This is a genomic window from Bradyrhizobium sp. SZCCHNR1098 (assembly GCF_032489375.1).
Lineage (GTDB): Bacteria > Pseudomonadota > Alphaproteobacteria > Rhizobiales > Xanthobacteraceae > Bradyrhizobium.
Genome location: NZ_JAUEXY010000002.1, coordinates 401047 through 514429, shown reverse-complemented (window position 1 = coordinate 514429; position 113383 = coordinate 401047). Strand labels below are relative to the sequence as shown.

The following is a 113383-nucleotide window of genomic DNA, read 5'->3' as shown; positions in this document are numbered from 1 at the left end:
CCTTTCCGCCGAGCAGGTCGCGCAGGCCGGCTTTGCCTTCGGCCTTGCCGTCACCGAAGGTGTAGACCCACTTGTTCGGCTTGATCGCGGTGACCGCGCTCTTGGCCGGGGCCTTCGCAGCCGACGCCTTCACAGCCTTGGCGACCGGCTTGGCAGCCGTCTTGGCCGGCTTCTTCGGAGCGGTTTTCACTGGCGCTTTCGGTGCAGACCTGGGCGCGACCTTGGCCGGGGCCTTGGCGACGGGCTTCGACGCCGTCTTGAGCGCCTTGCGCGGTGGAGCGAGTGCTGCGGTCTTGGCCTTGCCCGGCTTGGAAGGCTTTGATTTCGCTGTAACTTTCTTAGACTTCGCTACCGCTTTGGCCATGAGGTGCTTCGATCCGCAAATGGGAGGAGAAATCGCGCGCCTTACACCACTTTGGGCGCCGCGGCGCAAGCTCGGGGGTTCCCGACCTTGGGACTAGAACCTGGGGACTAGAAGTGCAGCCACTTCAGCAGGCCCATGCCGATCAGGCCGTTCAGGATGAGGAAGATCGCGACGATCAGGTTCAGCAGGCGCGGCATGATCAGGATCAGGACGCCGGCGATCACGGACATGATCGGCGAGATATGGGCAACGGTCAGGGTCATCGACAAGCTCTGAATGATTGAAGGACGAGGCTGGGGCGATTCGATTTGGCCGGACTTTATCCTGGCCCATCGTGGCGGAATAGGAGACGCACGGCACGAGTTCCGGTTCCCCCACCGCTGAATCTGCCGCAGAAATGCCGCCGGTTCCACGTGGCCCCGCGCGGAACGATGACCTGTTGCCGGCATTGGGAAGCAGGTGCCGGCACGCGCCGGTCTCTCTCAGCGATCAACAGCTCAGGAGTCCCGTCCCATGCGAACCCATCTCACCCTTGCTGCCCTCATGGCCGCAGTCGTGATACCGGCGGCCGCACAGGCGCAATCCTACACGACGGGCGTCGGGCGCAGCGTCGTGGTCGAGGAGGACGCTCCAGTGATCACGGTCGAGCGACGGCCGGAGTTTCGCGAATATGTCGTCCGCGAGCGTGTTCCCAACTATGTGATCCCCGATCGCGTCGTTGTTGGCACCGTGCTGCCAGAGTCCGGTGTTACATATTACGACGTTCCGCAGCGCTTCGGTGCGACACCCTATCGCTACACCGTTGTCAACGGTGAAACTGTCCTGGTCGAACCGCGATCGCGGCGGATCATTCAGGTCGTTGAATAGTTATAGAGCTGCATTTGGTCGCCAACGCCCCCGCAAGCGGCCAGATGTAAAAGGCCCTGCCCGGTTCCCCCCGCCGGGTAGGGCTAATTTTTATTGGCGCGTAACTTGTAGGATGGGCAAAGCGGCCGCCGAAGGCGGCAGCGTGCCCACCATTCGGCAGCAACTCCGCTGCGAGACGGTGGGCACGGCGCCATTGCGATCGGGGGACGTGGGGATAGCACGGCAGCGCCTTTGCCCACCCTACGTTGCTATAGCGCGCTCAGCCCTCGATCTTTGAGAAGTCGGCCACCGTACGCGTCGCGCTGCGGATCTCGTTCAGGAGCTTGAGCCGGTTTTCGCGGATCTTGGCGTCGTCATCGTTGACCTTCACCTTGTCGAAGAACGCATCGACGGCCGGACGCAGCTTCGCCATCGCGCGCATCGCTGCGGCAAAGTCTTCCTTGGCGACGGCAGCGCCGGCTTCCGAGCCAACCTCGCCGATAGCCTTCGCCAGTGCCTTTTCCTCGTCCAGCCTGTAGAGCGCCGCATCCGGCGCGCCGTCGAACTTGCGCTTGTCCTTCTTCTCCTCGATCGCGAGGATGTTGGACGCGCGCTTGGTGCCGGCAAGCAGGTTCTTGCCGTCGTCGGTCTCGAGGAATTTGCCGAGCGCCTCGACGCGGCGGACGACCATCAAGAGATCATCCTGGCCGCCGAGCGCGAACACCGCGTCGACGAGATCATGCCGCGCGCCCTGCTCGCGCAGTTGCACCTTGAGGCGGTCGGCGAAGAAGGAGAGGAGATTAGACGATCGCTCGTCCACTTCCTTGCGTATCAGCTCGGCCTTCTTCTCATCTCCACCTTGGGCTTCTAGAAGATACGGATCCCAATGGCGAAGAGATTGAATGCGCTTCTCCAGGACATTATCCAGTCCGGGCTCGACAGCCTCTAGCAAGCCGACTTGCTCTGCCACACTCATTACTCGTTCGATGTCGGCAGTTCTCCCTTCGATAGACTGGCTCAGCGAAGCCATCGTATTCAACAGTCTCAGAACGATTCCAAACGGAAATCTAAGTTCGTTTTCCAAAATCAGCCTGATCACGCCCAGCGCCGCGCGGCGCAGAGCATACGGGTCTTTCGATCCCGTCGGCTTCTCGTCAATCGCCCAGAATCCAACCAGCGTGTCGAGCTTGTCCGCGAGCGCCACCGCAACCGAAACAGGATCAGTCGGCACACGATCGGCAGGCCCCTGCGGCTTGTAGTGCTCCTCGCAAGCGGCGGCGACGGACGGGTCCTCACCTTGAGCGAGTGCATAGTACTTGCCCATCAGACCCTGTACTTCTGGGAACTCGCCAACGACTTCTGTCAAGAGATCGGCTTTTGCAAGCCTTGCGGCCCGTTTCGTCTTTTCGACGTCGGCGCGCACCAACTTGGCAAGCACCGCCGCCACCTTCTCTATCCGCGCAATGCGCTCTGCCTGTGTGCCGAGCTTCTCGTGGAACACGATCTGCTCGAACTTCGGCAGGCGGTCCTCGAGCCTCGTCTTCAGATCCGTCTCATAGAAGAACTTCGCGTCCGACAGCCGGGCGCGGATGACGCGCTCGTTGCCGGCGATGATGGTCTTGCCGCCGTCGGTCGCCTCGATGTTCGCGGTCAGGATGAACTTTGGCGCCAGTCCGCCCGTCTTGGGATCGCGCACCACGAAGCATTTCTGGTTGTTGCGGATGGTGGCACGGATCACCTCGCCGGGGACCTTCAGATACTCCGGATCGAACGAGCCCATCAGCACCACCGGCCATTCGACCAGGCCCGCGACTTCGTCGAGCAGCACGGGGTCCTCGACCAGCTCATAGCCTTGCGCAAAAGCGAGCTGCTTGGCGTCGGTGACGATGGTGTCCTTGCGGCGGTCAGGATCGAGCACAACCTTGGCGTCGAGCAGCTTGGCCTCATAGTCCTCGAAACGCCTCACCGAGATTGGCGCGGGCGCCATGAAGCGATGGCCGTAGGTGGTCTGTCCCGCCTCGATGCCGTCGACGGCGAAGCCGATGACGTCCGGCTCCTCGGTCTCAAGGCCGAACGTGGCGGTGATCGTATGCAGCGGCCGCACCCAGTTCAACGCGCCGGGCCTTTCCGAGCGCTTGCCCCAGCGCATCGATTTCGGCCACGGGAACGTTCTGATGATCACCGGCAGCATCTCGGCGAGCACGTCGAGCGTGGCGCGGCCGGGCTTCTCGATCAGGGCGACGTAGAAATCGCCCTTCTTCGGATCGCGCTGGATCGTCGCCTCCTCGATCGAGGACAGTCCGGTGGCCTTGAGAAACCCCTGGATCGCCGCGTCGGCGCCGCCGACGCGCGGGCCCTTGCGCTCCTCCTTGAGATCAGCCTGCCGCGCCGGGATGCCGTGCACGGTCAGCGCCAGCCGCCGCGGCGTCGCGAACGCCTTGGCGCCCTCATAGACGAGACCCTCGGCGACCAGCTTGTCGGTGACCATGCGGCGCAGATCCTCCGCCGCCTTGGCCTGCATGCGCGCAGGGATTTCTTCGGAGAACAGTTCGAGAAGGAGGTCGGGCATATTTAGAACTCGTTCGCAGGGCTGGCGGTGCTGCACTCCCCTCCCCCTTGCGGGGAGGGGTTGGGGGTGGTGGGGGTCAGCGCGCGCTGAAGGTCGTGGGGAGCATCGTTGGCACAGCCGAGATCATCATTGTCGGCAAACGACCATGTGCGACCACGTACAAGGCCGTGGAGACCCATCAGGCATCTCGCCTGGGGACCCCCACCCCCGACCCCTCCCCGCAAGGGGGAGGGGAGCAGAGGCACCGCGTGTGTTGCGAGGTTGAGCTGCAAGACAAATCTCGATGCGAATGAGGAATTATTTTCCCGAGCGCCCCTCCCGCTCCAGGAATGATGAAGCGTCCGAGCCGCGAAGCTCTAACCAGCCCCCACCCCGCCCGCCTCCGTATGCAGCCAGGCCTCGCCGCAGGCCTTGGCGAGCTCGCGGACGCGCAGGATGTAGCTCTGGCGCTCGGTGACGGAGATCACACCGCGGGCGTCGAGCAAATTGAAGACGTGGCTCGCCTTGATGCACTGGTCGTAGGCCGGCAGCGCCATCAGGTGCTCCCGACGGTTGCCCTCGCGCCAGCCGGCATCGAGATATTTGCGGCAGGCGCCCTCGGCCATCTTGAACTGCTCGAACAGCATGTCGGTGTCGGCATGCTCGAAATTGTGCCGCGAATATTCCCGCTCGGCCTGCAGGAAGACGTCGCCATAGGTGACCTTGGCGTCGCCGTCGCGGCCGTTGAAGTTGAGGTCGTAGACGCGGTCGACGCCCTGCACGTACATCGCCAGGCGCTCGAGGCCGTAGGTGAGCTCGCCGGCGACCGGCGCGCATTCGAAGCCCGCGACCTGCTGGAAATAGGTGAACTGCGACACCTCCATGCCGTCGCACCAGCACTCCCAGCCGAGACCCCAGGCGCCGAGCGTCGGGCTCTCCCAGTCGTCCTCGACGAAGCGGATGTCGTGCACGGCGGAATCGATGCCGATGGCGCCGAGCGACTTCAGGTACAGTTCCTGAAGGTTCGGCGGCGACGGCTTCATGATCACCTGGAACTGGTAGTAGTGCTGCATCCGGTTTGGATTCTCGCCGTAGCGGCCGTCCTTCGGCCGCCGCGACGGCTGCACATAGGCGGCATTCCACGACTTCGGCCCAAGCGCGCGCAGGGTCGTCGCCGGGTGGAAGGTGCCGGCGCCCATCTCCATGTCGTAGGGCTGCAGGATCACGCAGCCCTGCTCGGCCCAGAACCGCTGCAGGGCCAGGATGAAGCCCTGGAACGAACGTTCAGGGCGCATGTGCAGAGGTAGCGAGTCCATCGTCGGTATCGGTCTTTCGCAGGCGTCGGAAAAGCGCGCGGACCGTATCGGCGGGGACATCAGGAATCAAGGCAATAGGGTCTCCGAACGGCGGCGACGTGCCGTCGTTCGAAGATCAGCGGCTCGCGTCAGCCCGGCCGGTAGGCGCCCGTGACGGGATCGCGGCGCAGAGTCTTGATCTCGGCTGTATGCGCGGCCTCGGCGACGCGCGACAGTCGCGCCTCTTCGAGCTCCCGGTTGATCTTCTGAGCGGCCTTGTAGGCCCAGCGAACCACGGCAAGCCCGCCCAGCATACCCGCGAAAGCAACGAACGGCGGCATTGGTCGATCCTCGTTCATGAACAGAGCCACCCCGATTCCCATTGTCGCCGATCCCGGTTCCCCCCGCAATCAGGATTGCGAGGGGCGAAATGGCGCGGCCTCCAGCTCTAGAACCCGAAACGGGCCCAGATCGCCCGGGTTTCGGCCGCCGAGATCAGCTCCTCGGCCAGCCCCGTCCAGCCGAATCCCAAGCTGCCGGCGCCCGCGGCGCGGCGGCCGAGCAGACCCGACAACAGGCCAGCCGCCGGCGCCACGACAGGCGTTGCGACCTTGTCGCCGAAGCGGGTGCGCAGGACGGCGCGGAGGTCGCCGATGGCGTCCGCCAGCCCCAGCGTGACGGCGCTGTCGCCGGCCCAGTACTCGCCGGTGAACAACACATCGTCGGCGCCCTTCAGCCGGGTCGCGCGGCTTTCCTTGACCAGCGAGATGAACAGCGCGTGGATCTCGCGCTGGATCTTCTTCAGCCGCGCCACGTCGTCGGGATTCTCCGGCAGGAACGGATCGAGCATCGCCTTGTGCTCGCCGGCCGTATACAGCCGGCGCTCGATGCCGATCTTCTTGATCAGGTCCTGCAGCCCGAACGAGCCGCCGACCACGCCGATCGAGCCGAGGATCGAGGAGGGATCGCAGAAGATCTCATCGCCGGCGCAGGCGATCATGTAGCCGCCGGAGGCCGCGACGTCCTCGACGAACACGAGCACCGGCAGCTTCTTCTCCGCGGCGAGCTGGCGGATGCGCAGATAGATCTGGCGCGACTGCACCGGCGAGCCGCCGGGCGAATTGATCACCAGCGCCACGGCCTTGGCGTTGCGCATGGAGAAGGCGCGCTCCAGCACCTTGGCGACGCCCGCAAGCGTCAGCCCCGGCCGCAGCGGCGTCACTGCGCCGATCACGCCGGACAGGCGGACGACCGGCACCACCGGTACGCCGCGCAGCCGCGCCGGAAGCAGCGCCTTCAGGCGATCGAAGAGCCCGGCTGCATCGCTGGGTTGTGTCAAGTTGTCCACCATCCTGTTACCTCGGATTAACCACTTTTTATCGCGCCGCTGCCATTCAAAGGGCTGGAACGAGCCTTGCAATCTCCTGGGCAATCGCACGGCGAGCCAAGGTGCAGAGTGCGGCGGAGGAATACATGAAGGTCTACCTGTTGATGCTGCTGATCGGTACTCTATTGACTGCGATCCGTTTCACGACGGTAACCGAACGCCAGTCGGAAGCTCAGACGCAATAACGCCCGACCTCGATTAGCCGTTCAGGGGGTGCTCAAAGCCAGCGCCCCCTGCCCCGACAGCACACGCACGGCCTCGTCATTCGGCACGCCTGCCGCCTCATTCAGCACCACTCCGGCGAGAATCTGGGTCGGCGCCCGCCCTCCCTTAACGGCCCTGACCAGGATACGGATCGCCGGCTGCCCCGCTTGGCCGTGAACCGGTTGAATCGCGAGACTGCCGAAGCCGCGCGCCAGCGCCGCGACAACCTCGCTCAAACCATCGGCCCGCCAGATCAAGGTCAGCACGCCACCGGATTTCAGCATCCGCCGCGCGGCATGCGTCCAGATCTCCAACGTCGTCGCCGTTGCCATGTGCGCGGTCGCGCGCGCGGCGTCGGGCGAGGCGCGGTGGCGCGCGGCATCGTGGAATGGCGGATTCATCAGCACGACGTCGACACTGTCGGGCCCGAGCCCTGCGGCAGCGAAAGCGGCCGCGTCCGCGGCGATGTCCAGCACCACGACCTCCGCCGGCAAGGCATTGGCGCGTGCGTTGTCGCGCGCGAGGCACGCCAGATCCGGCTCGCGCTCGACCAGCGTCAAGGTGAGACCGCCGACGCGCCGGGCCAAGGCCAGCCCGGCCGTCCCCACGCCGGCACCGAGATCGACCACGCGATCGCCCGAACGCGCGGCCGTCGCCGCCGCCAGCAGGATTGCATCGTGGCCGGCGCGATGGCCCGTCGTGGGCTGCCGCAGCCGCAATTGGCCGCCCAGCACGGCATCCTCGGAAATGTCGACAGCGTCACTCATCAGGGCGCAGTTCATGCGCCAGACCGGCGTCGGTGAGAAGCCGCCGGGCCTGGAGATTGTCGTCCTCATGCACGAGGATCCTGCGCGGCAGGATGCCGAGCGAGCCTTCGATGACGCTCATGTTCTGATCGAGCACGAGGTGATGGATGTCGGCGCCGTCGAGCAGCGCCCCTATCGCCGAAACCAGCACGATATCATTGGTCCGAACCAATTCCTTCAATCGTTATGTCTCCATGCGGGCTTGGGTCAAGAAGGGTTGGGCAAGAAGGCTCGGGTCAAGGTTCCGTGTCTGCCCTTGCCGCCTGCGGCCGCAGTTTCTATTGTCGTTTCGAGCATAGCAAAATCGGAGACCAGAGTGGCGGTTATCGTACCTTTCGAGAGTCCATCGGGAGCCTCCATCGATGGGCTGGTCGCGCTGGTCGCAGCCGACATGGAACGGGTCAACGCTACGATTTTGTCGCGCACCGGCTCGGACGTCACGATGATCCCGGAGGTCGCAAACCACCTGATCTCCTCCGGCGGCAAGCGGCTGCGGCCGATGCTGACGCTGGCGATGGCTCATCTCACCGACTACGCCGGCGATGGTCACGTCAAGCTCGCCGCGGCCGTCGAGTTCATGCATACGGCGACGCTGCTCCATGACGACGTGGTTGACGAGAGCGAAATGCGCCGCGGCAAATTGTCGGCGCGCATGCTGTGGGGCAACGAGGCCAGCGTGCTGGTCGGCGACTTCCTGCTCGGCCAGGCGTTCCGCATGATGGTCGAGGTCGGCTCGCTGCGCGCGCTCGACATTCTCTCGGCCGCCGCAGCCACGATTGCCGAAGGCGAGGTGATGCAGCTTGCCGCCGCCAAGAACACCGCAACCACCGAGGACGAATATCTCGCCGTGATCCGCGGCAAGACGGCGGAACTGTTCGCTGCCGCCTGTGAGGTCGGCCCGGTGCTCGCCGACCGTCCCAAGGCCGAGCAGGCCGCATCCCGGTCTTTCGGCATGAATCTCGGCATCGCCTTCCAGCTCGTCGACGACGTGCTCGACTATGGCGGCAAGGCCGCCAAGCTCGGCAAGAATGTCGGCGACGATTTCCGCGAGGGCAAGATCACGCTGCCGGTGGTGCTGGCGTTCCGCCGCGGCAGCGACAGCGAGCGTGCCTTCTGGATCAAGGCGCTGGAGCGCGGCGAGATCAGCGATCACGATCTAGACCATGCGATCGGGCTGATGAACAAGCACCGCGCCCTGGAGGACACGATCAGCCGCGCGCATCACTACGGCGCCATGGCCGTCGACGCGCTGGCGCTGTTCCCGGCGTCACCGATGAAGGCGGCGCTGGAGCAGGTGGTGGCGTTCTGCCTGGCGCGGTCGCATTAGTTCGTCCGTCTGCCGAGAGACCGTCACCCAAGCAAGTTCTGTAGGGTGGGCAAAGGCGCCCTGCCCAGCCGATGCGACAAATCATGCTGCAATGGTGCCGTGCCTACCATCGGGCGTCGTGCCCCGCGGTCAGACGGTGGGCACGGCACCGCCACAACCTTGTGCCGGGCTGCAGCCAGGCTGCGCCTTTGCCCACCCTACGAATCATCAGCGCGCCGGCATCGCGAGGAGCGTAGCGACGACGCGATCCAGGGCCGCAGCAAAGAGTCTCGATGCTTCGCTCGCAACGAGGGCCGAGCCCGCAAACTAGCTCAGCGTCCCCGCATGCACCCACCACTCCGGGTGCGCGGCTGCGATCGCAGCGCCGGCCGACTTTGCATCCGCCTCGCTGCCATAGATCGCAAAGCACGTCGCGCCGGAGCCGGACATGCGAGCGAGCAGGACGCCTGAACTCGCGCGCAGCGCGTCGAGCACCGTGCCGATGATCGGCTGCACCTTCAGGGCGGGCGGCTCCAGATCGTTCTTCACCTGATCGAGTGCAGCGACCCAGTCTCCGACCGACGCTCCGGCCTGCGGCCAGGACGGCGCCGTGAGGACATCGGTCACGCCGACCAGCAGGTCGCCAGGCTTCAGGCCGAGCGCCTGGAACACGTCCTTGGTCGCGACCGGCACCCGCGGATTGATCATCACGCAGGGCAGGACGGGAAGCGCAAGCGGCTGCAGGTTCTCGCCGACGCCGGTCATGGTGCAGGCGCGCGAGGGGACGCAAACCGGCACGTCGGCGCCGGTTTTCAGGGCAACCGCAGTGAGGCGCGGATCGTCCAGCGACAGGCCGTTCAGCTTCGCCAACAACCGCAGCGCCGCTGCGGCATCGGCCGAGCCGCCGCCGATGCCGGCGGCGACCGGCAGCACCTTCTCCAGCGTGAACGCGCCGAGCTTCAGGCCGGGAACGGCCTCCGCCAGCAGACGCGCCGCCTTCAGCACCAGATTGTCCGTGGTCTCGCCACAGGCCTCTGCGAGAGGTCCGGTCGTGGTCAGCGTCAGCTCCGCCCCCGGCACCAGCGCGAGCTGGTCCGCGCAATCCGCAAAGGCGACGACGCTTTCGAGATCATGATAGCCGTCGACCCGGCGGCCGACGACCCGCAGGGTCAGATTGACCTTGGCGCGCCCCTGCTCCTGCAGCGCGCCGGTGACCGTGGACGCCAACATCGGCGCAATGCCCCCAGCATGTTCGGTGGTGGAGCTCAGATGCCAACTCGCCGCGGCCCGAGGCCGAAACGAACGTGGCCGGCAACCGCCACACGCTTCATCAAAATCATCCGGGCTCCCCGGCAAGCCGAGGAGCCCGTGATGGCTCTCACATCGTAATCAGGACGACCTAGCCGCCCTTGCCGTCGTCCTTCTTGGCGTCGGACGGCGTATCCTTGGTGTCGTTGCTGGCCGCAGCGGGTGCCGGATCATCAGTCAGGCCGTTCTGGATCTTGGCCTCGATCTTCGGCAGCTCCTCGGCCTCGGGCTTCAGGTCGCGGGCATGGGCCCACTGGAACTTGGCTTCCAGCTTGCGGCCGATGCGCCAATAGGCGTCGCCGAGATGGTCGTTGATGGTCGGATCCTCAGGCTTGAGGTCGATCGCGCGCTCGAGGTTCTTGACCGCCTCCTCGTAATTGCCGATGCGGTAATAGGCCCAGCCGAGCGAGTCGACGATGTAGCCATCGTCCGGCCGCTGCTCGACGGCACGCTTGATCATCTTCATGCCTTCGTCGAGATTGATGCCCTGGTCGATCCAGGAATAGCCGAGATAGTTCAGCACATGCGGCTGGTCAGGCTGCAGCTCGAGGGCCTTGCGCATGTCGGCCTCAGCCTTCGGCCACTGCTTGGAGCGCTCCAGGCAGATGCCGCGGTAGTAGTAATAGACGCTGTTGGCCTTTTCATTGTTCACCGGCAGCGAATCGACGCCGAGCGAATAGGTCTTGGCGCAGTCGGCGAACTTCTTGCGGCCGCGCTCGATGTTGCCGAGCGCCATGATCGCCTCGAGATCCTTCGGATCCTGCGCAATGACGTCCTTGAGGATCTTGATCGCCTCGTCGCTGCGGTCGGCGCTGTCGAGATCGGTGGCGAGCTGGATCTGCGCATTGCGCTTCAACGGCGAGCTCGCCGGCACCCGCTCATAGACCTTGATCGCCATCTGCGGCTTCTTCACGGTCTCGTAGAGATCGGCGAGCGACAGCAGCGCCAGCGGATGATTCGGCTGCAGATGCAGCGCGAGCTGCAGATAGACCAGCGCCAGATCCTCGCCGCCGCGGCGGCTCAAAGTGGCGCCGATGCCGTACAGCGCCTCGGCGGCGCCGGCCTGCGCCGAATCGACCAGCGACGGCAGCTTCTTGCCGGCCTTGGTCTCGCGCAGGCCCTCCTGCACCAGCGGATGGCGCGCGAGCTTCTTGTCGAAGGCTTCATAGATCGCGGACGCGGCGGCCGCATCCTTGTTGCGCGACAGCCAATGCGCATAGGCCTCGGTGATGCGCAGCATCGAATCGTCGAGCTTGTAGGCGCGCTCGAACCGCGTGCCGGCGTCCTTCTCCTTGCCGGCCAGCTCCAGGATCATGCCGGCATGGAGGTCCTTGAACAGCGGATACCATTCGGGACCAGTCAGCTTGTCGATATTGGCGACGGCGGTCTTCGAATCGCCCGCACCGGCCGCGGCCCACGCCGACAGCAAGGTGGCGACGAGATCGGTGATCGGCCCGCGCACCGACTGGTTGATGTTGGTCTGGGCGGCTGTGTATTTCTTCTGCTTGATGTCCTGCACGCCAACCACGAGGCGCGCGATGCGGTTCGCCTTGTCGATCGTGAGCACGCGCTCGGCCAGCTTCACAGCCTCGTCGATGTCGCCATCGGCGACCGAGGAGATGAAGGCGCGGTCGAGCAGCTCGTTGTTCTTCGGGTCGCTACGTAGCGCCGAGCGGTAGAACGCCGCCGCCGAGGCCGCGTCGCGCTCGACGCTGGCGTGGCGGGCCGCCAGATAGCTGCCCGAGGTGGTGAGCGACTTCAGATCGACGCTGGTCGGAAACTTCGCGGCGTTATCCGCAGGATGATCCGGCGTCTGGGCCAGGACGGCACCGGGGAGCAGCAAGGCAGAAACGGCAATTGCGGTCCAGCGATTGCGAATTGACAACATCACGGTGCGCTCTGGTTGTTGGAAATGACGGATCGGTACGGACAGGACCCCGATCGGCAGCTCTTCAAGGCGCCGACAATGCCGCGTTTGGCGGCCAACCGCAAGGATTTGCAGGATATTCGGGTCAGCCGGGAGCCCCTTTGGCGAAGGTGACCCGCGTCAAACCGCGCCAGTATGGCCGTATCGTGGCCGGCTGCCCTCCCCGGAGCAGCCGACTCACGCAATCGTGCGTCATGCGAGGCTACATCGCCTCGTAGTTCGGCCCACCGCCTCCTTCCGGAGGAACCCAGGTGATGTTGCCGTTGGGATCCTTGACGTCGCAGGTCTTGCAGTGGACGCAGTTCTGCGCGTTGATCACGAAGCGCGGGCTGGCGCCCTCCTCGACCCATTCGTAGACGCCCGCCGGGCAATAGCGGTTTGACGGTCCGGCATAGACGTCGTGCTCGGAGCTCTTCTGCAGCGCCATGTCGGCGACCTTCAGATGCACCGGCTGGTCTTCCTCGTGATTGGTGTTGGACAGGAACACCGAAGACAACCGGTCGAAGGTCAGCTTGCCGTCCGGCTTCATCGCCGGCTTCGGCTGATGCGCCTTGGCCGGATCGAGCGTGGCGCGATCGGGCTTGACGTGCGACCGGGTGCCGAACAACGAGAAACCGAGCGTGTTGCACCACATGTCGAAGCCGCCGAGCGCGACGCCGAGCACCGTGCCGAACTTCGACCATAGCGGCTTGACGTTGCGGACCTTGAACAGATCATCGCCGACTGGCGAGCCGCGCCAGGCGTTCTCGTAACTGACCAGCTCGTCATTGGCGCGGCCGGATGCGAGCGCGGCATTGACGTGCTCGGCCGCGAGCATCGCGCTGCCCATCGCGTTGTGCACGCCCTTGATGCGCGGCACGTTGACGAAGCCCGCCGCGCAGCCGATCAGCGCGCCGCCAGCGAACGACAGCCGCGGCACCGACTGATAGCCGCCTTCGGTGATGGCGCGTGCGCCGTAGGCGAGGCGCTTGCCGCCTTCGAACACGCCGCGGATCGACGGGTGCGTCTTGAAGCGCTGGAATTCCTCGAACGGCGACAGATAGGGATCGTCGTAGTTCAGGTGGACGACGAAACCGACTGCGACGAGATTGTCGTCGTAGTGATACAGGAACGAGCCGCCGCCGGTCTTCATGTCGAGCGGCCAGCCGAAGGAATGCTGGATCAGCCCCTTCTGGTGCTTGGCGGGATCGATCTGCCAGACCTCCTTGAGGCCGATGCCGAATTTCGCCGGCTCGCTCTTGGCGTCCAATGCGAATTTCGCGATCAGCTGCTTGGACAGGCTGCCGCGCGCGCCTTCCGCGAACAGCGTGTACTTGCCGAGCAGCTCCATGCCGCGCGTGAACGAGGATTTCGGCTTGCCGTCCTTGCCGATGCCCATGTCGCCGGTGGCGATGCCGCGCACCGCGCCCTGCTCGTCATAGAGCACCTCGGTGGCCGCGAAGCCCGGATAGATCTCGACGCCGAGCGCCTCGGCCTTGCGCGACAGCCAACGGCAGACATTGCCGAGCGAACCGATGTAGCAGTGATGGTTGTCCATCAGCGGCGGCATCGCGAAGCCCGGCAGCGAGATCGCGCTGCTCTCGGTCATCCAGAAGAACTTGTCGACCTTGACCTGGGTCTTCAGCGGGCAATCGTCGTCCGAGCGCCAGTCGGGGATGAGCTTGTCGAGCGCCGCCGGATCGATCACCGCACCGGACAGAATATGCGCGCCGACCTCGGAGCCCTTCTCGACCACGACGATGTTGAGGTCGGCATTGAGCTGCTTCAGCCGGATCGCGGCGGACAGGCCCGAGGGGCCGGCGCCGACGATGACGACGTCGAACTCCATGGATTCGCGCGGAGGTAATTCTTCGGTGCTCATCTCTCTCGATCTCAGGCCCGGCCGGTGCAGGGGACCCGACCTCTGCCGCCCCCCGGCGCGTGCAAAGGTCAAACCCGGAGCTGCAATGGCAACAATGACTTAACTAGGGTTCCTGAAGGCGTTGACCGTTCGCTGAAGACTGGTCCGGAGGGGGAGCGACGGCTGGCGCCGGAACACTAGGGCGTTCCGTCCCTTTTTGGGTTATTCCAAACTCTTGTTTCCGATTTTTCGGGGCAGGACAACCACCGAAATGCATTCCGCCATGCGCCGAGGCAGCGTACACTGCCGCGGCGATCGATCATGATGACTCCCGAGCCCCTCCCCGACGTCCGGCAACTGCTCGCCTTCTATCTGGAGGCCGGGGTCGATTGCGCCTTGGCCGACGAGCCGATCAACCGGCTGGTCGAGCCCGAGGCGGTTTCGTTCCCCGCCGCGGCCCCCGTCGCCCGTCAGGCGCCGGCGCAGCCCGGCCGGCCGGCCGCGCCGGCGATCATTCCGCCGCGCGGAGAACCGCCGCCTCCGCCGGAAGCGGCCGTCGCCTCGGCCCGCGAGGCGGCGCGGACGGCGCCGACGCTGGAGGCGCTGCGCGAGCTCCTGGAGACTTTCGACGGCTGCGCGCTGAAGCAGACGGCGTCGCGGCTGGTGTTCGCCGACGGCAATCCGCAGGCGCGCATCATGCTGGTCGGCGAGGCGCCCGGCCGCGACGAGGACATCGAGGGCCTGCCATTCGTCGGCCGCTCCGGCAAGCTGCTCGACCGCATGATCGGCGCGATCGGGCTCGACCGCAGCAAGGTCTACATCGCCAATGTCATTCCCTGGCGCCCGCCCGGCAACCGTACGCCAACGCCGCAGGAGACGCAGATCTGCCTGCCGTTCATTCGCCGCCAGATCGAGCTGGTCGATCCCGATGTGCTGGTGACGCTCGGCAATCCCTCGACCCAGTCGCTGCTCGGTACGACCGAGGGCATCATGCGCGTGCGCGGCAAATGGCGCGACTACGACACCGGCAAGCGGACGATCCGCGCGATCGCGACCTTCCATCCGGCCTATCTGTTGCGCTCGCCGTCCTACAAGCGGCTGTCCTGGCAGGATCTGCGCGCAATCGCGACGGTGATAGCGGTCTGAGGACCCAATTCGCTTCCGTCATTGCGAGCGCAGCGGCGCAGCGAAGCAATCCAGAGTCACGCGCGCAGCCCTGGATTGCTTCGTCGCTTTCGCTCCTCGCAATGACGGCTCGCATGGAAAGCGCTAAGGCCCCCTCGGCCGTACGATGGCCCAGCCGATGCGCAGCACCGGCTGGCGGCCGTTGATCAGCCAGTCGAAGCTGCGCGGCACCTCCGGCACCAGCCCGGGAAAGCGCTGGGCGATGTCAGGCGGTGGGGTGCCGACCGTGTCGGAGGCGCGCCACACCACGACCCCGCCGCTCTCCGCGAATTTCGCCGGCGTGACCCAGGGCGTCCGCTGCGGGGTGGCATCGAGGAACAGATGCGCGCGGCGGCGACCGAGCGCGACCAGGCTAGCGAGTTGCGGATCGCCGGCGACCGCCTGCAGCCGCTGGTTGGTACGGCGCTCAAAACTCTCGACGAAGAAGCGGGCGATGTCGCGGGCCGGCATCGACGTCGCGACCTCGCCCTCGCCGATCACGGGCTGAATCACGGCGCTGCCGGCAACGAAAACCGCGGGTGCAGCGACCGCAGCCGCCCACACCGTGCGCAACAGCCGCTGGCGGCGCAGATAGATCAGATCGCCGGACGCGACCACCAGCGCGAGACCGACCATCGTCAAGGTGACGGCGACGCCGCCGAACACCGTGGGCAGACCGAACAGGCCGGAGATCAGGCTGCCCGCCAGGGCCGGTGCGATCGCGAAGCAATAGACGAAGTCGCGGGCGAGCGGTGGGACCGAACGGCGGTAGATGATCGGGGCGTCGGTCTCGCTGCGGCTGATCCAGCTGGCGTCGAGCAGCACCAGCAGCACCATGGCCGAGATCGCCAGCAGCGCCCCGCCAGCCAAGGCGAGCCAATGCCAAGCGCGCACCGAGAGCTCGGCGAGAACGGGCAGCGCCGGCAGCCCGACGCTGTCGGCGCGCAGCACGAAGATGAGGTAGGGCAGCGCCAGCGCCAGCACCACCAGCAGCGCGAACAGCGGATCGAACGAGCGCAGCACCCGGCGGCCCTGCGCGGTGGAGACCACGAAGCCGGCGATCAGCAGCAGCAGGCCCGCCGCGGCCGAGGTGGTCAGCAGCAGCAGGCCGGCCTCGATCGACCAGGCAAACCAGGCGTTGCGCCGGCCTTCGCCGAGAATCCGCCAGCTATGGAGCAGCAGCAGCGCCCAGAGCGGACGCGCCAGCACCTCCGGACCGAATTCGAGCGTGGGTGCACCGAACGCGGTGATGGTCATCGTCAGCAGCACGGCGAGCACCGCCTGCTGGCCGCCGACGATCGCCCCCGCCAGGAGATACATCACCCACAGACCCAGGGCCGAGCACAGCACGGCCAGCACGTAGACGCCGAGCAGGTGATTGCCGGCGAGACGATAGGCGATGTCCGACAGCCAGAACGACAGTGGCGGGCCGAGATCGGTGCCGACCTGGTATTCACGTCCGAACGCGATGGTGGTGGCAAGCTGGCCGGGTGGACTGCGATAGAACAGCATGGCCACGCCGAGCCACATCAGGGCCTGGCACAGCACCACGATGACGACGACCAGCCGCGGCCTTGCGCGGATCAGTTCGACAACCAGTGACGTGAAACGCATGAACGGCTGGATCGCTTGGGACGTCGAGGAGGCCGGCAGGACCGTCGCTCATCCGCAGCAGCCTCGCTGTCCGACGCCCGCAATCGATACCGCACGATCGGGGCGCACAACACCGCCCCTGCTGCGAGGGGTGACACTTCGTGCTGGCTGGCTGACCAAAACTATTAAGACCGCGGCGCCCGCGAGGCAACCTGCATCAGACCTCGAGCGAGATTTCGGTGGATGTCACCACGGTCACCTCCGCGAAAAGATCCGGCTCCGGCACATCGGTCCACGGCTGATGCTTGCGCCGGGCGGCGACGACAGGCGCGAACAGGCTGCGATGATGCACCGAGGGGCCGAGCCGGTCCAATGCGGCGAGATGCTCCGGCACAGCATAGCCCTTGTGCTGCTCGAAGCCGTAACCCGGGCAATCCTGCGCCAGCGCGCACATAAGCCGGTCGCGCGTGACCTTGGCGACGATCGAGGCGGCCGCAATCGACATCACCAGACCATCGCCGCCAATCACCGCCTCGCAGCCGCAATCGACGTCGATGCGGTCGCGGCCGTCGACGAAGACGTGCTTCGGCGCCTCGGGCAGCGCCCTCACGGCGCGCGACAGCGCCCAGAGCGAGGCACGCAGGATGTTGTCGCGATCGATTCGCGCCGGCGATGCGACGGCCACCGCAAACGCCGACGTCTTGCAGATCTTGTCGAACAGCGCCTCGCGCTGCTCCGCGCTCAGGCGCTTGGAATCATCGAGACCCCTGGGGATGCGCGCAGGATCGAGAATCACGGCCGCAGCGACCACCGGACCTGCCAGCGGCCCCCGTCCCGCCTCGTCGCAGCCCGCGACCGGCCAGACGCCCTGCTTCAACAGCGCGCGCTCGCGCCGGAAGCTCGGCGGCGCCACCGCGATGACGCCCTTGCCGAGCTTGGCGCCCGACTTGCCGGCAGCACCCGGGGCAGCAGGCTTGGTCGCGGCCTTTGCAGGGGCGCTCTTCGCCACGGCGCAGCTCGCTGCTTTCGCCCTGCCCGGCTTCTTTGACTGATCGCGAATCATGGCCGCCATGGTGCGAAACGGCTGGCGGCGGCGCAACCCGAACGGGCCTCAATTCCCCGCTATTCGCCCCCTGCCGGCGACCGACTACGCCGGCAGATGCACTCGATCATCCTCGCCGACATCAATCCCCGGCGCGATCACCACTTCCCAGACATGACCGTCCGGATCGGAGAAATAGCCGCTATAACCGCCATAGTCGGTCCGTTGCGCCGGTTTCAGCAGCATTGCGCCTTTCTCCACCGCCGACGCGAGCGCCGCATCGACCTCAGCCTCCGAGCGGCAGTTCCATGCCAGCGTCACGCCTCGGAACGCCTGAGGACGCGGTGCGTCTGGCACGCCCGCGTCACCGGCGAGCGCGCCCCACGGGTACAGCGCCAGCACCGTCCCGCCGGTCTCGAAGAATGCCACGGCCTCGCCGGTCGCGCGGAATTTTCGGACGAAGCCGAGCAATGTATAGAAGGCGATGCTCCGCCGCATCTCGGACACACCGAGTGTGATGACGGTGAACCGCGGAACGCTCGCTTGTGCGCTCATCACCTACTCTCCACTTACTCTCCGCACGCTTCAGAACAGGCTGAGCTGCTGGCCGCCGCCCTTCGGCCGCACGAAATGATCGGTCGTCAGCTTGGTCCGACGCTTATTCAGCCCGAGCTTCTCGCAGGCGATCTCGAAGCGGCGACCGATCATCCAGGCCATCGGGCCTGTCCCCTTCATTCGCGTGCCCCATTGCGAGTCGTAATCGCGGCCGCCGCGCATATCGCGGATCAGGGTGAAGACGTGGCGGTAGCGGTCGGGATAATGCTCGAGCAGCCATTCCCGGAACAGGTCGCGCACCTCCAGCGGTAGCCGCAGCAGCACATAGGCCGCTTCCTTGACGCCGGCATGGGCGGCGGCATCGAGAATGCGCTCGATCTCGCTGTCGTTGAGCGCCGGGATCACCGGCGCCACCATCACCGTGGTCGGAATGCCGGCCTTGGACAGCGCCTGCAGCGCCTCCAGCCGCTTCGACGGCGTCGAGGCCCGCGGCTCCATCGTGCGCGCCAGCTTCGGATCCAGCGTGGTCACGGAGATCGCGACCTTCGCCAGGTTCTTCTTGGCCATCCGCGCCAGGATGTCGGCATCACGCATCACCAGCGCCGACTTCGTGACGATCCCGACGGGATGGCCAACCTTTTCCAGCACCTCGAGGATGCCGCGCATGATCTTCCGCTCGCGCTCGATCGGCTGATAGGGATCGGTGTTGGTGCCGATCGCGATCATCCGCGGATCGTAGCCGCTGGCCGCGAGCTCCTTCTCCAGAAGCGCGGGCGCATCCGGCTTCACGAACAGCTTGGATTCGAAGTCGAGACCAGGCGACAGCCCGAGAAACGCATGGGTCGGCCGCGCGAAGCAGTAGACACAGCCGTGCTCGCAGCCCCGATACGGATTGATCGAGCGATCGAAACCGATGTCCGGCGAGTCGTTGCGGGTGATGACCTTGCGCGAGGTGTCGGTCGCGACCGTCGTCTTGAACGGCGGCAGCTCCTCGAGGCTCTGCCAGCCATCATCGAAGACAACACGGGCCTCCGCCTCGTAGCGACCGCTCGCGTTGGATTGGGCACCCCGGCCGCGGCGCCGGCCCCGTTCGATGGCGACCGCGAGTTCGGGAAAGTCCTTCCCAGGACCTGACGAAGGCGCGCCCGCCGGCTCGGAGGGCACCGGGACCGGCGGGCGCTTGAGGGCATGTGAAGATGCTCGGCTCATGGCCAAGACATAGCACGCAAACAGAACATTACAAGAACAAAATAGAACAAAAGCGCAGGCATGCTCTGCGCGGGCGCAAGGCCAGCCATCACATTCCCGTTCTATCCTGCAGGTGCGCTGGAACAGGACGGTGCGGCGTTACTCTCATACAGTATCCCGCAGGCGCGAAGCGGAAGGCAAGCGAGGTCCCATGCAGATCACTTCTCCCCAACAGACCACCCCGGCCGGCGATCTTGACCTGCTCGATCGCTACTGGCGGGCGGCGAATTATCTCTCGGTGGGGCAGATCTATCTGCTGGACAATCCGCTGCTGCACGAGCCGCTGAAACCGGAGCACATCAAGCCGCGCCTGCTCGGCCACTGGGGGACGACGCCCGGCCTGAACTTCATCTATGCCCATCTCAACCGCGCCATCGAGGCGCAGGATCTCAGCGTCATCTACATCTGCGGCCCCGGCCATGGCGGTCCGGGCATGGTCGCCAACACCTATCTCGAAGGCACCTACAGCGAGATCTATCCGGAGATCACGCGCGATGCCGATGGCCTGCGCAAGCTGTTCCGGCAGTTCTCCTTCCCCGGCGGCATCCCGAGCCATGCCGCGCCTGAGACGCCGGGCTCGATCCATGAAGGTGGTGAACTCGGCTACGCGCTGGTCCACGCCTATGGTGCGGCGTTCGACAATCCCGATTTGATCGTGGCTTGCGTGGTCGGCGACGGCGAGGCCGAGACCGGCCCGCTCGCCGCGTCCTGGCATTCGAACAAGTTCCTGAACCCGGTCCATGACGGGGCGGTGCTGCCGATCCTGCATCTCAACGGCTACAAGATCGCCAATCCCACCGTGCTCGGCCGCATGGGCGATGCCGAGATCAAATGCCTGTTTGAAGGTTACGGATACGAGCCGCTGTTCGTCGAAGGCGCGGAGCCGAAGGCGATGCATCGGCAGATGGCGGACGCGCTCGATGTTGCGCTCGCGAGCATCCGCTCCATCCAGCAGAATGCGCGTCAGCCGGATGCAACGATCCAACGGCCGCGCTGGCCGATGATCGTGTTGCGCAGCCCGAAGGGCTGGACCGGGCCGAAGGAGGTCGACGGCCTCAAGGTCGAAGGCTTCTGGCGCGCCCATCAGGTGCCGATTGCCAACCCCCGCAGCAAGCCGGAGCATCTCGCGCTGCTCGAAGCCTGGCTGAAGAGCTACGAGCCGGAGACGCTGTTCGACGCCCATGGCCGCCTCAGGCCGGAATTGCAGGCGCTGGCGCCCAAAGGGCAGCGACGCCTGGGCGCCAATCCGCATGCCAATGGCGGTCTGCTCAAGCGCGAGCTCAAGCTGCCGGACTATCAAGCTTTCGCGATCGAGGTGTCCTCACCGGGCCAGACCATCGCTGAAGCGACGCGCGAGCTCGGCAAGTTCCTGCGCGACGTGATCACGCTGAATGCGAAGACCCGAAACTTCCGCATCATGGGTCCCGACGAAACGGCGTCGAACCGGCTCGATGCGGTGTTCGAGGTCACCGAGCGCGTGTGGATGGAGGGCATCGAGCCCTATGACGTCCATCTGGCGCATGACGGCCGCGTCATGGAGGTGCTGAGCGAGCATCTCTGCCAGGGCTGGCTCGAAGGCTATCTGCTCACCGGCCGCCATGGCCTGTTCTCCTGCTACGAGGCCTTCATCCACATCATCGATTCGATGTTCAACCAGCATGCCAAATGGCTGAAGGTGTCACGCGAGCTGCCGTGGCGGCGCCCGATCGCGTCGCTGAACTATCTCTTGACCTCGCATGTCTGGCGGCAGGACCATAACGGCTTCAGCCATCAGGATCCCGGCTTCGTCGACCTCGTCGCCAACAAGAAGGCGGATATCGTCCGCATCTACTTCCCACCGGACGCCAACACGCTGTTGTGGATCGCCGACCATTGCCTGCGCACCTACGACCGCATCAACGTCATCGTCGCCGGCAAGCAGCCCGCGCCGCAATGGCTGTCGATGCAGGACGCCGCCACGCATTGCGACGCCGGCATCGGCATCTGGTCTTGGGCCGGCACCGAGCCCGCCGACGAAGAGCCCGACGTGGTGATGGCCTGCGCCGGAGACGTCCCGACCCTGGAGACGCTCGCAGCCGTCGACCTCCTGCGCAAGGAATTGCCCAACCTGAAGATCCGCGTCGTCAACGTCGTCGATCTCATGACCCTGCAGCCGAAGCAGGACCATCCGCATGGCCTCAGCGACCGCGACTTCGACAGCCTGTTCACCGTCAACAAGCCAGTGATCTTCGCCTATCACGGCTATCCGTATCTGATCCATCGCCTCACCTACAGCCGCACCAACCATGCCGGCATGCATGTGCGCGGCTTCATCGAGGAAGGCACCACGACGACGCCGTTCGACATGGTCGTGCTCAACGAGCTCGACCGTTTCCACCTCGCCATCGAGGCGATCGAGCGCGTGCCCGGCCTCAGCGTGCCCGCAGCCCATGTGAAACAGAAATTCCGCGATGCGCTGATCGAGCATACCCGCTACATCCGGGCGCATGGCGAGGACATGCCGACGATCCGCGACTGGGTCTGGCCGAACAGCGCCGGCGGCACCACGCCGACACAGGCGGGCGACTGAACCAGCCAAGCGCGAGCTCCAGCAACGCAGCACCTTGAAATAGCAATCGTTCGGCGTTGCCCGAACGTGCGCGACCCGCTACGTGCTGCAAAATTCCGCAGCGCAGCGGGCTGATTTGGCTATGACAAGATGATAACAGTCATGCTGGAGGCGCGACAGATAACGATGCCAGGTTCATGCTGAGCGTGATCATCCCGACCGAAGGTGTCGAGCAGACCGCCGTGGCCACCCTGTCCGCGCTGGTGCCAGGCGCCGCGGCCGGTGTCGTCACCGAGGTGCTGCTGGTCGATCGCTCGCCCGATTCCAGCGTGATCGAGCGTGTCGCGGACGTCGCCGGCTGCCACTTCATGAAGTTCGAGGGCTCCCAGGCCGCAGCGCTCGCGGCAGGGGCCGCGAACGCGCGGGCGCCCTGGCTGATGTTTCTGCCCGCTGGCGCGATGCTCGATCCCGGCTGGATCGACGAAACCAGGCAGTTCGTCCAGAGCGTCGCCGCCGCCGGCCAGCCCCGCGCCGGCGTTTTCCGTTACGCCAGGTCTCCTTACGCTGCGATCAGTCTGCACGAGCGGATGCGATCGGTCGCTCGGGCCCTGGTCGGACCGCTCGGCGACCAGGGCCTGCTGATCGCCCGCGATCATTACCGGCAGGTCGGCGGCTACCAGCCCGATCGAAAGCGTGCCGAGACGCGCCTGTTGCGTCAGCTCGGCCGCTCCTCGCGGACCATGCTGCGCAGCCGGATTGTCATGGTCTAGCATCGGGACGATACTTGCCAAAGTCAATCAATTGATTGACAATGGCAAGTATTGGAGGTGCCACATGATTCCTGCCCCATCCGACGGCCAGGTCGCCGCCGTTCGCGCGTTCAACCGCTTCTACACGAGGAAGCTCGGCGCGCTGGACCAGCATCTGCTCGACAGTCCGTTCTCGCTGGCCGAAGCGCGTGTGCTCTATGAGCTGGCGCAGTACGACGCCATCTCGGCCAAGGAGATCGGTCTCTCGCTCGGCCTCGATGCCGGCTATCTCAGCCGCATCGTCCAGAGCTTCGACGAGCAGGGCCTGATCACCCGTACGCCATTGCCGACCGATCGCAGGCAGCAGCAGCTCGGGCTCACCGCCAAGGGACGACAGGCCTATGCCAGGCTCGACCGCAGTTCGCAGAAGGAGATCGCGGCCATGCTGGCGCCGCTGGCGCCATCCGTGCGCGACCGGCTGGTCGGTGCAATGACGACGATCGAGACCGCCCTGGAGCCGCAGCAGCCGGGCCGCTCCCCGGTGCTGCTGCGCAGCCATCGCCCCGGCGACATCGGCTGGGTGGTTTCACGGCACGGCGCCGTCTACGCTGAGGAATATGGCTGGGACGTCTCGTTCGAGGCGTTGGTCGCCGAGATCGGCGCGCAGTTCATCAGGAGCTACGACCCGGCGCGCGAGCACTGCTGGATCGCCGAGCTTGCGGGTGAGCCGGTCGGCTCGATCTTCCTGGTCAAGGGCAGCGACGAGGCCGCCAAGCTGCGGCTGCTGCTGGTCGAGAAGAAGGCCCGCGGTCTCGGCGTCGGCCGGGCCCTGACCGAACAATGCATCCGCTTCGCCCGCGAGAAGAACTACAGGACGATCGAGCTGTGGACGCAAAGCATTCTCACCGCCGCGCGCGACATCTATGCCCGCGCCGGGTTTCGCAAGATCGCTGAGGAGCCGCACGCCATGTTCGGCGTCCCGCTGACGGGCGAGACATGGCGGCTCGAGCTGTAGCCCGCGCCGCCCGGGTTGCAGCAACCGCCGGTAGGCCGAGATCCCCCCCACAACACGTTGCGCATGCCGATTGCGAAGTTCCCGCGCGTCGGTAGTATCCCGCCAAACGGGGCGAGTATCAGCAGTGATGGAATCGATGGTGCGATCGAAGCTTGCAGCGCTTGCCGCGCTGGCAGGCTTGTTGGGGGTCGCGGCTGGGACGGCGGCTCACGCCGCGCCCAAAGGACGCGCAACGGTCGCGATTACGCGCACGGCCGATTTCCTCTATTTGGCGGCGCCCGCGGCGATCGAGATCAACGGCGCCAAGGTGGCGAGCCTTGGCCGCGGCGAGAGCTACAGCGGCCCGATTGCGCCGGGCGCCACGACGATCACCGTATCGACATGGTCCTCGCCGGGCTCGTCGAACATTCGTTTCACCGCCGTGCCCGGCAAGACCTATCGAATGGTCGTGGGACCGCGCGGACAGAATTTCGCCGCCAGCATGATGGGCGGCCTCATTGGCGCGGCAATCGAAGGCGGCGGCGCTTTCGAGATCGTACCAACGAAGTGAGACGTGCGATGGACGCGCGGCGCGTCGTCGTGCCGTGGTCCTACGCCGTCGCGCCCTGCGCCTTGGGCCGGCGCAGATGCTCGTCGAGCCGCGGCATGATCTCGACGAAGTTGCAGGGCCGCGTGCGGTAGTCGAGCTGGGCGGCGAGGATGCCGTCCCAGCCGTCGCGGCAGGCGCCCGGTGATCCCGGCAGGCAGAAGATGTAGGTCGCGCCGGCGACGCCGGCCGTGGCCCGGCTCTGGATCGTCGACGTCCCGATCTTGGCGTGGCTCAGCATGTGGAAAGCGATCGAGAAGCCGTCCATGCGCTTCTCGAACAGCGGCTCGATCGCTTCCGGCGTGACGTCGCGGCCGGTGAAGCCGGTGCCGCCGGTGGTGATGACGACGTCGACGCCGGGATCGGCGATCCACGACTTCACCACCGCGCGGATCTTCTCGACGTCGTCGGTGACGATCTCGCGCGCCGCGAGCCTATGGCCGGCAGCGGTCAGGCGGTCACTCAGGGTGGTGCCGGACTTGTCGTCGGCAAGCGAACGCGTGTCGGACACCGTCAGCACGGCGATGTTGAGGGGAATGAAGCTCTTGCTCTCGTCGATCGCCATCATCGCGTCTCCCTACAGCGAACTGGCGCTGAACGTATTGCAGGCCTGCACCGTGCCCTGCTGGTAGCCGATCATGAACCAGCGCTTGCGCTGCGCGGCGGAGCCATGGGTGAACGAATCCGGCACCACGCGTCCGGTCGCCTTCCGCTGCAAAGTGTCGTCGCCGATCGCCGAGGCCGTCGTCAACGCGGCGTCGATGTCGCCCTCCTCGAGGAAGCCCGGGCGCTTCTTGGCCTCGCGATTGACCCAGACCCCGGACAGGCAGTCGGCCTGCAGCTCGACTTTGACCTGCAGCGCGTTGGCTTCGGCCTTGTTGTCCGACTGCTGCTGCATCCGCGTCACGCGCGGCAGGATGCCGAGCAGGTTCTGGATGTGGTGCCCGGCCTCGTGCGCAATGATGTAGGCCGCGGTGAACTTGCAGGCGCTGCCCGAGCAGCCCCGGAAGCGCGTCTCGACCTCGCGGAAGAAGTTGGTGTCGAGGAAGATCTGCCGGTCCGGCGGACAGTAGAACGGTCCCATCGCAGACTGCGCCATGCCGCAGCGGCCGCCGTTGGTGCTGTTGCGAAACAGCACGATCTTGGGCCCGGTATAATTCTGGCCGCTGGCCTGGAAGATCTCGCTCCAGCGGTCGTCGATCTCGCCGAGCACGCCGGAGATCATGTCGCCCATCTCGTCCTTGGGTGCGCCCGTCCGGCCCGGCGAGCGCCGGTCCGCCTGCTGGGTCGGCGCGCCGCCATGGCTCAGCATCTCGGCGCCGCCGATCAGGATGCGCGGATCGATGCCGAAGGCATAGCCGATCAGGCCGAGCACGATGATGGTGCCGATGCCCAGCCCGCCACCGCCGATCGGCAGACCCATTCCACCGCCCATCCCGCCGCCTTCGTCGCGACGGTCGTCGATGTCGTCGCTGCGACGGAAATCATCGTAACGCATGGGCGGCCTTTCCTCACGATTCTTGCGCGGCTCTGCACGAAATGCCTAACGCGGCAGACAGGTAAAATTTCCACTGTGTTAATCAATAACCCGGCCGGCAAATTTTGCCTAGCGCAGCCAAAAAAAACCGGCCCGCGCCGAACCTCGATCGGCTGCGCTCGCGCGCGACCGGCGCGAAAAACCCATCGCAATCGGCGTCTTGCGCAGAGACCATCGTGCATCGACGAACGGAATTCGTCGCTGGTGCGCGTGATGAAAGCGTGCGCATCGATGCGAATAATTTTCCGGGTTAAGTCCATTTTTACTTTGCCGGGTCAATGTGTGGGCAGTCGGTTGTTAGGTCCCGCGTCGCCGACAGCGTCGCCTGAGTCAGAGTTCTTGAGTCATGGTAGAGTCGCGTCGCGGGGCGTCTGCAAGGGCGCCCCGCACTAAATTTCAGACCCTCGAAGAGCAACGAATCATCGTCGGCGACTGCGTCGCCGAGATGTCGAAACTGCCAGGCGCATCGGTCGACCTGGTGTTTGCAGATCCTCCCTACAATCTGCAGCTCAAGGGCGAGCTCAAGCGTCCCGACGAATCGCAGGTCGATGCGGTCGACGACGATTGGGACAAGTTCTCCTCGTTCTCCGCCTATGACGACTTCACGCGCGCCTGGCTGCTCGCCGCGCGCCGCCTGATGAAGCCGAGCGCAACGATCTGGGTGATCGGCTCCTATCACAACATCTTCCGCGTCGGCGCGATCATGCAGGATCTCGGCTTCTGGATCCTCAACGACATCGTCTGGCGCAAGTCCAACCCGATGCCGAACTTCCGCGGCCGCCGCTTCACCAACGCGCACGAGACCATGATCTGGGCCGCGCGGGACGAGAAGGCGAAGGGCTACACGTTCAACTACGAAGTGCTGAAGGCCGCCAACGAGGACGTCCAGGCGCGCTCGGACTGGCTGATTCCGCTGTGCACGGGCGAGGAACGGCTGAAGGACGGCGATGGCAAGAAAATCCATCCGACGCAGAAGCCGGAAGGCCTGCTGGCGCGGGTGCTGCTGTCATCCTCGAAACCCGGCGATCTGGTGATCGATCCGTTCAACGGCACCGGCACGACCGGAGCCGTGGCAAAACGCCTCGGCCGCCGCTACATCGGCTTCGAGCGCGACAAGGTCTATGCGAAGGCGGCAGAGCGGCGCATCGCCGCGGTCGAGCCGCTGCCGGAGGCAACGCTGGCACCGTTCATGACGGCGCGCGAAGCGCCGCGCGTCGCCTTCTCGGAGCTGATCGAGCGCGGCATGATCGCGCCCGGCACCAAGCTCGTCGACTCCAAGCGCCGCCACGGCGCGCTGGTGCGCGCCGATGGGGCCATCATGCTGGGTGACAAGGTCGGTTCGATCCACCGCATCGGCGCGGTGGCGCAAGGTCTGCCGGCCTGTAACGGCTGGACCTTCTGGCACGTCGAGACCAAGGGCGGCCTCAGGCTGATCGACGAGTTGCGCGCCGAGATCCGCTCCGAGATGTCCGCCGCCTGACGCTCACGAATTCCGGCGCTCCTGTCCGGAATAGCGCGCCAGCAGGTCTTCGACCTCGTACTGCTCGTCGTAGCGAACGTCGTCGCGCGGCACGACCGAGACCTGCGCGGTGGACTGCGACGATTTACCCCTGCGTCCCGCCAGGGCCGGATAGTAGCTGTCCACCGGCGGCAGGTGCATGCGATCGAGCTCGGGCTCCGCCGGCCAACGCGTGACGCGCCGGGCGGCCACCGGCTCGATGCGAAGCTGCCGCCTGCCCCGGGCGCGCGCAAACAGCACGCTAATCGAGAAGCCCGCAATCGCGACTGCGCCGAGGAACGCAAACATCCGCGTCCTGGACGCATCATCCCCGGACATGCCGATCGTCACGGCCGGCGAGGCATCCGCAGCGGCCAGCGCCGGCGTCGCGGGAGCAGCCGCTTCCGCGGCGCTCGTGTCACTGGCGGCCGCGAGCGTGTAGGAGGACGCGCGGGGCGCGGCGGGCTCCACCGCTGCCGGCCGCGTGCCGGACTGGTCGGGCCAACGCGTCGCAACAGCAGATTCGTTCACGGCCGCACCGACCGGGTCGGGCGCCGCCGGCGCTGACGCGACGGGCGCTGGCGCGGCCGGAAATGCGGCAACCGACGGAAACGCAGACGTCGCCGGCACAGACGGCGCGGCGGTCGGTGTCGAGGACACGACCTTCACCTCATCGGCGGCGTCCTTGGACGACGATTGGATCTCGGCACGTGCATTGGCCGCGGTCGACGAGAGCTGAGCACGTTCCTTCTGCGAGGCGAGCTTGCGCGTGACGAGCGACGCGCCCTTCGCCTCGCGATCGTCGTCGCGCAGATACCAGCACTGCTTCTTCGTCGCGCGATCGATGCGATAGAACCAGTGCTTCCCCGCCGGCGTTCCCGCAGGCTTTGCAAGGCATTCGTCAGCAGCCGATGCCGGTGTAAACTCGATTGTCGCCGCAGCCACTCCCGCCAGCACGGCGACAGCAACGCGCGGCAACAAACTCGTCGTTCGATTCGTCATCACACCTCCGACGATTCAACGCGCCCCCGCTGCGCCGTTTCGGCGATGACTTCGTTCGGAATAAGGCTGCGGAGGTTCCATTTGTCGAAACAATGTTAGAACAGCGGTGTCCTTTGGATGCGTTCCAATATTTTTGGGCTGTTTTGTCGCAGCAACAGTGGGAATTCGCGTTGATACGACGACGACACGCGTGCTGTGCCATTCGAGACAACACGCGGATGTGAGAAAACCCAAGACTGAAATCCTGAATGCCAATCACCGCAAGGCGTAGTCCAGAGATTGATGCGCGTGCGCCTCACTTGATCTAAGTCAATGACTCTCGACGGTCCCACGCGTGTACGACGGCGTCGGACAAACTCGCCGCTTCATCGACGTACGCTCGCCATGGCCGTCGCGAACATGACGCGCACATCGACCACACGCCGCGCCCCGCTCACTTCATCATCTTCGTCAACGCCTTCTCGACCAGCTCGCGCGTGTACGGCTTCTGAATGATCGGCGCGTCGGACAGCTCGGGCGGAATCGGCGCGCGCTCGCCATAGCCGGTGGCGAACATGAAGGGCACGCCGAGCTCCTTCAGCCGGTGCCCGACCGGCAGGCTGCTCTCCGCGCCGAGGTTGATGTCGAGCAGCGCGAAGCCCGGCACCGCGCGCTCGATCGCCTTCAGCGCCTGACCGACCGACGCCGCCGTGTCGACTTGCCGCGCACCGAGCTCGAGCAGAATCACCTCGGCGCCCATCGCGATGATCAAATTGTCCTCGACGATCAGCGCGGCGCCTGAGAGACGCGGCGTCGGCTCCTGCTTCCGCTCGGGACGTGGGACCGCGCCGGTCGGCGCCGGAACCAGCTGGACGAAATTGGCGGGAATCATGAAGCGGGCCTGAACGCCGAGCAGATCAAAGCGAATCTCGGCGTCGCCCTTGAGATCGAATGGCACCGACCGCTCGATGATGGTGGTGCCGAAGCCGCGGCGCGTCGGCGGCTGCACCGGAGGTCCGCCGCTCTCCTTCCAGTCGATGACGAGGCTTGCGCCGGGATCCAGTCGCCACGCCACCTGAACCTGCCCGGTGGAGTCGGCCAGCGCGCCGTATTTCGCCGAGTTCGTCATCATCTCATGCACGACGAGCGCGAGCGTCCCGAACGCCTTGGGGTCGAGCGCGACGTCCGGCCCTTCCATCCGCACCCGCGCAGCCCGCGAGCCGAGATAGGCGCCCGCCTCCGACTCCAAGAGCGCGCGCAGCGCGACCGGCGCCCAGTTGAGATTGGTGATCTGGTCGTGGGCACGTGCCAGAGCCTGGATGCGGCCGCCGAGCACCGCGGCGAAGTCCTCGACCGAGGTCGAGGTCTCCTTGCTCTGCGCGACCAGGCCGCGCACGAGACTAAGGATGTTGCGAACGCGGTGATTGAGCTCGGCGATCATGAGTTCCTGCCGCTCCTGGGCGCCGCGGCGCTCGCGTGCGGCGAGCTCCGACAGTTGCAGGATCACCTCCAGCAGGGTGATGCGCAGGCTCTCGGCGATGCGCAGGTCCGCCGCTGACCATGGCTTCGACTGGCCGGCCACCGTCTGCTGCCACAGCTCGAAGCTCTTGCGTGGCGTGAGGCGCGGCCCGAGCGGGCCTTCGGCGTAGGTCTTGTTGGGATCGCCCGCCCAGTTGACCGAGCGCAGCACTTCGCGCCGGAAGAAGATCAGACAGTCGCGCGGCGTGCGCGAGATCGGAATGGCGAGGAAGCCGGCGGCGCGATCGCGGAATGCCTCGCCCGCCGCGTACACCTTGGCAATCTCGGCGCTGGCGCAGATGCGGCCGGGGGAGGTCCGGTTGATGAAGCCGATGAGGTCCAGCACGTGCTCTTCGGTCGGCGTCTCGCCGTCGAGCGTGATCTCGTCGTCGGACCACACGGCGATGCCGTCGCACTCGATCATCTGCCGGTAGTCGGCGACGAAGTCGAGGATCGCTCGCTTGCTGTGGGCGTGCAGAGCCGCACGCTCGATCAGACGCTCCTGGATCTGATGCGCGCGCGTCTCATAGGCGACGTCGGTCTCCCGCTCGCGGGCCTCGAGCAGCCAGGAGTACATCTGGCCGAACAGCTCGGCCGCGGTGCGCTTCTCGAACGACAGGTGATGCGGCGCATAGTGATGGCAGGCGAACAGGCCCCACAGCTTGCCTTCGCGCAGGATCGAGACCGACATCGACGCGCCGACGCCCATGTTGCGGAGATATTCGATATGGACCGGCGAGACCGCGCGCAGCACGCTCATCGACAGGTCGAGCAGGCCGGCATTGTGCGTCGGCGTCGACAGCAGCGGCGCCGGCACGGCGTCGATGTCGGCGATGATCCGCAGCCAGTTGCGCTGGTAGAGCTGCCGCGCCTGCCTGGGAATGTCCGAGGCCGGATAATGCAGCCCGAGGAACGGCTCCAGGCCGGAGCCCGCGGCCTCGGCGATCACCTCGCCCGAGCCGTCCGGATGAAAGCGATACACCATCACCCGATCGAAGCCGGTCAGCAGCCTGAGCTGGCGTGCCGCCTCCTGCGCGAGGTCCATCATCCCCGTCGTCTTGCGGATGCGGCCGAGCATCAGCCGCACCAGCTCGCCGGAATTGACGCCGGGCTCGATCAGGCTCGGCTCGGCCTCGACGACGAGATACGCACCGGAAAAGTGGATGGCGAGGTCGAACAGCCGGCCCCGGCCCTGAAGATCGACGCCGAACACACGCTCGACCGCGTCCGGACCGCTGAGATAGTCGACCCGGGCACGGATCGCCGTCACGGCGGCTTCCGAGAGCACGGCGTCGAGCGGCCGCTGCAGCAGCCAACCGATGTCGCCGCCGAGAAAGTCCGGCGCGTTCTCCGAAGCCATGCAGATGGTGAAGTCCGACACCAGCGCCAGCAGGAAGCCAAACGGCTGGACGCTCCCGGGAACATGGATCGGCTCGCGATCGCAATTGGTGAGGTTGACCGGCTCGTTCATGCTGCTGCCATTGCCTTCGCAAACATCGCGAACGCTGCGCGCGCACTCACGATCATCCTGACTTCCTCGTCGGCTGTCGTCCGCTCCTGTGCGAGTTGTGACAGGAAGCTGCGCCACAAGCCCTGCCGCGCGCCATGGCCGAGATAGCGCGTCGCGCGTCTCACCCGCGGATCGGCGGAGGCCGCGACCATGCGCACCAGATAGGCCGCGCCGAGCCGCGATCCTTCCAGCACGTAGAGCGTGCCGAATACGCCCGCACGGTCGAGCGAGGGGGCGGGAAGGTCCATCGGAACCGGCACGGCACCGAAATCCGCGAGATCGCCGGCGATCGCCTGCGATCGTCGGCGCTGCGGCCAGTCCTCGATCAGATCATCCACCCCGGCCTGATCGAGCGCCGCCTCCAACGGCAGCAGCGCGGCCGCGCTGGCCTGCAGGAACCGGCGGTAATGAGCCGTCGTGGTGAGATCGAAATGAACGAGCCCCTCATCCAGCGCGCGGTGCGCCGAGGCCGTTGCCGCCTTCAGTCTTTCGCGGATGCTCTCGGTGCCGGTCGCGCGCAAACGGTCATCTGAAACGGCAGCCGGCAACATCAAGGGGTCCCAGAAAAGGAGATCGGTCGCAGGCGCGCCACGGCCTCCTGCAACGTCGATGGCCGGAGCTGGGTTCCGGCTTCGCGCTGCTATTTTTTCCGCTCTCCCGATGCGCCGTGCTGGCGGGCGGCTGTTCCGACGCCATGGCCTCGAGGATGGCCGTCAGCCCGCCAGCTCGGCCAGCGCCTTCTTGACGGCCGGCCGCCCGGACATGCGGCCAAAATGGGCGGCGACCTTCGGGAAGGCGTTGATGTCGACGCCGTCGCCTTCGAGCCATTGGGCGATCGTGAACAGATAGGGATCGCAGATCGTGTACTGCTCGCCCATCACCCACGGGCCGCGCAGCATCTTCTGCTCGATCAGCGCGAAGCAGGCGCTCATCGTCTCCGGCACCTTCTTCTTCATGTCGGCGAAGGAGGACTCTTCGGTGGCCCAGCGATAGCCCCTCATCTTGTGCGCATGGGCGATGTGGACCGTCGAGCACAGATAGCTGTTGAACGACTGCACCTCGGCAAAGGCGAAGACGTCGTCGAGCGGCGCAAGCCGAGCCTCCGGAAAGCGCTGCGCGACATAGGCGAGCATCGCAGGCGTCTCGGTCAGGACGCCCTGCTCCGTCACCAGCGCCGGAACGCGCCCCTTGGGATTGATCGCGAGATAGTCCGGGCTGTTCTGCTGGTTGGTCTTGAAGCTGAGCTTCTCGGCGACGTAGTCGGCGCCGGTCTCGGCCAGCGCGATATGTGAAGCGAGCGCGCAGGTGCCCGGCGCGACATAGAGCTTGAGCATGGTGATCCCTGACAGATGATATCCGACCCTATCTGCACCGGTCCGGACCGTCCACCCCTGGACGCCCGCGTGCGCCGTCATGGGCGATCTGCATTCTGCGGGCCGCGTGCTCGACCCGCGCGGATCCGGACACGACCCATGCCGATCGATGACGACGCGACGACAGACATCCCGATGAAGGACATCCCGATGAAGGACATGACCTCACCCTCTCGCGGCGCGCAGCGCCCGAGGTGTTGCCGAGAGGGACCCTCGCAACGAGGAGGGCGCAGGGAATGCCGGGTGCTGGCCGCAACCCATGGCCCGCCTGCAGAAAGATAAGCAGGCGGCAGTCACCACAGGTCCAGCCGGTCATCCGGCATTCCCTGCGCGATGGGCTTTACGTCTTATACGTGATCTCCCTGGTGCGCCGGGCTTTCTGGCCACCATCCCCGCGCGAAGCGAAGCCTCAACGCGAGTTGACATCAGCATCGGGATGCCAGGACCACACGATTTCAACGTCCGCGAAAGGCCCCGCACGCGCGCCACGACGGCAAGCCGCCGCAGCCCTGCACGAGGCCGGTCGACGTCGCTCGTCCTGACGACGCCGTCGCAGCCACCGCATCCCGCCCCGCGTGTCGTGACGACGCGTACGCCCCTCCTGCCGGGACGGAACGGGGCGGATATAGCCATTGATTTGGGGTCGGAGTCAAGACAAATTCCGAAAAACGGAAGACGCGTCCTGGAACGGAACGGAGCGACGGATCGGAATGACGTGCAATGTCGGCGCATGCTGCGCCGTCGATGCGATCAGCGCCGACCGGTATGCAGCCGTCTCGTCGGGGCAGCGCGCCACGACAAGTTTTCATGCAGCGTCACCGTAATACTCAACGAAATACTGGAATCCGCCACCCGGCGCGCTACTGCCACCGACAAAGCGTGGGGCGTGACTTCGCTTTAGTTTCGCGGCATGCTGTCGATTAGCTCGCGGGATGGGTGGAGCAACGCGAAACCCATCAATTGGTCTACGAGACAACAATGGTATCGCTTCGCTCCAACCAGTCCACGCGCTGGCGGGTTTGTCCTATCTGGTGACGCAGCGGAAGTCTTTAAGCCTGACCTCATACGCTCGCGGAAGGCGTCACCATATTCATGTTCATCCTCCGACGGATTGCCTCGCGGCCGATCGCCGGTATGACGATGAACTCACACCGGGTGCTTCCGCTCGAGTTTCCCAACAATGCGCTCGCCAAGTCTACGCGCAATCGATGGTACGAGCCGCAAGCCGAGGACGGCCAGCCGGGCGCGGCCACCCGGAACGATGAAATACCGGTCGCGCCGGATTCCCCGCAATGTGTCCGCAACCACGATTTCCAAGGGAGTTCTCGGGATGGTCAGCGTATGTCGCCGGTTCTCCGGTGTCCGATAGGAATCAAGCTCCGCCACCATAGGCGTCTCGAACTCCGCTGGGCAGACGAGGTGAACCTTGATACCTTGGCGCAGCAGTTCGTAGTGCAGGCATTCGGTGAAGCCGACCAAGGCGTGTTTCGCAGATCCATAGGCGGTGAAACCGAAGATTCCGGTCAGACCAGCGATCGATGCTATGTTGATCAACCGCCCGCCAGCGGCGCGTAGATGGGGTAAAGCAGCCCTGGTGACATTTACCGGACCAAAGAAATTGGTTTGCATCACGGCCTGGAAGTCATTGTCGGTGAGGGTCTCGAACCGCCCCTCGCGCATCACACCTGCATTGTTGAACAGCATGTCGATCCCTCCACGGCGCCGAGCAACCTCCTCGATAGCCTGAGACGCTGCAATCGGATCGCCAACATCGACGGACTGAACCTCGATATCGGCGCCGGCGTGTCGCCGACGAAGTTCATGAACCGCGAGATCCAGATTATCGGTTCGCCGCGAGAGGAGCGTCAGCCGAGCACCTTGGGGGGTAAGCGCGTTCGCTATCGCAAAGCCTAGGCCCGTCGCCCCCCCGGTGATGACAATGCTACGTGAATGGAACATAGGAGAGTCCTAAGCCAGAATCCACTTCGGGAAGCCGGGAGAAAGGACGAGCCCCAGCTTCGCCCAATCGCGCGGTCGAGTGCTGCCCACTGACCGCCGTTGCCTCAGAAACACCTATTTTCATTTTGTCGACCTTGCTGAGCTTCCTAGGTGCAGTTGCTGAGCAGGACTTCGTACAAACTCCGCCAGCGGTTGAAGCCTCCGGTGATACCCCCGCAGGGCGACGGCGCGTTCGCCGCAAGGCATGGCTGCATCGTTTTCGTGCAGTCACATCGGAGCTTTTCCGATTGCTATTTGAGCGGCAGCAGACCACATGCCGGGCTGCGGTCAATCAAGCGCAGTGGCGATGCGGTCGGCGAGGGCGAGCAGGGTTTCTGGTTTACCCATCGGCGCCTGCCCGTGGCCCTTCATCGGAACGTCCGCCCAGCGAGGTATGATATGGAAATGCAGGTGGAAGACGGTCTGACCGCTGGCCGCGCCGTTCAACTGAACGATCAGGAAACCCTCGGGTGCCAGCGCCTTGACCACTGCCCGGGCGGTGCGTCGGGTGGCTGCGACCAGCCGAACGAGCACGTCCGGCTCCACGTCCAGCAGGGTGCGGGAGGTCGAGGTCTTCGAGATCACCAGTACGTGCCCTTCGGACTGGGGAAAGGCGTCCATGAACGCGAGGACGTGATCGTCCTCCCAGACCTTGGCGGCGGGGACTTCGCCGCGAAGGATTCGGCCAAAGATGTTGTCGGGGTCGTAGGGGGCGGCGAGGGTCATCTGGTGCTCCGGAGTATGGGCGAGGCTAGAAACCGCGGTGCGGTGGGGCGTTTTGGGTGACGGCGCAGTGCTTCCCTAGTTTTGGCGGCCCGGGCTCCATCGGCCGAGGACGTGCGGTCCCCGGCACCGCGGCTCAATCGCTGAGGGGTCTCGTGTGCCGGGCGCTGCGCCCGTGACATGGACTGTCGTCTCTTAGTCCGGCTGAGGCTGACCGGGCGCCTGTTGCAAGTGGGCTATATCGCGTAGCCCGCTTGAACTCCTCGTGTGACAGGCCTTCAGATTCGGCTGTTCGGGTGATCGTTGAAAGCTACCAGCCATCGCGAGGAAGGTGATCGCGTGCTGACGGCGATCACGCTGACGCCCGGCGGCCAGCTCAGCCGCGCGAATTCTGCAAGAACCAAGCGGACAAGTGAATACATTGGCGCTGCGATGGCAGGGGTCGGCGTAAACAGACGCCCGCACTTCGGGCGACGCAACCATGCGGCGGCATTTCCAGATGCCGCCCACCGGAAGAAGCCGCCACAACTCAATATTCGCAATCAAGAAAGCGTTCGACATTATTTCCCCAAACAAATCTTTCCGCTATGGACGCCGGGTACAAGAGCTTGCGCGCCAAGGTCGCTGGATGCCGTCGGCGTGACCTTCTCGAAGCATAGACGTGTGGAGGAATGGCCGCTTGCCAGAATCGGCTACCAATTTCGACGAGAGAGCTTTGTTGTGCCTCTGGCCTCAACGAATGATGTTCATCGGGCGTCTGGGTACGCTGCCGCTGCACCGGCATCCAATATCGGTCTGCCTGGTGGCGCTTCAGGCCCCTCTGCGGATCGGCACCACAATGGCCGGGGAGAGCCTGGCCTGCCTTACCGCCATCGTCCCCGCAGGCTTGGCGCATACCCTTGATCTAAGCGGGGCGCCGGTCGCCGTGATATACAACGACCCTGACGATCCTTACTATCGGCGCCTCTCGCCCCGTCAGAGATGTGGCCTAAGCTCACTGGACCCTGACATCGAAAGTTCGCTTATCGTCGCTGTGCGGAATCTCTACGCGCTGCATCAGACAGGTGATAAGCTACGCTTCGACGATTTCGATTTCGCTGCTGAACAGGCATTGGGAATCGAACCGCGCCCACCACGGTTCGATGCGCGGGTTGAACGTGTCGTAGCTATCATAAGGGCTGACATCGCCCGCAATCACTCGATCCAGGAACTGGCCCGGCGAGTCGACCTTTCCCCTGGTCGCCTGCAGCATCTGTTCGTCCAAGAGATTGGGGTGCCACTTAGGACGTTTAGGATTTGGATTCGTTTCCGGCACGCTGTGGAGCGTGTGGGAAATGGCGATTCTATCACGTCGGCGGCGCTCGATGCAGGCTTTTCGAGCTCCAGCCATTTCAGCCACGCCTTCAAGGCAACCTTTGGCGCTACTGCCGCCAGCGTGCTCAAGGACGCTCCGTCTAGGGTCCGGATTCAGTTGATCGAATAACTACGATGGCCGCGATGGGCGCCGGAAACTGACGGTTTTTCCCTCTTGCTGCCACACGTCATCCTCGAAATGCCTGTCGCAGAAATTATCTGCGTCTCACTTGAGGGGTGCAGTCCAGAGATGTCACCGTAATTGTCTCATGACGTCGTCGGCGGCGGACCGAGTGCGGTCTCGATCAGCAGCGTGTCGCAATATTCGATCCATTCCAGGATACGGCCGTTCTCCAGGCGAAGGACGTTGCAATAGCTGTTGTTGTAGATCTTGCCGTCGCTCGTCGTATTGCGGCCACGCGCCTCGACCACGACGCGGTCATCCTCGGCCGTCAGCCGGATCGGGATGGTGGTGATGCGGCCGAGCCGCGCCCGCAGCGGCGCGAACAACTCGGCGAGAACGGTCGCCTTGCCGTCATAGCCGCGCGACCAGGATCCGCTGCCCATGATGACGAAGCGGAAATCATCCGCGAGACGATCGAGTAGCGGCTGCGGATTGCTCTTCGCCAGCTCGTCGAACACATGCTGCACGATCCGCTTGTTGTCATGACCCGTGGCTTCTGCGGCGCTCATCGGCAAACCCTCCTTGAATTCAGGCATCGTCGCATCAACCCGTCTGCCTGAGCGCAGCCGGAAACGGTCCCAGCACCGCTTCCGTCAGCGCCGAGTCGCAGTATTCACGGATCTCGACGATGCGCCCCTCGTGCAGCCGATAGATCAGGCAGTAGTCGTTGTTGTAGGGCCGACCGGATCTGGTGCGCATCTCGCCCTTGGCCTCGACCACGACGAGGTCGTCATCCGCGATGAAGCGCAGCGGAATGGCGCGGCGTCCCTCCGCCAGCAGGCTGTTGAGATGGCCATGGAGATTGCGCAGCAGCGCCTCCTTGCTTCTGATCGTCTGCGACCACGAATATTGTCCCGTGATCACCATCGTGACGTCGTCGGCGATGGCCGCGACATAGGCCGCGCGGTCGCCGGCGGCGGCCTTGGCGAGCAGGTCCTGCATCAATTGCTTGTTGGCTCTTGCGGTCATGTCATCTGTCTCCGATCTCCTCTGCAACGGAGCGAAGCATGACGGGTGGCGGCGCATTCTTCCAATCGATATCGGATATGATATCAATTCGGCCCATGAATTTGGCCGCGCTCGACCTCAATCTGCTGGTGGCGCTCGACGCGCTGCTCCGCGAGAGCAGCGTCAGCCGGGCTGCGCTGCGGATCGGACTGTCCCAGCCGGCCACCAGCCACGCGCTGCAGCGGCTGCGCGACTTGCTCGGCGATCCCCTGCTGGTCCGCACCGGCGCGCGGATGGAGCTGACCCCGCGCGCCCTTGCGCTGCAGGCCCCGCTCGCCCAGGCCCTTGATCAGGTGCGCGGCCTGTTCACGCCCGACGCGTTCGACGCTGCACGGAGCGAACGCCAATTTCGCCTGATGATGCCTGATCTCGCGGTCGAGCTGCTGATGCCGTCGTTGATGGCCAAGGTGACGCGCGCCGCGCCCAACCTCCGCATCGACGTCGTGCCTTGGCGAGGCCCTGCGATCTTCCACGCCGAGTTCGCCCGCACCATCGACATGGTGATCTCGATCGGCAACGCCTTCAAGGGCTTCCATCGCCAGTTGCTCTACGCCGACAGCGATGCGCTGGCGGTGCGGCGCGGTCACCCGGTCGGCAGGCGACTGAGCCGGCGAGACGGCTTCCTGGCCGCCCGGCATGTCGCGGTGGTGCTGCGCGGCCAAAGCGAGGACCTGATCGATGGCTGGCTGCGCAGCAAGGGCTGGGAGCGGCGGATCGCGCTGGTCGTGCCGAGCTACATCGAGGCGCTGCATGTCGCCGCGCGCACCGATCTCGTCGCCTTCGTGCCGCGCCGCCTGATCGCGGCGCTGGCGCAGGCCTTGTCGCTGTCGACCGTCGCGCCGCCGCTCGATCCTGGCATCGACGAACAATACATGTTCTATCCGACCAGGGCGCAGGTCGAGCCGGGGTCGATCTGGCTGCGCACGCTGATGCTGGAAACGGGCCGCGAGCTCGGCGGCGCGCCAGGACGTGCGACGAAACCGACATGAGCGGACGCCGGCGGGCGCCCGCGCGTCGTGCTCTGTCAGGCCGCCAGCAGCGAAATGCGTTGATACAGTCGAGGTCGCGCAGGGTGGGCAAAGCAGCCGCCCGGCAGGGCGGCAGCGTGCCCACCGCGGTGCTGCGTACTCCGAGTCAGATGGTGGGCACGGCGCGCGATCGAGCGCAGTCTGCGGTGAATACGGTGATGCGCGCCTTTGCCCACCCTACCCTCCAAACCGGCTAGCGCAGCAGCGGCATGAATTCCGGCTCGTTCAGATTTTTGGCTGGCGTCCGCCTTGTTGTCAGGCTATCAGACGCCCGCTGCGCGGATGCGCACCGTAAGCGTCTCACGTCAGGCAACGCATTCAACGGATCGGCTCGATCCGGAGGAATGCAGGATGCGTTGCCCGTGATCGACCGATCGAATTCCGGAACTGCCATCATGAATCCATCTGGTGAACGGCGCGCGCGCAGAAAACTGCCCACGCGCTATGCGGCTGTCGTCATGCCACTGACACTCTCGGTGCTGATGACGTTCGTCGTGTCGGCGATCGCCACGCTGAAGAGTCTTGGACCGACGCCGGCGTTCATCGCGACCTGGCCCGCAGCGTGGGGCATCTCCTGGCTCGTCGCGTTCCCCACGCTGCTCGCTGTCCTGCCGCTGGTGCGGCGGATCGTGGCGCTCGTGGTGGAGACGCCCAAGCCGAATTAAGCGAAAGCAGCGGGGCCGCTCAACTGCGGCCCCGCTTCAACGGGTATCATGCAAGCCGCTGTTTGGGCCGTGAATCCGACTCATCCACCGCTGTCGTCCCGGACAAGCCGCGGCGCGCACCAGCGCGGCGCGGCGCCGATCCGGGACCCATACTCCGCGGCCGTCGTGATGGGCAGAATGCCAATGACCGGTGTGCCTCAAACCACTCCCTGTGGGTATGGGTCCCGGCTTTCGCCGGGACGACAATGGAGCATATTGATATGCGCGGCCGTAGGGTGGGCAAAGCGGTCGCCGAAGGCGGCAGCGTGCCCACCGTCTCGCTGCGCACTCGCAGCCTCGATGGTGGGCACGGCGCGGGTAACATCTCGCTGAACTCATCAGCAGCGTGGCGCGCCTTTGCCCACCCTACAAACTACACGCTCAGCGCGCCCTCACTGCCCCAGCCCGTGCGCGACGACCTTGCGCATGACGTTGGGCAGCGCCTCGCCGTCGAGGGTCGCGATCGGGACCCAGCGCATGCCGTCCGGCGCGCGCGTCCGGGCGGGCACACGCGCCGTGTAGACCACGAGCTCCAGCGGGAAATGGGTGAAGACGTGGGTGACGACGCCGAGCTTGCGGTGCCAGCGCTTTACGCCGGCCAGCTCGGGCGCCTGGGCGAGCGCGTCGGCATCGTCCTGGCCGGCGAGCCATTCCGAGCCGGGAACCTCGGTCATGCCGCCGAGCAGGCCCTTTGCGGGGCGGGAGCGCACCAGCAGCTCGTCGCCCCTGGTGACGACGAAGGCGGCGCCGCGCCGGAGCGTGCCGGTCTTCTTGGCGGCCTTGCGCGGGAACGTGTCCTGGTCGCCGCGCTCGCGTGCGGCGCAGTCCTCGCTCAAGGGACACAGCGAGCAGGCCGGCTTCTTCGGCGTGCAGATGGTGGCGCCGAGATCCATCAGTGCCTGCGCGCTGTCGCCGGCGCGGGACGGCCCGAGCAGGGTCGCCGCGAGCGCCTGGATCTGCGGCTTGGCCTGCGGCAAGGCCTCCTCCACCGCGAACAGCCGCGACACCACGCGCTCGATGTTGCCGTCGACCGGCATGGTCAGCCGATCGAACGCGATCGCGGCGATGGCGGCCGCGGTGTACGGACCGACGCCGGGCAGCGCGCGCAGCCCCTCCTCGGTGTCCGGGAACGCGCCGCCATGCTCGCGCAGCACGGCGACGGCGCAGGCATGCAGGTTGCGCGCCCGCGAATAATAGCCGAGGCCGGCCCACATCCTGAGCACGTCGTCGAGCTCGGCGCCGCCGAGCGCCGAGACATCCGGCCAGCGCGCCAGGAATTTCTCGAAATACGGCCCGACCGCCTTCACCGTGGTCTGCTGCAGCATGATCTCGGACAGCCAGACGCGATAGGGATCGGAGCGCTGCCCGGCCGGCGCGCGCCACGGCAGCCGCCGGCGGTGGCGGTCGTACCAGGCGAGCAGTTGTGCGGGACGCTCGGCGGAGCCGCGATTCTCTGGTCGGCTCTTGCGCTTGGAAGGAAGGGCTGATGACACCATTGGCTTAATCTAGTACGTCAGGAGCCATCGTCGCCCGCTGGACCGCCGTCTCGTCTGCGGCATCCACGGCTTTCTTCGAGCCCCGGCGGCTCGGACGGGCGGCAGACCACGAGAAGCCTGTATCGATGGCAAAGCCCGGCCGCCTCACCGCAAAGCCATTGTCGCTGATGATGGGCGACGTGCTGTCGGCCGCCTATGCCAAGCAGGGGTTTGCCGCGCGCGAGCTGGTCACGCGCTGGCCGGAGATTGCCGGGCGCGAGATCGCCGAGCATGCCCAGCCGCTGAAGATGCAATGGCCGCGGCCGGTCGAGGGCCAGCCGCAGGAGCCGGCGACCTTGATCCTGCGCGTCGAGGGGCCGATGGCGCTGGAGATCCAGCATTCGTCGGACGTGATCCTGGAGCGGGTCAATCGCTTCTTCGGTTGGCACGCTGTGGGCAAGCTGGCGCTGCGCCAGGGGCCGCTGTTGCGCCCCCCGGTGAAGCGCCGCCCGGTGCCGCCCGATCCGAACACGGTGGCGAAAGTCGCGCAGACCCTGACCGCCATCGAGGACGACGCCCTGCGCGACGCCCTCGCCCGGCTGGGCGCCGCCATCAAGCGAAATTGACGCTTCCCGTTTGATCCCGGTTTGCGACCCGGCATTGCCTCAAGCTGGGTTTCAAGCTAGCGAAAAGCCGAGTTACGAGTGTTTCAGGCGCGAGATGCGCCCATTCCGGAGCAGAGCCTTGATCATCACCCGCCGCGCCTTCACCGCAGCCTTGTCGCTGACCGGCCTCGCCGCTCTGGCGGGCCTGTCCCCGCTGCGGCTGATCTCGGACGCCATGGCCCAGAGCGCCACCGATGTCGCCAAGCCGGTGTCGCTGCCGGACATGGCGATCGGGCCGGCCGACGCCGCCGTCACCATCACCGAATATGCCTCTATGACCTGCCCGCATTGCGCCGCGTTCAATGCGACCGTGTTCCCGAAGCTGAAGGCCGAATACATCGATACCGGCAAGGTGCGCTACATCTTCCGCGAGTTCCCGCTCGACATCAAAGCCGCGGCCGGCTCGATGCTGACGCGCTGCATCGCCAATGGCGACGCACAGAAGTATTTTGCCGTCACCGACATGCTGTTCCGCTCGCAGAACGACTGGGTGGTGAAGAACACCACCGAGACGCTGACCCGGATCGGCAAGCAGGCCGGCCTCAGCCAGCAGCAGGTCGAGGCCTGCCTGAAGGACCAGGCGCTGCTCGACAAGATCGCCGCCGACCAGAAATACGCGAGCGACATTCTGAAAGTCGATTCGACGCCGACCTTCTTCATCAACGGCGAGAAGATCAAGGGCGAGACTTCGATCGAGGAGTTTCAGAAGAAGATCAACCCGCTTCTGAAGAGCTGATTCGAATCACTGAGTCCTCAAAGACACAGCGCGGCCCCTCAATGGGGCCGCTTCTGTTTCGTGGGCCGTTCGCCACGAGAAAGCCTTGGAAAAGCAGGGCCGGCGGGTTGCCCTGGGGACCGGCCCTCGCCATTGTCCCGCCCTCAGAATGGGGCGCCAGGGCGACTCAGTCCACATTGACATTGCCTTCCATGGTATTGTCGGGGCTAGGAGATTCGTCTCCCGCCAACAGAGAATCTGTACATGAAACTCACCCGTCTTCGTCTTCACGGTTTCAAGACGTTCGTCGAACCGACTGACTTCGTGATCGAACCCGGCCTCACCGGCGTCGTCGGTCCGAACGGCTGCGGCAAGTCGAATCTGGTCGAAGCGCTGCGCTGGGCGATGGGTGAGACCTCGCACAAATCGCTGCGCGCCGCCGACATGGACGCGGTGATCTTCTCCGGCTCGAACACGCGTCCGTCGCGCAACCACGCCGAAGTGGTGATGACGATCGACAACAGCGATCGCACCGCGCCAGCCGCCGTGAACGATCGCGACATTCTCGAGATCTCGCGTCGCATCGAGCGCGAGGCCGGCTCGGTCTATCGCATCAACGGCCGCGACGTGCGCGCCCGCGACGTGCAGATCCTGTTCGCCGACGCCGCCACCGGCGCGCGTTCGCCCGCCCTCGTCCACCAGGGCAAGATCGGCGAAATCATTCAAGCGAAACCTGAGCAGCGCCGCCGCGTGCTCGAAGACGCCGCCGGCGTCGCCGGCCTGCATGCGCGCCGCCACGAGGCCGAGCTGCGCCTGAAGGCGGCCGAGACCAATCTGCTGCGCGTCGAAGACGTCATCGGCCAGCTCTCCGGCCAGATGGAAGGCCTGCGCAAGCAGGCGCGGCAGGCGATCCGCTACCGCGAGGTCGCGGCCAAGGTGCGCAAGGCGGAAGCCACCCTCTATCATATGCGCTGGATGGGCGCGCATGCCGATCTCAACGACGCCGCCCATGTGCACGATGTCGCCGTGCGCGAGATGGCGGAGCGGACCCGCGAGCAGGCCGAGTCGGCCCGCATCCAGGCAATCCGTTCGTCGCATCTGCCGGCGCTGCGCGAGGCCGAGGCCCGCGCCGCCGCGACGATGCAGCGGCTGAAGAACGCCCGCGACCTGCTCGACCGCGAGGAGCTGCGCGCCAAGGAGCGCGCCGGCGAGCTCGATCGCCGCCTGATGCAGCTCACCGCCGACGTCGCCCGCGAGCAGCAGCAGAACCAGGACGCGCAGGTCGCGCTGCAGCGGCTGGAAACCGAAGACGCGGAGCTGAAGGAAGAGATCAAGGCGCGCGTCGAGATGCGCAGCGGCGTCGACGAGCGCGTCGCCGAGGCCGAGGCGCTGCTGGCCGAAACCGAGCGCCAGTTCACCGAGCTGACGACGCAGCTTGCGGACCTCACCGCCCGCCGCAACCAGCTCGAAGCCAACGTTCGCAGCCACCGCGATCGTCTCGCCCGCCTCGACCAGGACATCGCCAATGTCCGCGCCGATGAGGAGCGGCTGGCGCAGGAGACCGCCCATCTCGGCGATCTCGACACGCTCGCCGCCTCGCTCGAAGCGGCCGAGGAGGCTGAGGCGCAGGCCGAGGCCGCGGTGCAGACCAACGAGTCGGCGCAGGCCAATGCACGGCAGAAGCTCGAAGCCTCGCGCGCCCCGCTCGCCGAGGCCGAGAAGCGCGCTCAGCGGCTCGAGACCGAGGCCCGCACCATCTCCAAGATGGTCAACAGCGAGACCAAGAATCTGTGGCCGCCGATCATCGACGGCGTCACGGTCGCCAAGGGCTATGAGAAGGCGCTCGGCGCCGTGCTCGGCGACGACCTTGATGCGCCGGTCGACGCGTCCGCGCCGATGCATTGGACCGTGGCCGGCGCCGAGGTCATCGACCCCGCGCTGCCGGATGGCGTCGAGCCGCTCGCGGCCTATGTCCAGGCACCGCCGGAGCTGTCGCGCCGTCTGGCGCAGATCGGCGTGGTGTCGCGTGATCGCGGCGCCCAGCTGGTGTCGCAGCTCAAGACCGGCCAGCGGCTGGTGTCCTCCGAAGGCGACGTCTGGCGCTGGGATGGCTTCATCGCCGCGGCGCATGCGCCGACCGGCGCGGCGCGTCGCCTGGCCGAGCGCGCCCGCCTGATCGACATCGAGGCCGAGCTGGAGCAGGCACGCATCGATGCGACGAACAAGCGCCAGGCGCTCGAGAGCGCCGAGGCCGAGGTGCGGGCCGCGACCGCCGCCGAGAGCGCCGCGCGCGAAGCCTGGCGCGCCGCCCAGCGCGAGGTGAACTCCGCGCGTGAGCGCCACGCCAATGCCGAGCGCGAGATCAACCGCCATTCGGCGCGCAAATCGGCGCTGGTCGAAGCCTCGACCCGCCTCGCCCACGACCGCGCCGAGATCGCCGAGCTGCACCAGAATGCGCTGGAGGCGATCGAGGAGCTGCCGGCGACCAACGAAGCCGACGGCCGTCTTGCCGCCGTGCGGGCCGAGATCGAGACCAAGCGCCGCGCCGCGGCGCAGGTCCGGGCCGAAGCGCAGGCGCTGGCCCGCGAGGCCGAGCTCGCCGACCGCCGCGTGCAGGCAATCATCAGCGAGCGCAACGACTGGTTCAACCGCATCCGCGGCGCCGGCTCGCAGATCGCCACCATCGAGGCCCGCATCGCCGAGGTGAAGGACGAACGCGCCGAGCTCGAAAACGCGCCGGAGATCTTTGCCGAGAAGCGCAGCGCGCTGATCGACGAGCTCGCCATCGCCGAAGGCGAGCGCCAGGTCGCCGCCGACGCGCTGGCCGAGGCCGAGACCGCGATGGGCGACACCGACCGTGCCGCCAAGGCGTCGCTGGAAGCGCTGTCGAAGTCGCGCGAGGCCGCGGCCCGCGCTGAGGAGCGACTCGAAAGCGCCAAGCGCCGCGTCGGCGACGTCGAGCGCGAGATCCACGACATGCTCGAATGCGAGCCGCAGGCGGTCGCGGCCATGGCCGAGATCGGCCCGGACACGCAACTGCCGCCGCTGCACGAGATCGAAGAGAGCCTGGAGAAGCTGCGGCGCGACCGCGAGCGGCTCGGCGCCGTCAATCTGCGCGCCGAAGAGGAGCTCACCGAGGTCGAGGGCTCGCACACCGCGCTGACCACCGAGCGCGACGACCTCGTCGAGGCCATCAAGCGGCTGCGCCAGGGCATCCAGAGCCTCAACAAGGAGGCGCGCGAGCGGCTGCAGGCCTCGTTCGAGACCGTCAACGACCACTTCAAGCGTCTCTTCACCGAGCTGTTCGGCGGCGGCGAGGCCGCGCTGCATCTGATCGAGAGCGACGATCCGCTCGAGGCGGGCCTCGAGATCATCGCCAAGCCGCCGGGCAAGAAGCCGCAGACGCTGTCGCTGCTGTCGGGCGGCGAGCAGGCGCTGACGGCGATGGCGCTGATCTTCGCCGTGTTCCTCACCAACCCCTCGCCGATCTGCGTGCTGGACGAGGTCGACGCGCCGCTCGACGACCACAACGTCGAACGCTTCTGCAACCTGCTGCACGAGATGAAGGGCTCGACCGAGACCCGCTTCATCATCATCACCCACAACCCGATCACCATGGCGCGCATGAACCGGCTGTTCGGCGTCACCATGGCCGAGCGCGGCGTGTCGCAGCTCGTCTCGGTCGCGCTCGACGAGGCCGTGAAGATACTCGACCAGCAGGTGGCGTGATCCTGCTCCGTCATTCCGGATCGCCGCCTGCGCGGCGCCCGGACTGACGCGTGGAGAGGACCGATGATCTCTCCTGATCTGCCCGCCGCGCTGAAGGCATCCCTCGAAGCCAGGCTGCACGGGCAGTCGCGGCAGGAGGCCGCCGCCCGCGCGGCCCGCATCTCGGATTCCTATCGCAGCGGCGGCAATTCGGGGACGATCACGAGCGAAGCCGACGCGATCGCCTATGCCGTCGTGCGGATGCCGGCGACGTATGCAGCGGTGGTGGCCAGCCTGAATGCCGTGATGCAGGCGAGCCCGGACTTCGCCCCGGCCTCGCTGCTCGATGTCGGCGCCGGTCCGGGCACCGCAAGCTTCGCTGCGGCGGACGCATTCCCGTCGCTGGCGTCTTTCGCCGCCATCGATTCCAATCCCGCCTTGCGCACGCTCGCGCTGGCGCTCGCTGGCGACGCGACACGCATCCGCGACCTCGACTACGCGCTGGGCTCGGCGCGAGCGCTGCTCGAGCGCAGCACGGGCGCCGATCTCGTCATCGCCAGCTACATGATCGGCGAACTGAGCGACGCCGAACGCCCGGGCATCATTGATGCGCTGTGGACGAGGACCGGCGATACGCTCCTGATCGTCGAACCCGGCACGCCCGCCGGCTATCAGCGCATCATCGCGGCGCGCGACCGCCTGATCGCGTCCGGAGCCCACATCGCCGCCCCCTGCCCGCACGCCGCGGCGTGTCCACTGATCGCACCGGATTGGTGCCATTTCGCCCAGCGGCTGGCGCGCTCGCGGGCGCATCGCGAGCTCAAGGGCGCGGACGTTCCGTTCGAGGACGAGAAGTTCAGCTTCATTGCCCTCACCCGCAAGCCCGCGACGCATCGGCCCGCCGCACGCGTGCTGGCGCCGCCGGCGGTCACCAAGGTCGGGGCAACCGCGAAGCTGTGCCAGGCGGATGGTGCCGCCAGGGTCGTCAGCATCCCCCGCCGCGACAAGCCCGCCTTTGCCGCCGCGCGGCGCTGGGACTGGGGTGACGGCGTGGAGCCGCCAGGTTCGTAGATACCTCGGCCGGCGCCCCATGGTTAACGGTGGGTCGTATTCGTCTCTCATTTTCGCGATTTCGCGAAACCGGCGAGAAATCCGCGCTTGCTACGGTGAGCTGCAACAGGCGCTGAAGGCGCTGCTCACAAGGGAACGCGTTTCGATGTTCAGGACGATGATGATCACCGCCGCACTGCTGGCTTCGGCAGGAACGGCCCTGGCAAACAGCCACGGTGGTGGATCCTCGGCACCGCCCCCGCCGAAGCAGGAAGGCCCGCCGGCCAAGGCCATCGTCGGCAAGAACGGCCCCGTCCTGGTCGATCCCAAGGGGATGACGCTGTACTACACCGAGCGCGACAACACCGGGAACAAATCGACCTGCGACGGTGCCTGTGCCGAGAAGCGGCCGCCGCTGATCGCACCCGACAACGCGACCGCCAGCGGCGACTTCACCGTCATCACCCGCAGCGACGGCAAGAAGATGTGGGCCTACCGCTACCGTCCGCTCTACACCTCGCAGCTCGACAGCGCCCCGGGCGATATCAAGGGCAACGATCCCACGCAGCAATGGCGGGTCGCCCGTCCCTATTGAGCCCTGCGCATCACTGCCTCCGGCGCCCATTCGGTCGCCTGGGCGCCCATCGAACGGACCAGTCAGCCTCAAGCGACTTGAACGGGCATCCCCCCTAGTGCGACCAATGCACGCCGGTCCACCTGCGGACCGGCGGCGCCGTCGCGTGGCGGCCGCCTCGTCCTCCTGCCCTCTCCCTCGGAGCCCGTCATGTCCGGCTGGATCGTCCTCGGCATCATCGTCATCCTCGTACTGTTCGCCCTTGGCGCCTACAACCGGCTGGTCGCCCTCAGCCAGCGGGTCGGCCAGGCCTTTGCCGACATCGACGTCCAGCTCAAGCTGCGCCACGACCTGATTCCGAACCTGGTCGAGACCGTGAAGGGCTACGCCGCGCATGAGCGCGGCACCCTCGACGAGGTCATCAAGGCCCGCAATGCGGCGATGTCGGCGCAGGGCCCGGCTCAGGTCTCGGCCGCCGAAGGCCAGCTCTCCGGCGCGCTCGGCCGCCTGATCGCACTGTCCGAGGCCTATCCGGACCTCAAGGCCAACGCCAACTTCCAGCAGCTCGCCGGCGAGCTCTCCGACATCGAGAACAAGATCGCCGCCAGCCGCCGCTTCTTCAACAACGCGGTGCAGGAATACAATACCGGCATCCAGCAGATGCCGGCGGCGCTGTTCGCCGGCACCTTCGGCTTCACCCGCAAGGAATTCTTCGATCTCGGCGCCAGCCGGACCGAGGTCGAGGCCGCGCCCAGCGTCAAGTTCTGATCCCGCGCCCTCCGCGCTGAAGGGCCCGACGCCATGGCCGCCTATGGTCTCTACACCCACATCGCATCGAACAAGACCCGTTCGGTGCTGCTGCTCGGCGGCCTGTTCCTGTTGATCTACGTGCTGGTGTTCGCCGGCGCGCTGATCGCCGAGGTCATGATCAACGGCAATGGCAGCGTCGCCTATTACATGCAGGCCGCTACGCGCGACCTGATCAAGGCGTTGCCCTGGGCCACGATCGGCGCCGCGGCCTGGATCGTCATCGCCTATTTTTTCCATCAGAAGATGATCGACGCCGTGACCGGCGGGACGGCCGTGACCCGCCAGGAACAGCCGCGGCTCTACAATCTGCTCGAGAATCTCTGCATCTCGCGCGGCATCACCATGCCGCAGCTGAAGGTCATGGACAGCCCGGCGCTGAACGCCTTCGCCACCGGCCTGAATCCGCGGCAATACGCCGTCACCGTCACGAGCGGTCTTCTGAACGCACTCGATGACCAGGAGATCGAGGCGGTGCTCGGCCACGAGCTCACCCATATCCGCAACGGCGACGTGCAGCTGATGGTCGTGGCCGTGATCATCGCCGGGGTGGTCGGCTTCTTCGGTGAATTGTTCTTCCGCTTGTTCACCAACATGAGCTGGGGCGGCGGCTGGGGCCGATCGTCGTCGTCCTCCTCCTCGTCCGACTCCGACCGCAAGGGCTCCGGCGGCGGGGCCATCATCGTCGTGATCATCGCGGTGGTGCTGATCGTGGTGGCCTGGCTGCTGTCCCAGGTGGTCAAGCTGGCGCTGTCGCGCACCCGCGAATACCTTGCCGATGCCGGGTCGGTCGAGCTGACCAAGAATCCGGACGCCATGATCAGCGCCCTGCGCAAGATCGAAGGGCGGGGCGAACTGCCCGGCGCCACCTCGGCGGTGATGGAATTGTGCGTCGACAATCCGCGCGAGGGCTTTGCCGATTTGTTCGCCACCCATCCCTCGGTCGACTCCCGCGTCCAGGCGCTGATCAAGTTCGCCGGCGGCCATGATCCGGGCCCGCTGGCGCTGCCGTCCGACGGGAGAGATACCGATACCGGTGACGAGCCAGCCGACGGCACTGCGCCACCGCCGCTGCCCCCGGCCGGCCCGTGGGGCGATGCCGATGGAGGGGGTAAGTCGCCCGGCAGCGGGCAAGCCGCCCCGGAAGGCCCCTGGACAACACCTGCTGCAGGCCCATGGGGCCGGCATTAGGACCAGCCGCTGCGGCGCTGTTCGAGCCCCGATCGCGCGCAGCGCGCAATCGTCCCGGCATTCGCTCTCAAGTGCTTCGGCGCGAACCGGACGTTTCGGCTGGAACGGGTCCGATTGCGCCGATCTGTTGCAGCGAAGGCGCAAATTTCCCCGGTCCCGTGCTGCAATGAATTTGAATTCTCCAGCGTTTCTGCCATGTTCGCGCCCAAAGCAGAATGCAAAGCGCCGGCCCCCTGGCCGGCCTCAGGGCTGAAGGACTTTCCATGGCGAAACCGGCAGTGGTTGTGGTGGGTGCGGACAAGGGCGGGGTCGGCAAGACCACGGTGTCACGGACGTTGCTCGATTATTTCAGCGCCAACAACGTCCCGACCCGGGCGTTCGACACCGAGCATCCGCGCGGCACCCTGAAGCGCTTCCACCCCGAGATCACCGAGATCGTCGACATGAATTCGACGCCGGACCAGATGAAGATCTTCGACACCTTGAGCGCGGTGGCGCCCTCGGTGACCGTGATCGACGTCCGCGCCGGCCTGATGTCGCCGACGCTCGCGGCGCTGCGCGACATCGGCTTCCTCGACGCCGCCCGCTCCGGCCAGATCACCTTCGCGGTGTTCCACATCCTGGGCTCGTCGATCGCCTCGCTGGACGAGATCGCGGAGACGGCAAGCTACATGATCGGCGCGAAGTACTTCCTGGTGAAGAACTTCATCAACAACACCAGCTTCTTCGAGTGGGACCAGTCGACCTACAATTCCTACTTCCACCGCATCAAGGATGCGACCGAGCTGACCATCCCCAAGCTCAACGAGATGGCGTTCGAGCAGGTCGAGGTCGCCTCGGTGCCGTTCCTGAAGTTCGTCGCCAACAAGGGTCCGCGCGACGAGGCCGCCAACTACTCCTTCGTGCTGCGCGGCTATGTCCGGCATTGGCTCGCCAATGTCTGGAGCGAGTACGACCGCATCAAGCTGACCGACATCGTCGGCTCGACCAAGGCGGCGGCGCCGCGGCCGGCCGGGGAAAAATAGCAGCCCCGTGAAGGATGGGACTTTATCGCAACCGCATTTGACCTGATATAGGTCTGATGCCCGCAACGCCCGTCTACATCGTCTGCTCGCCCCGGCCGCAGTCCGGGAAGACGCTGCTTGCGCGGGTGCTGAGCGAGTTCCTGCTGCTCAAGAACGGCCAGGTGCTCGCCTTCGACGTCACCTTGCGCGAGCCGTCGCTGCTCGACTTCCTGCCGCAGATCACGGAGACCGCGACGATCGAGGACACCTACGGCAAGATCCAATTGATGGATCGCGTCATCCTCAACGACGGCATCGCCAAGGTGATCGACCTCGGCTACTACTCGTTCGACGAGTTCTTCAAGATGTCCGAGGAGATCGGCTTTTTGAAGGAGGCCTCACGGCGGAACGTGGTCCCGATCGTTCTGTACTGCGCCGAGGGCGACCGGGTGTCGATGCGCGCCTACGACGCCCTGCGGCGACAGATCCCGCGACCTCAGCTGATCGTGGTCGAAAACGACCACGTCCTGCGCGAGGAGCTCCCCGACCTCTACAGCCGCGGCAAGCATCTGCGCATTGCCGCCCTGCCCGCGTTCCTGAGGACCTATATCGAGCGCTTCTCGTTCTCCTTTACCGGCTATCTGCGCCAGGAGAAGGACCCGTCCACCGAGCTCTATCAATGGATCCGGCGCAACTACTATGCGCTGCGCGAGATCGAGAACGAGCTCCTGATGCAGCGGTCCTGACGCCGCCGCGCGTTCCTCAGTGCCCCTCGAAGGAGATCAGCGTGCGCACGGGCACGTCGAGCGCGCGCAGCTTGGCGGCGCCGCCGAGATCCGGCAGGTCGATGATGAAGCAGGCCGCCACCACCGTGGCGCCGATCTGGCGGAGCAGCTTCACCGCCCCCTCGGCCGTGCCGCCGGTGGCGATGAGGTCGTCGACCAGGATCACGCGCTCGCCGGGCTCGACCGCGTCGACATGCATCTCCATCTCGTCGGTGCCGTATTCCAGCGCATAGGACATGCTGACCGTCTTGTGCGGCAGCTTGCCCTTCTTGCGGATCGGCACGAAGCCGGCCGAGAGCTGATGCGCCACCGCGCCACCGAGGATGAAGCCGCGCGCCTCGATGCCGGCGACCTTGTCGATCTTGGAGCCGGCCCAGGGATGCACCAGCTCGTCCACCGCGCGACGGAACGCGCGCGCGTCCGCCAGCAGCGTCGTGATATCCCGGAACAGGATGCCCGGCTTCGGATAGTCCGGAATGGTGCGGACCGTATTCTTGATGTCCAGATCGAACGTCATCGTGCTCTCATCCACTCTGTTTATGTGCCGTCATTGCGAGCGAAGCGACGTGTCCGCCGAAGCCCACTCGGGCGAAGGCGGAAGCAATCCAGGATCGCGAAAACAACTCTGGATCGCTTCGTCGCTCACGCTCCTCGCGATGACGGCAACCACCTTTCACCCCGGCTGATTGAGCCGGAACGCATTCTCCACGATCCTCAAACCCACGGCATCGCCGAGCGACATCAGCGACTCCGGGTGGAACTGCACGCCGCCGACCGGCAGCGTCTTGTGCTCGATCGCCATCGCCACGCCGTCCTCGGTCGCTGCGGTGACGGTCAGCACCTCCGGCATGCTGTCGCGCTCGACGAACAGCGAATGGTAGCGGCCGATGACGATCTCGTTCGGCAGCCCCTGCATCAGGCGTCCGCCGCGCACCTGGACCCGCGACGGCCGGCCATGCGCCGGTTGGGCGAGCTGGCCGAGCTGACCGCCAAAATATTCGCCCATCGCCTGCACGCCGAGGCACACGCCGAAGATCGGCAGCTTCTTCGCGAGCGCCGCATCGATCGTCGTCGAGATCTTGAAGTCCTCGGGGCGGCCCGGTCCGGGCGACAGCACGATGAGATCCCAGCTGCGCTCGGCCAGCATCTTCAAGGCATGGACGTAACGCACCACGGTGACGTTGGCGCCGACCTGGCGGAAATAGTCCGCCAGCATGTGCACGAACGAATCGTCGTGGTCGATCAAGAGCACGTTCTTGCCGGAGCCGGTGGCGTCCGGCGCGGTCGACGACAGCGGCTTCGGCGGATCGCCGCGCAGCGCCTGGAACAAGGCCGCCGCCTTGACCTGGCACTCGCGATCCTCGGCCGCGGGGTCGGAATCGAACAGGCAGGTGGCGCCGACGCGGACCTCGGCGAGCCCGTCCTTCATGCGGATGGTGCGGATGGTGAGGCCGGTGTTGATCGAGCCATCGAAATTCACCGCGCCGATGGCGCCGGCATACCAGCGCCGCGGCGAGCGCTCATTGTCCTCGACGAACTGCATCGCCCACAGCTTCGGCGCGCCGGTCACGGTGACCGCCCAGGCGTGCGTCAGGAATGCGTCGAGCGCGTCGAAGCCCGGCCGCAGCATGCCCTCGACGTGATCGACGGTGTGGAACAGCTTCGAATAGGTCTCGATCTGGCGACGCGCGAGCACCTTGATGGTGCCGGGGACGCAGATGCGCGCCTTGTCGTTGCGGTCGACGTCGGTGCACATGTTGAGCTCGAACTCGTCCTTCTCCGAGTTCAGGAGCTGGCGGATCTGCTCGGCATCGCCGATGGCGTCGCGGCCGCGGGCGATGGTGCCGGAGATCGGACAGGTCTCGACGCGACGGCCGTCGGAGCGGACGAACATCTCGGGTGAGGCCGAGACGAGGAACTCGCCGTCGCCGAGATTCATCAGCGCGCCATAGGGCGACGGATTGATCCGGCAGAGCCGCTGGAACACTTCCGCCGGCGAGCGCTCACAGGGCTCGGCAAACAGTTGGCCGGGCACCGCCTCGAACAGGTCGCCGCGGGCAAACGCCGCGCGGGCCTTCTCGACCGTCGCCTGGTACTCGCCGGGCGCGTGATCGGCAAAACCCTGGCGCGGCTCCTTGAGATAGACGCTGGCGTCGGTGTCGCGCGGCAGTCCTGCCGTCGACTGGCCGTTCCAGGAAAAATCATAGGAAAGAACGACGCCGCGGCCGGTGGCGCGGTCGTAGGCCAGGAGGCGATCCGGCACGTAGAGCACGATGTCGCGCTGGTCCTTCTCGCGCGGCCGCTTCTGCAAGAGGTCCTCGATCTGGAACACGAGGTCATAGGCGAAGGCACCGAACAGGCCGAGCAGCGGATCGTCATTGGCCGACAGCACAGCGATCATCGCCCGCACCAGCGACATCACGCTGGCGCGGCGGGTGCGCTGGTCCTCCTCGACCGGGGCAGGCCCGCGGACGATGTGCCCGGCGAGCCGCGCGGGCGAGGCCTCGGTGATGACCACGCAGGGCTCGCGCAGCGTGTCCTTGAGGAACGCGATCAGCACCTCGCCGCGACGATTCAGCGCCTGCAGGGTGAAGTCAGTGCCCTTGGTCTCCAGCACCAGCGGCGGATCGGCAAAGCCGAGGTCAAAACTCTCGTAGCGGCCGGGCACGGTCGTGCCCGAGGACAGCACCACGCCGCGGCGGCGGTCGAGCAGGTCGATCAGATCGTCGAGCCGGCTGGCATTGCCGGAGAACTGCTCGACGGCGCGCGTGATCGCGAGCCCGCCATGGGTGCGGTAGTCGCTGCGGGCCGGAAGGGCGAAAACGGTCCTGTTCATGGGGTCCTCTTACGGAATTTACCGAGGAAACGCCACACAGGACCAACCGGAAGCCGCCGCTGCGTGGCGGCCCCTAAGCGATTGGATGTCAGACAAATCGCACCGGCCACCTTTTACAAGGTGCGCCACCAGAAACGGGCTGGGCGGACAAGGGTGCTCATGAGGCGGAACTGACCACGAGGGACGGCCGGGGTCAAGGGCGGGAGGGCCACAGTCGGGGTTGGCGGAGGTGGCATGCTTATCATTCCCGCTCAGAACCCTCGGCTTTCGAGCACCGCGCGAAGTGCCGGCCCGACTGCCATCCTCCCCTGGAGGGGGAGGGTCGTCTCACGGAGAGCGAAGCGAAACGTGAGGCGGGGTGGGGTGATCTCTCCGCATGGACCGTCGCCCGTGGCTTCACCCCACCCCGCTCGCACGCTTCGCGTGCGAGCGACCCTCCCCCTCCAGTGGAGGGTGGGCAGCGTACTCGCGTCAATCATCGCGCCTGCATCGGCGAGCCGACAGCGCAATCCGAGACAGGATGACGACTGAACATGGGTCTACATTCTCGCGACACGATTGCCCGAGTCATGAAGCACACCTTCGTTGCGGCCAGCCTGCCGGAGCGCGGCGCGCAACGTGCCCACGGCGGACATGTTGAAGACGACATGAAGGAGCGAGCCGGCCAGCGCGGATCCTCTTGGCGATTTGCGTCCACTAATCCGTGGTCGGCGGAGTCAAGGTGCTGCGCTCACCACCAATCACCGAGCGAGCCTGCTCAAGTGCACCAATAACACGATCGAGCTCCGCGGCCTCCATAAACACCTCGATGTCGCCGTCCGTCCTCAACGATAGGACCATTCAAATGACGCTGCCGACGACGCGAACTAGAACGAATGCGTTGTCGCCGGACGACTTGTCGACGAACGTGATCGGCTCGGTGCTCATGCGGGATCCAGGATCATCTGATGGGCCATGTTAGCAAATATCGAAACGTTGTTGGCTTCGACAGGCCGCCACGATGGCGGTGCGCTCCCCTCCCCCTCGCGGGAGGCGAGCCCGGCGTCGTCGGGGCGGGAGGTCGATCCCAGCTTGCGCAGCCGAGTGCTCGCGCGGCAGTTGCTCTACAGAAGCGCCAGCGCGGCTTGCTTGAGGTGGGAGGCGATGGCATCGCGGGCTTCGCGTGAGCCGACGCTGCGCGCCATCGTCACCCCTCCCGAGAGGATCGCCATCAGCGACCAGGCCTTTTGCAGCCGAGCTTCATCGGTGCTCCCCTGCAACCCTTTTGCGATCTGCTGCGCGACCTTTTCGAGCGCGGCGCCATAGGCGGCCTTCGTTTCCTCGCTTGCGCGCGTCACGTCCGGCGTCAGGCTCTGCAGTCCGCAGCTTGAGTCCAGAATGCAATGGAGACGTTCGCCGAGGTAGAACGCGATGAACGCCTCGGCCCAGCGCACTCCCATCTGCTGCTGAAGACTCGCGATCCCCGTCCTGAGCTCGTCCAGCCCGGCCAACGCGGCGGCTTCGAACGCAGCATCCTTCGACTTGAAGTGACCGTAGAAGGCGCCGGACGTGACCCCGGCTTCCTTGGCGAGGCCGTCGACGCCGATCCCGCCATAGCCAAGCCGGCGAAAGCCGCGCCCCGCGGCCTCCAACAACTTCGTCTTTGCTTCCTGCTTGTGCTCGGCGTGGTACCGCATCTGGCGCCTTCCATAGCGATCGTTATTTCATGATTGACTCATAACGATCGTTATTCTATTAGTGGATCACGGTCGTTATTTAATGACCGCCGTTCCCCAGGACAACCGCCACAGGGCGAGCACAGGAGGAATCATGCCGATCAGTCTCACACTCACCGAAGGCGTCATCGCCGCCGACAAGGCGCCGATCGCCGTTGCGCGGATCACGGAATCGTTCCTGAAGCACCATGGTCTCGCGGGCAACAGGATCATGACGGCGAACGTCACCGCCCATCTGAACATCTTGCCGAAAGGCCAAACCTTCGCCGGCGGCAAGCCGGTCGATGGCGCCTGGATCGAGACCAAGACACCATCATTCGCGCTCGCCAGCCACGAGGTCCAGACGGCGTTCTTCGGCGAAGCCACCGACATTCTGCATGACCTCTCCGGCGGAGCCCTTGCCAGGGACCGGATCTGGTCCAACGGCGTCCACGCCGTCGACGGCACCTGGAATCTGGACGGCAGGCCGATGACCAACGAAGCGCTTGCGGGGGCCATCACCGCGGCCTGACACCAAGGCAGTCGCCAAGCCTGCGCGGCCGCTCCGGCGTCTGTTGCGGTAGCGGCCGCGACTCATGCGGATCGTGTCACGTCCCCGGCTTCACCAGCCCGAGCTCAGCGAACTTCATCTCCGTCGCCACCACGGCATTCTCATACACCTCGCCGCGCTCGACGAAGTAGTTGAAATAGCCGGCCGGCGTTTCCGGCTGGATCTCAACCAGATCGACGGTCTTGTATTTGGGATCGGTGATCACGCCGCCCGCGATCAGATCGTTGATGCGCTTGAGCGCGTCGACCTCGGCCTTGTAGCCGACCGAGAACCACATCTCGGTGGTCCAGTCCTGCACCTCGAACCAGTTGGCGGGCGCCTGGCCCTGCCACCCCTGGGCGAGCGGGCGGACGGCGAAGATGCGGTCGAAGCCGTGCAGCTCGGAGATGATGCTGGCGCGGTGATAGGCGCCGTCCATCTGTCCCTGCGGCAGCTTGGTGAAGCCGTAGAGCGACAGCCACAGCGCAGCCTTGACCGCCTCTGGCGTGATCGGGCGGATGGCGCGCTCGGCCAGCACCTCGGAGGCGTAGCGCAGATCGCGCTTGGCCGCCGATTGCCGCGCCTTGACGGCATGGGCGTTGGGAACCGACTTCTCCGCCGGCAGCAGCGCCCGCGCCGCCTCGTTGCCATAGAGATAGCCCGTGCCCGCCTCGGGATCATAGGTGTTGAACACAACGCCGATCGGCGTGGCATTGAGCGTCTCCGCCGCGTGCGCGAAGTCAGCCTCGCTGCGCACCGGGACATATTGCTGCGCCGGCCACAGCCGGTCCGCGAGGGCGTTGAACGGGCCGTCGCGCCAATCCGGCCAGGAGACGAATCGCGCCAGCGCCTCGGCATAGGCGGGACGAAACACGCCGGGATAGCCGAACAGCACTGTGCGCAGCTGCGACGCCGGATCTCTGAGGCGGTCGGAGGACATCAGCTCGTTGCGCAGATCGAGACCCTGAAGCCACGCCGACAGCACCAAGATCTGGCCGGACGTCGCGGTGACGAGATCCGGCGTGACGCCCCAGGCGCGGGCGGTGTCGAGGAAGCCGGCGCCATGGGCGTTCAAGCCGCCCAGCCCAGCCAGCGCAAAGGCCACACGCACGGCTTTCTCCATCAGCAGAGGAACCGGAGAACGCTACCTCAGATTGTTTCGGCGACGCAACCGACGGCGAGACACGGCGAATTCGACCATCGAACGAAGCGACGCGCTGCGAACATGATCAATGCTCAGATCCCCACAAAATCCCGGTGATTCGCGGAAGCGTACGGCGGCAAGCGGCGAAAAGCTGCAGCCGGCGGCTGTGAGCCCCCTCCACAACCTCATGTTGCGCGCGTGCAGAATGCTTCACTTATCGACCAATGATTGTCGCAACCCCAAAAAAGTTACATAACTTGGCTGTGCGCGAGGGCAACACTGTTGTCTAGCTGCAATAGTGTGGCAATGATTGGTTAACCATATTGAATTACCTTGGTTAACATGGCCCGCGGCAAACAGCCTTCAGTGTCGCATGCGCTCCCGAAGCAGCCGACGCTGCTCGATTGCTTCCTCGAAGCGCAGGCGAAGCGGACGAAGCGTCGGCGACGCCCCGCCGACGCGGTGACCAGCGCCGCCCCCTTGGATCCTGCAGACGACGCTTCGGCTCTCGATGAGGCCGAACAGCCGTCGGCCGAGACCAAGACCGCCCGCGCGGTTTGAGTCCGCGCGGCACGGTTGAGACCGACACGCCGGTCCTCTTGGCTCAGCCGAGGTGCTTGTGGAAGAACGCCGTGGCGCGGCCCCAGGCGAGCTCGGCGGCTCTGCGATCGTGCACGGTCATGCGCTGCTCGTTCACGAAGGCATGCTCGGCATCGTAGCGATAGAGCTCGAGCGACTTGCCGGCGGCCTTCATCGCCTTCTCGAAGCCGTCCACCAGCGCCGGCGTGCACCAATCATCCTTGTTGGCAAAGTGGGCCTGCAGCGGGATCTTGACGTCGGCCGGCTTCGCCGCCTGCTCCGGCGGAATGCCATAGAACACGACGCCGGCGGCGAGCTCGTCGATCTTGGTCGCGCCGATGATCGTCACCGCGCCACCGAGGCAGAAGCCGGTGAGGCCGACCTTGGCGCCGTTGCGCGCCAGATATTGCGCGGCCCCGCGCACGGTCTGCGTGGTCGCGTCCATGAAGTCGAGCGAGTTCATCTCCCGGCCCGCCGCATCCGTGTCGTGATAGGGCACCACCGTGCCCTTGTAGAGATCGGGCGCCAACGCGTTGAAGCCGGCGAGCGCGAAACGATCGCACATCCCCTTGATCTGGTCCTGCAGGCCCCACCATTCCTGGATGACGACGACGCCCGGCGCATCGGCCTGCGCGGCCTTGGCGAGATAGCCCTTGGCCTCCTGGCCGTCGGGGCGCTTGAAGCTGATGAGTGTGCCCATGTGTTCCTCCGCATTTTCTGTTGGAAGCTCAGGAGCGGGGTTTACCGCAAATGCGTGTCCGGCGCGACGGGAGCAATCGGGTTCGTTTCAACGTGACTCCCGTAGCCCGGATGAGCGCAGCGACATCCGGGACCACAACCGGCGCCGCGACGATCCCGGATATCCGGGCGATGGCCCTCGACCAGCCAGCCCCACAGCAGCGCCGCGGTGATGTAGATGCCGCCATAGGCCGCATAGACGCGGCCGGCGAGCGGGCTGTCGGCCAGGGTCAGCAGATAGGCAAAGCCGGCAAGCGCGGCCAGCCCCGGCAGCAGCCATAGCGGCGACGGGCCGAGCCGCAGCCGGGCCCAGAACGCGAAGCCGCCGATTTCGAGCACGGCGGCGCCTGCGAAGGCCAACGATGAAGTCATGCGTCCCCTCCTCTGCCGTGCCTCGCCAATGGCGCGACGGCCAGACCGGCCAAAAGCAAAAAAGCCCCCGGAGGGGCTTTTCGTTTTCATCAGAGGTTTCCGATCACCGCTCAATGCGCGGCGGCCCAGACCCGCTTCTTGGTGAAGTACATCAGGCCGGCGAAGATGATCAGGAAGATGAACACCTGGTAGCCGAGGCGCTTGCGCGCCTCCATGTGCGGCTCGGCGGTCCACATCAGGAAGGTCGCGACGTCGTGGGCATACTGCTTCACGGTGGCCGGCGAGCCGTCGTCGAACGTCACCTGGCCGTCGGACAGCGGCGGCGGCATCTTGATCGCATGCCCGGGGAAGTACTTGTTGTAGTACGAGCCCTCCGGGATGGTGACGCCGTGCGGCGGGGTTTCTTCATAGCCCTGCAGCAGCGCGTTGATGTAGTTCGGGCCCTGCTCCTGGAACTGGGTGAAGAAGTCGATCAGGAACCAGGGGAAGCCGCGCTTGTACGAGCGCGCCTTGGCCATCAGCGACAGGTCCGGCGGAGCCGCACCGCCATTGGCGGCCCTTGCGGCCTGTTCGTTCGGGAACGGCGACGGGAAGTAGTCGGCCGGCCGGCCCGGACGCTCGAACATGTCGCCGGCGTCGTTGGGACCGTCCTTGATCTTGTACTCGGCCGCGAAGGCGGCGGCCTGCGCCGCCGAGTAGCCGGGGCCACCGGGCTCGGCGAGGTTGCGGAACGCCACGTATTGCAGCGAATGGCAGTTCGAGCAGACTTCCTTGTAGACCTTGAGGCCGCGCTGCACGGCGCCGCGATCGAAGGTACCGAACGGACCGGCGAACGACCAGCTCGCCGACGGCGGGTTCTCCTGGCCTTCGCTGGCACGGGCGTCGCCCATGCTGCCGGCGAGCAGCGACACCGCGGCGACCAGCGCGATCACGGTCGAGACCATCGGCGCCGCCTTGCGGCCGGACTTGGCCAGCACGTCGTCAGCGATCGAGTTCGGCAGCGGGCGCGGCCGCTCGATGCGGGCGAGCAGCGGCAGCACGATCAGGAAGTAGGCGAAATACAGCACCGTCAGGATGCGGCCGAGCACGACATAGACGCCCTCCGGCGGCTGCGCGCCGAGATAGCCAAGGCCGATGCAGACGACGACGAAGATCCAGAAGAACTGCTTGCCGAGCGGACGGTACTTGTTGGAGCGGGTCTTGGCCGAGTCGAGCCAGGGCAGGAACACCAGCACGATGATCGCCGCGAACATCGCCACGACGCCGGCGAGCTTGTTCGGGATCGAGCGCAGGATGGCGTAGAACGGCAGGTAGTACCATTCGGGCACGATATGCGCCGGCGTCACCGCCGGGTTGGCCGGGATGTAGTTGTCGGCCTCGCCGAGATAGTTCGGCATGTAGAAGATGAACCAGGAATAGAAGATCAGGAAGCAGGTGGCGCCGAAGAAGTCCTTGATGGTGGCGTAGGGCGTGAACGGCACCATGTCCTTCTCGGTCTTCGGCTCGACGCCGGCCGGGTTGTTCTGGCCGGCGACGTGCAGCGCCCAGACGTGCAGCACGACCACGCCGGCGATCAGGAACGGCAGCAGGTAGTGAAGCGCGAAGAAGCGGTTCAGGGTCGGGTTGCCGACCGAATAGCCGCCCCACAACAGCGTCACGATGCTCTCGCCGAAATACGGCACGGCCGAGAACAAATTGGTGATGACGGTGGCGCCCCAGAAGCTCATCTGGCCCCATGGCAGCACGTAGCCCATGAAGCCCGTCGCCATCATCAAGAGATAGATGATGACGCCGAGGATCCAGAGCACCTCGCGCGGCGCCTTGTATGACCCGTAATAGAGACCGCGGAACATGTGGATGTAGACGGCGAGGAAGAACATCGACGCGCCGCAGGCATGCATGTTGCGCAGCAGCCAGCCGTAGTTCACGTCGCGCACGATCAGCTCGACCGACTTGAAGGCCAGGTCGGCATGCGGCGTGTAGTGCATCGCCAGGATGACGCCGGTGACGATCTGGACACCCAGCATCAGCGAGAGGATGGCGCCGAACGTCCACCAATAGTTCAGGTTCCGCGGCGTCGGATAGGCAACGAAGGACGAGTGGACCAGGCCGATGATCGGAAGTCTTTGCTCGAGCCACTTCAAGGCGGGGTGGCTCGGCTGGTAGTCAGAAGGTCCACTCATGATGCGTTCCTGAAGAAATTATCTTGCACGATCGAGCGTGAGCTGAAGACGAACGTCCGCTCAGCCGATCTGGATCTTGGTGTCGGAAACGAACTGATAGGGCGGGACGGGAAGGTTGAGCGGCGCCGGCCCCTGGCGCACGCGGCCGGAAGCATCGTACTGGGAGCCGTGGCACGGGCAGAAGAAGCCGTCGTAGTTGCCTTCATGGGCGATCGGGATGCAGCCGAGATGGGTGCAGATGCCGATCACGACCAGCCACTGCTCGTGGCCGTCCTTGGTGCGCGACTGGTCGGTCGCCGGATCGATCAGGCTCGACACGGGAACCTTACGGACCTCCTCGACCTGCTTCTTGGTGCGGTGGGAGATGTAGATCGGCTTGCCGCGCCAGAACACCTTTATGTCCTGACCTTCGGCGACCGGAGAGAGGTCGACCTCGATCGGCGCACCGGCCGCGATGGTCGAGGCATCGGGATTCATCTGGGAGATGAAGGGCCACAAGGCGGCCACACCACCGACCGCTGCGGTCGCGCCCGTGGCGACGAAAAGAAAATCCCGGCGTGTCGGATGATCCGCAGTAGACGCTGTCACGATTCCAACCCTTTCTTCGTTGCAGCCGGTGGAACCGCCCCGCTCGACGTCTTGGATCTCGGCGTTGGAGATCACGTGACCGGGAGATCCTGCCGGCGCCCGCGTCCCCCGCGGCGGCAGAAAACGGCTCGCTCCACCGCCCCTGGGGAACAAGCCGTCCAGAATCGTTCTATTGGCACCCTTGCGATACGAGCGCAAGCCCGCTATCGGCCCTGCAGCACGCCATGCACCAATTCCCGCGCAGGAAGCGGACTTTCCGCCTCAGTCTTAAGACCAATTCGCATGCAGATCGCGCTCTATCAACCCGACATTCCGCAGAACACCGGAACGATCCTGCGGCTGTGCGCCTGCCTCGGGCTCGCGGCCCACATCATCGAGCCAGCCGGCTTTCCGGTGTCGGACCGGCAGTTCCGCCGCGCCGGCATGGACTATCTGGACCAGTTGAATTGGCGGCGCCACGACTCATGGCACGCGTTCGAGGCCTGGCGGGCGGCGGCGGGCCATCGCCTGCTGCTGCTGACGACCAAGGCCGCGACCTGCTATCTCGACTTCAGCTACGGCGCGGACGACATCCTGCTGCTCGGGCGCGAGAGCGCCGGCGTGCCGGAGGCCGTGGCGGAGGTCACCGATGCGCGGCTGCGGATTCCGCTGCAGCCCGGGCTGCGCTCGCTGAACGTGGCGATGGCGGCGGCGATGGCCGCCGGCGAGGCGCTGCGCCAGACCGGACAATTCGTCCAATTGCAATCTGCACAAGGAGCCGAAGGGTGAGCTACGCGGTGAAGGAAATCTTCATGACCCTGCAGGGCGAAGGCGCCCAGGCGGGGCGCGCCGCGGTGTTCTGCCGCTTCGCCGGCTGCAACCTGTGGAGCGGACGCGAGGCCGACCGCGCAACCGCGACGTGCCGGTTCTGCGACACCGATTTCGTCGGCACCGACGGCACGCTCGGGGGCCGCTATGACAGCGCCGATCTCGCCGAGGCGATTGCCGGGCAATGGACAGGCGGTGCCGCCGACCGCTATACGATCCTCACCGGCGGCGAGCCGCTGCTGCAGGTCGATGCCGACCTGATCACGGCGCTCCACGCCCGCGGCTTCGCGGTCGGGATCGAGACCAACGGCACGCTCATTCCGCCCGACGGCATCGACTGGATCTGCGTCAGCCCGAAAGCGGGCGCCGAGCTGAAGCTGCGGCAGGGCCATGAGCTGAAGCTGGTCTATCCGCAGGACGGCGCCGGGCCGGAGCGGTTCGAAGGCCTCGCCTTCGAGCGTTTCTCGCTGCAGCCGATGGACGGGCCCGACGCGGCCGCGAACACGGCGCGCGCGATTCAATACTGCCAGCATCATCCGCAATGGCGGCTCAGCCTGCAGACGCACAAGATGATCGGCATCAGATAGGGATTGTGACTGACACGATGTGGGAATTGACCAAGTCGTTCACCTTCGAGGCCGCGCATACGCTGCCGATTACGACGCTCGGCGAAGCCAGCCAGGAAATCCACGGCCATTCCTTCCGCGCCGAGGTGACGGTGCGCGGCGATGCGACCAATCCCGAGACCGGCATGGTGGTGGATTTCGGCGTGCTGACGCAGCGCTTGAGCGAGATCCAGGCCATGCTCGACCACAAGTTCCTGAACAAGATCGAGGCGATCGGGCTGCCGACGCTCGAGAACCTGTCGCGCTTCATCTATGAGCGCGTCCGCTCCATCGGCCATGTCACCAAGGTCAGCGTCCACCGCGACAGCTGCCGCGAGACCTGCACCTATTTTGGCCCGCAGGGCTGATCGCTTATGGTAGTAGCCAGGTGTAGCGACATGAGCGGTCCCACCCTCCCCTCCAGGGGAGGGTGAAAGAAACGCGCCCCGGGGAAAACTGCCATGACCACTGCCGCCATCGAGGATCGCAAGGCCCGCGCCCGCGCCTGGTTCGAGAGCCTGCGCGACCAGATCTGCGCGGCGTTCGAGCGGCTCGAGGACGAGGCGCCGGCCGCCCTCTATCCACGTCAGGCCAGCCGCTTCGTGCGCACGCCATGGGAGCGCACCGATCATGCCGGCGGTCCGGGCGGCGGCGGTGTCATGAGCATGATGCACGGCCGGCTGTTCGAGAAGGTCGGCGTGCACTGCTCCACCGTGCATGGCGAGTTCGCGCCCGAATTCCGCAGCCAGATCCCTGGCGCCGCCGAGGATCCGCGGTTCTGGGCCTCGGGCATCTCGCTGATCGCGCATCTGCGGTCGCCGCACGTGCCGGCGGTGCACATGAACACCCGCTTCGTCGTGACCACCAAGGCCTGGTTCGGCGGCGGCGCCGACCTGACGCCGGTGCTCGACCGCCGCCGCACTCAGGAAGACCCGGATACGCTCGCCTTCCACGCCGCGATGAAGAGCGCCTGCGATGCGCATGCGGCGGTCGCGTCGTACGACAAGTACAAGCGCTGGTGCGACGAGTACTTCTACCTGCCCCATCGCAAGGAGCCGCGCGGCATCGGCGGCATCTTCTACGACCATCACGATTCCGGCGACTGGGAGGCCGATCTCGCCTTCACCCAGGATGTTGGCCGCGCCTTCCTGAAGGTCTATCCGGAGCTGGTCCGCCGCAATTTCGGCGCGCCTTGGACCGACGCGGACCGCGAGGAGCAGTTGATCCGGCGCGGCCGCTATGTCGAATTCAACCTGCTTTATGACCGTGGCACCACATTTGGGCTGAAAACCGGCGGCAATGTCGACTCGATCCTGTCCTCGATGCCGCCCGAAGTGAAATGGCCCTGAAACCTTCAGCCCCGCCGCCGCGTACCCAGGAGATGACCGCTCCCCTGCCCCGCGCCATGCTGATCGACATGGACGACACCATCCTGTCGGCCTATGGCCGGCCCGAGATCGCGTGGAACATCGTCGCCACCGAATTCGCCGACGAGCTGGCGCCGCATACCTCGCAGGAGGTGGCGGCCGCGATCCTCTCCTCGGCGCGCAGCTTCTGGTCGGTCGCCGGCGCCGAATGGCGGATGAAGCTGATCCAGGCCCGCCAGGAGGTGGTCAAGGGCGGCTTCGCGGCGTTGACCGCCGCAGGCCCGGCGCTGCCGACCGAGCTTGCGATCCGCATCGCCGACCGCTTCACCGCCTATCGCGACGAGCAGATGTTCATCTTTCCCGGCGCGCATGAGGCGATCGACGCATTCAAGGCGCGCGGCGTCCGGCTGGCGCTCGTGACCAACGGCGAGGCCGGCCAGCAGCGCGCCAAGATCGAGCGCTTCGCGCTGGCGCACCGCTTCGACCACATCCAGATCGAGGGCGAGCACGGCTTCGGCAAACCCGAGGAGCGCGCCTATTGGCACGCGATGGAGCGGCTCGGCGTCGGCCCCGAAGACACCTGGATGATCGGCGACAATCTCGAATGGGAGATCGTGGCGCCACAGCGGCTCGGCATCTATTCGATCTGGATCGACGTCCATGGCGACGGCCTGCCGGAAGGCACCGATGTCAAGCCCGACCGCATCATCCGCTCGCTGACCGAGCTCGTGCCGGCCTGAAGCCTGGTGATCGATGCCAGAGCGCCGGCCCGTCAGGACCGGCGCTCTGTCGTATCCGGATCAGGCCGGACGCTCGGCGACGTTGGGGCGCCATTTGATCAGGCGGCTCTCCACGAGGTCGAGCAGCGCGTCGATGCACAGCACGAAGATCGCCAGGATGAAGATGCCGGCGAACACGCCGACCGCATCGAAATTGCCTTCGGCCTGCGCGATCAGATGGCCGAGCCCGGCGGACGAGCCGAGATATTCGCCGATGATGGCGCCGACCACCGCAAAGCCGACCGAGGTGCGCAGCGACGACAGGATCCAGCTCGCAGCCGCCGGGAAGTAGACGTGACGCAGCAGCTCCGAGCGCCGGGCGCCGAGGATGCGGGCATTCGCCAGCACCACCGGGTTGACCTCGCGCACGCCCTGCAGCGCGTTGAAGAAGGTGACGAAGAACACCAGGGTCACCGCAAGCGCCACCTTCGACCACAGGCCAAGGCCGAGCCATAGCACGAAGATCGGCGCCAGCACCACGCGCGGCACAGCGTTGAGCGCCTTGATGAAGGGATCGAGGATGCGCGCCGCGGAATGGTTGAGGCCGAGCCAGACGCCGGCGGTGACGCCGAGTCCGGTGCCGATGATGTAGCCGAGGATCGTCTCGGTCAGCGTCGTCGAGACATGCGCGTAGAAGCTCTGCGCCGACAGCCAGGCAAACACCTGCTTGAGCACCGCCAGCGGCGCCGGGAAGAAGAACGGATCGATGACGCCATAGGTGACGCCGGCCTGCCAGCCGCCGACGATGACGATCAGCAACGCGAGCTGGATGAGGCGTTCAGTCATGGCGGGCATAGCTCTTCTCCACTTCCCCGCGCAGCGAGGCCCAGATGTTGCGATAGAGATCGGTGAAGCGCGGATCGAGCTTGATCTCGGCCACGTCGCGCGGCCGCTCCAGGTCGACCGGGAAACTGTCGATGACCCGCGAGGCCGGTCCCGAGGCGAGTACGACGACGCGATCCCCCAGCGCGATGGCCTCCTCGAGATCGTGGGTGATCATGACCACCGCACGCTTCTCCTCCTGCCACAGCCGCAGCAGCTCGTTCTGCATCAGATGGCGGGTGTGGATGTCGAGCGCCGAGAACGGCTCGTCCATCAGGATGACCTTCGGCCCATGGATGAGCGCCTGAGCCATCTGCACGCGCTTGCGCTGGCCGCCGGAGAGCTGGTGCGGATAGCGGTGCTCGAAGCCCTTCAGCCCGACCTTGACGAGCCAGGCCATTGCGCGCTCATGGCGCTCACGGGCCGACACGCCGCGGAACAGCGGGCCGAGCTCGACATTCTCGATCGCGGTCTTCCACGGCAGCAAGGCATCCTGCTGGAACAGATAGCCGATGTTGCCCTGGACACCGCGCACCGGCTGGCCATCGATGGCGATGCTGCCGGCGCTCGGCTTCAAGAGGCCCGCGATCGCGTTGAGGATGGTGCTCTTGCCGCAGCCGGTCGGACCGGCAATGGCGAGAAACTCGCCATCGGCGACCGTGAGGTTCACGTCCCTGACGGCGGTGTAGTTGCCGAAGGACATGGTGACCTGATTGATCTCCACCATGTTCCTGGCGCTGCGGCACTGGACCATCGGGTCCAGGTCCTTGACGACGGCGAGTGCCATTGTTTCCCTCCCGATCAGTTCGAGACGCTCTGCGCCTTCACGGCGAAGGCGTTGGTGTAGGTCTTGGCGAGGTCGATCGACGTCGCATCCACCTTGTCGTTGAAGCTCTTGAGCACGAGCAGCGGCGTCTGCACGTCGGTCTCGTCGAACTGACCATCCCTGGAGAAGATCGCCTTGGCCTTCTCGACCGCTTTCGTATAGGTCTGCTTCTCGCCGGAGATGAAATCGTTCGGCAGCACCGCGACGATCTCCTCGGCATTGTGCGTGGCGATCCAGCGCAGCGCCTTGACCATGGCGTTGGTGATCTTCTGGACCGTGCCCGGGTTCTTGGCGATGTACTGCTGTGTCGCGTAGAGCACGGAGGTCGGATAGATGCCGCCATAGACCTGCTTGGCGCCCTCGTCGCTTCGCGCATCGATCAGGATCTTGCCGATCCCCTTCTGCTCCACATAGGTCGCGGCCGGATCGTAGTTCACCAGCAGGTCGATCTTGCCCTGCTCCAGCGCGGCCACGGCAGCGGCCCCTGATCCGACGCCGATCAGATACACGCTCTCGGCGGGGATCTTGTTCTGCTTGAGATAATAGCGGACGAAGAAGTCCGAGGATGAGCCAGGGGCGGTGATGCCGATCTTGGCGCCCTTGATGGTCTCCGGCCTGGCCGGGTCGAACGTCGCAGACTTGCCACCGGCCAGCACCAGACCGGAATTGCGCGACAGCAGTACGAAGCCGACGACCGACTTGTTCTGCGACTGCATCTGGATGGTGTGGTCGTAGAAGCCGACGGCGACATCGGTCGATCCGGCGACCAGCGCCTGCAGCGTCTTGGAGCCGCCGGAGGCGAAATTCTCCACGGTGATGTCGAGCCCTTCCTTCTGGAACAGGCCAAGGCCCACCGCAACCGGAAACGGCAGGTTGTTCAGATTGTACGAGCCGACGCTGATGCGCACGGGCTCGGCGGCGGCCGAGCCGCAGATTGCGACAGCCGCAGTGACGGCGAGCATGAGACGACGCATGTGACTTCCTCCCTTGTTATCGATGTCGATTGAGTCCGGACGGCGCGTGCGCTCAGGCGGCGTGTACCATCCGTGTCGTGGGTTTTGCGAACACGCAGCCTTCGAACAGCCTGCGGGCGGTCCGCAAAATCCCAGCCACGATCCGGCCATCGCGCTCCTGCAGCTTGACGTCGATATGGCCCATCGGGTGCTCGATGCCGATGACCGCAGGCGCGACCTGCAGCCCAGCGAGGCGCGCGCTCACCGTGTCCGCCACGATCAGCGAGGTGGCGATGCCGACGGCGCCGGTGGTGGCAAGCGACGGGTGGCAATCGTGCGGCATGAAATAGCGGGCCGACACGTGGCCGCCATGCACCGCGGGGGCGAGCAGCACCGGCTTGGGAATGACACGGTCGCGGACGTCGCCGAGTCCCATGCGCCCGCCGGCCGCCACGCGCAGCCGCTCGAGCCGCTCCAGCAGCGCCGCGTTCGCACTCAACGCGGCGGCGCTCTCATAGCCGGTCACGCCGAGATCCTCCGCACGCACGATCATCATCGGCATCGCGCAGTCGATCAGCGTGACGTTGACATCGTCGATCGTCTCATTGGCCTCGCCGGTCGGAAACATCTCGTCCATCCGGTTGGCCGCATCGAGAAAGGTGAGCGCAATCGGCGCCGCTCGCCCTGGGACGCCGTCGATCGACGCGTCGCCGAGATATGACACTTTGCCGTTGGGGGTCGGCACCTCGGCCTCGATCAGCTGGCGCGAATTGACGTTGTGGATGCGGACCAGCGTCGCCGGACCTTTCGCCGGCACCAGCCCCGCCTCGATGGCGAAAGGTCCGACAGCGGCAAGCATGTTGCCGCAATTGGGCGAGGTATCGACCAGTTGCTGATCGATCCGCACCTGCGCGAACAGATAATCCACGTCGGCGCCGGGCACGCTGGCCGGCCCGACGATGGCGACCTTGCTCGTGACCGGATTGCCGCCGCCGATGCCGTCGATCTGCAGCGGATGACCGGAGCCCATGACCGAGAGCAGAATCTCGTCTCGCCGGGCCGGATCGCTCGGCAGGTCCGACGCCAGGAAAAAGGGCCCCTTCGACGTTCCGCCTCGCATCAGGACGCACGGTATCGAGATCAGATCGTTCATGCCGGCCCCCAGTTATGTCAATTTCGTATCAATCCATGTTACTGTTGCGTATACTGAGCTGAGATCGATCTTTGAAATGCAAAGAATTGCGGTATTGATGCATGATTAACATCAATTGTGAGATCCTAGACCTCCGGGCCTTCCTGAGCGTCTCCGATCTGGAGAGCTTTCATCGGGCCGCCGAGGCCCTGAACCTCTCGCAGCCGGCATTGAGCCGGCGCATCCAGAAGCTGGAGGGCGCGATCGGCGCGCCGCTCCTGGAGCGCACGACGCGTCACGTCGCGCTGACGGCGCTCGGCGCCGAGCTGGTGCCGCTCGTGCGGCGTATGATCGAGGAGTTCGACGGCTCGCTGTTTGCTGTGCGCGACAGCGGCCTCAATCGCGGAGGCCTCGTCACCATCGCCTGCCTGCCGACCGCGGCGTTCTACTTCCTGCCGTCGGTCATCCGCGAGTTCAACGATCAATATCCCAACATCCGCTTTCGCATTCTCGACCTGCCGGCCACCGATGGGCTGCAGGCCGTCGAGCGTGGCGAGGTCGAGTTCGGCATCAACCTGATGGGAGCATCGGACCCCGAGCTGATCTTCGACCGTCTGGTCGAGGATCCCTTCGTGCTCGCCGCGCGCAAGGATCACCCGCTCGCCGCGATGGCGACGGTCGGCTGGGGCGATCTCGAGCCCTACCCTCTGATCACCGTACACCGGTCCAGCGGCAACCGCACGCTGCTCGATGCCGCGCTCGCCAAATCAGCGATCAAGCTGCGCTGGTTCTACGAGGTGACGCATCTCTCCACGTCGCTTGGACTCGTCGAGGCCGGGCTTGGCATCTCGGTTCTTCCGAAGATGGCGACACCGCAGAGCGATCATCCCTTCCTCGTCACGCGCCCCATCCTCAATCCCGAGATCTCACGCACCATCGGCGTCGTGCGCCGCAGAACCGGCACGATGTCGCCTGCGGCGGAGCGTTTCCTGAAGATGCTGATCGGCCGCTGGGGGCGGACGTAGAGGCCGAGCAGCACAGCAGGTAGCCTGACGCCGAAGGGCTATCCCGCCGGCAGCAGGTGCCGCAGCGCCGACGCGATCATCACGCCGCCGCCGGTGATCACGGCGGCGTCGAGGATGGCGGCGTGGATGTGCACCGGCATGCGGGCGACGAAGGCCTTGGCGAGGAACGCGCCCGGCACCGCGACCGCGCCGATCAGGAGCGCGAAGGCCAGCACCTGCGCCGTGACCACGCCGGCCAAACCAAACACCGAGATCTTGATGACGCCCGTCGCCACCGAGATCATCGCGTCGGTGGCGATGACCGCGGCGCCTTCCAGGCCCGCCGCCATCAGCAGCGACAGCAGGATCACGCCGGAGCCGGAGGTGCCGCCGACCAGCACGCCATAACCGACTGCTCCGGCGGCAAGCCCGCCATTTCCGATCCTGACCTCGCGCTTGCGCAGGATCCGCCGCAGCGGGACGCTCATGATCAGCATGGTGCCGATCACCAACGCCGCGCCGGCATTGGTCAGTCGCGTGTAGCCGTAGGCGCCGAGCGCCGTCGTGAGCGCGGCTGCCGCGATGACGATCACGGCGCGCGTACGGTCGGCGTGGCTGATGTAGGCGGCGACGCGGCTGAGGTTGGTGAGGATCGCCGAGATCGCGATGATCGGCACGACGGTTTCGGCGCCGACCATTGGCACCAGCACGAGCGGCATGAGAGCGCCGGTGCCGTAGCCGGCGAGACCACCGATGATGGAAGCAAAGAGAGCGACGGAAGCGACGAGCAGGAGTTGCAGGAGCGAGATGTCGGCAAAGCCTGCCAGAAAATTCATGAACGTCCGTCGCGGTTGACACGCGCCGCCGCCTGATCGGCGATCGCGTTCAGCGATGCCTCGTCGAGCGGAAAGTCCGCAGCTAACCAGGCATCCTCTGCGAGGGTGAGCACATGACCGAGAAGCGGTCCCTCCGCAACCCCGCGCGCGATGAAATCGGCCGCCTTCAACGGCAATTTCGGCGGCGTGAAGCGCTGCGGCAACAGCGCACGCTCGCGCCAGCGCCGATCGTCGCGATCGCGCGCCCGCGCCCAGCCGAGCATCAGGCGGTCGCGATAGACGGTCTCGCCGAGACGATACAGCAGACGCCGGACTCGCGCCTCGTCGGCGGAAGCGAACCGCCACCAGCGATGGCCCATGCCGTCCAGCGCCTTGGTCTCGGCATTGGAGAGCTTCAGTCTGACGCCGAGACGGCGCGCATCCTCGGTCACGGCGACCGCGAGCGCCGCGAGACGGCGGACCGCGCTCGGCGAAAGCTCCAGCTCGCGCTCGATGCCGGTCATCGCGGCGAACGGACCGAGATAGGCGACGCCGCCGAGGATCGCCGTCAGCAACCCGCCATCCGCCATCGCCGTGACCGCGCCGACCGCGCCGTCGGTGACGAGCAGTTTCAGCATCTCCATGCGCACCCGCTCGGCCGACAATGCGGCGAGGCCGGCGCGGCCGGCGATGCAGGCCAGATAGCCCTCGCGGTCGGGGACGCCGTGGCCGAATGCCGAATGGATGCGGAAGAAGCGCAGGATGCGCAGATAATCCTCGGCGATGCGCTGGGCGGGATCGCCGATGAAGCGCACGCGGCGTTGGGCGATGTCGGCGAGACCGCCGACGTGATCATGCACCACGCCGTCCGGCCCGACGGACAGCGCATTGATGGTGAAGTCGCGCCGGTGCGCGTCGCCGACCCAGTCGCGGCCGAACTCGACCTTGGCCTTGCGGCCGAAGGTCTCGGTGTCCTCGCGCAGGGTCGTGACCTCGAATGGATGCCCCTCGAGCACGAGGGTCACGGTGCCATGGTCGATGCCGGTCGGCACGCTCTTGATCGACGCCGCCTTGGCGCGCCGGAGCACCTCCGCCGGCAGCGCCGTGGTCGCGATGTCGATGTCGCCGATGGCGATGCCGAGCAGCGCATTGCGCACGGCGCCGCCGACCACCCGCGCCTCCTCGCCGTCGCAATTGAGCAGCGCGAGCACGCGCGCGGCGGGACCGGACGAGAGCCAGGGCGCATGCAGCACCCGCGCGCCGATCATTTCTCGACCCCTGGAACGAGCCTGCCGTTCTCGACATGAGCGGGGATATAGGTCGAACGCGGCGGCGCGCCGGAGAACTCGGCGAGCAGAACCAGACTTGCAATCACCAACACCAGCGCCGCCACCGTCAATTTTGTGATCAGATGAAAGGGCCAGTTGACAGGCACCAACAGCCCCGATTTGGTCGCGAGCAAGAACAACACATAAACCGCAAAAGGAATGAGGAAAATTCCGATTTCCGTCAACACGCCACGGATCATGGCTGACAGACCCGCTCGTACAAGACCCGAAGGATGCCCGCTGTAGCGCCCCATATGTAGCGCTCGGCGAACGGCATCGCGTAATACAAACGCTCCATGCCGCGAAACTCCTTGGAATGCAGCTGATGATTGGCGGGGTCCATCAGGAAGGCCAGCGGCACCTCGAAGGCGTCGTCGACCTCGCCCTCGTTGATCTTGAGCGTGAATCCGGGCCGCACCCGCGCCACCGTGGGCAGGATGCGGAAGCCGAAGGCGGTGCCGTAGACGTCGAGATAGCCGATCGGGTCGACGAAGCTGCGGTCGAGCCCGACCTCCTCTTCGGCCTCGCGCAGGGCGGCATCGAGCGGCGAGGCATCGGTGACGTCGATCTTGCCGCCGGGAAAGGCGATCTGCCCGGCATGGCTCGAGAGGTTCGGCGAGCGCTGGGTCAAAAGGACCGTCGGTTCGGGATGGTCGACCACCGGGATCAGCACCGCCGCGGGACGGATGGGCTGCTCGCGGGAGATGATCTCGAGCATGCGGTCGGTGCCGGAATCTCCGCTGGCCGGAATGACATCCGGATCGAGCAGGGCCTGCGGAACGTCGAAGCGCAACCGCGCGCGGCCCCGCGCGAAGAAATCGGCTGAACTGAGCCCAGCGGTCCCGTTCCTCACCATGGGCTGGTTCAAAGCGCCGCCCTCACCTGTTCTGCATCGGCCATGGGGAAGAACGCGCCGCCCGACCCCACGCCGAACATGACACGCCCATCGATCATCCGCTCCTCACCCATGTCAACAAGCTCGTAGTAGAGCGCCCGCGTCACCTTGGCCCAGAGATCGGCTCGCACATGCAGATAGGGCGTCAGGCCGCCGCTCTCGCCGGGCTCGAAGCGCAGCCGGTGCTCGGCATCGCACGCGACCCAGTCGTCGACATTGGTGCGGAAATGCAGCAGCGGTCCGCGCGCATCGCTCTCCGTCCGCATTTCTACGGCCGTGAAGGGGGCATCATCGACGCGGATGCCGACCTTCTCCACCGGCGTGACCAGGAAATAGCGATCACCCTCGCGCTTGAGGATCGTCGAGAACAGCCGCACCAGCGCAGGCCGCCCGATTGGCGTGCCCATGTAGTACCAGCTACCATCACCGGCGATTCGCATGTCGAGATCGCCGCAGAATGGCGGATTCCACAAATGCACCGGCGGCAGTCCCTTTGCGGATGTGCCAGCCTGCGTTGCCGCCGACGTCAGCCGATCGAGTCCGTTGTCGGTGGTCTGCCCTTGCTTCGCCATGGTTTGCCTTGAGTTTGCGTCCACCTTGGCACGATTGGTGCAAGATTCCATCGCCGTCGTCTGTGCAAAAGTTCCTGGCGGCCCTGCAGGTCATGTAAGGTCGCCATAACGTGATGCCGTCAATACCCCGTAATGCCGATAATATGGGGATAGTTTAACTCAACGAATACAGCGCCTTCGCATAGGTTGGCATCCGTGTCCCGGCAAACTGGAGCGGAACGTCCGTCCGAAAGTTCACGATGCGGGGCAGAAGGAGCGCGGAAATGGCTGAGAGTGCCGAGAAGCTCGAGGATGCGATCGTCCGGTCGGCCGAACAGGTCTCCGGCCAGATCCGAGCGGCAAAGGATGCGATCTCCAGCGTCATCTTCGGCCAGGACCGCGTGGTGGAAAACACGCTGGTGACCATCCTGTCCGGTGGCCACGCGCTGCTGATCGGCGTCCCCGGCCTCGCCAAGACCAAGCTGGTCGAGACCTTGGGCGTGACGCTCGGCCTCGATGCCAAGCGCATCCAGTTCACGCCGGACCTGATGCCGTCGGACATTCTCGGCGCCGAGGTGCTCGACGAGAGCGCCGGCGGCAAGCGCTCGTTCCGCTTCATCGCCGGCCCGGTGTTCGCGCAACTGCTGATGGCGGATGAGATCAACCGCGCCAGCCCGCGCACGCAGTCGGCATTGCTGCAAGCCATGCAGGAGCAGCACATCACCGTCGCAGGCGCCCGCCACGACCTGCCGAAGCCCTTCCACGTGCTCGCGACCCAGAATCCGCTGGAGCAGGAAGGAACCTATCCGCTTCCCGAAGCCCAGCTCGACCGCTTCCTGATGGAGATCGACGTCGACTATCCGGATCGCGACGCCGAGCGCCGCATCCTGTTCGAGACCACCGGTGCCGAAGAGAGCGGCGCCAAGGCCGCGATGACCGCAGACGCGCTGATCGCTGCGCAGCGGCTGGTGCGCCGGCTGCCGGTCGGCGATTCCGTGGTCGAGGCGATCCTGTCGCTGGTGCGGTCCGCCCGCCCCGGCCCGGAGGCCGGCGACGCCGGCAAGCTGATCGCCTGGGGCCCGGGTCCGCGCGCCAGTCAATCATTGATGCTCGCGGTGCGCGCCCGCGCCTTGCTCGACGGCCGCCTCGCTCCCTCGATCGACGACGTGCTCGATCTCGCCGAGCCCGTGCTCAAGCACCGCATGGCGCTCACCTTCCCGGCCCGCGCCGAGGGACGCACCATTCCGGACGTGATCCGGCAACTGAAGAGCCGGATTGGCTGATGGCCGCAGCGACAGGGCACGCCGACAAGGAGATTCTCGCAATCCGGCGTGCCGATGGCGAAAGCCGGACGCTGGCGTCGTCGCTGCCGCGGCTGGTGCTCGAAGCGCGCCAGATCGCCGCCAATGTGATCCATGGTCTGCATGGCCGTCGCCGCGCCGGCTCCGGCGAAAGCTTCTGGCAGTACCGCCGCTTCGTCTCCGGTGAGCCGTCGCAGCGCGTCGACTGGCGCCGCTCCGCGCGCGACGATCATCTCTACGTCCGTGAGCAGGAATGGGAGGCCGCGCACACCGTGTGGATCTGGCCGGACCGCTCGCCGTCGATGGCGTTCGCGTCGAAGGGCGCCCGCGAAAGCAAGCTCGAGCGCGCCCTGATCGTGACCTTCGCCCTGGCCGAGTTGCTGGTGGCCGGCGGCGAACGCGTCGGCATTCCCGGCCTGATCAATCCGACCGGGAGCCGCAACGTGATCGACCGCATTGCGCAGGCGATGCTGCATGATGAGACGATCAGGCCGAGCCTGCCGCCCTCCTTCGTGCCGTCCGCGCTCGCCGAGATCGTCGTGCTGTCGGATTTCTGGTCGCCGATCTCCGAGATCAGCACCATGCTCGCCGGCCTGTCCGCGTCGGGTGCGCACGGCACGATGGTCCAGGTCGTCGATCCCGCCGAGGAGACCTTCCCCTATTCCGGCCGCGTCGAGTTCGTCGAGCCGGAGGGCGGCGAGGTCATCACGGCCGGCCGCGCCGAGAGCTGGGCGCAGGACTACGTCGCCCGCGTGGCGCTGCATCGCGACCAGATCCGCGCCGAGACCGGCAAGCTCGACTGGCTGTTCACCACCCACACCACCAGCCGCTCGGCTGCCGAGCTGCTGCTGTTCCTGCATGCCGGCATGACCACGGCCAAAGGTAGCGCGCGCGGCGGCGTCAAAGTGGGCGCTGGCCCCGGAGGGCTCGGCGCATGATGGGCCTGCCGCTGTCGTTCGCCGAACCCTTGCTGCTGACCGGGCTCATCAGCCTGCCGGTGCTGTGGTGGCTGCTGCGGGTGATGCCGCCGCGGCCGCGCCGCATCGAGTTTCCGCCGACCCGGCTGTTGTTCGACATCACGCCCAAGGAAGAGACGCCGTCGCGCTCGCCCTGGTGGCTCACCCTGCTGCGGCTGATCGCGGCGGCGCTGGTGATCTTCGCTGCGGCCGGCCCGATCTGGAATCCGCGCACCGAAGCCGTCGGCAGCAAGGCGCCGCTTGTGCTTTTGCTCGACGACAGCTGGAGCGCGGCGGCGAGCTGGGACACGCGTATCAGGGCCGCCGACGAGATCATCGCCAATGCCGATGCCGACCGCCGCGGCGTCGCGCTGATGCCGCTGTCGGAGCCCGCACGCGACCTCACCTTGATGCCAGCCGGCGCGGCGCGCGTCGCGCTGCGCCAGATCGCGCCCAAGGCCTACACGACCGAGCGCGCCGATGCGCTGCCGCAGCTCGATCGCTTCCTGAAAGCGACGGGCGATGCCGAGATCATGTGGTTCTCCGACGGCGTCGATCCCGGCCGCGGCAGCGAGTTTGTCACCGGCCTTGCCAAGACCATCGGCGATCGCAGCCTGACGGTGTTCGAAGGCGGCACCCTGTCGCCGCTGGCGCTTGCGGGCGCCGAGAACGCCGCGGCCAAGATGACCGTGAAGGTGCTGCGCGCCGATCTCTCGGTTCCGGGCGGCATTGTGCGCGCGCTCGACGCCAAGGGCTCGCCGCTCGGCGAAGCGCAGTTCGGCTTCGCCGCCGGTGCGCACGACGCCGAGGCGAGCTTCGATCTTCCGGTCGAGCTGCGCAATGACATCACCCGGCTCGAGATCGCCGGCGAGCGCTCCGCAGGCGCCGTGCAACTGCTCGACAAGCGCTGGCGGCGGCGTGCGGTCGGCATCGTCTCCGGCGCCACCAGCGACACCGCGCAACCGCTGCTCGCGCCGACCTTCTATCTGACGCGCGCGCTGGCGCCGTTCGCCGATCTCCGCCTCGGTGATCGCGGCGCTCCGCAGCAGGTCATCACGCAGTTCCTCGACCAGAAGGTGCCGATGATCGTGATGGCCGACGTCGGCACGCTGTCGCCGGAGCTGCGCGACCGTCTCAACGGCTGGATCGAGAATGGCGGCGTGCTGGTGCGCTTCGCCGGCCCGCGCCTGGCGCAGGGCGACGACGATCTCGTGCCGGTCAAGCTGCGCCGCGGCGGCCGCACCCTGGGCGGCAGCCTGACCTGGGAGAAGCCGCAACACCTGGCCGCGTTCGCCGCCGACGGCCCGTTCGCCGGCATCACCGTCCCGAAGGACGTGACGGTCAATCGCCAGGTCCTCGCCGAGCCCGACGCCGTGCTGGCGACCAAGAGCTGGGCCTCGCTGGAGGACGGCACGCCGCTCGTCACGGGCGAGCATCGCGGCAAGGGCCTGATCGCGCTGTTCCATGTCAGCGCCGACATGCGCTGGTCCGATCTGCCGATGTCGGGCGCGATGGTCGAGATGCTCCGCCGCATCGTCGACATGTCCGGCTACACCTCGACGCCGGGCCCTGGTCCCGCGGGTGAGACCGCCAAGGCCACGCTGGCGCCGCTGCACATCCTCGACGGCTTCGGCGCCTTCGGACCGCCGCCTTCGACCGCCAAGCCGCTGCCGGCGGATTTCAACGACCGGGCTTCGCTGGATCATCCACCCGGATTCTATGGCCCAGCCGAGGGACCCACCGCAGTGAACACGCTCAGCCCCGCCGATCGCATTCTGCAGCTCGACACGTCGACGCTGCGCGCCAAGCGTGCCAGCTACACCACCGCCGAGCCGCGCGATCTCCGGGGCATCCTGCTGTCGACCGCACTGCTGCTGTTCCTGATCGACGCGGTCATCGTCGCCCTGCTCGGCGGCGTGCTGGCCTCGCTCGCGCGGTGGCGGCGTGCAGCGCCCGCGTCCATCGCGCTTGCGGTGCTTGCAACCGGCGCCCTGCTCGCGGTCGCGATGCCGACGGCCGCGCGCGCCGACGCCGCCAGCGACGATTTCGCCATGCGCGCGGTGTCGCAGACGCGGCTTGCCTATGTCGTGACCGGCAATGCCGACGTCGATTCCATCGTCAAGGCCGGCCTGACCGGACTGACCTTGTTCCTGGCCCAGCGCACGGCGCTCGAAGCCGGCGACCCCGTCGGCATCGATCCTGCGCATGACGAGCTCGCCTTCTTCCCGCTGATCTACTGGCCGATCGTGCCGGGCACGCCGAAGCCGCCGCAGGACGCGATCAACAAGATCGACGCCTACATGAAGCAGGGCGGCACGGTCATCTTCGACACCCGGGATGCGGTCGAGGCGCCGCCCGGCGACAACGGCGCGCAGCAGACCCCGGGCATGCAGTCGCTGCGCGAGATTCTGTCGTCGCTCGACGTCCCCGAGCTCGAGCCGGTGCCGCGCGAGCACGTGCTGACCAAGACGTTCTACCTGCTGCGCGACTTCCCCGGTCGCTTCACCGCAGGCCAGACCTGGGTCGAGGCGCTGCCGAAAGACGAGGACGAGGACAGCGCCTCGCGTCCGGCGCGCGGCGGCGACGGCGTCTCACCGATCATCATCACCTCCAACGACCTCGCCGGCGCCTGGGCCATCCGCCCCGACGGCCAGGCCATGCTGCCGATGGTTCCCGGCGAGCCGCGACAGCGCGAATTCGCCTTCCGCGCCGGCGTCAACATCGTGATGTACACGCTGACCGGCAACTACAAGGCCGACCAGGTGCACGCGCCGGCGCTGATCGAACGGCTTGGGCAGTGATGACAATAGCCACGCGCAGCCGCGCCAAAACCTCCGTCGTCACGCCCGGCCTTGAGCCGGGCATCCACGCCCCTGTTTTCCGAGGGAATGACGTGGATGGCCGGGACAAGCCCGGCCATGACGAAGCCAGCGAGTTTGCCTCATGAATTACGGCATCGCGTTCACGCCTCTGGTCCCGACGTTCGTGCTGTGGCTCGCGATCGGCGCGATCGTCGTCATCGCCGCGCTCCTGTTGCTCGGCCGCTCGCGCTCGGCCTGGATCCGCGTCACCGCGCTCGCCTTGATCGCGCTCGCGCTGGCCAATCCGCAGTTCACGCGCGAGGACCGCGAGCCGCTGAGCTCGGTCGCCGCCGTCGTGGTCGACAAGAGCCCGAGCCAGAATTTCGGTGACCGCAACAAGCAGACCCAAGCGGCCCAAGAGTCGCTGGTCGACAGCTTGAAGAAGATCAAGGGCCTCGAGGTCCGCGTGGTCGATGCCGGTCAGGCCGATGGCGAGACCGACGGCACGCATCTGTTCAGCGCGCTGACCTCGGCGCTGTCGGACGTCCCGGTCGATCGGGTCGCGGGCGCCTTCCTGATCACGGATGGACGCGTCCACGACATTCCCGGCAACGTTGCCGCGCTCGGCTTCCAGGCTCCGCTGCAGGCCCTGATCACGGGCCAGAAGGCCGAGCGCGACCGCCGCGTCGCGATCACGGCCGCGCCTCGCTTCGGCATCGTCGGCCAGCCGCAGACCATCAGCTTCCGGCTCGACGACCAGGGCGTCAGCGGCGCCAGCGCCAAGGTCGTGATCCGGCGCGACGGCGAGGTCATCAGCGAGCGCACCTTGACCAGCGGCCAAGCCGCCAATGTCGACGTCGACATCAAGCACGAAGGCCAGAACATCGTCGAGATCGAGGCATCGCCGCTCGACAACGAGCTGACCCTCGTCAACAACCGCGCCGTGGTCTCGATCGATGGCGTCCGCGACAAGCTGCGCGTGCTGCTGGTGTCGGGCGAGCCGCATTCGGGCGAACGCACCTGGCGCAACCTGCTGAAGTCGGACGCCAGCATCGATCTCGTCCACTTCACTATCCTGCGGCCGCCGGAGAAGCAGGACGGCACCCCGATCAACGAGCTGTCGCTGATCGCGTTTCCGACCCGCGAGCTGTTCCAGCAGAAGATCAACGAATTCCAATTGATCATCTTCGACCGCTACGCCCGGCAGGGCGTGTTGCCGATCGCCTATTTCGACAACATCGCGCGCTACGTGCGCAATGGCGGCGCGGTGCTGGTCTCGGCCGGGCCGGACTACGCCTCCAACACCAGCATCTGGCGCACACCGCTCGATTCGGTGCTGCCCGCCGAGCCGGTCGGTGTCACCGAGAAGCCCTTCTATGCGCATCTATCTGACGCCGGCAAACGCCATCCGGTTACGCGCGGCCTCGAGGGCTCGGGCTCCGAGCCGCCGCGCTGGAGCCGCTTCTTCCGCACCGTCGAGACGCGCAATGCGGTCAGTCCGCCGGTCATGACCGGCGCCGATGGCAAGCCGCTCTTGCTGCTGTCGCGCTTCGGTGCCGGCCGCGTCGCTCTGCTGCTGTCCGACCACATCTGGCTGTGGGCACGCGGCTATGAAGGCGGCGGACCGCATCTCGATCTGCTCCGGCGGATGTCGCACTGGCTGATGCAGCAGCCTGATCTCGACGAGGAAGCGCTGCGGCTGCAGATTCAAGGCAAGGATCTCGCCGTCATCCGCCAGACGATGGGCGACACCGTCCCGCCGGTGACCGTGACCTCGCCGTCCGGCACCACGCGCGAGCTCACTCTGAGCCAGGGCGATCCCGGCGAATGGCGCGCGACCCTGCCCGCCAACGAGCTCGGCCTGTGGCAGGCGACCGACGGCACGCTGAAGGCGCTGATCAATGTCGGCCCGACCAATCCGAAGGAATTCTCCGAGGTCACCTCGACCACCGAAACCCTGAAGCCGCTGGCACAGGCGACCGGCGGCGACGCCCGCCGCATCGCCGACGGATCCGGCATCGACTTGCCGCGCATCGTCCCCGTCAGGTCGTCGACCTTGTTCAGCGGTGACGGCTGGATGGGCGTGCGGATGCGCGACGCCAGCGTGGTCAAGGGCGTCGGCGTGCTGCCGATGTTCGCCGGCGTGATCGGCCTGCTGCTGCTGCTCGGCGCGCTCGCCGCAACCTGGGTGCGCGAGGGACGCTGACACGAAGACACACGCGCACCACGGCGGCGTGCGACGTGGCGCGAAGGGCACAGCGAGCCGGTTTCCATCCGTTGCCGCGGCGCTCTGATTGACAGCTACGAGGCGCCTCTGCGATGTTACATTGTAACAAAGGCTGAGCCTCTCAGCCGAACGGGGTGGCCTATTCACATGAGCCAGATCACATGAGCCAGAGCTGGCGATGAGCTGGTTTCGCGCGAACATCAAAGATGTCTCGCGGCTCGCGCTGTTGGCGCTGGTGCTGCAATTCGCGCTCGCGTTCGGCCATGTTCATTGGCTCTCCGCGCAGAGCCTGGACGGCAGTCGTATCACGACCGCACAGGCCCATACCGGCTCCTCTCCCGCAAGCCAGGACCCCGACCAGCAGCCCTCCGCTGATGGCTGCGCCATCTGCGCCGTCATGGCGATGGCACAATCGATCCTGCTGTCACCGACGCCCGTTCTGACGCCTCCTGAAGCGGTCGCATTTCGTCTGCCCGATGCGATCACCGCCACTGTCGCGGCTGTCGTCGTCGACACCGCCTTCCAGCCGCGCGCTCCTCCCATCGCCTGATCCGAACCGCTCGAAACGCCGCCACGGTTGCGCTCACGCGCACGGCGGCAGCGTGCAGGAATGGGTCCGTCGCAAGCCGACGGCAGGTGCATCCCGCCAGCAACGAAAGACGTGGGACGCCTGATCAGGATCAGGAATTGAAGGATGTTGTCGAGAGCCTTGATGTCGGGCTGCAGCGCCGCAGCCATGTTGTGCGTTTTGGGTGCGCCCGCGCGCGCTGACGATCCGAAGCCGGCGGCCGAGTTGCCCGAGGTCAACGTGACAGCGCCAAGCCCGATACGGGCACGGAAGCCGGTGGTGCCGCGGCCCAATCCTACCGCGCGCGTCGCGCGCGGGCCCCGTGCGCCGACGCCAGCGCGAGAAGCACAATCAGCGCCACCGCCGCCGCAACAGGGCGTGCTGCCTGTCGTCACCGACCAGTTCGCAACCGTCACCGTGGTGCCGAACGAGGAGCTTCGCCGCTCCGGCGCCGCCACGCTCGGCGACCTTCTCAATTCGAAACCCGGCATTACCGGATCGAGCTTCGCGCCGGGCGCCTCGAGCCGGCCGATCATCCGCGGCCTCGACGTCAACCGCGTCGGTATCGTCGAGAACGGCATCGGCGGCGGCGGTGCGTCCGACCTCGGCGAAGATCATTTCGTGCCGATCGATCCGCTCACCAGCGACCAGATCGAGGTCGTCCGCGGCCCCGCGGCGCTGCGCTACGGCTCCACCTCGATCGGCGGCGTCGTCAGCGCCACCAACAACCGCATTCCGCAGGCCCTGCCGACCTGTTCGACCGCGCCGTTCCAGACCTATGGCCTGCCGGCGAGCGCGCCGGCCGCGGGCAGCGCGCCTTGCGTCACCGCGGAAACGCGCACCTCGTTCAGCTCGGTCGACCGCGGCGTCGAGGGCGGCGTGCTGCTCGATGCTGGCGGCGGCAACTTCGCACTTCATGCCGATGCCTACGGCCGCAAGACCGGCGACTATTCGATTCCGGGCTACCCCTATCTGTTCGACCAGACCCGCCCGGTGAACGGCCGGCAGCCGAACTCCGCCGTGCAGAACGATGGCGCCTCGATCGGCGGCAGCTACTTCTTCACCGGCGGCTTCATCGGCGCGGCGATCCAGCAGACCGATGCGCTCTACCACATCCCCGGCATCGACGGCGCCGACAGCCGGACCCGGATCGACGCACACCAGACCAAGATCACCGCCAAGGGCGAGTATCGCCCGGACTCCGCGGCGATCGATGCGATCCGATTCTGGGCCGGCGCGACAGACTATCGGCACAATGAGCTCGGCCTTGCAGCCGTCACCGACCCGACCACCGATGGCGTGCGCCAGACCTTCACCAATCGCGAGCAGGAAGCGCGCGTCGAGATGCAGATGATGCCCGTCAATCTGCGCTTCGCCACGCTGACGACCGCCTATGGCGTGCAGGCCGGGCACCAGGAGCTGAATGCGCCGAGCCCCGACAACCCCGGCTCGGTGTTCAACGGCCTGTTCGGCCCCAACACCAACAATCGCGTCGCCGGCTATGTCTTCAATGAGTTCGCCTTCTCGCCCTCGACCAAGGCGCAGGTCGCCGGCCGGATCGAGCACGTCGCGCTGAACGGCTCCACACCGAACTTTCCGGTCGACTATCTGCCGGACGGCACGCCGCAAGCCAACATCGCCCGCAATCCGTCGTACACGCCGAAGAGCGCGAGCGTCGGCCTGTTGCAGAACCTGCCGGGCGATCTGGTGGCGAGCGTGACCGCGCAATATGTCGAGCGCGCGCCGAAGCCAGCCGAGCTGTTCTCGCGCGGCGGCCATGATGCGACCGCAACCTTCGACATCGGCAATCCGAACCTGACCATCGAGACGGCCAAAACCGTCGAGGCCGGGCTGCGCAAGGCGACCGGCCCGTTCCGCTTCGAGGCCACGGCCTACTACACGCAGTTCAGCAACTTCATTTATCGCCGGCTGACCGGCGTGATGTGCGACGACGATTTCGCGTCCTGCGGCACCACGGGCACCGCGCTGAACCAAGCGGTCTATTCGCAGCGCAACGCGCTGTTCCGCGGCTTCGAGTTCCAGAGCCAGTACGATGTCGCCCAGCTCGGCACCGGCATCTGGGGCATCGAGAACCAGTTCGACGTCGTGCGAGCCACCTTCCCGGGTGGCGTCAACGTGCCGCGGATCCCGCCGATGCGCGTCGGCGGCGGCCTGTTCTGGCGCGATGCCAACTGGCTGACCCGCATCAATCTGCTGCACGCTTTCGCGCAGAACGACATCGCGCCGATCGCGGAGACTCCGACGCCCGGCTACAACCTGCTCAAGGCAGAGGTCAGCTACCGGACCAAGCTCAACCCGAACATGTTCGGCGCGCGCGAGATGCTGGTCGGCCTCGTCGGCAACAATCTGTTGAACGAGAAGATCCGCAACTCGGTCTCCTACACCAAGGACGAGGTGCTGCTGCCCGGCATCGGCGTGCGGATCTTTGCCAATCTCAAGTTCTGATTGCGAATTCGGTCGGGGCGCGGAGGAAAGCAATCTGAGCCCCCTTCGTCATTGCGAGGAGCGAAGCGACGAAGCAATCCAGACTTCTCTTGGGGCTCTGGATTGCTTCGCTTCGCCGCTTCGCTCGCAATGACGACCTACCTGGCGTAATCCCAGTCGGGACGGATCGCACCCTCGACGTCCTCGAATGCGCCGTCGGCGAGCTCGTTCACCAGCAGCCGGTTGTAGTCGACCGGGCCCGGCATGATCGCCCGGCCTTTCGGCACCGGCTTGAACCCGACACGGCTGTAGTAGGCGGCGTCGCCGACCAGCAGAATCAAGCGATGGCCCTGCGCCCGCGCGTCCGCGATCGAGCGCTCCATCAGCATGCGGCCGATGCCGTGCTTGCGGAACGGCGGCTCGACCGTCAGCGGCCCGAGCATCAGCGCCTTGGTGTCGCCGACGCAGATCGGGAGCTGCCGCACCGAGCCGACCAGCAAAGTGCCGATATGGGCGGTGAACGACAGCGCGAGCAGATGATCGACATGCTCGCGCAGTCGATAGGCACTCAGCACGAAGCGGCCGGGGCCGAAGGTGCGCTCATGCAGCCGCTCGATCGCCTGCGCGTCGCCCGGCTTTTCGGCGGAGATCGTAATGGACAGGTCACTCATGTGGGGTGGCGAGATAGCATTCTGGAGCGGCGCGGTCCATGGCGGGCCGTCCACGTGTTGACAGCATTCGCCCGCCGCCGGGGGGGCACCGATGCCAATTTTCTGAGCATTCGCGTGGCGTGACCGAAGATTGTGCTAAGATGTCAAGTTTCCGGAGCCGCCCTCGCTTAACCTGCCCCAGGTCATGAGCGTTGTGGTCGCCGTCGCGGCCGCTGGGACCGCTCTGACGCAGCACGAGCGGCAGGTCGAAGATGACGGGTGCGTTCCGGTCGCGCCATCGCGGCGAAACTCATGTGTTCGATGATCTCAAGACGCTGTTGGCCTGCGCCTCGCCGCGCCGGTCCGGCGATGAGCTGGCTGGCCTCGCAGCCGACAGCGCCGCGCGGCGGGTGGCGGCGCGGATGGCGCTCGCTGACGTGCCGCTGCGGCGTTTCCTCGACGAGCCGCTGATTCCCTATGAGAGCGACGAGGTCACGCGCCTCATCCTCGACAGCCACGATGCCGCCGCATTCGCGCCCGTCGCGTCGCTGACCGTCGGCGAATTGCGCGAATGGCTGATGTCCTGGGAGGCGGACGCTGACCGGCTGGCCGCCCTCGCGCCGGGCCTGACGCCGGAGATGGTGGCCGCGGTCTCCAAGCTCTGCGGCAATGGCGATCTCGTCGCTGTCGCCGCCAAATGCCGGGTCGTGACCCGCTTCCGCTCCACGATCGGCTTGGAGGGGCGGCTGTCGTCGCGGCTGCAGCCGAACGATCCGACCGACGATCCCCGGGCGATCGCCGCAGGCACGCTCGATGGCCTGCTGTTCGGCATGGGCGATGCGGTGATCGGCATCAATCCCGCGACCGACAATGTCGAGGCCTGCATCCGCCTGCTCACGATGCTCGATGATCTCAGGCTCAAATTCGAGGTACCGACGCAGTCCTGCGTGCTGAGCCACGTCACGACCTCGATCCAGGCGATCGAGAAAGGCGCGCCGCTCGATCTCGTCTTCCAGTCGATCGCCGGCACCGAGGCTGCCAATGCCGGCTTCGGCGTGACCCTGGCGCTGCTGGCCGAGGCGCAGGACGCGGCCTTGTCGCTGAAGCGCGGCACGATCGGCAACAACGTCATGTATTTCGAGACCGGCCAGGGCGCGGCGCTGTCGGCCGACGCTCATCACTGCCTCGATCAGCAGACGGTCGAGGCCCGCGCCTACGCGGTGGCGCGCGCCTTCTCGCCGCTGCTGGTCAACACCGTGGTCGGCTTCATCGGTCCCGAATACCTCTACGACGCGAAGGAGATCATCCGCGCCGGGCTGGAGGATCATTTCTGCGCCAAGCTGCTCGGCGTGCCCATGGGCTGCGATGTCTGCTACACCAACCATGCCGAGGCCGATCAGGACGACATGGACGATCTGGCGCTGCTGCTGGCAGTGGCCAACGTCAACTTCCTGATCGCCGTGCCCGGCGCCGACGATATCATGCTCAACTATCAGAGCCTGTCGCATCACGACGTGATGCGGCTGCGGCATCTGCTCGGCCGCCGCCCGGCGCCGGAGTTCGAGGCGTGGCTGGCACGGATGGGCCTGCTCGACAGCAGCGGCCGCATGCCGCCGCTGCCCGGCAGCGCGCCGGCCGTGGCCCGGCTGATCGGCCATGGAGCGCGCGCGTGAGGGACGATGCGTTCGACATGTTACGCCGGATGACGCGCGCCCGCGTCGCGCTCGGCCGCTCCGGCGACGGGCTGCCGACGCAGGCCAAGCTCGCATTCCAGATGGCGCATGCGCTCGCGCGCGATGCCGTATGGGGCAAGGTCAATTTCGACGGCATCGCCGACGCGCTCGCGCCGCGCGAGGTGATCAAGGTCGCGAGCGCAGCGCCGGACCGCGCCAGCTATCTGCGCCGGCCCGACCTCGGGCGTCGCCTGGCCGCGGAGGATGCCGCCAGGCTAACATCCGGTCCGTATGATCTCGTCTTCATCATTGCCGACGGGCTGTCGGCGGATGCGGTCGAAAGCCATGCCGCCGCTGTCGTGATCGCCACCGCGGCGCGTCTGACAGGCCTGTCTATCGGCCCGGTCGTGCTGGCTTCGCAGGCGCGCGTGGCGCTGGGTGACGCTGTCGGCGCCGCGATGCGCGCCCGGCTGGTGGCGGTCCTGATCGGCGAGCGTCCGGGTCTGTCGGCGGCGGATTCCCTGGGTGTGTATCTGACACTGCACCCTGCCCCTGGCCTGCGCGACAGCGCGCGCAACTGCATCTCCAACATTCACCACCATGGGCTGTCGGCCGAGCGCGCCGCCGACAAGCTGGCCTGGCTGGTGCGCGAGGCGCTGCGGATCGGCGTCACCGGCATCGGCCTCAAGGAGGCGGCGCCGGACGCCGCGATCGAGACGACCACACCGTCATCACAAATCACCCATCACAAACAGACAGGAGCGACTGGACATGAGTGACGAGACCAAACCGACGCTTTCGAAGAGCCTGACCGGACTCCATCTCTGGGGCATCGCGGTCGGGCTCGTCATCTCCGGCGAATATTTCGGCTGGAGCTATGGTTGGGACAAGGCCGGCACGCTCGGCTTCCTCGTCACCACGATCTTCATCGCGGTGATGTATACGACCTTCATCTTTTCCTTCACCGAACTCACCACCGCGATCCCGCATGCCGGTGGTCCGTTCGCCTATTCCTACCGTGCCTTCGGCCCGCTCGGCGGCTTCGTCGCCGGCTTTGCGACACTGATCGAATTCGTGTTCGCACCGCCTGCCATCGCGCTCGCCATCGGCGCCTATCTTAACGTCCAGTTTCCGGCGCTGTCACCCAAGACCGCCGCGCTCGGGGCCTATGTGGTGTTCATGGCCCTCAACATCGCGGGCGTATCGATCGCAGCGACGTTCGAGCTGTTCGTCACGGTCCTGGCGATTGGCGAGCTCCTGGTGTTCATGGGCGTCGTGTCGCCCGGTTTTTCCTTCGCCAATTTCACCGCCAACGGCTGGGCCGGTGAGAATTCGTTCTCGCTGGCGAGCATCGGCGGCATCGTCGCAGCGATCCCCTTCGCGATCTGGTTCTTCCTGGCGATCGAAGGTGCCGCCATGGCCGCGGAGGAGACCAGGAATCCGACGAGGACCGTTCCTCGCGCCTACATTGCCGGCATCCTGACGCTCGTCGTGCTCGCCTTCGGCACCATGATCATGGCCGGCGGCGTCGGCGACTGGGCGAAGCTCGCCAACATCAACGATCCCTTGCCGCAGGCGATGAAGATCGTGGTCGGCGAAAACTCCGGCTGGCTGCACATGCTGGTGTGGATCGGCCTGTTCGGACTGATCGCCTCGTTCCACGGCATCATCATGGGCTACTCGCGGCAGATCTTCGCGCTGTCGCGCGCCGGCTTTCTGCCGGCCAAGCTCGCCGCACTGCATCCGACCTGCCGCACGCCGCATTGGGCGATCTTGGCCGGCGGTGTGATCGGCATCGCCGCGATCTACTCCGACGAGCTCATCCAGTTCGCCGGACAGACGCTGACGGCGAACATCGTCACCATGAGCGTGTTCGGCGCGCTCGTGATGTACATCATGAGCATGGCCGCTCTCTTCCGCCTGCGCGCCACCGAGCCCAATCTTATCAGGCCGTTCAAGGCGCCGCTCTATCCGGTGCTCCCGGCCGTGGCGCTGGTGTGTGCGACGCTCTCGCTGCTCACGATGATTTGGTTCAACCTGCAGGTGTTCGCAGCCTTCGTGGTGCTGTTCGCCGCCGGTCTGCTGCTCTATCGTCTGACGGCCGGCAAGCGCGGCAACGCGGCGAATGACGATCTGCTCGACATCGCTTTGACCGAGGCCCGCGCCATGGCCGACTGATCCGCCAGGGCCCGCGAGATCCAGGAACGAGGCAAGCCCTCCGCGTCCCTGCGCGGAGGGCTTTATCGATAGCCCGCTTCGGCAGGCACGTGACTTGCATAACTACGAGGTGTCAACCGACGGCGTACGTCCTCAAAGGCGAGGATTTCATGGCACAGCCTCTTGCAGCCGAACGCGAGCATCCGCGCGACCGCAGCCGGAACATTCTGGCCGCTGCTGCGACCGGTGTCGCTGATTTCATCGCCCTGACGGGAGGCCGTCCGGAAGCGGTATTCGAACGGGTGGGCATCGATGCCGAATGCCTGGGCCAGACCCGCCGCGCGCTCGACCTCGCCGACTATGTCGCGATGATGGAAGACGCCGCGCAGGAGACCGGCAACGACAATTTCGGACTGTGGTTCGGCCAGCGCTACCAGCCGCAGATGCTCGGCCTGATCGGCGAGATCGCGCTGTCCGCGCCGACGCTCGGTTCGGCGATCGAGCACCTCGCGCTGTGGTTTCCCTGGCATCAGCAGGCCACCGAGACCCGCCTCGCCCGCAAGGACGGCTTTCTCCGCCTCGAATATCGCATCCTCGACGGCTCGATCGTCGATCGCCGGCAGGATGCCGAATTGACCATGGGCATGTTCGCGAACGTCTTCCGCGCGTGCCTGCCATCGGGCTGGGCGCCTGACATGGTGCTGTTCGAGCATGCCCGGCCGGCCGCCTGGCGCGATCATGAGGCAGCCTTCGATGCCGACGTCGGATGGTCGCAAGGCACCAATGCGCTGGTGTTTCGCGACCGCGGCCTGGACCGCGCCATGCCAGGGGCCGATCTGTCACGCCTGCAGCGGCTCACGACCGATCTTGCCAGTGTCGCCGGCTCGTGCGGCACGCCGGCGTTCCTCGATCTGATCCGCGGCGAGATCAGACGGCGGCTGTCGGCCGGCGCGCTGCATCTCGAGGAGGTCGCCGACGCGCTGTCGACCACGCCGTGGACGTTGCAGCGCCGGCTTGCCGAGTTCGGCGCCACCTTCTCCGACCTCGTTGAGGCGACCCGGCTCGACCTCGCCCGCCACTATCTGCGCCAAGCGCATCTGCCGCTAGGCGACGTCGCCTTCCTGCTCGGCTATTCCGAGGCGTCCGCGTTCTCCCGTGCCTTCGCGCGCTGGAGCGGCTGCAGCCCGCGGCAGTGGCGCCAACGGTCATTGCAGGCGACGGCTCGCAGCTAGCGCCACGCCGCCGGCATCAATCAGCCGGCATCGTCTTCTCGACCAGCCGCACCCAATAGGAGGCGCCATGGCCGAGAATGTTGTCGTTGAAGCGATAGGCCGGGTGGTGGCAATCCTTGCCGTCGCCCATGCCGAGGAAGACGAAGGCGCCGGGACGGGCCTGCAGCATGAAGGCGAAATCCTCGGCCCCCATCAGCGGCGGCGCATTGTCGACCACCCGCTCCGCGCCGACAACGTCGCGGGCGACGTCAGCGGCGACGCCGGTCTCGCGCGCATGGTTCATCGTGATCGGGTAGAGCCGCGTGTATTTCGTCGTCGCCTCACCGCCATAGGTGCGGGCGATGCCGTCGGCGACCTCGGCAATGCGGCGCTCGACCAGATCCTGCACCTCGGGATCCAGCGTGCGCACGGTCCCCTTCAATTCGACGGTCTCCGGAATGACGTTCATCGCCTTGCCGGCCTCGACGACGCAGATCGAGATGACCGCCGACTTGATCGGATCGACGTTGCGCGACACGATCGACTGCAGCGCCGTGATGATGTGCGCGGCGATCAGCACGCTGTCGACCGCCTTGTGAACCCCGGCGCCGGCATGACCGCCCTTGCCGCGGACGGTGATCTCGATCTGGTCCGATGACGCCAACATCGGGCCCGGCCGCAGCGCGAAGACGCCTTCGGGCACGCCCGGCGCATTGTGCAGACCGTAGACCTCCTGGATGCCCCAGCGGGTCATCAATCCATCGTCGACCATCGCCTTGCCGCCGGCGCCGCCCTCCTCGGCGGGCTGGAAGATTACGATCGCGGTGCCGTCGAAATTGCGCGTGTCGGCGAGATGCTTGGCGGCACCCAGCAGCATCGCGGTATGGCCGTCATGGCCGCAGGCATGCATCAGGCCCGGCGTCTTCGACGCATAGGGCACCCCCGAGGCTTCCTCGATCGGCAGCGCATCCATGTCGGCGCGCAGGCCGACGGTGCGACCTGAACTCGTCCGACGGCCGCGGATGACACCGACCACGCCGGTGCGCCCGATGCCCGTCACCACCTCGTCACAACCGAATTCGCGCAAGCGCTCGGCGACGATGCCGGCGGTGCGATGCACCTCGTACATCAATTCCGGATGTTCGTGGAAATCATGGCGCCAGGCGGCCATGTCGTCGGCGAGCGCGGCGATGCTGTTGAGGATGGGCATGGAGGCGGTGTTCTCGTTCAGGACGTTGACGCCCGAACCATGACCGGAACGGCGGACAGACACAAGCTTTCGCCTGCATCAGCCCTCGATCGGTGCGTGTGACAGGTAGGCCAGCAGCTTCATCTCGCGACGACCGCGGGTGACGGTGTCGAGCACGAGGCCCGACGAGGCCGACAGCAGCGCCATGATCATCAGGCCCATCGACAGCACGGCGGTCGGCAGCCGCGGCACCAACCCGGTCTCGATATAGGTGACGAAGATGGGAATCGCGAAGCCGATCGAGACCAGCGCGAGGAAAATGCCGATCGCGCTGAAGAAGCGCAGCGGCTTCTCCGAGCGATAAAGCTTCAGGATCGTGCCGAGGATGCGGAAGCCGTCGCGCCAGGTGTTGAGCTTGGAGACGGACCCTTCGGGCCGCGCGTAGTATGGCGTCGCGACCTCGGCGACCGGCAGCGCCAGCTCCAGCGCATGCACGGTCAGCTCGGTCTCGATCTCGAATCCGTCGGAGAGGACGGGGAAGGATTTGACGAAACGGCGCGAGAATACGCGGTAGCCGGACAGGATGTCCTTGAAGGCCTGGCCGAACACCTCGGCGAGGAAGCTCGTCAGCATCCAGTTGCCGGTGCGATGACCCATGCGATAGGCGGCCTGCTCCTGGTCGACGCGCAGGCCCACCACCATGTCGAGCCGCTCGCTGACGAGACGCGCGATCATGCCGGGCGCACTCGGCGCGTCATAGGTCGCGTCGCCATCGACCAGGACGTAGATGTCAGCATCGACATCGGCGAACATGCGCCGGACGACGTGGCCCTTGCCCTGCCGCCGCTCGCTGCGCACCTCGGCGCCGGCCGCGCGCGCGACCTCGATGGTGCGGTCCTTGGAATTGTTGTCGTAGACATAGACCGTGGCCGTCGGCAGCGCCTGCTTGAAATCGCGGACCACGGTGGCGACCGCGGCCTCCTCATTGTAACAGGGCACCAGCACGGCGATCCGCATCGAAGGTGATATCATCGACCCCTCTCCCACGGCCGGGAGACTGCCCTCATTCGGTGCAGAAATTCATAATGATCCGGCGGCAACGTGCTGTTCCGGCCGCCAGGTGGGAATGACCTTAACGCCGTCTAGCACCTCGCGCAGGCGGGACAGCGTGCCGAGCGTGGTTCCCTCCGGCAGCGCATCATTTGCGAAGAATCCGGTCTCCACGATCTCGAGGTTCGGCTCCGGCGGTCGGTCCTGCGTGAACCTTTTGATAACGAAGACGGCGACGTGGTCGCGCGACGAGACGTGGCTGTTGAGGAAGATGCCGTGCAGCTCCGGCTCGCCTTCGAGCGCGATCCGGCCCTCCTCGAACAGCTCCCGCGTCAGCGCCTCGATGAACGTCTCGCCGACCTCGACGCCACCGCCCGGCAGGTGCCAACCCGAGACATAGCCATGCCGGACCAGGAACACGCGGTTCTCGGCATCCAGCACCACGCCGCGGACGCCGAGCGTCATGCCGCGGGCGAAGCGCCAATAGAGATGGAAGCCGCGGCGGAGCACGGGCTCGAACCGGATCCGCAGCCGGCTCAGATGTGTCGTCATCGCTGTCGTCGTCCTGGTTGTTCTTGCGCTCGCTGGCAGGGCTTGTCATGAGAGCCGGGCACCACGAGGGATAGCACGAGATGACATCTGGGCGCGCTTGCATCCGCCATCGGCACCGAGGGGCATAATGGCCGCCTTCACGCTCGCTCATCTGTCCGACCCGCATCTCGCGCCACAGCACAAGCCGCGCCTGTCGGAGCTCGCCGGCAAGCGCGCGCTCGGCTATCTCAACTGGACGCGCAATCGCTACAAATACCATCGCAGCGACATCCTCGATCTGCTGATCTCCGACCTGCACACGCAGATGCCGGACCAGATCGCCGTCACCGGCGATCTGGTCAATTTCGCCCTGGAATCGGAATTCCCGCTCGCCCAGGCCTGGCTCAGGACGGTGGGTCCGCCGGACAAGGTCACCGCGATCCCGGGCAATCACGACGCCTATGTGCGCTCGACCCGGCTGCGCTTCGCCGAGAGCTTTGCCGACTATTTCGGCGGCGATGCCGCGGGACCGGCAACGTTCCCGTCGCTGCGCCGGCGCGGGCCGCTGGCGCTGATCAGCCTGTCCTCGGCCGTGCCCTCGGCGCCGTTCATGGCGACGGGACGGATTGGCAGCGCGCAACTCGCCGCGCTTGAGCTGCTGCTCGAATCGCTTGCGCACGAGCAGCTGTTCCGCGTGCTGCTGGTGCATCATCCGCTGCGCTCGGCCCACCGGATGAAGCGGCTGACCGACGCCAAGAAGCTGATCGCGCTGCTCGCGCGCCATGGCGTCGAGCTGATCCTGCACGGCCATGACCACGTGCATTCGACCATCTGGATCGACGGCCCGGAGCGCAAGATCCCGGTCGTCGGCGTGCCCTCGGCCTCCTCGATCGCGCATGGCCACTATCCAGCCGCGGCCTACAACATATTTGCCATTAGCAGCGACGGCAATCACTGGCGCTGCGACATGACCGTGCGCGCGGTCAACGAGGCGCTGCGCGTGCGCGAAATCCGCGAGGTCCGCCTGCTTTGAGTCGCGGCCAAGTCCTCAGATCTGCTGCAGGCTCGCATAGAACGCGACCCCGAACAGCGACAGCGCGCCAAGCACGAAGCCGAGCACGAACGGCCAGAACCCGCCGCGCCGCCGCGGCGCCTCGCTGGTCTCCTTCGCCTGAGCCCGGGCGACGCTGAAGGCACGCTCGCGCTCGACCATGCGGCGGGCGACGTAGTCGGTGACGGCTTTCACGATCGCACCAATGTCGTGCGACTCGACGAGCACGATGCGGCCGTTGCGGGTGTCCTGCACGAAGCGATACTGCCGCTTGTCACGCCCCATCACGACATGGGCGACGACGTCGATCCACAGCCGCGGCGTCTCGCCCTGGCTGATGCCACGGTCGAACAGATCGAGCTGGCTCGGGATCTCCGCGAACAGGGGGTCGAGCGCGTCGTTGAGGATCTCCAGCCGAGCCACCTCGGCGTCGCGCAGGTCGACCACCACGCCCGTTCGGTCCGCGGCCTCGATCCGGGCCTGGCGCAGCGCTTCGCGCAGGCGCACGGGGCGGGAGTCTGTGCTGCTATCGGCGGCCTCGGACATCGCTCACGCTTTCACGGTTCGGCCCTGGTTTCGCCAGGTTCCCACCGTGTAAACCTAGCAGTAACCCAGTATTCTGCAATCCCCTTTCATCTTCAATGGGTTATAAGCACGCCGTCGTAACCACGAAAAGGACGTGGGCGGCCCCCGCCGATGTGATCCGGCTGAGACCGCCCCGTCCTTGGGCTCTTCCTTGAGCTTATTGAAATACCCGGCAATGCATTCCTTGCGCGGCCGCGTCAGGCGGCCGGAGCGCGCTGCGGTTCCTCGACGATCGAGAACCGCACGCCAGCCTTGTGGCGGTTCTCCTCGGACACCTCGCGCCAGCAATCCTCGGCTTCCTTGCGCGACTTGAACGGACCCTTCACCTGGGCCGAGCCTTCCACCAGCTTGTGGAAATTCATCGAGCCGAACTCGCCGCCGATCACCCAGAAATTGCTGCTCATGAGACTCTCCTTCAACCGTCACAACTTTGACAGTGCATTGCGAATTGCCTGACAGGAGATAAACGCGAGTCCGGCTGTTTCGTATAGAGCCCTTGTTTTTGAATGGTGATGACATGTAACATCATCACTTGTCATAAATGTCATTTTGTAAACTTTGTCACAAAGGCGGGCCGGCCGGCCCGAAGGGGGATCGCGATGCCCGGCGAATCCGGAAAGAAGCTGTTCGTCGGCCCGCGCTTCCGGCGCATCCGCCAGCAATTGGGGCTGTCGCAGACCCAGCTCGCCGAGGGCCTCGGCATCTCGCCGAGCTATGTCAATCTGATCGAGCGCAACCAGCGCCCGGTCAGCGCCCAGATCCTGCTGCGGCTGGCCGAGACCTACGACCTCGACCTGCGCGACCTCGCCAGCGCCGACGAGGACCGCTTCTTCGCCGAGCTCAACGAGATCTTCTCCGATCCGCTGTTCCGCCAGATCGAGCTGCCCAAGCAGGAGCTGCGCGATCTCGCCGAGCTCTGCCCCGGCGTCACCCACGCGCTGCAGCGGCTGTACGCGGCCTATGCCGAGGCGCGCCGCGGCGAGACCCTGGTGGCGGCGCAGATGGCCGACCGCAACGAGGGCGCCCGTTTCGAGGCCAACCCGATCGAGCGCGTGCGGGACCTGATCGAAGCCAACCGCAACTATTTCGCCGAGCTCGAGCAGCAGGCCGAAAGCCTGCGCGACGCGCTCGACGTGCCGGCCGAAGGGCTCTATGCGGCGCTCGCGGCGCGGCTGCGCGAAAAACATTCGGTGCAGACACGGGTCATGCCGGTCGACGTGATGCGCGAAACGCTGCGCCGCTACGACCGCCATCGCCGCCAGCTCCTGGTTTCCGAGCTGGTCGACGGGCCGGGCCGCACCTTTCAGCTCGCGGTCCAGCTCGGCATGGCCGAATGCCAGCCGCAGTTCGAGGTGATCCTCGGGCGCGCGGGTGCGCTCGACGACACCTCGCGCCGACTCTATCGCATGACCTTGGCGAGCTACTTCGCCGCCGCCGTCATGATGCCTTACCCCGCCTTCCTCGCCGCGGCCGAAGCGCTGAACTACGACATCAACGTGCTGGCGCAGCGCTTCAACACCGGCTTCGAGCAGGTCTGCCACCGCCTGACCACGCTGTCGCGCCCCAATGCCCGCGGCATTCCCTTCTTCATGCTGCGCGTCGACAATGCCGGCAACGTCTCCAAGCGCTTCTCGTCGGGCACCTTCCCGTTCTCCAAGTTCGGCGGCACCTGCCCGCTGTGGAACGTGCATTCGACCTTCGACACGCCCGACCGGCTCCTTAAGCAGATCATCGAGCTGCCGGACGGTTCGCGCTATTTCTCGATCGCCCAGATGGTCCGCCGCCCGGTCGCGCCGCATCCGCTGCCGCAGCCACGCTTCGCGATCGGGCTCGGCTGCGAGATCAGGCATGCGTCGCGCCTCGTCTACGCCGCCGGCATGGATCTGGAGAAAACAGAGGGCACTCCGATCGGCGTCAACTGCCGGCTCTGCGAACGCGAAAACTGCGCCCAGCGCGCCGAGCCGCCGATCACGCGCACGCTGATCTTGGACGAGACCACGCGGCGCGTCAGCTCGTTCGCGTTCAGCAATGCGAGGGAGCTTTGAGACCACGGCTCTCTCCTCCGTCATTCCGGGGCGCGCGAAGCGCAAACCAGGAATCCATCCAACGACACCGCCTGCGGCCCTGATTCCGGGCTCGCGCTTCGCGCGCCCCGGACTGACACCGGGTTTTTAGCCCCATCTATCCACGTCATTGGGCACGGCGCGCAGAGAGCAGCGCCAGATGCAGACAGCGCCGCATGCGCGCCTTTGCCCACCCTACGAACTGCAATCGCTAAGAGAGCTTTCGTTTGGAAGAACCTCGCGTTGCCAAAGAATGAACCGACCTAATCCGAGGCCAGCCGCGAGAAGCGGAAGTTGCAGTGGCTTGCGCCACCGGCCAGCGTCTGCGTCCGCTCGAGCCGGACGCCGCGCGCCGCATAGGCGTCGACGTCCAGCCCGCAGATGTTCGGCAGGATGTCCTTGTCACCATGACGAGCGGCGAATTTGCAAAAGCCGCAAGCCTTGTAGTCGATGCCGAATTCGAAGGTGTCACTCGGGCCGGGCTCGACGACATCGTAGACGAAGTCGTCAGGAAATTCGCGCCGATGGCTTTCCGATGTACTCAACGCCGCCTGTTGACGCAAGAAGCTCCGGTTCTCGGGCGACATGAATCGGCGGCCCGCTTCGAGACGCTGCGCTTCAGGCTCCGTGAGCAGCTGCGCCTTGTGGACCTCTCGTTCGATGTCGCCGATCACGGCGGATGGCAAGCCGTGTCGCCGGAGCACACGGCTCATGGCCATGAAGCCGATGAGCTGCATGAAGAACGCGGTCATGCGGCTTGCGGCGCCTCCGACATATGGAAGCTGGTTGAGCACGACGTCGAACTCCTTCATGACGTCGGCCCTGATTGCATCGATGTCAGACAGCTCAGCCCGCTGGCTCAGGAAGGGACCGGCAAGGTCGAGGCGCTGGCGCATGGCGTCCTGCATGGCGCCGATGTGCGTCTGGTAGAAGAGATGGATATCGGACATCGAACCTCCTTCGTTGCCGGACCTGTCCGGCCAGCACGTTGAGCAAGCAACCCTACCCGCGACCATCCGCGCGCCTCAAAGCAGAGTTTCTGCGGCTCAGCGAAAGAAAATCTATTGCAGGCCTACGGACCTGCCGTGCCAGAGTGCCTGACGATGACCTACAGCCTCCCTCCCCTGAACGCGCTCCGAGCCTTCGAAGCTGCGGCGCGACATCTCAGCTTCAAGCTGGCTGCGCATGAGCTGCATGTGACGCCCGCTGCTATCGGGCAGCACGTGAAGGCCCTCGAACTGCGCCTCGGGGTGCGTCTGTTCGAGCGGCTGCACAAGCAACTCGTCCTGACGGCGGAGGGACAGTCCTATCTGGTCGGGATCTCCGACGGCTTTCGCCGCATCGCAGATGCGACCTCGCAGCTCAAACCCCGATGCGCGGTGCTGCTGCAACTGGGCGTCCACGACGGCTTCGATTTGCGTCGCCTCGCGCTGGAGCATTTCCGCGGCACACATCCCGACATCGGATTGCGGGTCGTGCAGCCGGCCGGCTTGCATGAGTTGGTCGAAGGGAAGGTCGACGTGTTGATCGACCGTGGCCTTAGCAACCATCCCGGCTATCGCTGCGACAGGATCGAAGGGAGCAGCGGCTTGGGAGACTGGCTCATCGCACCTGAAGGGACGGCGGAGTGTCCGGAAGTGACGGGCTTGCGCGTATGGTTGCGTTCCAGATCGGCTGACGCCTTGCCGACCGACCGTCGACCAGGTCGGATCGGCCTCGTCCGACGTTGAAGCCTCCCCCCTCGCCTTTGCCAATATAGAGCCGTGCGAGCAACGACCGGTCAGCGGCGTCATGATCGTCGTTCATGTGCCGTTCGGACACGACGATCGATTATTCGGGCTGAAAGGTCGCGCTTCCCGATGGAACCCGACGCCTTCAGAAATGTTGCTCCGCAGTTCCATGCAGCAAAGCGAGAATAAGTTGAATCGCCGTCAGTTCATTCAATCTGCGGCTGCGATCCCGGTCGCCGCATCGCTGGCGCGGAGTGCGTCGGCAGCGGCGCAGCCGTTCAGTGCAGCCACTGTCCGCGACCTCGCGCGCAATCTCGCGGCCAAGCCCTACGCTGCGCCGGACGACAAGCTGCCGGACGCGCTGGCCAAGCTCGACTACGACGCCTATCGCTCGATCCGCTTCCTGCCGGACCATGCGCTGTGGCGCGGCGATAACCTGCCGTTCCAGGCGCAGTTCTTCCACCGCGGCTCCATCTACAAGGACCGGGTCGACATCTACGAGATTGCCGACGGGCAGGCCAAGCCCGTGGCCTATCGTCCGGAGGACTTTGCATTCGGTCAGCAGGTCGCGGCGTTCCCGGCCGCCGATCTCGGCTTTGCCGGCTTCCGCATCCACGCGCCGATGAACCGGCCGGACTACTACGACGAGGTCTGTGTGTTTCTTGGCGCGAGCTATTTTCGCGCGGTCGCCAAGGGCGAGATCTACGGGCTCTCCGCGCGGGGGCTGTCGATCGACACCGGCGAGGCCAAGGGCGAGGAATTTCCGGTGTTCAAGGCGTTCTGGCTGGAGAAGCCGACGGGCGGCGCCACCGCGATGGTGGTGCACGCGCTGCTCGACAGCAAGAGCGCCACCGGCTCCTACCGGTTCACCATCCGTCCCGGCGAGACGACCGTGTTCGACGTCGAGGCCTCGCTGTATCCGCGCGTCGAGATCGCTCACGCCGGGCTCGCGCCGATGACCAGCATGTTCTTCTTCGGACCCAACGACCGCAACGACGTCGACGACTTCCGCCCCGCCGTGCACGATTCCGACGGGCTGGCGATGTTCAACGGCAAGGGCGAGCAGTTGTGGCGCTCCCTGAGCAATCCGCGAGACCTGCAGGTCAGCGTGTTCAACGATCTCAACCCGCGCGGCTTCGGCTTGATGCAGCGGGAGCGAAAATACGCCGCCTACCAGGATCTGGAATCGCATTTCGAACGGCGGCCGAGCCTGTGGATCGAGCCGATCGGTGACTGGGGTGAAGGCGCGGTGGTGCTGTTCGAGATTCCGACCAAGCAGGAGATCCACGACAACATCGCCGCATTCTGGCGACCGAAGGCGCCGCTCGCCGCCAAGGGCGAGCACAACATGACCTACCGCCTGCATTGGGGCCAGGATGCGCCGAAGCCGCATGCGCTCGCGCGCGTCACTCGCACCGGCGTCGGCGTTCACGGCGAAGGACGGCTGTTCGTGCTCGAGCTCGAGGGAGACGCCTTGAAGGAACTCGATCCGGGCCAGGTCAAAGGCGTGGTCAGCGCCGACAAAGCGGAGGTGACCAACATCGTCACGCAGCCCAACCCCGAGACGGGCGGATGGCGGCTGAGCTTCCAATGTGCCGTGAATGGCGCACCGGTCGAGCTGCGCGCCGAGCTGACCGCCAATGACAAGCTCGTCTCCGAGAGCTGGATCTATCGATGGACGCCGTAACCTCAAGGCAGATGCGCGCGCCTCATCGCGCGGCGATCAACAGCTTCCTTCCCGCAGAAGCGCCGCTCGCGATGGAGCCGTCGCCGCTGCATCACGTTCCGGCGGCGCAACAGGCGATCACGAACGGGCCACGCATCGCGTTGCGGCGCGCGCTGATCTTCGCCGGCACGGCCGCATTGACGTTGGCCGGCTGCTACAAGATGTACGAAGTGATCGAGGTCGGCGGGGTGACCGTGCTGGAAGGCATGGTGCTGGTGCTGTTCTCGATCCTGCTTGCGTGGATCGCCTTCGCCTTCGTGTGCGCGCTGGCCGGCTTCTATGCCTTGCTGGGGCGGCGGCGCGACACGATCGCGATCGACATCGACGGCCCTCTGCCCGATCTCGCAAGCCGCACGGCGATGCTGCTGCCGACCTACAACGAGGATCCGCATGCGGTGATGGTGCGGCTGCGGGCCATGATCGAATCCGTCGCCGAGACCGGTCAGGCCGAGCACTTCGACTGGTTTCTGCTGAGCGACACCACTGATCCCGACATCTGGATCGGCGAGGAGGCCGCGTTTCTGGCGCTGCGCGAGGCCTGCGGCACCGATCGCGTGTTCTACCGGCACCGCGCCGACAATGTCGCCCGCAAGGCGGGCAACATCGCCGAATGGGTGCGGCGCTTCGGCGCGGCTTATGATCACATGATCATCCTCGACGCCGACAGCCTGATGAGCGGCCCGACCGTGGTGCGGCTGGCGCATGCGATGGAGCACGCCCCGGAAGCGGCGCTGATCCAGACCCTGCCCGTGATCGTCAACGGCACCAGTCTCTTCGCTCGCCTTCAGCAGTTCGCCGGCCGACTCTACGGGCCGGTCATCGCCGCCGGCAATGCCTGGTGGTACGGCGCCGAAGGCAACTATTGGGGCCACAACGCCATCATTCGCGTCGCGGCGTTCGCGCAGGACGCGGCCCTGCCGGAGTTACGCGGCCGCAAGCCGTTCGGCGGGCATATTCTCAGCCACGACTTCATAGAAGCCGCGCTGATGCGCCGCGCCGGCTGGGGCATCTACATGACGGTCGACCTCGACGGCAGCTTCGAGGAAGTCCCGCCATCGCTGATCGACCATGCCGCGCGCGACCGGCGCTGGTGCCAGGGCAATCTGCAGCATCTGGCGGTGCTGCCGGCGCGCGGCCTGCATTGGGTATCGCGGCTGCACCTGTTGATCGGCATCGGCGCCTACATCACCGCGCCGCTATGGTTCGCCTTCCTCGTGCTCGGCATCCTGATTTCGCTGCAGGCCAATTTCGTCCGGCCGGAATACTTCCCGAAGGGCTTTGCGCTGTTTCCGACCTGGCCGGCCCAGGACCCGGTGCTCGCCGCCCAGGTCTTCGCGGCGACGCTCGGCCTGCTGATGGTGCCGAAGCTGCTCGCCTGCCTCGTCACGTTGTTCACGCCGACGCGCCGCCGAGGCTTTGGCGGCGCGTTGCGCCTCTGCGTCGCCGTGCTGGCGGAGACCGTGCTGGCTGCGCTGATCGCGCCCTCGATGATGATCTTCCAGTCGGTCGCGGTGATCGAGATCCTGCTGGGACGCGACGCCGGCTGGCAGGTACAGCGCCGCAGCGACGGCGGCGTGAGCCGGCAGGAGATCTATCGAAAGTTCGCGCTGCCCACCCTATGCGGCCTCGCAATGGCTGCCAGCGCCTATGCGGTGTCGCTGCCTCTGCTCGCCTGGATGTCGCCGGTCATTGCCGGCCTCGTGCTGTCGATTCCGATCGGACTTCTGACGGGCGGCCGCAGCACCGGCACCGCCCTGTTCGTGACGCCCGAGGACCGGACGCCACCGCGCGTGCTGATCCGGGCGCGGGAGCTTGCCGATGAGCCCGAGCCCCGCCGCGAGGCCGCGCTGGTCGCACTGCAGCGGAATGCCGAGCTGCGGCGACAGCATGTCGATGCCCTGCCCGCGCCACAGCGGCGCGAGCCGGGCGACATCGACGTCGACCTCGCCACCGCCAAGGCGCGGATCGCGGGGGCCGGCTCGTTCACGCAGGCGATCCGCTTCCTGTCACGCCGTGAGATCCTGGCCGTCCTCAGGGATGGCGCGACGCTGGAGCAGCTCGTCGCACTTCCCGCATGAGCGCCTGGACGACCTGCCCTATTTGGTCAGATGCGCCGATGCGATCGCCTGCTGGAACAGCGCGGTAAGCGCTGCGCCGATGCTGCCGCTCGAATCGACTTCGTAGTAGTAGCCCGGGCTGGCGCACGATTTCATGATGCCGCTGATCGAATCCCGCCATGGCGCGATATAGGTCGTGTACCAGCTGTTGTTGGTGATCGCGAGATAGGTGGTGTAGAGCACGGCGATCTTGATGCCACGAGCCTTCAACGCATCGCAGGTCGTCGTGTTCAGCGGTTCCTGGCAGCGGCCGCCCGAGAGAACTGTCTTGCTGCAGGTGGTCGGATAGGAATAGTCGGCGACGCCGTCGGAGACGAAGAACAGCCATTTCTGCGGCTTGGTCGACGAGCCATCGCCCTGGGTCGGGATGACGCCGTTCATCGCGGACATCGCACCGTCGAAATCGCTGCACATGTCGTTGTTATAGCCGCTGTAGGGGATCGTCATCAGGTCGAGCGAACCGACCGACGACTTCACCGAGGACATGCTCGAGGACAGGCTGGCGATGGTCGTGAGGCCGAGCGAGCCGCAGTCGCTGCCCAGGCTGTAGACCGCCATCCGGTACTGGTTGCTGACGACCTGGCTGGCGGTCGCCGTGTCCGTGAGCGACTGCGTCGCGCTTCGGACGACGTCGATGCGCATCGTCACGCCCTTCTTCTTGGCGATGGAATAATAGCTGTTGGTCTGCAGCGTCTTCTTCGAGCTCGACGTATAGGTGTCGTGGCAGGCGAAGGCGCACTTGTCGGACGTCGCATTCTGCAGCGTCGTCATGTCGGCCGTGGTTGCGCCGAGGCCCTGCGATGGCGAGTTGTCGAGCAGAACGTAAAAGTCCATATAGGTCGGGAACGAGGCCGAAGCCGACGACGAGGCCGAGACCGTCATGGTCGGGTAGCCGAACATGTGCATGAAGGCCGTCTTGACCACCACGGTGGCGCTGCCGGTCACGGTCCGCGCGGTGACGCTATCGCTGATATCGATGTTCAGCGAGTCCGCCGCCAGATTGTGCGCCGCCATCTGGCCGTTGAACATGTTGGTCGCCGCCGTCTTGGCGTCCGACGCGGCGCCGCGCATGGCGGTGTAGCCGGTCGCAGCCAGCATCGCGGCGTCGATCGAAGCCGACAGCTTCGCCTTGGCGCGCACGGCCATCGAATAGTCGATCGCCGAGCCGACGAAGGCGAGGATCGGGAGCAAAGCAAGCGCGAAGATGATCGCGATGTTGCCGCTCTGGTCGCGACGGAAACGCGACAATAGCCTGAGGTATCTATTTCCGGCCAACACGGCCACACTCCAACGAACACGGTGATGTTGCCGGGAATGTTGCGGATCAAGCGTTGCATTGGAATTGATGGAATTGCCGAGAATTGGTTACGTTGCGTTTCCGATTGTCGTAAGCGGCCTTCCGGCGGTGTCGATGCACCACTCAGAGTGACATGACTGCCATGCGGACAGTGTTTTTGGCGGGCCCAACACGGAATGCCGGGCGGGTCTCATCCGCCCGCCGCCCCCTGATCTGCGCGGTACCCCTCCTCTGGTACCCCGATTGCAAAGCGGCGGCGCCGATTGCATAGTCCGCGCGGTTTGCAGCGCCGGGGCGCGCTGATTCTCTGGGGGAGTTGGGGACGACGATGGCGGATGCCGATCTTGATGCCGTGATCCGGCAACTGGCCAAGCAGCAGAACAAGGCCATTCTGGCGGCGGCGAAGAAGCGCAAGGACCGCTTCAACGGCATGGCCGTCAAAGCCAAGGACAAGGACGCCAAGGAGCGCTTCAAGCTGCTCGCCCGCGAGGCGGTCGAGCAGGCCAATGCCGCCGCCCGACGGCTCCTGATCTCCGCCGACAACGTCGCCGACAGCTACGCCCGCGCGATGCGCCAGGCCGCCGCCGCGGAGCTGCCCAGGAAGGCGGAGTCCAAGCCTCCGGAGAAAAAGGCCGACGCCGCGGCAGCCAAGCCGCAAGCTGGCAAGGCGGCCAGGAAGGCTCCTGCGAGGGCCACGGCGAAGAAGGCCGCCAAGAAGGCCTGAGCCGGGCTCCGAGCGGACGCCTCGCCACCTCCGAAAATTGCGCCTTCGATAGCAACCATCGCCGCGCCCTTCGACTTGCCTCCGCAACATTCTGCCCGGAGGACTGTATGAAGGCGCTGGTTTGGCATGGCAAAGAGGACATTCGCTGCGACACGGTGAGCGATCCCGAGATCGAGCATGACAGGGACGCCATCATCAAGGTGACGAGCTGCGCGATCTGCGGCTCCGACCTGCATCTGTTCCACAACTACATCCCGGCGATGATGCCCGGCGACATCATGGGCCACGAGACCATGGGCGAGGTCGTCGAGGTCGGTTCCGGCGTCAACGGCAAGCTCAAGAAGGGCGACCGCATCGTCGTGCCCTTCACCATCATCTGCGGCGAATGCGAGCAGTGCCGACGCGGCAATTTCTCGGTCTGTGAGACCACCAACCGCAACAAGCATCTTGCCGAGAAGGTGTTCGGACACACCACCGCAGGCCTGTTCGGCTACACGCATCTCACCGGCGGCTATCCGGGCGGCCAGGCCGAGTATCTGCGCGTGCCGTTCGCCGACGCCACGCATATCAAGGTTCCGGACAGCATGACGGACGAGCAGGCGCTGTTTCTCAGCGACATCTTCCCGACCGGATGGCAGGCGGCCGCGCAATGCGACATCGAGCCGGACGATACGGTCGCTGTGTGGGGTTGCGGCCCGGTGGGACAGATGGCGATCCGCAGCGCCATCCTGCTCGGCGCCGCCAAGGTGATTGCGATCGACCGCATTCCGGAGCGGCTGGCGATGGCCGAAGCCAGCGGCGCCATCCCCATCAATTTCGACAAGGAGAGCGTGGTCGGACGGCTGAACGAGCTGACCGACAACAAGGGCCCGGAGAAGTGCATCGATTGCGTCGGCTTCGAGAGCCATGTCACCCTGGCGCAGCCCGATAGCGTAATCGATCGCGCCAAGCAGATGTTCATGCTCGAGAACGACCGGCCGCACGTGCTGCGCGAGATCATCTATGTCTGCCGTCCCGGCGGCATCGTCTCGATCCCCGGAGTCTATAGCGGACTGTCCGACATGGTGCCGATGGGGGCGCTGATGAACAAGGGCCTGACGATCCGCACCGGCCAGACCCACGTCAACCGCTGGACGGAGGACCTCGTGCAGCGCATCGAGGATGGCCAGATCGATCCGTCCTTCGTCATCACCCACACCGTGCCGCTCGCGCAGGGACCTGAGATGTACCGCGCCTTCCGCGACAAGCAGGACAGCTGCGTCAAGGTCGTGCTGAAGCCATAAGGGATCGCATCGCATGTTTCATGTCTCGAATCTCGTGAGGTCGAAAGGCGACCCCAAGATCATCTCGACCGGCCCGAGCTCGCTGACGCCGGCCGATCGTCTGGCCCGCGGGCTCGGCTGGTTCAGCATCGTGCTCGGCACGCTGGAGCTGCTGGCGCCGCACCGCGTCACCCATGCGCTCGGCATGGAGGGCCGCGAGGGACTGGTGCGCGCCTATGGCGTGCGCGAGCTGTTCGCCGGCGTGCTCACGCTCTCGGTGGAGAAGCGGGCCGGCCTGCTGAGCCGCGTCGCCGGCGATGGGCTCGACATGATGACGCTGGCCGTTGAGCTCAGGCCGAGCAATCCGCGCGTGGGCAGCGTGCTGGCAGCGCTGGTCATGGTCGGAGGCATCACGGCGCTGGACTACATGTGCGCCCAGGACGTCAAGAGCCAGCACGATCCGCGACGCGGCCGCAAGCGCCTCTATAGCGACCGCAGCGGCTTCCCCAAGGGCATCGCCGCCGCAAAAGGCGCGGCGTTGCCGCGGCCGGCGCGCAGCACCGCCGCGACCTAGCCGGTCTGTGGAACAACGTCCTGAAGCTACGGCTTCAGGACGACAGAGAACCGGCGAAAGCCCGCGATCTTCGGAAACGCCTCCGCGGCCTCCGGCGAGACCAGGGCCACCACGGCTGCGCTCACCTCGCCATTGTTCAGCCGGGTGATCGCGGTGGCCTGTCCTTCCAGCAGCAGCACCTCCGTCGCACCGGCCGCATTCATGGCCGCGGTGATCTTCGCGTTGGACTTGGCATAGCGCTCGTCGATCGCGATCACCTTGCCGCTGAGATCGCCCACTCCGCGCACGGTGGGACGCGCCAGCAGCACCGCGACGAGATGACTGTCGGCGGGCCCCTCTGGGACACGCAGCGCGGTCATCCGCTCGGCCAGTTCGGCCGCCACCGTCACCGCAGCCACCATGACGTCGTTTTGGACCTTGGCCGGATTCGGCGTGTCCGTCGTGGCGGAGGGGGTCTTGATCACCGGCGCGGGCGCGCCGTCGGCCGGCGCGACCGGATCGGGCCGCGGCGTTTGCGCCGGCGCCGCGAGCGGCTTTTCGATCGGTTTATCAATCGCCTTTTCAATCGGCTTTTCAGTCGTCTTGGCGGTGACGATTTGCGGCTTGCCCCGGCGCTTTGCGGCGTGGGCGTGCTTGCGCTGCAGGGCCGCGCGGCGCGCGACCGCGGCTGCAGGCTTACGGATCGTCTTGGCAGGCTCCAATGATTGCGGCGGCTGGTCGGCGACGGGACCGTCCACGCAGGGCCTTCCGCTCAGATCAACGCAAGGCGAGGCCACCTGCGGCGTCACCTGGTGGCTGCAGCCGGCCAGGGCCAAGGTTGAAACGACGGCCAACGCGCCGAGACAAAGCGCTCTCACTTTTCCGCTCCTGACGACTCTCCTGCGCACGGGACGCGCCTCTGCTTTGGCCTGCTATTTCAAGGGCCATCCGTTAAACTCAGGCTTAAGCGCCGGTCCCGGCACGCGGACTCAGTGAGGCGTGGTTAATGTCGCGCGCACAAGGCGGCGGCATTGGCCGGCCTCGACCGCGAGAACCCGGCATTCCCTCAGCGGATATCAAATAGGCTTCACGCCGCCGCGGGGGGCGTGCACGAATTCCGTTGATCGGATCACCGCACGCCGCCATGTTGCGGCAGGTTCGTCGCGACGCCCCGCGTTCCCTGCGCCCGCCGCGGCGGAACGAAGCGCCGCCGCAGATGTTTCTCGAACTTGCGAAGGATGCTCCATGGCCAAGACAGACCCCGCAGCCGGCAAGCCGATCGCCAATGCCGCGCTCGCCAACATTCCGCGGCTGATCACGGCCTATTATGCGCTGAAGCCCGACCCGCACCAGCCGACCCAGCGCGTGGCGTTCGGCACGTCGGGCCATCGCGGCTCGTCGTTGAAGACCGGCTTCAACGAGAACCACATTCTCGCCACCAGCCAGGCGCTCTGCGACTACCGGCGCCAGCAGGGCCTCGACGGCCCCCTCTTCGTCGGCATCGACACCCACGCGCTGGCCGAGCCGGCGCTCGCCAGCGCGCTCGAAGTGTTCGGCGCCAATGGCGTCGAGGTGATGGTCGACAAGGACGGTGGCTACACGCCGACACCGGTGATCTCGCACGCCATCATCTCCTACAACAAGGGCCGCACGGCGCATCTCGCCGACGGCGTCGTCATCACGCCGTCGCACAATCCGCCGGAGGATGGCGGCTACAAATACAATCCGCCGCATGGCGGTCCCGCCGACACCGACGCGACCGCCGAGATCGAGCGGCAGGCCAATGTCTATCTCGCCAACGACCTCGATGGCGTGTCGCGCATCAGCTACAGCCATGCCAAGCAGCGCGACTCGGTGCACGCTTACGACTACATCACGCCCTACGTCGCCGAGCTCGCCAACACCGTCGATCTCGACGCCGTCAAGGCGGCCGGCATCAAGATCGGCATCGATCCGCTCGGCGGCGCCGCGATCGCCTATTGGGCGCCGATCATCGAGCGCTACGGCCTCAATGCCACCATCGTGAACGAGCTCGTCGATCCGACCTTCCGCTTCATGACGGCCGATTGGGACGGCAAGATCCGGATGGACTGCTCATCGCCCTACGCGATGGCGAGCCTGATCGGCATGCGCGAGCGCTTCGATGTCGCGTTTGCCAACGACACCGACGCCGACCGCCATGGCATCGTCACGCGTTCGGGCGGGCTGATGAATCCCAACCACTATCTGGCGACGGCCATCTCCTATCTGTTCGCGCACCGGCCCGATTGGCGCGCCGATGCCGCCATCGGCAAGACCATCGTATCGAGCTCGATGATCGATCGCGTCGCGCGCAAGCTCGGCCGCAAGCTCGTCGAAACCCCCGTCGGCTTCAAATGGTTCGTCGAAGGCCTCGGCTCCGGCAGCTTCGGCTTCGCCGGCGAGGAGAGCGCAGGCGCGTCGTTCCTGAAGCGCGACGGCACGGTGTGGACCACCGACAAGGACGGCCTGATCCTCGGACTGCTCGCGGCCGAGATCATGGCCAAGCGCGGCCGCGACCCGAGCGAGCTCTACAAGGAGCTGACGGCAGAGCTCGGCGCGCCGGTCTATGAGCGCATCGACGTACCGGCGAGCCCGTCGGCAAAGGCGGCGCTGAAGGCCCTGACGCCGGAAATGCTGAACCTGAAGGAGCTCGCCGGCGATCCCGTCCGCATGGTGCATACGAAGGCTCCGGGCAACGGCCAGTCGTTCGGCGGCATCAAGGTCGAGACCGACTACGGCTGGTTCGCGGCGCGCCCCTCCGGCACCGAGGACGTCAACAAGCTCTATGCCGAGAGCTTTCGCGACGCCGAGCATCTCAAGCGGATCCAGAGCGAGGCCCAGGCGGCGCTGGCGAAGGTGGGGTGAAAGGGCGAGTAGCGAATAGGGTTCTTGCCGTTCCCCATTCGCCATTCGCTATTCGCCCCTGCCCCCTTCCCTCCCGCCCCCCGCATCGGATATCGATGGCTGGACAACGACCTGACAGCCATCGGTGAGACCGGATGCGAAGCTCTTCGACTGCCTTGCGCGTCATCTTCAGCGCGCTCGCGACCTCGTTCATGCTGGTTGTCAGCGCCGCGGCGCAAATGGCGCCGGAAGCGGCCGCGCCGCGTTCGAGGCCGGCGCCTTCCTTGCGCGCCGCGGCCTGCCATAACGGCCAGAGCTTCGACCGGTTTCTCGCCGAGCTGAAGCAGCGTGCCATTGCCGACGGCGTGTCGCAGAGCGCGATCGCGGCCGCCTCGCCATACCTCACCTACAACCAGGGCATCGTCAACCGCGACCGCGGCCAGCGGGTGTTCGGCCAACTGTTCACCGAGTTCGCCGGCCGCATGGCCGCAAGCTACCGGATGCAGAACGGCCAGCAGCACATCCGAATGCATGCGGCGGCGTTCACGCGCGCCGAGAAGGAGTATGGCGTGCCCCCGGCGGTCATCGCCGCGTTCTGGGGCCTGGAGAGCGATTTCGGCGCCAACATGGGCAACCTGCCGGTGCTGCCCTCGCTGGTGTCGCTGGCCTACGACTGCCGCCGCAGCGAGCGCTTCCAGAACGAGACCATCGCCGCGTTGAAGGTCATCGACCGCGGCGACCTCGCGCCGTCCGAGATGATCGGCTCCTGGGCCGGCGAGCTCGGCCAGACTCAGTTCCTGCCGACCCACTACGTCACCTATGCCGTCGATTATGACGGCGACGGCCGTCGCGATCTGCTGCGCAGCGCGCCCGACGTGATCGGCTCGACGGCGAACTATATCGCGACCGGGCTGAAATGGCGCCGCGGCGACCCCTGGCTGGAGGAGATCCGCGTGCCCCAGACCTTCCCCTGGGAGCAGGCCGATCTCACCGTCAAGGCGCCGCGCAGCAAATGGGCCGGCCTCGGCGTGACCTATGCCGACGGCCGGTCGCTGCCGAACGATCCGCTCGAAGCCTCCGTGCTGCTGCCGATGGGCCGCAACGGCCCGGCGTTCCTGGCATACGCCAATTTCGCGGCCTATACCGAATGGAACAACTCGCTGATCTATTCGACCACCGCGGCCTATCTCGCCACCCGCATCGCCGGCGCGGCGCCGATGCGCAAAGCCAGCGGCCCGGTCGCACAACTGCCGTTCAACGAGATCAAGGAGCTGCAGCAGCTCCTGGTGAAGGCCGGTTTCGACGTCGGCAAGGTCGACGGCGTGCTCGGCCAGCAGAGCCGTATCGCGGTCAAGACCATGCAGCTGAGGCTGGGACTGCCCGCCGATTCCTGGCCGACGGCCGATCTGCTCGCCCGCATGCGTGGGGCGCCGCGGGCGCAGGCGGCGCCGGCTTCAGCAACAGCGGCGCGCTAGGTGAGCCGACATCATCGCGCGACGCTCCTCGTCTCTCAATTGCTGATGACCTATTGTCCGACTTCATGCGACCGTGTCGTCCGCTCTTGGCTATTCCAATTTATCACCTTGGAATTGGACCGCCAGACGATCGCTCAGGACAAAAGCGCGAGCAGACGGACAGTTGAAGCCCAATTTGGCTTGTAGCGCCGATCTTCATCCTGACCATGTTCGGCCACGCAGGCTCGTCGTTCTCCACGACCTCGATCCGGCATTTCGTCCACGGCTTGGCGAAATCCTCTAGGGAACGCGTCCACAATCGCCGTGACCTCAGCGTGAACGACTGGAATGCACGGCGACCGCAAAACCAGAAAGATGCAGTTGCATTCTCTTGGACGCAGCCCCATCTCCGAGGGCGCGCGCTTTCGTCGCGACGTCTCCTGCCAAAAGAGAGCATCATGTCCTTTTACGATTCGACCGTGCCGGCCTACCTCCAGATCCTCGGCAGCCTGTCCGGCCTGCTCAGCAAGGCCGAGGCCCATTGCGAAGCCAAAAAGATCGCCCCCGAGGTCCTGCTCGGCGCGCGCCTGTATCCGGACATGCTGCCGCTCTCCAAACAGATCCAGCTCGCCTGCGACTTCGCCGCCAAAGGCTGCGCCCGGCTTTCCCACAGCGAGGTGCCCAGCACACCCGACACCGAGACGACACTCGCCGAGCTTCGCCAGCGGCTTGCCAGAACCATCGATTACCTGAAGACGTTCCAGCCGGCGCAGTTCGAGGGCGCCGATAGCCGCGACGTGACCTTTCCAAGCGGGCCCAACACCACGCTGACCCTGAAGGGGCAGGACTTCGTTAACCGCGTCTCGTTTCCGAACTTCTATTTCCACGCCGCGATCGCGCACGGCATCCTCCGCCACAACGGCGTCGAAATCGGCAAGCGGGACTTCCTCGGGGTTGCCTGACCCCCTTTTGTTTTCTGCAGCAGGCTACCCAACGAACGGCTTGTTGCGGCGGCCCCGATCGCGCAGCTCGTTTGCGTCGGACGGATACCTCCTGGCATTGCGCTGTTCGCGGCAATGCACAGTTGACCACAACCCCCTCCTCTCTCCTGGAAAGACCCGATGAGTGCATCCAAACTGTTCGAGCCGCATAAGCTCGGTCCGATCACCCTGGCCAATCGCGTCGTGATGGCGCCGCTGACCCGCAACCGCGCCGTGGACGGACTCGCGCCGGGCCCGCTGACGGCCGAATATTACAGCCAGCGCGCCTCCGCCGGCCTGCTGATCTCCGAGGCCAGCCAGGTCTCGCAGCAGGGCCAAGGCTACCAAGACACGCCCGGCATCTATTCCAAGGAGCAGATCGCCGGCTGGCGCAAGGTGACCGACGCGGTGCACGCCAAGGGCGGCCGCATCTTCGTCCAGCTCTGGCACGTCGGCCGCATCTCCCATGTCTCGCTGCAACCGAACGGCGGCGCCCCGGTCGCGCCCTCGGCGATTCCTGCCAAGACCAAGACCTTCGTCGGCGGCACCTTCACCGACGTCTCGACGCCGCGCGCGCTCGAGCTCAGTGAGATTCCCGGCATCGTCGCGGCGTTCAAGCAGGCCGCGCTCAATGCGATCGAGGCCGGCTTCGACGGCGTCGAGATCCACGGCGCCAACGGCTATCTGCTCGACCAGTTCGCCAAGGACGGCGCCAACAAGCGCACCGACGCCTATGGCGGGTCGATCGAGAACCGCGCAAAGCTGATGCTCGAGGTCGCCAAGGCCGTCTCGGAGGCGATCGGCGCCGACAAGACCGGCATCCGGCTGTCGCCGGTGACGCCCGCGAACGACATCTCCGATTCCAATCCGCAGGCGCTGTTCGACTACATCGTCGACCAGCTCGCTGCGCTGAAGCTCGTCTACATCCACGTCATCGAGGGTGCGACCGGCGGTCCGCGCGACGTCGCGCCGTTCGACTACGCGTCGCTGCGCAAGCGCTTCAAGGGCACCTATATCGCCAACAACGGCTACGACCTCGCGCTCGCCAACAAGCAGCTCGACGCCGGCGCCGCCGACCTGATCGCCTTCGGCCGGCCCTTCATCGCCAACCCGGATCTTGTCGAGCGCCTCAAGGCCAACGCCCCGCTCAACGAGCTCGACCGCGCCACGCTCTATGGTGGCGGCGAGAAGGGCTACACCGACTATCCAACGCTGAAAGCGGCGCAAGCGGCGGAGTAGTCGCCATCACGTAGGATGGGCAAAGCAGCCGCCCGCAGGGCGGCCGCGTGCCCACCATGCCTCCGCGAGAGCGGAGGGAGTGGTGGGCACGGCGCACGAGAGGCCGCGCCTGTCGCGGCGACACCTCGCTTCGCGCCTTTGCCCACCCTGCGCTTCTGCGGTCCGGCACATCCCCACCTATATCATGCTGCCCGGCAGGAAGCACCGCACATCGATGCGCAGGCCCGTATTCAGCTCGCGATAATACACGGGCCATACCATCGTCCGGCCGGCGCGATTGGGCTCGGTCACCACGGCCTCTTCCGGAACGACCCACCATTGGCCTTCAATGCGAACACGGTAGCGGCCATCCTTCGTGTCCCAATCCGTGTCCGAGAGCGCGGTGCCATCCGCATCCGAGCAGCACGGCCCCTTGCCCGAACGCAAACTCTCGAACCAACCCTTGAGCGGAGAATTGGCGTAACGCCCATCGAGATCGCGCGCCGCCGCATCGCCAAGCAGCAGAGAATGCGCCCCCAGACTGCCGGCGAGAAGCACGACAGAGATTGTCGCTCGTACCCAAGGAGGCACGTGGGGCCGGTGAACGGCATCCATCGATGACGTGATGATCGATACAAGGCTTGAAGATCTACGGCTCACGTGCACCACCTCGCTGCTCGATACGATGCGCAATAGCTGGTCGGGTTCTGT

The 113383-nt window shown here is 66.1% G+C and carries 104 protein-coding genes (1 of these 104 cut by a window edge); 50 read left to right on the top strand and 54 right to left on the bottom strand.

Features of this window, described 5'->3' with window-relative positions; genetic code table 11:
• On the bottom strand, positions 1–364 hold the 5' portion of the coding sequence (gene ppdK, locus QX135_RS06600) for a pyruvate, phosphate dikinase (RefSeq protein ID WP_315773951.1). The gene continues 2600 nt to the left of window position 1, outside the view; the window shows 364 of its 2964 coding nt (coding positions 1–364); the start codon lies at positions 362–364; its stop codon lies beyond the left edge, outside the window.
• 107 nt (positions 365–471) lie between these two features.
• On the bottom strand, positions 472–627 hold the full coding sequence (locus QX135_RS06595; protein ID WP_012042558.1) for a DUF3096 domain-containing protein: 156 nt from the start codon (positions 625–627) through the stop codon (positions 472–474).
• Between the two features lie 250 nt (positions 628–877).
• On the opposite strand from QX135_RS06595, the gene QX135_RS06590 reads away from it, so the two are divergent.
• Positions 878–1231: a DUF1236 domain-containing protein gene (locus tag QX135_RS06590; protein ID WP_316176820.1), complete on the top strand. Its 354-nt coding sequence runs from the start codon at positions 878–880 to the stop codon at positions 1229–1231.
• Positions 1232–1490: 259 nt separating this feature from the next.
• Here QX135_RS06590 and glyS read toward each other — a convergent pair whose 3' ends face one another.
• The 6 genes from glyS to QX135_RS06560 form a co-directional block, all read right to left on the bottom strand.
• Positions 1491–3779 carry a glycine--tRNA ligase subunit beta gene (glyS, locus tag QX135_RS06585; RefSeq protein WP_316176821.1) on the bottom strand — a complete coding sequence of 763 codons (2289 nt, stop codon included), beginning with the start codon at positions 3777–3779 and terminating at the stop codon, positions 1491–1493.
• Positions 3780–4135: 356 nt separating this feature from the next.
• Entirely contained in the window at positions 4136–5074 is a 939-nt protein-coding gene (locus QX135_RS06580; RefSeq protein WP_316176822.1) for a glycine--tRNA ligase subunit alpha, read from the bottom strand.
• Positions 5075–5202: 128 nt separating this feature from the next.
• Positions 5203–5394 (bottom strand): hypothetical protein, encoded by a 192-nt coding sequence (locus QX135_RS06575; protein ID WP_316176823.1) that lies wholly within the window; start codon positions 5392–5394, stop codon positions 5203–5205.
• Positions 5395–5501: 107 nt separating this feature from the next.
• Entirely contained in the window at positions 5502–6404 is a 903-nt protein-coding gene (locus QX135_RS06570) for a S49 family peptidase (protein WP_315813705.1), read from the bottom strand.
• 242 nt (positions 6405–6646) lie between these two features.
• Positions 6647–7411, bottom strand: a complete 765-nt coding sequence (locus tag QX135_RS06565) for a tRNA1(Val) (adenine(37)-N6)-methyltransferase (protein ID WP_316176824.1) — start codon at positions 7409–7411, stop codon at positions 6647–6649.
• The gene (locus QX135_RS06560; RefSeq protein WP_315739960.1) at positions 7404–7631 is read right to left on the bottom strand and encodes a DUF2007 domain-containing protein; all 228 of its coding nucleotides are present in this window, start codon (positions 7629–7631) and stop codon (positions 7404–7406) included. The genes QX135_RS06565 and QX135_RS06560 overlap by 8 nt, the downstream gene beginning before the upstream one ends.
• A gap of 135 nt (positions 7632–7766) precedes the next feature.
• Here QX135_RS06560 and QX135_RS06555 point away from each other — a divergent pair, with 135 nt between their 5' ends.
• Positions 7767–8777 carry a polyprenyl synthetase family protein gene (locus tag QX135_RS06555; protein ID WP_315782154.1) on the top strand — a complete coding sequence of 337 codons (1011 nt, stop codon included), beginning with the start codon at positions 7767–7769 and terminating at the stop codon, positions 8775–8777.
• A 306-nt stretch (positions 8778–9083) separates the two neighbouring features.
• Here the strand turns inward: QX135_RS06555 and QX135_RS06550 are convergent, their stop codons facing one another.
• The 3 genes from QX135_RS06550 to QX135_RS06540 form a co-directional block, all read right to left on the bottom strand.
• Positions 9084–9986, bottom strand: a complete 903-nt coding sequence (locus QX135_RS06550; protein WP_316162811.1) for a 4-(cytidine 5'-diphospho)-2-C-methyl-D-erythritol kinase — start codon at positions 9984–9986, stop codon at positions 9084–9086.
• 169 nt (positions 9987–10155) lie between these two features.
• Complete coding sequence (locus tag QX135_RS06545) at positions 10156–11952, bottom strand: tetratricopeptide repeat protein (RefSeq protein WP_316176825.1); 1797 nt, start codon at positions 11950–11952, stop codon at positions 10156–10158.
• A 241-nt stretch (positions 11953–12193) separates the two neighbouring features.
• Positions 12194–13852 carry an electron transfer flavoprotein-ubiquinone oxidoreductase gene (locus QX135_RS06540; protein WP_316176826.1) on the bottom strand — a complete coding sequence of 553 codons (1659 nt, stop codon included), beginning with the start codon at positions 13850–13852 and terminating at the stop codon, positions 12194–12196.
• A 303-nt stretch (positions 13853–14155) separates the two neighbouring features.
• Here QX135_RS06540 and QX135_RS06535 point away from each other — a divergent pair, with 303 nt between their 5' ends.
• A complete protein-coding gene (locus tag QX135_RS06535; protein ID WP_315740181.1) occupies positions 14156–14977 on the top strand; it encodes a uracil-DNA glycosylase in 822 nt (273 codons plus the stop codon).
• Between the two features lie 123 nt (positions 14978–15100).
• On the opposite strand, the gene QX135_RS06530 is transcribed toward QX135_RS06535, so the two are convergent.
• The 4 genes from QX135_RS06530 to QX135_RS06515 all read right to left on the bottom strand — a co-directional run bounded on the left by QX135_RS06530 (position 15101) and on the right by QX135_RS06515 (position 19394).
• Entirely contained in the window at positions 15101–16609 is a 1509-nt protein-coding gene (locus QX135_RS06530) for a glycosyltransferase family 39 protein (protein WP_315782144.1), read from the bottom strand.
• A 196-nt stretch (positions 16610–16805) separates the two neighbouring features.
• Positions 16806–17660: a ribonuclease HII gene (locus tag QX135_RS06525; RefSeq protein WP_315773969.1), complete on the bottom strand. Its 855-nt coding sequence runs from the start codon at positions 17658–17660 to the stop codon at positions 16806–16808.
• A gap of 75 nt (positions 17661–17735) precedes the next feature.
• Entirely contained in the window at positions 17736–18185 is a 450-nt protein-coding gene (locus QX135_RS06520; RefSeq protein WP_316176827.1) for a VOC family protein, read from the bottom strand.
• Positions 18186–18215: 30 nt separating this feature from the next.
• Positions 18216–19394 carry a PA0069 family radical SAM protein gene (locus tag QX135_RS06515; RefSeq protein ID WP_315773972.1) on the bottom strand — a complete coding sequence of 393 codons (1179 nt, stop codon included), beginning with the start codon at positions 19392–19394 and terminating at the stop codon, positions 18216–18218.
• Positions 19395–19584: 190 nt separating this feature from the next.
• Here QX135_RS06515 and QX135_RS06510 point away from each other — a divergent pair, with 190 nt between their 5' ends.
• From QX135_RS06510 to QX135_RS06495, 4 genes are all read left to right on the top strand, one after another.
• A complete protein-coding gene (locus QX135_RS06510) occupies positions 19585–22002 on the top strand; it encodes a phosphoketolase family protein (RefSeq protein WP_316176828.1) in 2418 nt (805 codons plus the stop codon).
• A gap of 176 nt (positions 22003–22178) precedes the next feature.
• The gene (locus QX135_RS06505) at positions 22179–22751 is read left to right on the top strand and encodes a glycosyl transferase (RefSeq protein WP_316176829.1); all 573 of its coding nucleotides are present in this window, start codon (positions 22179–22181) and stop codon (positions 22749–22751) included.
• A gap of 64 nt (positions 22752–22815) precedes the next feature.
• Positions 22816–23745 (top strand): helix-turn-helix domain-containing GNAT family N-acetyltransferase, encoded by a 930-nt coding sequence (locus QX135_RS06500; RefSeq protein WP_316176830.1) that lies wholly within the window; start codon positions 22816–22818, stop codon positions 23743–23745.
• Between the two features lie 136 nt (positions 23746–23881).
• On the top strand, positions 23882–24295 hold the full coding sequence (locus tag QX135_RS06495; RefSeq protein ID WP_315757052.1) for a hypothetical protein: 414 nt from the start codon (positions 23882–23884) through the stop codon (positions 24293–24295).
• A 40-nt stretch (positions 24296–24335) separates the two neighbouring features.
• On the opposite strand, the gene moaB is transcribed toward QX135_RS06495, so the two are convergent.
• Together moaB and QX135_RS06485 are read right to left on the bottom strand one after the other, a co-directional pair.
• Positions 24336–24899 (bottom strand): molybdenum cofactor biosynthesis protein B, encoded by a 564-nt coding sequence (gene moaB / locus QX135_RS06490; RefSeq protein ID WP_315739947.1) that lies wholly within the window; start codon positions 24897–24899, stop codon positions 24336–24338.
• A 9-nt stretch (positions 24900–24908) separates the two neighbouring features.
• Positions 24909–25829, bottom strand: a complete 921-nt coding sequence (locus QX135_RS06485) for a neutral zinc metallopeptidase (RefSeq protein ID WP_315739946.1) — start codon at positions 25827–25829, stop codon at positions 24909–24911.
• Between the two features lie 385 nt (positions 25830–26214).
• Here QX135_RS06485 and QX135_RS06480 point away from each other — a divergent pair, with 385 nt between their 5' ends.
• On the top strand, positions 26215–27348 hold the full coding sequence (locus QX135_RS06480) for a site-specific DNA-methyltransferase (protein ID WP_315717257.1): 1134 nt from the start codon (positions 26215–26217) through the stop codon (positions 27346–27348).
• A gap of 3 nt (positions 27349–27351) precedes the next feature.
• On the opposite strand, the gene QX135_RS06475 is transcribed toward QX135_RS06480, so the two are convergent.
• The 7 genes from QX135_RS06475 to QX135_RS06445 form a co-directional block, all read right to left on the bottom strand.
• The gene (locus QX135_RS06475; protein WP_315782134.1) at positions 27352–28368 is read right to left on the bottom strand and encodes a hypothetical protein; all 1017 of its coding nucleotides are present in this window, start codon (positions 28366–28368) and stop codon (positions 27352–27354) included.
• Positions 28369–28801: 433 nt separating this feature from the next.
• Positions 28802–31336, bottom strand: a complete 2535-nt coding sequence (locus tag QX135_RS06470) for an HWE histidine kinase domain-containing protein (RefSeq protein WP_316176831.1) — start codon at positions 31334–31336, stop codon at positions 28802–28804.
• Positions 31333–31926, bottom strand: a complete 594-nt coding sequence (locus QX135_RS06465; RefSeq protein ID WP_316176832.1) for a biliverdin-producing heme oxygenase — start codon at positions 31924–31926, stop codon at positions 31333–31335. The genes QX135_RS06470 and QX135_RS06465 overlap by 4 nt, the downstream gene beginning before the upstream one ends.
• A gap of 162 nt (positions 31927–32088) precedes the next feature.
• A complete protein-coding gene (locus QX135_RS06460) occupies positions 32089–32709 on the bottom strand; it encodes a glutathione S-transferase family protein (RefSeq protein ID WP_316176833.1) in 621 nt (206 codons plus the stop codon).
• 1185 nt (positions 32710–33894) lie between these two features.
• A complete protein-coding gene (locus QX135_RS06455; RefSeq protein ID WP_316176834.1) occupies positions 33895–34707 on the bottom strand; it encodes an SDR family oxidoreductase in 813 nt (270 codons plus the stop codon).
• 327 nt (positions 34708–35034) lie between these two features.
• On the bottom strand, positions 35035–35472 hold the full coding sequence (locus QX135_RS06450; RefSeq protein WP_315738323.1) for an HIT family protein: 438 nt from the start codon (positions 35470–35472) through the stop codon (positions 35035–35037).
• Positions 35473–36541: 1069 nt separating this feature from the next.
• A complete protein-coding gene (locus QX135_RS06445; RefSeq protein ID WP_315738324.1) occupies positions 36542–36721 on the bottom strand; it encodes a hypothetical protein in 180 nt (59 codons plus the stop codon).
• Between QX135_RS06445 and QX135_RS32425 the strand changes: the two genes are divergently transcribed.
• Complete coding sequence (locus tag QX135_RS32425; RefSeq protein ID WP_409997676.1) at positions 36638–36952, top strand: helix-turn-helix domain-containing protein; 315 nt, start codon at positions 36638–36640, stop codon at positions 36950–36952. The two genes, QX135_RS06445 and QX135_RS32425, sit on opposite strands and share 84 nt — an antisense overlap.
• Before the next feature lie 137 nt (positions 36953–37089).
• On the opposite strand, the gene QX135_RS06440 is transcribed toward QX135_RS32425, so the two are convergent.
• Both QX135_RS06440 and QX135_RS06435 read right to left on the bottom strand, forming a co-directional pair.
• Entirely contained in the window at positions 37090–37515 is a 426-nt protein-coding gene (locus QX135_RS06440; RefSeq protein ID WP_316176835.1) for a nuclear transport factor 2 family protein, read from the bottom strand.
• A 34-nt stretch (positions 37516–37549) separates the two neighbouring features.
• Positions 37550–37975, bottom strand: a complete 426-nt coding sequence (locus QX135_RS06435; RefSeq protein WP_316176836.1) for a nuclear transport factor 2 family protein — start codon at positions 37973–37975, stop codon at positions 37550–37552.
• 95 nt (positions 37976–38070) lie between these two features.
• Here QX135_RS06435 and QX135_RS06430 point away from each other — a divergent pair, with 95 nt between their 5' ends.
• Complete coding sequence (locus QX135_RS06430; protein WP_316176837.1) at positions 38071–39003, top strand: LysR family transcriptional regulator; 933 nt, start codon at positions 38071–38073, stop codon at positions 39001–39003.
• A 434-nt stretch (positions 39004–39437) separates the two neighbouring features.
• Positions 39438–39707 (top strand): DUF2798 domain-containing protein, encoded by a 270-nt coding sequence (locus QX135_RS06425; protein WP_316177270.1) that lies wholly within the window; start codon positions 39438–39440, stop codon positions 39705–39707.
• Positions 39708–40138: 431 nt separating this feature from the next.
• Here QX135_RS06425 and mutY read toward each other — a convergent pair whose 3' ends face one another.
• Positions 40139–41242 carry an A/G-specific adenine glycosylase gene (mutY, locus tag QX135_RS06420; RefSeq protein WP_316176838.1) on the bottom strand — a complete coding sequence of 368 codons (1104 nt, stop codon included), beginning with the start codon at positions 41240–41242 and terminating at the stop codon, positions 40139–40141.
• Positions 41243–41367: 125 nt separating this feature from the next.
• Between mutY and QX135_RS06415 the strand changes: the two genes are divergently transcribed.
• The 9 genes from QX135_RS06415 to QX135_RS06375 all read left to right on the top strand — a co-directional run bounded on the left by QX135_RS06415 (position 41368) and on the right by QX135_RS06375 (position 51681).
• A complete protein-coding gene (locus QX135_RS06415) occupies positions 41368–41847 on the top strand; it encodes a DUF721 domain-containing protein (protein ID WP_315738329.1) in 480 nt (159 codons plus the stop codon).
• 118 nt (positions 41848–41965) lie between these two features.
• Positions 41966–42622: a DsbA family protein gene (locus QX135_RS06410; RefSeq protein WP_315738330.1), complete on the top strand. Its 657-nt coding sequence runs from the start codon at positions 41966–41968 to the stop codon at positions 42620–42622.
• Positions 42623–42865: 243 nt separating this feature from the next.
• The gene (locus QX135_RS06405; RefSeq protein ID WP_315776154.1) at positions 42866–46330 is read left to right on the top strand and encodes a chromosome segregation SMC family protein; all 3465 of its coding nucleotides are present in this window, start codon (positions 42866–42868) and stop codon (positions 46328–46330) included.
• Positions 46331–46393: 63 nt separating this feature from the next.
• Positions 46394–47380: a small ribosomal subunit Rsm22 family protein gene (locus QX135_RS06400; protein WP_315786785.1), complete on the top strand. Its 987-nt coding sequence runs from the start codon at positions 46394–46396 to the stop codon at positions 47378–47380.
• 145 nt (positions 47381–47525) lie between these two features.
• On the top strand, positions 47526–47954 hold the full coding sequence (locus tag QX135_RS06395; protein WP_315738333.1) for a hypothetical protein: 429 nt from the start codon (positions 47526–47528) through the stop codon (positions 47952–47954).
• A 189-nt stretch (positions 47955–48143) separates the two neighbouring features.
• A complete protein-coding gene (locus QX135_RS06390) occupies positions 48144–48701 on the top strand; it encodes a LemA family protein (protein ID WP_315717271.1) in 558 nt (185 codons plus the stop codon).
• Positions 48702–48734: 33 nt separating this feature from the next.
• Positions 48735–49931, top strand: coding sequence for a M48 family metallopeptidase (locus QX135_RS06385; protein ID WP_316176840.1), 1197 nt, complete (start codon positions 48735–48737; stop codon positions 49929–49931).
• A gap of 263 nt (positions 49932–50194) precedes the next feature.
• Positions 50195–50956 carry a hypothetical protein gene (locus QX135_RS06380; RefSeq protein WP_009025709.1) on the top strand — a complete coding sequence of 254 codons (762 nt, stop codon included), beginning with the start codon at positions 50195–50197 and terminating at the stop codon, positions 50954–50956.
• A 56-nt stretch (positions 50957–51012) separates the two neighbouring features.
• Positions 51013–51681, top strand: coding sequence for a hypothetical protein (locus QX135_RS06375; RefSeq protein ID WP_315738336.1), 669 nt, complete (start codon positions 51013–51015; stop codon positions 51679–51681).
• A 16-nt stretch (positions 51682–51697) separates the two neighbouring features.
• Here the strand turns inward: QX135_RS06375 and QX135_RS06370 are convergent, their stop codons facing one another.
• The 3 genes from QX135_RS06370 to QX135_RS06360 form a co-directional block, all read right to left on the bottom strand.
• Positions 51698–52237, bottom strand: a complete 540-nt coding sequence (locus QX135_RS06370) for an adenine phosphoribosyltransferase (RefSeq protein WP_315738337.1) — start codon at positions 52235–52237, stop codon at positions 51698–51700.
• Positions 52238–52393: 156 nt separating this feature from the next.
• Entirely contained in the window at positions 52394–54556 is a 2163-nt protein-coding gene (locus QX135_RS06365; RefSeq protein ID WP_316176841.1) for an anthranilate synthase component I, read from the bottom strand.
• Between the two features lie 1103 nt (positions 54557–55659).
• Positions 55660–56232, bottom strand: a complete 573-nt coding sequence (locus QX135_RS06360) for a TetR/AcrR family transcriptional regulator (RefSeq protein WP_315785720.1) — start codon at positions 56230–56232, stop codon at positions 55660–55662.
• Positions 56233–56365: 133 nt separating this feature from the next.
• On the opposite strand from QX135_RS06360, the gene QX135_RS06355 reads away from it, so the two are divergent.
• The gene (locus QX135_RS06355; protein WP_315796846.1) at positions 56366–56782 is read left to right on the top strand and encodes a 4-oxalocrotonate tautomerase; all 417 of its coding nucleotides are present in this window, start codon (positions 56366–56368) and stop codon (positions 56780–56782) included.
• A 76-nt stretch (positions 56783–56858) separates the two neighbouring features.
• Here QX135_RS06355 and QX135_RS06350 read toward each other — a convergent pair whose 3' ends face one another.
• Positions 56859–57911 (bottom strand): hypothetical protein, encoded by a 1053-nt coding sequence (locus QX135_RS06350; protein ID WP_315785714.1) that lies wholly within the window; start codon positions 57909–57911, stop codon positions 56859–56861.
• A gap of 375 nt (positions 57912–58286) precedes the next feature.
• Here QX135_RS06350 and QX135_RS06345 point away from each other — a divergent pair, with 375 nt between their 5' ends.
• Positions 58287–58505, top strand: a complete 219-nt coding sequence (locus tag QX135_RS06345; RefSeq protein ID WP_315796845.1) for a hypothetical protein — start codon at positions 58287–58289, stop codon at positions 58503–58505.
• Between the two features lie 43 nt (positions 58506–58548).
• Here the strand turns inward: QX135_RS06345 and QX135_RS06340 are convergent, their stop codons facing one another.
• The 4 genes from QX135_RS06340 to petA form a co-directional block, all read right to left on the bottom strand.
• Complete coding sequence (locus tag QX135_RS06340) at positions 58549–59223, bottom strand: dienelactone hydrolase family protein (RefSeq protein ID WP_315717281.1); 675 nt, start codon at positions 59221–59223, stop codon at positions 58549–58551.
• Between the two features lie 41 nt (positions 59224–59264).
• Positions 59265–59633, bottom strand: coding sequence for a YnfA family protein (locus tag QX135_RS06335; protein ID WP_315773443.1), 369 nt, complete (start codon positions 59631–59633; stop codon positions 59265–59267).
• 110 nt (positions 59634–59743) lie between these two features.
• Entirely contained in the window at positions 59744–61816 is a 2073-nt protein-coding gene (locus QX135_RS06330) for a cytochrome c1 (protein WP_315773442.1), read from the bottom strand.
• 60 nt (positions 61817–61876) lie between these two features.
• The gene (gene petA, locus QX135_RS06325) at positions 61877–62407 is read right to left on the bottom strand and encodes a ubiquinol-cytochrome c reductase iron-sulfur subunit (RefSeq protein WP_315738712.1); all 531 of its coding nucleotides are present in this window, start codon (positions 62405–62407) and stop codon (positions 61877–61879) included.
• 279 nt (positions 62408–62686) lie between these two features.
• Here petA and QX135_RS06320 point away from each other — a divergent pair, with 279 nt between their 5' ends.
• From QX135_RS06320 to QX135_RS06300, 5 genes are all read left to right on the top strand, one after another.
• On the top strand, positions 62687–63172 hold the full coding sequence (locus QX135_RS06320; protein ID WP_315773441.1) for a tRNA (cytidine(34)-2'-O)-methyltransferase: 486 nt from the start codon (positions 62687–62689) through the stop codon (positions 63170–63172).
• A complete protein-coding gene (gene queE / locus QX135_RS06315; RefSeq protein ID WP_315796844.1) occupies positions 63169–63798 on the top strand; it encodes a 7-carboxy-7-deazaguanine synthase in 630 nt (209 codons plus the stop codon). The genes QX135_RS06320 and queE overlap by 4 nt, the downstream gene beginning before the upstream one ends.
• A 17-nt stretch (positions 63799–63815) precedes the next feature.
• Complete coding sequence (locus tag QX135_RS06310) at positions 63816–64184, top strand: 6-carboxytetrahydropterin synthase (RefSeq protein WP_315738713.1); 369 nt, start codon at positions 63816–63818, stop codon at positions 64182–64184.
• Positions 64185–64277: 93 nt separating this feature from the next.
• Positions 64278–65165, top strand: coding sequence for an oxygen-dependent coproporphyrinogen oxidase (gene hemF / locus QX135_RS06305; RefSeq protein ID WP_315796843.1), 888 nt, complete (start codon positions 64278–64280; stop codon positions 65163–65165).
• A 32-nt stretch (positions 65166–65197) separates the two neighbouring features.
• Positions 65198–65923 (top strand): HAD family hydrolase, encoded by a 726-nt coding sequence (locus tag QX135_RS06300; protein WP_315796842.1) that lies wholly within the window; start codon positions 65198–65200, stop codon positions 65921–65923.
• A gap of 60 nt (positions 65924–65983) precedes the next feature.
• Here the strand turns inward: QX135_RS06300 and QX135_RS06295 are convergent, their stop codons facing one another.
• From QX135_RS06295 to QX135_RS06280, 4 genes are read right to left on the bottom strand one after another with little or no spacing between them, the layout of a single operon-like run.
• On the bottom strand, positions 65984–66757 hold the full coding sequence (locus QX135_RS06295; RefSeq protein WP_315738348.1) for an ABC transporter permease: 774 nt from the start codon (positions 66755–66757) through the stop codon (positions 65984–65986).
• On the bottom strand, positions 66741–67571 hold the full coding sequence (locus QX135_RS06290) for an ABC transporter ATP-binding protein (protein ID WP_315785708.1): 831 nt from the start codon (positions 67569–67571) through the stop codon (positions 66741–66743). Before QX135_RS06290 ends, QX135_RS06295 begins: the two co-directional genes overlap by 17 nt.
• A 14-nt stretch (positions 67572–67585) precedes the next feature.
• Positions 67586–68584 carry an ABC transporter substrate-binding protein gene (locus QX135_RS06285; RefSeq protein ID WP_315796841.1) on the bottom strand — a complete coding sequence of 333 codons (999 nt, stop codon included), beginning with the start codon at positions 68582–68584 and terminating at the stop codon, positions 67586–67588.
• A 52-nt stretch (positions 68585–68636) separates the two neighbouring features.
• Positions 68637–69716, bottom strand: coding sequence for a 4-oxalomesaconate tautomerase (locus QX135_RS06280; protein ID WP_316233999.1), 1080 nt, complete (start codon positions 69714–69716; stop codon positions 68637–68639).
• A gap of 104 nt (positions 69717–69820) precedes the next feature.
• On the opposite strand from QX135_RS06280, the gene QX135_RS06275 reads away from it, so the two are divergent.
• Positions 69821–70720, top strand: a complete 900-nt coding sequence (locus tag QX135_RS06275; RefSeq protein ID WP_315738715.1) for a LysR family transcriptional regulator — start codon at positions 69821–69823, stop codon at positions 70718–70720.
• A 38-nt stretch (positions 70721–70758) separates the two neighbouring features.
• Here the strand turns inward: QX135_RS06275 and QX135_RS06270 are convergent, their stop codons facing one another.
• From QX135_RS06270 to QX135_RS06250, 5 genes are read right to left on the bottom strand one after another with little or no spacing between them, the layout of a single operon-like run.
• Complete coding sequence (locus tag QX135_RS06270) at positions 70759–71535, bottom strand: TSUP family transporter (RefSeq protein ID WP_316176851.1); 777 nt, start codon at positions 71533–71535, stop codon at positions 70759–70761.
• Complete coding sequence (locus tag QX135_RS06265) at positions 71532–72782, bottom strand: CCA tRNA nucleotidyltransferase (RefSeq protein WP_316176852.1); 1251 nt, start codon at positions 72780–72782, stop codon at positions 71532–71534. Before QX135_RS06265 ends, QX135_RS06270 begins: the two co-directional genes overlap by 4 nt.
• Entirely contained in the window at positions 72779–73042 is a 264-nt protein-coding gene (locus QX135_RS06260; RefSeq protein ID WP_315776140.1) for a DUF6111 family protein, read from the bottom strand. Before QX135_RS06260 ends, QX135_RS06265 begins: the two co-directional genes overlap by 4 nt.
• A complete protein-coding gene (locus QX135_RS06255; RefSeq protein ID WP_409997670.1) occupies positions 73039–73698 on the bottom strand; it encodes a CoA pyrophosphatase in 660 nt (219 codons plus the stop codon). Before QX135_RS06255 ends, QX135_RS06260 begins: the two co-directional genes overlap by 4 nt.
• An 8-nt stretch (positions 73699–73706) precedes the next feature.
• Positions 73707–74309, bottom strand: coding sequence for a DUF1285 domain-containing protein (locus QX135_RS06250; RefSeq protein ID WP_315785698.1), 603 nt, complete (start codon positions 74307–74309; stop codon positions 73707–73709).
• Positions 74310–74572: 263 nt separating this feature from the next.
• Between QX135_RS06250 and QX135_RS06245 the strand changes: the two genes are divergently transcribed.
• From QX135_RS06245 to QX135_RS06220, 6 genes are all read left to right on the top strand, one after another.
• Positions 74573–75571 (top strand): MoxR family ATPase, encoded by a 999-nt coding sequence (locus QX135_RS06245; RefSeq protein WP_315738357.1) that lies wholly within the window; start codon positions 74573–74575, stop codon positions 75569–75571.
• A complete protein-coding gene (locus QX135_RS06240) occupies positions 75571–76527 on the top strand; it encodes a DUF58 domain-containing protein (RefSeq protein WP_316176853.1) in 957 nt (318 codons plus the stop codon). The genes QX135_RS06245 and QX135_RS06240 overlap by 1 nt, the downstream gene beginning before the upstream one ends.
• Positions 76524–79346, top strand: coding sequence for a DUF4159 domain-containing protein (locus QX135_RS06235; protein WP_315776136.1), 2823 nt, complete (start codon positions 76524–76526; stop codon positions 79344–79346). The genes QX135_RS06240 and QX135_RS06235 overlap by 4 nt, the downstream gene beginning before the upstream one ends.
• A 142-nt stretch (positions 79347–79488) precedes the next feature.
• A complete protein-coding gene (locus tag QX135_RS06230) occupies positions 79489–81552 on the top strand; it encodes a hypothetical protein (RefSeq protein WP_316176854.1) in 2064 nt (687 codons plus the stop codon).
• A 199-nt stretch (positions 81553–81751) separates the two neighbouring features.
• A complete protein-coding gene (locus tag QX135_RS06225) occupies positions 81752–82123 on the top strand; it encodes a DUF2946 family protein (protein ID WP_316176855.1) in 372 nt (123 codons plus the stop codon).
• Positions 82124–82285: 162 nt separating this feature from the next.
• Positions 82286–84607, top strand: a complete 2322-nt coding sequence (locus QX135_RS06220; protein ID WP_315785732.1) for a TonB-dependent receptor — start codon at positions 82286–82288, stop codon at positions 84605–84607.
• A gap of 137 nt (positions 84608–84744) precedes the next feature.
• Here QX135_RS06220 and QX135_RS06215 read toward each other — a convergent pair whose 3' ends face one another.
• Positions 84745–85257 (bottom strand): N-acetyltransferase, encoded by a 513-nt coding sequence (locus QX135_RS06215; protein ID WP_316176856.1) that lies wholly within the window; start codon positions 85255–85257, stop codon positions 84745–84747.
• Positions 85258–85508: 251 nt separating this feature from the next.
• Here QX135_RS06215 and QX135_RS06210 point away from each other — a divergent pair, with 251 nt between their 5' ends.
• The 4 genes from QX135_RS06210 to QX135_RS06195 all read left to right on the top strand — a co-directional run bounded on the left by QX135_RS06210 (position 85509) and on the right by QX135_RS06195 (position 90298).
• On the top strand, positions 85509–86909 hold the full coding sequence (locus QX135_RS06210; RefSeq protein ID WP_316176857.1) for an ethanolamine ammonia-lyase subunit EutB: 1401 nt from the start codon (positions 85509–85511) through the stop codon (positions 86907–86909).
• A 17-nt stretch (positions 86910–86926) separates the two neighbouring features.
• Complete coding sequence (gene eutC, locus QX135_RS06205; protein WP_316177274.1) at positions 86927–87688, top strand: ethanolamine ammonia-lyase subunit EutC; 762 nt, start codon at positions 86927–86929, stop codon at positions 87686–87688.
• Positions 87681–89087: an ethanolamine permease gene (gene eat, locus QX135_RS06200; RefSeq protein WP_315773435.1), complete on the top strand. Its 1407-nt coding sequence runs from the start codon at positions 87681–87683 to the stop codon at positions 89085–89087. The genes eutC and eat overlap by 8 nt, the downstream gene beginning before the upstream one ends.
• Before the next feature lie 149 nt (positions 89088–89236).
• On the top strand, positions 89237–90298 hold the full coding sequence (locus tag QX135_RS06195; protein WP_315811813.1) for an AraC family transcriptional regulator: 1062 nt from the start codon (positions 89237–89239) through the stop codon (positions 90296–90298).
• A gap of 16 nt (positions 90299–90314) precedes the next feature.
• Here the strand turns inward: QX135_RS06195 and QX135_RS06190 are convergent, their stop codons facing one another.
• From QX135_RS06190 to QX135_RS06180, 3 genes are all read right to left on the bottom strand, one after another.
• A complete protein-coding gene (locus QX135_RS06190; protein WP_315757010.1) occupies positions 90315–91487 on the bottom strand; it encodes a M20 aminoacylase family protein in 1173 nt (390 codons plus the stop codon).
• Positions 91488–91565: 78 nt separating this feature from the next.
• Entirely contained in the window at positions 91566–92498 is a 933-nt protein-coding gene (locus QX135_RS06185; protein ID WP_315738367.1) for a glycosyltransferase family 2 protein, read from the bottom strand.
• A 48-nt stretch (positions 92499–92546) separates the two neighbouring features.
• A complete protein-coding gene (locus QX135_RS06180) occupies positions 92547–93068 on the bottom strand; it encodes an NUDIX domain-containing protein (protein ID WP_315738368.1) in 522 nt (173 codons plus the stop codon).
• 127 nt (positions 93069–93195) lie between these two features.
• On the opposite strand from QX135_RS06180, the gene QX135_RS06175 reads away from it, so the two are divergent.
• A complete protein-coding gene (locus QX135_RS06175; RefSeq protein WP_316176859.1) occupies positions 93196–94080 on the top strand; it encodes a metallophosphoesterase in 885 nt (294 codons plus the stop codon).
• A gap of 15 nt (positions 94081–94095) precedes the next feature.
• On the opposite strand, the gene QX135_RS06170 is transcribed toward QX135_RS06175, so the two are convergent.
• Both QX135_RS06170 and QX135_RS06165 read right to left on the bottom strand, forming a co-directional pair.
• Entirely contained in the window at positions 94096–94644 is a 549-nt protein-coding gene (locus QX135_RS06170) for a hypothetical protein (RefSeq protein WP_315738370.1), read from the bottom strand.
• Positions 94645–94880: 236 nt separating this feature from the next.
• Positions 94881–95087, bottom strand: a complete 207-nt coding sequence (locus QX135_RS06165; protein ID WP_315717315.1) for a hypothetical protein — start codon at positions 95085–95087, stop codon at positions 94881–94883.
• Positions 95088–95282: 195 nt separating this feature from the next.
• Between QX135_RS06165 and QX135_RS06160 the strand changes: the two genes are divergently transcribed.
• Entirely contained in the window at positions 95283–96728 is a 1446-nt protein-coding gene (locus tag QX135_RS06160; RefSeq protein WP_316176860.1) for a short-chain fatty acyl-CoA regulator family protein, read from the top strand.
• A 281-nt stretch (positions 96729–97009) separates the two neighbouring features.
• Here the strand turns inward: QX135_RS06160 and QX135_RS06155 are convergent, their stop codons facing one another.
• A complete protein-coding gene (locus QX135_RS06155) occupies positions 97010–97696 on the bottom strand; it encodes an L-2-amino-thiazoline-4-carboxylic acid hydrolase (RefSeq protein WP_316176861.1) in 687 nt (228 codons plus the stop codon).
• A 153-nt stretch (positions 97697–97849) separates the two neighbouring features.
• Between QX135_RS06155 and QX135_RS06150 the strand changes: the two genes are divergently transcribed.
• From QX135_RS06150 to mdoH, 3 genes are all read left to right on the top strand, one after another.
• Entirely contained in the window at positions 97850–98476 is a 627-nt protein-coding gene (locus QX135_RS06150) for a LysR family transcriptional regulator (protein ID WP_316176862.1), read from the top strand.
• Positions 98477–98666: 190 nt separating this feature from the next.
• Entirely contained in the window at positions 98667–100163 is a 1497-nt protein-coding gene (locus tag QX135_RS06145) for a glucan biosynthesis protein G (RefSeq protein WP_316176863.1), read from the top strand.
• A complete protein-coding gene (gene mdoH / locus QX135_RS06140) occupies positions 100151–102280 on the top strand; it encodes a glucans biosynthesis glucosyltransferase MdoH (RefSeq protein WP_316176864.1) in 2130 nt (709 codons plus the stop codon). Before QX135_RS06145 ends, mdoH begins: the two co-directional genes overlap by 13 nt.
• A gap of 18 nt (positions 102281–102298) precedes the next feature.
• On the opposite strand, the gene QX135_RS06135 is transcribed toward mdoH, so the two are convergent.
• Positions 102299–103597: a TadE/TadG family type IV pilus assembly protein gene (locus QX135_RS06135; RefSeq protein ID WP_315738376.1), complete on the bottom strand. Its 1299-nt coding sequence runs from the start codon at positions 103595–103597 to the stop codon at positions 102299–102301.
• Between the two features lie 347 nt (positions 103598–103944).
• Between QX135_RS06135 and QX135_RS06130 the strand changes: the two genes are divergently transcribed.
• The 3 genes from QX135_RS06130 (at position 103945) to QX135_RS06120 (ending at position 106176) form a co-directional block, all read left to right on the top strand.
• Positions 103945–104340 carry a hypothetical protein gene (locus tag QX135_RS06130; protein WP_315796824.1) on the top strand — a complete coding sequence of 132 codons (396 nt, stop codon included), beginning with the start codon at positions 103945–103947 and terminating at the stop codon, positions 104338–104340.
• Between the two features lie 107 nt (positions 104341–104447).
• A complete protein-coding gene (locus tag QX135_RS06125) occupies positions 104448–105623 on the top strand; it encodes a zinc-dependent alcohol dehydrogenase (protein WP_316176865.1) in 1176 nt (391 codons plus the stop codon).
• 13 nt (positions 105624–105636) lie between these two features.
• Positions 105637–106176 (top strand): hypothetical protein, encoded by a 540-nt coding sequence (locus QX135_RS06120; protein WP_316176866.1) that lies wholly within the window; start codon positions 105637–105639, stop codon positions 106174–106176.
• A gap of 26 nt (positions 106177–106202) precedes the next feature.
• On the opposite strand, the gene QX135_RS06115 is transcribed toward QX135_RS06120, so the two are convergent.
• Positions 106203–106913: a hypothetical protein gene (locus QX135_RS06115; RefSeq protein WP_316233998.1), complete on the bottom strand. Its 711-nt coding sequence runs from the start codon at positions 106911–106913 to the stop codon at positions 106203–106205.
• Positions 106914–107400: 487 nt separating this feature from the next.
• Here QX135_RS06115 and pgm point away from each other — a divergent pair, with 487 nt between their 5' ends.
• The 4 genes from pgm (at position 107401) to QX135_RS06095 (ending at position 112693) form a co-directional block, all read left to right on the top strand.
• A complete protein-coding gene (pgm, locus tag QX135_RS06110) occupies positions 107401–109041 on the top strand; it encodes a phosphoglucomutase (alpha-D-glucose-1,6-bisphosphate-dependent) (protein WP_316176868.1) in 1641 nt (546 codons plus the stop codon).
• A 218-nt stretch (positions 109042–109259) separates the two neighbouring features.
• Complete coding sequence (locus tag QX135_RS06105; protein ID WP_316177276.1) at positions 109260–110495, top strand: lytic murein transglycosylase; 1236 nt, start codon at positions 109260–109262, stop codon at positions 110493–110495.
• 437 nt (positions 110496–110932) lie between these two features.
• Positions 110933–111436: a DUF1993 domain-containing protein gene (locus QX135_RS06100; protein ID WP_315796921.1), complete on the top strand. Its 504-nt coding sequence runs from the start codon at positions 110933–110935 to the stop codon at positions 111434–111436.
• Between the two features lie 159 nt (positions 111437–111595).
• Positions 111596–112693: an alkene reductase gene (locus tag QX135_RS06095; RefSeq protein ID WP_315738382.1), complete on the top strand. Its 1098-nt coding sequence runs from the start codon at positions 111596–111598 to the stop codon at positions 112691–112693.
• 177 nt (positions 112694–112870) lie between these two features.
• On the opposite strand, the gene QX135_RS06090 is transcribed toward QX135_RS06095, so the two are convergent.
• Complete coding sequence (locus QX135_RS06090; protein WP_315757107.1) at positions 112871–113287, bottom strand: hypothetical protein; 417 nt, start codon at positions 113285–113287, stop codon at positions 112871–112873.
• Positions 113288–113383: the final 96 nt, after the last annotated feature.

Excerpts from the sequence above, each read along its gene's own strand:
- pgm (WP_316176868.1), top strand. The coding sequence starts at position 107,401 with ATGGCCAAGACAGACCCCGCAGCCGGCAAGCCGATCGCCAATGCCGCG.
- QX135_RS06545 (WP_316176825.1), bottom strand. The coding sequence starts at position 11,952 with ATGTTGTCAATTCGCAATCGCTGGACCGCAATTGCCGTTTCTGCCTTG.
- QX135_RS06385 (WP_316176840.1), top strand. The coding sequence starts at position 48,735 with ATGGCCGCCTATGGTCTCTACACCCACATCGCATCGAACAAGACCCGT.
- QX135_RS06440 (WP_316176835.1), bottom strand. The coding sequence starts at position 37,515 with ATGAGCGCCGCAGAAGCCACGGGTCATGACAACAAGCGGATCGTGCAG.
- QX135_RS06475 (WP_315782134.1), bottom strand. The coding sequence starts at position 28,368 with ATGACGAATCGAACGACGAGTTTGTTGCCGCGCGTTGCTGTCGCCGTG.
- QX135_RS06120 (WP_316176866.1), top strand. The coding sequence starts at position 105,637 with ATGTTTCATGTCTCGAATCTCGTGAGGTCGAAAGGCGACCCCAAGATC.
- QX135_RS06295 (WP_315738348.1), bottom strand. The coding sequence starts at position 66,757 with ATGCCCGCCATGACTGAACGCCTCATCCAGCTCGCGTTGCTGATCGTC.
- glyS (WP_316176821.1), bottom strand. The coding sequence starts at position 3,779 with ATGCCCGACCTCCTTCTCGAACTGTTCTCCGAAGAAATCCCTGCGCGC.
- QX135_RS06240 (WP_316176853.1), top strand. The coding sequence starts at position 75,571 with ATGGCCGCAGCGACAGGGCACGCCGACAAGGAGATTCTCGCAATCCGG.
- QX135_RS06405 (WP_315776154.1), top strand. The coding sequence starts at position 42,866 with ATGAAACTCACCCGTCTTCGTCTTCACGGTTTCAAGACGTTCGTCGAA.
- QX135_RS06220 (WP_315785732.1), top strand. The coding sequence starts at position 82,286 with ATGTCGGGCTGCAGCGCCGCAGCCATGTTGTGCGTTTTGGGTGCGCCC.
- QX135_RS06230 (WP_316176854.1), top strand. The coding sequence starts at position 79,489 with ATGAATTACGGCATCGCGTTCACGCCTCTGGTCCCGACGTTCGTGCTG.
- QX135_RS06380 (WP_009025709.1), top strand. The coding sequence starts at position 50,195 with ATGGCGAAACCGGCAGTGGTTGTGGTGGGTGCGGACAAGGGCGGGGTC.
- QX135_RS06360 (WP_315785720.1), bottom strand. The coding sequence starts at position 56,232 with ATGCGGTACCACGCCGAGCACAAGCAGGAAGCAAAGACGAAGTTGTTG.
- QX135_RS06130 (WP_315796824.1), top strand. The coding sequence starts at position 103,945 with ATGGCGGATGCCGATCTTGATGCCGTGATCCGGCAACTGGCCAAGCAG.
- QX135_RS06090 (WP_315757107.1), bottom strand. The coding sequence starts at position 113,287 with ATGGATGCCGTTCACCGGCCCCACGTGCCTCCTTGGGTACGAGCGACA.
- QX135_RS06175 (WP_316176859.1), top strand. The coding sequence starts at position 93,196 with ATGGCCGCCTTCACGCTCGCTCATCTGTCCGACCCGCATCTCGCGCCA.
- QX135_RS06375 (WP_315738336.1), top strand. The coding sequence starts at position 51,013 with ATGCCCGCAACGCCCGTCTACATCGTCTGCTCGCCCCGGCCGCAGTCC.
- QX135_RS06425 (WP_316177270.1), top strand. The coding sequence starts at position 39,438 with ATGAATCCATCTGGTGAACGGCGCGCGCGCAGAAAACTGCCCACGCGC.
- QX135_RS06335 (WP_315773443.1), bottom strand. The coding sequence starts at position 59,633 with ATGACTTCATCGTTGGCCTTCGCAGGCGCCGCCGTGCTCGAAATCGGC.
- QX135_RS06150 (WP_316176862.1), top strand. The coding sequence starts at position 97,850 with ATGACCTACAGCCTCCCTCCCCTGAACGCGCTCCGAGCCTTCGAAGCT.
- QX135_RS06595 (WP_012042558.1), bottom strand. The coding sequence starts at position 627 with ATGACCCTGACCGTTGCCCATATCTCGCCGATCATGTCCGTGATCGCC.
- QX135_RS06535 (WP_315740181.1), top strand. The coding sequence starts at position 14,156 with ATGACTCCCGAGCCCCTCCCCGACGTCCGGCAACTGCTCGCCTTCTAT.
- QX135_RS06580 (WP_316176822.1), bottom strand. The coding sequence starts at position 5,074 with ATGGACTCGCTACCTCTGCACATGCGCCCTGAACGTTCGTTCCAGGGC.
- QX135_RS06435 (WP_316176836.1), bottom strand. The coding sequence starts at position 37,975 with ATGACCGCAAGAGCCAACAAGCAATTGATGCAGGACCTGCTCGCCAAG.
- QX135_RS06340 (WP_315717281.1), bottom strand. The coding sequence starts at position 59,223 with ATGGGCACACTCATCAGCTTCAAGCGCCCCGACGGCCAGGAGGCCAAG.
- QX135_RS06575 (WP_316176823.1), bottom strand. The coding sequence starts at position 5,394 with ATGCCGCCGTTCGTTGCTTTCGCGGGTATGCTGGGCGGGCTTGCCGTG.
- QX135_RS06210 (WP_316176857.1), top strand. The coding sequence starts at position 85,509 with ATGACGGGTGCGTTCCGGTCGCGCCATCGCGGCGAAACTCATGTGTTC.
- QX135_RS06355 (WP_315796846.1), top strand. The coding sequence starts at position 56,366 with ATGCCGATCAGTCTCACACTCACCGAAGGCGTCATCGCCGCCGACAAG.
- QX135_RS06465 (WP_316176832.1), bottom strand. The coding sequence starts at position 31,926 with ATGTTGCCGGCTGCCGTTTCAGATGACCGTTTGCGCGCGACCGGCACC.
- QX135_RS06505 (WP_316176829.1), top strand. The coding sequence starts at position 22,179 with ATGCTGAGCGTGATCATCCCGACCGAAGGTGTCGAGCAGACCGCCGTG.
- QX135_RS06450 (WP_315738323.1), bottom strand. The coding sequence starts at position 35,472 with ATGACCCTCGCCGCCCCCTACGACCCCGACAACATCTTTGGCCGAATC.
- QX135_RS06330 (WP_315773442.1), bottom strand. The coding sequence starts at position 61,816 with ATGAGTGGACCTTCTGACTACCAGCCGAGCCACCCCGCCTTGAAGTGG.
- QX135_RS06510 (WP_316176828.1), top strand. The coding sequence starts at position 19,585 with ATGCAGATCACTTCTCCCCAACAGACCACCCCGGCCGGCGATCTTGAC.
- QX135_RS06345 (WP_315796845.1), top strand. The coding sequence starts at position 58,287 with ATGGCCCGCGGCAAACAGCCTTCAGTGTCGCATGCGCTCCCGAAGCAG.
- QX135_RS06365 (WP_316176841.1), bottom strand. The coding sequence starts at position 54,556 with ATGAACAGGACCGTTTTCGCCCTTCCGGCCCGCAGCGACTACCGCACC.
- QX135_RS06565 (WP_316176824.1), bottom strand. The coding sequence starts at position 7,411 with ATGAGTGACGCTGTCGACATTTCCGAGGATGCCGTGCTGGGCGGCCAA.
- QX135_RS06195 (WP_315811813.1), top strand. The coding sequence starts at position 89,237 with ATGGCACAGCCTCTTGCAGCCGAACGCGAGCATCCGCGCGACCGCAGC.
- QX135_RS06165 (WP_315717315.1), bottom strand. The coding sequence starts at position 95,087 with ATGAGCAGCAATTTCTGGGTGATCGGCGGCGAGTTCGGCTCGATGAAT.
- QX135_RS06470 (WP_316176831.1), bottom strand. The coding sequence starts at position 31,336 with ATGAACGAGCCGGTCAACCTCACCAATTGCGATCGCGAGCCGATCCAT.
- QX135_RS06320 (WP_315773441.1), top strand. The coding sequence starts at position 62,687 with ATGCAGATCGCGCTCTATCAACCCGACATTCCGCAGAACACCGGAACG.
- QX135_RS06460 (WP_316176833.1), bottom strand. The coding sequence starts at position 32,709 with ATGCTCAAGCTCTATGTCGCGCCGGGCACCTGCGCGCTCGCTTCACAT.
- QX135_RS06170 (WP_315738370.1), bottom strand. The coding sequence starts at position 94,644 with ATGTCCGAGGCCGCCGATAGCAGCACAGACTCCCGCCCCGTGCGCCTG.
- QX135_RS06370 (WP_315738337.1), bottom strand. The coding sequence starts at position 52,237 with ATGACGTTCGATCTGGACATCAAGAATACGGTCCGCACCATTCCGGAC.
- QX135_RS06550 (WP_316162811.1), bottom strand. The coding sequence starts at position 9,986 with ATGTTGGCGTCCACGGTCACCGGCGCGCTGCAGGAGCAGGGGCGCGCC.
- QX135_RS06455 (WP_316176834.1), bottom strand. The coding sequence starts at position 34,707 with ATGTTCCATTCACGTAGCATTGTCATCACCGGGGGGGCGACGGGCCTA.
- QX135_RS06590 (WP_316176820.1), top strand. The coding sequence starts at position 878 with ATGCGAACCCATCTCACCCTTGCTGCCCTCATGGCCGCAGTCGTGATA.
- QX135_RS06520 (WP_316176827.1), bottom strand. The coding sequence starts at position 18,185 with ATGAGCGCACAAGCGAGCGTTCCGCGGTTCACCGTCATCACACTCGGT.
- QX135_RS06485 (WP_315739946.1), bottom strand. The coding sequence starts at position 25,829 with ATGCGTTACGATGATTTCCGTCGCAGCGACGACATCGACGACCGTCGC.
- QX135_RS06290 (WP_315785708.1), bottom strand. The coding sequence starts at position 67,571 with ATGGCACTCGCCGTCGTCAAGGACCTGGACCCGATGGTCCAGTGCCGC.
- QX135_RS06495 (WP_315757052.1), top strand. The coding sequence starts at position 23,882 with ATGGTGCGATCGAAGCTTGCAGCGCTTGCCGCGCTGGCAGGCTTGTTG.
- QX135_RS06215 (WP_316176856.1), bottom strand. The coding sequence starts at position 85,257 with ATGAGTGACCTGTCCATTACGATCTCCGCCGAAAAGCCGGGCGACGCG.
- QX135_RS06540 (WP_316176826.1), bottom strand. The coding sequence starts at position 13,852 with ATGAGCACCGAAGAATTACCTCCGCGCGAATCCATGGAGTTCGACGTC.
- QX135_RS06400 (WP_315786785.1), top strand. The coding sequence starts at position 46,394 with ATGATCTCTCCTGATCTGCCCGCCGCGCTGAAGGCATCCCTCGAAGCC.
- hemF (WP_315796843.1), top strand. The coding sequence starts at position 64,278 with ATGACCACTGCCGCCATCGAGGATCGCAAGGCCCGCGCCCGCGCCTGG.
- QX135_RS06280 (WP_316233999.1), bottom strand. The coding sequence starts at position 69,716 with ATGAACGATCTGATCTCGATACCGTGCGTCCTGATGCGAGGCGGAACG.
- QX135_RS06255 (WP_409997670.1), bottom strand. The coding sequence starts at position 73,698 with ATGGTGAGGAACGGGACCGCTGGGCTCAGTTCAGCCGATTTCTTCGCG.
- QX135_RS06185 (WP_315738367.1), bottom strand. The coding sequence starts at position 92,498 with ATGATATCACCTTCGATGCGGATCGCCGTGCTGGTGCCCTGTTACAAT.
- mdoH (WP_316176864.1), top strand. The coding sequence starts at position 100,151 with ATGGACGCCGTAACCTCAAGGCAGATGCGCGCGCCTCATCGCGCGGCG.
- QX135_RS06430 (WP_316176837.1), top strand. The coding sequence starts at position 38,071 with ATGAATTTGGCCGCGCTCGACCTCAATCTGCTGGTGGCGCTCGACGCG.
- QX135_RS06530 (WP_315782144.1), bottom strand. The coding sequence starts at position 16,609 with ATGCGTTTCACGTCACTGGTTGTCGAACTGATCCGCGCAAGGCCGCGG.
- QX135_RS06445 (WP_315738324.1), bottom strand. The coding sequence starts at position 36,721 with ATGCTGCAGGCGACCAGGGGAAAGGTCGACTCGCCGGGCCAGTTCCTG.
- mutY (WP_316176838.1), bottom strand. The coding sequence starts at position 41,242 with ATGGTGTCATCAGCCCTTCCTTCCAAGCGCAAGAGCCGACCAGAGAAT.
- QX135_RS06260 (WP_315776140.1), bottom strand. The coding sequence starts at position 73,042 with ATGATCCGTGGCGTGTTGACGGAAATCGGAATTTTCCTCATTCCTTTT.
- eutC (WP_316177274.1), top strand. The coding sequence starts at position 86,927 with ATGTTACGCCGGATGACGCGCGCCCGCGTCGCGCTCGGCCGCTCCGGC.
- QX135_RS06235 (WP_315776136.1), top strand. The coding sequence starts at position 76,524 with ATGATGGGCCTGCCGCTGTCGTTCGCCGAACCCTTGCTGCTGACCGGG.
- QX135_RS06390 (WP_315717271.1), top strand. The coding sequence starts at position 48,144 with ATGTCCGGCTGGATCGTCCTCGGCATCATCGTCATCCTCGTACTGTTC.
- QX135_RS06190 (WP_315757010.1), bottom strand. The coding sequence starts at position 91,487 with ATGCCCATCCTCAACAGCATCGCCGCGCTCGCCGACGACATGGCCGCC.
- QX135_RS06515 (WP_315773972.1), bottom strand. The coding sequence starts at position 19,394 with ATGAGCCGAGCATCTTCACATGCCCTCAAGCGCCCGCCGGTCCCGGTG.
- QX135_RS06225 (WP_316176855.1), top strand. The coding sequence starts at position 81,752 with ATGAGCTGGTTTCGCGCGAACATCAAAGATGTCTCGCGGCTCGCGCTG.
- QX135_RS06500 (WP_316176830.1), top strand. The coding sequence starts at position 22,816 with ATGATTCCTGCCCCATCCGACGGCCAGGTCGCCGCCGTTCGCGCGTTC.
- QX135_RS06570 (WP_315813705.1), bottom strand. The coding sequence starts at position 6,404 with ATGGTGGACAACTTGACACAACCCAGCGATGCAGCCGGGCTCTTCGAT.
- QX135_RS06285 (WP_315796841.1), bottom strand. The coding sequence starts at position 68,584 with ATGCGTCGTCTCATGCTCGCCGTCACTGCGGCTGTCGCAATCTGCGGC.
- QX135_RS06125 (WP_316176865.1), top strand. The coding sequence starts at position 104,448 with ATGAAGGCGCTGGTTTGGCATGGCAAAGAGGACATTCGCTGCGACACG.
- QX135_RS06095 (WP_315738382.1), top strand. The coding sequence starts at position 111,596 with ATGAGTGCATCCAAACTGTTCGAGCCGCATAAGCTCGGTCCGATCACC.
- QX135_RS06245 (WP_315738357.1), top strand. The coding sequence starts at position 74,573 with ATGGCTGAGAGTGCCGAGAAGCTCGAGGATGCGATCGTCCGGTCGGCC.
- eat (WP_315773435.1), top strand. The coding sequence starts at position 87,681 with ATGAGTGACGAGACCAAACCGACGCTTTCGAAGAGCCTGACCGGACTC.
- QX135_RS06525 (WP_315773969.1), bottom strand. The coding sequence starts at position 17,660 with ATGGCGGCCATGATTCGCGATCAGTCAAAGAAGCCGGGCAGGGCGAAA.
- QX135_RS06395 (WP_315738333.1), top strand. The coding sequence starts at position 47,526 with ATGTTCAGGACGATGATGATCACCGCCGCACTGCTGGCTTCGGCAGGA.
- QX135_RS06105 (WP_316177276.1), top strand. The coding sequence starts at position 109,260 with ATGGCGCCGGAAGCGGCCGCGCCGCGTTCGAGGCCGGCGCCTTCCTTG.
- QX135_RS06480 (WP_315717257.1), top strand. The coding sequence starts at position 26,215 with ATGGTAGAGTCGCGTCGCGGGGCGTCTGCAAGGGCGCCCCGCACTAAA.
- moaB (WP_315739947.1), bottom strand. The coding sequence starts at position 24,899 with ATGATGGCGATCGACGAGAGCAAGAGCTTCATTCCCCTCAACATCGCC.
- QX135_RS06250 (WP_315785698.1), bottom strand. The coding sequence starts at position 74,309 with ATGGCGAAGCAAGGGCAGACCACCGACAACGGACTCGATCGGCTGACG.
- QX135_RS06100 (WP_315796921.1), top strand. The coding sequence starts at position 110,933 with ATGTCCTTTTACGATTCGACCGTGCCGGCCTACCTCCAGATCCTCGGC.
- QX135_RS06300 (WP_315796842.1), top strand. The coding sequence starts at position 65,198 with ATGACCGCTCCCCTGCCCCGCGCCATGCTGATCGACATGGACGACACC.
- QX135_RS06155 (WP_316176861.1), bottom strand. The coding sequence starts at position 97,696 with ATGTCCGATATCCATCTCTTCTACCAGACGCACATCGGCGCCATGCAG.
- QX135_RS06415 (WP_315738329.1), top strand. The coding sequence starts at position 41,368 with ATGGCAAAGCCCGGCCGCCTCACCGCAAAGCCATTGTCGCTGATGATG.
- QX135_RS06270 (WP_316176851.1), bottom strand. The coding sequence starts at position 71,535 with ATGAATTTTCTGGCAGGCTTTGCCGACATCTCGCTCCTGCAACTCCTG.
- QX135_RS06265 (WP_316176852.1), bottom strand. The coding sequence starts at position 72,782 with ATGATCGGCGCGCGGGTGCTGCATGCGCCCTGGCTCTCGTCCGGTCCC.
- QX135_RS06310 (WP_315738713.1), top strand. The coding sequence starts at position 63,816 with ATGTGGGAATTGACCAAGTCGTTCACCTTCGAGGCCGCGCATACGCTG.
- QX135_RS06180 (WP_315738368.1), bottom strand. The coding sequence starts at position 93,068 with ATGACGACACATCTGAGCCGGCTGCGGATCCGGTTCGAGCCCGTGCTC.
- QX135_RS06160 (WP_316176860.1), top strand. The coding sequence starts at position 95,283 with ATGCCCGGCGAATCCGGAAAGAAGCTGTTCGTCGGCCCGCGCTTCCGG.